Here is a 115,343-nt window from a genome sequence, read left to right on the forward strand (position 1 = left end):
GTCTCTAGCCACGTTTTATCCTTATTATTCAGCTTATTGCGTTTCTTTTGATGACAATATTTAGTTCGTCATCGTATCTAGAACATCTATCTTCTCTCTAACTTCGCGTGAGTGCAATAGCAATCAATTACTCACAAATGAACAAAAAACCAATTATCGGTCTTTTGTTCATTTGTGATCCATCGCTCTTTATTTGGTAATTTGATCAATTAGAGTTAAGCCATCAAACAAAAACGAGGAAATATAATGAAAAACCAATATACGTGGCTTCACATCGGTCTGGGTTCATTTCACCGTGCGCACCAAGCCTGGTACCTGCACAAATTGCTAGAAACGGGTGACCAAAGCTGGCATATCGCGGCAGGTAACATTCGCAATGATGCAGAATCAACCGTTGAAACTCTCCGTGCGCAGAATGGTGAGTATGTGTTAGAGACGGTCAGTCCAGCAGGGGAGCGTGAATATGAGGTGATCAAATCTATTCAGACGTTGCTCCCGTGGCAGGAAGATTTGGCGCCGCTGATTGAAGAAGGTGCAAAAGCGCAGACAAAAGTGATCGCCTTTACGGTCACAGAAGGCGGGTACTACTTAAGAACCGATCACTCACTGGATGTTGATAACGCAGTCCTAAAAGCTGATCTGAGCGGTGGCCACCAAACAATTTACGGCACGGTGACGAAAATCCTTGAGCGCCGTATGGCGGATAGTGCTGGACCAGTGACACTGCTGAACTGTGACAACGTGCGTCACAATGGTGAGCGATTCCGAGATGGTCTAATGGAGTTCCTGACTCTGACTGGTAAGGCTGACGTGTTGCAATGGGTGAAGGAAAATACGACAAGTCCTAACACCATGGTGGATCGTATTACACCTCGTCCCGCTGAAGACCTGCCATATCGGATTAAAGCACAAACAGGTATTGAAGATAACGCGCCAGTGATGGGTGAAACTTTCATTCAGTGGGTAATTGAAGACAGTTTCAAAGACGTTCGACCTGCACTGGAAAATGTAGGCGTGGAAATGGTGGAGTCGGTTATTCCTTACGAAGAGGCGAAAATCCGAATCTTGAATGCTTCGCACAGCTGTATCGCTTGGGCCGGAACATTAGTTGGCCAGTCATTTATTCACGAAAGTACTTTGACGGATTTTATCTACAAGATTGCGCACGATTACGTCAGTCAGGATGTGATTCCTTGCCTTGGTGACAATGGTATCGATCTGCCGACCTATCTTGAGGTGGTGTTAGAGCGCTTTACCAACCCATACATTAAAGACACCAACCAGCGTGTCGCTGCGGATGGGTTTTCTAAAATCCCGGCCATGATTACGCCGACGATGATTGAATGCTATCAGCGAGGTGTTACACCAGATGCGACTGCGATGCTGCCTGCGCTGTTCTTTGTCTTTATGCACCAGTGGCACAAAGGTTTACTGCCTTATGAGTATCAGGATGGGATTCTTGATGAAAATGCCGTGCACAGCATGTTTGATTCTGAAGACCCAATCGCCGCTTACGCGCAAGATGTCGCTTTGTTTGGTGAACTAGCTAGTCGCGCGGATTTTGAAACATTGCTGCGAGAAAAAGTTGCAGCAGCTTACTCAATGATTCAATAAGGAATGGGCATGTATCTAGGTATAGATCTCGGCACCTCAGAAGTGAAAGCGTTGGTGATTGATGAACACGGTGAAACGGTCGCTTCACACAGCGCACCACTGACGATTCAACGCCCGCATCTTCATTGGTCGGAACAGGCACCGCAAGAGTGGTGGGAAGCAACGAACTATTTGATCGGGGCGCTGCGTGAGAAATGCACTGAGCATTGGGGAGCAATTAAAGCCATTGGTTTGTCTGGACAGATGCATGGCGCAGTGCTTCTGGATGAGGCCAATGATGTGATTCGTCCAGCTATTTTGTGGAACGACACACGTTGTCACGAAGAGTGCACCGAACTTGAAGCGGCTGCTCCGGATCTGCATGAAATTGCTGGTAACCTTGCGATGCCAGGATTTACGGCTCCCAAGTTAATTTGGGTTCGCAAGCATGAACCTGAAAACTTTTCCCGCATTAGCACAGTGCTGCTGCCGAAAGATTATCTTCGCTTCAAAATGACGGGCAAAAAAGTTTCCGACATGTCGGATTCTGCAGGCACGTTATGGTTGGATGTCGCTAAGCGTGACTGGTCAGATTCTCTGCTCGACAAATGCCAGCTAACGCGGGAACAAATGCCTGAACTGGTCGAGGGCTGTGAAGTATCGGCTTCTTTATCCGCTGAAATGGCCCACAAATGGGGACTAAGTCCATCTGTCATCGTCGCTGGTGGCGGTGGTGATAATGCCGTAAGCGCAATCGGTGTTGGTGCGGTCAATCCGGGTGATGCGTTTATATCCCTTGGCACTTCTGGCGTACTGTTTGTGGTCAACGAGAAATATCGCCCCGCACCTGAGTCTGCCGTACACGCCTTCTGTCATGTTTTGCCACAACGATGGCATCAGATGAGTGTCATGCTAAGTGCTGCCAGCTGCCTTCAATGGTTCTGCCGCATAGTAGGCACAACGGAAGTGGAGTTGCTGGCTGAAATTGAGCAGCTTAGTGAAGAAGAGAAAGCAAAAGCGCCAATTTTCTTACCGTATCTGTCTGGTGAGCGTACGCCACATAACGATCCGGAAGCGACGGGTATGTTCCACAGTATGACCCATTCCACCAATCGCGCCTTACTTGGCTATGCGGTGATCGAAGGGGTGAGCTTTGGTATTGCTGATGGTTTGCGAGTGTTGCAAGAAAGCGGTACGCACATCGAACAGTGCTCATTGGTTGGTGGTGGTGCACGTAGCTCGTTCTGGGCGCAGTTACTTGCAGATATTCTTCACTTGCCAACGATTACTCACAAAGGTGGTGAAACGGGTGGGGCGTTGGGGGCGGCTCGACTTGCTTGCCTGGCGTCAGGAAAATCGGTGGATGAAGTATGTAAGAAGCCGGAAATTCATCGCGTTTATCAACCGAATGTCGAGCGTGAAGCAGGACTGTCTGAGCGTTATTCACGTTTTCGCTCTCTTTACCAAAACGACTTGGTCCTTCGGTCGTAACACTGGCCGTTAAGAGTCACCTTAGAAAGAACATCACAACTAAAAATGGACTACGCCCCCATAAAAGAAAAAGGAGGGGGCGTGGGATTCCTTTACCCTACGAAACGAGGAATATATGGAAAACGTAAGCAAACAGTGGCTTGGATTGCCGCTCAATCTGATATGGGGATACGTCGCTATCGCAATCTTTATGACTGGTGATGGCTTTGAACTGGCGTTTCTGTCGCACTACATTACCGAGCTTGGCTTTAGTCCGGCTCAGTCATCTTTTGCATTTACACTTTACGGTCTGGCTGCGGCGTTGGCCGCTTGGGTATCCGGTGTGGTAGCGGAAATCATTACTCCACAGAAAACGATGAAAATTGGTTTTCTACTCTGGTGTGTATTCCACGTACTGTTCTTAACCCTTGGGTTGAGCCAGTCAAACTACGGACTCATTTTACTGTTTTACGGCATTCGTGGCCTTGCTTACCCACTGTTCCTTTACTCATTTATTGTGGTGATTGTACATAACGTTCGCAGTGATGGCGTAAGCTCCGCACTCGGCTGGTTCTGGACGGTATATTCCATCGGTATTGGTGTTGCGGGTAGCTACATTCCTAGCTTTACTATTCCTTGGATTGGCGAGTTTGGTACCTTGTGGTTATCGCTGGCATTTTGTGCCGCGGGTGGTCTAATCGCCATGGTCGCTCTGCGTAATGTTAAAACGCCGACGCACATGCATAACCTGACTAACAAGCAGAAACTGACCGAATTAAGCCGAGCAGTAACGCTTCTTTACACCAACAAAAACATACTTTTCTCAAGCTTTGTGCGCATTATCAACACGCTGTCGCTTTTCGGTTTTGCGGTCATCATGCCGATGATGTTTGTCGATGATCTTGGCTTTACTACGTCTGAGTGGCTTCAGGTTTGGGCAGTGTTCTTCTTTACTACCATCTTTTCTAACGTTTTCTGGGGAATCTTGGGCGAAAAACTGGGCTGGATGAAAGTAGTACGTTGGTTCGGTTGTGTGGGAATGGCACTATCTAGCCTAGCGTTCTATTACATTCCTCAGCATTTCGGTAATAACTTTTACATGGCATTGATCCCGGCTATTTCTCTGGGGATCTTTGTAGCAGCCTTTGTACCAATGGCGGCAGTGTTTCCTGCATTGGAACCAAACCACAAAGGCGCGGCGATTTCGGTTTATAACTTATCAGCCGGATTGTCTAACTTCCTTGCGCCAGCCATTGCGGTGGTATTACTACCGTACTTCAGCACAATCGGTGTGGTCATTGCCTACACTGTGTTGTACGTGCTGGCCTTCTTCTTTACTTACTTAATTAATGTTGAACAACCAGGGTTTGAAACGACATTTGTAGAGTCAGATAAAGTGTCTGTCGTTTAAAAGACTTAGGGTATGGCAACGGTTTTGGTTGTCATACCTTTTCTAATTTTGAGGTAAGCATGAATATAAAAGCGGTTATTTTTGATATGGATGGTGTACTCATTGATTCTGAGCCTCTGTGGCAAGAGGCGCAGATGGAATCACTCGACAGTTTTGGTGTGTGTATTACACGTGACGACTGCGAAAAAATGACAATGGGGAAACGTGTTGATGAAATAGCGCAAATTTGGTGTGAGGCATATTCATTGACCGTTCAAACGAAAGAGCTGGAAGCGATGATCCTTTCGAAGTTGTGTCATCGTATTTCTACTTTGGGTGAGGCGATGACCGGCGTTTACGAGGCATTAGACTACTTTGCCAACCAAGGTTTAAAGATCGCATTGGCAACATCTTCTAACCATGTAGTCATTAACGCAGTCTTCGATCGCCTTCAGTTGTTGGACAAGTTCAGTGTTGTCTGCAGCGCTGAAGATGAAGAATATGGTAAACCCCATCCAGATGTTTATTTAACCGCTGCCCGTAAACTCCAAATCGGTGTTGCAGAATGTTTAGTTATTGAAGATAGCTTTACAGGCCTGACGGCGGCCAAAAGAGCGAACATGACGACTTACTTAGTTTCGCCAAATTATGAACAACGTAAGTTTTCTATCGCAGATGGATGTTATGCCGATTTGGAATCCGTGATACAAAACCACGATAAGTTCGTGTCTAAATTGCACCTTTCAGTCGCTGCCAATTAAAATTGCAGAAACGAAAAAGGCCGTTAAATTCTTAGCGGCCTTTTTGCTGAAGTGCCGACTAGACCGAGCAGTTCAATTGGCTTAAACAGGGTTGAACGGTACCAGCTCTACTTCCTTAGTACCCCAAACACCTCTCGACACAAACTAAACAGACAGCTTTCCTTTACATCCAAAATAATGTTGTTTCGATAGTAGGGACTTAGGTCGACGCCCATGCCGACACCGTAGATTTCTATTTTATTGCGGTTTGCTTCGCGCTCGATGACCTGCTTTAAATGATTATCGAGATAAAATTGGTCGTTGGCTGTGCTAGTGGCAGTGTCCATGGGACAACCATCGGAGAATACGATAAGTATCTTTCGCTGCGCACCTTGTGCAGTTAGACGTTGAGCGGCAAACTGTACGGCTTCTCCGTCAATTCCTTCTTTGAATATGTCGGCTTTTCGTAAGCTGGCGATGCCGAGTCGAGCTCGTCGCCAATGAGTATCGAAGTCTTTGAATATAATATGTCGAAGTTCGTTTAAGCGACCAGGGTGTTTTGGTTGTCCTTGTTGTAGCCATTGTCGATAAACTTTCCCGCCGTTCCAATTTCCGGTTGTGAAGCCAAGGATTTCAAAAGGAACTTCGGTTAGACCTACGGATTTAAGCAGTGTGTCCATCAACAAGCTCATTTTATGACTGTGCTTTTGCATGGAGCCAGAGCAGTCCATCAAAAATGTAATGGCGCATTGATGGGATGCACCGAGTTCTGGTTGTGAGAATATGGTGCGTTCAAGCGGAGAAGTAACCAGTTTGGTTATGGTGTTCGCATTAACGATTCCTTCTTCCAGATGATCTTGGCGTTTGTTTCGCTGCGGGGTTTGGACAATGCTAGACAGTATTGCTGCTAAACGACGAGTGTTAACCTGTCTTGCCATCATGTCGTCAGTAAGCTTTTGTCGTAGCTCAAGCAATAACGCTTGTCTAACCACTGTTTCAGCACCAACCTCTCGGTCAAACTCTCGACTAAAAACTTGATATTTAGACCCAGCGAGTTGGAAAGCTTTACTGCTACCAGTGATATCCGCGTCGTATTCTTGGTCTTCGATATCCCCGTCTACAATTAGCGCCAGTTGGGCAAGGATTTTAATGTCTTCTTCAACGGCAGGAATGGTTTGATTGTTTGGTTCTTCTTGTTCTTGATCGATAAGTTCGCTGACGAGAGTCGCAAGTTGGTTGGCATAAGTGGCGAACAAACGCTGATCTAATCGATGTCTTTTTAGTTGTACCAGACAAGTGCCTATGATCGGTACTATTCCAGCTCGAGTGGATTCGATAGCCTCGGCGATAGGTTCCGAAACAGGTATCCCTGTTAAACGCGAATGGATGATCTGCATAAGCGTAAAAAGAAGCATACCAAGACGAGACTCAGTAAAGCCATTCTGATGATACTGTTCACTCCAATAACAAAAGTTGAATCGAGTGCTAACTTGAATACCTGCTAAGTAATGCGGGACTTGTGACTCGATTCGGACTTGCTCGCAAAAATCAAACAATAGACGTTCAACTTCGCCACTGGGGCGTTGCGAGTAATGAAGCTCTGCGTCTGACACCAAAAGGCGCAACGCTGAAGAATCGATCTTACCTTGCATAGCCATTTTGCTCTTAGTTAACTCATGGCGAGAAACAAAAGTGAGGTCATTGGTGTGGGCTGAGAGAAAGTAGTAAGGCTGATCGCCTCTATATAAACGCTCACCCCTATAGTTAAGTGTGAGATTCCCACTGATCGCTCTGGCAACGGAGACACTAAGATCGAGGATCTTTTTCTGTTGAGACGACACATTAGCCATGGCTAAGTTGCTCCATACCAGAGCTAACTGATGGATTGGCAATCAAAGTTTCACCAAAGCAGCGGAAGTAGTATTCGCAAACAAGCTGTTTTTCTTCTTCTTCACATCGATTTAGAAATGACAGCCTAAACGCGGTTGCGACGTCGTTAAAGATACGAATGTTCTCGGCCCATGTCAGTACCGTCCTGGGAGACATTACTGTAGATAAATCGCCCGCCATAAAACCGTTTCTAGTCATTCCGGCTGTTGCGATCATTTGCTCAACTAGCCGCAAACCTTGTTCATTATTGAGTTCTGGATTCTTGGATAACACGATATTGGCTTCGTGTTTAGGGTCAAGGTAGTTCAGAGTAGCGATGATATTCCATCTATCCAACTGACTGTGATTGAGCACTTGTGTACCTGAATACAGACCAGAAAAATTGCCGAGACCGAGCGTGTTACATGTGGCGAACAATCGAAAATATGGGTGCGGGGTAATGACGCGGTTTTGCTCCAATGAGGTGTATTTGCCATCTTGCTCAAGCAATTGCTGAATAACGAACATCACATCTGGTCGCCCTGCATCGTATTCATCCAATACCAGTGCGATAGGTTGTTGGATACTTTGTGGAAGGATGCCTTCTTTAAACTCGGTGATTTGCATGCCGTCTTTTATAACGATGCTGTCTTTCCCGATGAAATCGAGTCTGCTCAAATGTCCATCAAGGTTTATTCTCAGGCAGGGCCAGTTCAGTCGAGCTGCGACTTGTTCTATGTGAGAAGACTTACCGGTTCCGTGAGTGCCTTGAATGAGAGTGCGACGATTTGATGAGAAGCCCGCAAGGATGGCTAGCGTCACTTCAGGGTCAAAACAGTAATTTGGATCGATTTGCGGAACATACTCGCCACCGTGCTTAAATGCCGATACTGTTAAATCACTGTCTATACCAAAACATTCTCTGACGCTTACTTGTCTCGTCGGTATCAATTCCGTTTCTTTCATTGCTCATTCCCTCTATATATCTTGCGAACTACCTGCAACTGTTGGTGATGTTCGTCGATTATGAACAGCTAAATCTAAGTTAACGACACTATTTGTACAAAATATTGTTAACAATGTGATCTAGTTTTGTTAATTGGAATAAATCATTCCAATTATAGATAAATCGTTGACGCGCAAAAATTCTCCTACTAAGGTGAATGTGAATGCAAAAAAGAGACAATTCATTCCGAAAAATGAAATTTTAGTTCAACTCAAGGAGAAGGGAAGGATGAGCGAGCAAGAAAAACGCACGGTTGTTTCCGGCAATACAACGATGACACCATCAGAAGCGTTTGTTGAAACTATGGTCGCCAATGATGTGACAGATATGTTCGGCATCATGGGATCAGCATTTATGGATGCAATGGACATATTTGCTCCTGCTGGCATTCGATTAATTCCAGTGGTGCACGAGCAGGGGGCTGCTCACATGGCGGATGGTTACTCACGTGTATCAGGTCGTCACGGTGTGGTTATCGGTCAAAATGGTCCTGGTATCAGTAACTGTGTTACTGCGATTGCAGCTGCTTATTGGGCACACAGCCCAGTGGTTATTGTCACGCCAGAAACAGGTACAAAAACAATGGGATTGGGTGGTTTCCAAGAATGTAACCAACTTCCTATGTTCCAAGAGTTCACTAAATACCAAGGTCACGTGACGCACCCAGAGCGTATGGCGGAATACACCGGTCGCTGTTTTGACCGCGCTATGAGTGAAATGGGACCGACTCAGTTGAATATTCCACGTGACTATTTCTACGGTGAAATCAAAACGGAAATTCCAAAACCAGCTCGACTAGACAGAGGTCCAGGTGGCGAAAAGTCACTCAATGAAGCTGCGGATCTGATTGCCGAAGCGAAATTCCCAGTCATCATTTCTGGTGGTGGGGTGGTCATGGCCGATGCTGTTGAAGAATGTGCGGCATTAGCAGAAAGACTGGGTGCACCAGTTGTGAATAGTTATCTGCACAATGATTCATTCCCGGCAAGCCACCCATTGTGGTGTGGTCCACTTGGCTATCAGGGCTCTAAAGCAGCGATGAAGTTGATTGCCCAAGCGGATGTGGTTATTGCATTGGGTACACGTCTTGGTCCATTTGGTACTTTACCTCAACACGGTATGGACTACTGGCCAAAGAACGCGAAAATCATCCAAATTGATGCCGACAATAAGATGCTTGGTCTGGTTAAGAAAATTTCTGTCGGTATTTGTGGTGATGCTAAAGCTGCTGCAGTTGCACTAAAAGAACGACTAGAAGGTCGTGAACTACTTTGTGATGAAAACAAAGCGTCTCGCCAAGACACAGTCGCAACGGAAAAGGCACTGTGGGAAAAAGAGCTGGATGAATGGACACATGAACGTGACCCATTCAGTTTGGATATGATCGAAGAAAACGCGCAAGAAACGCCGTTCTCTGGTGGTGAATATCTGCACCCACGCCAAGTGCTTCGTGAGCTCGAAAAAGCTATGCCGGAAGATGTAATGGTGTCTACTGACATCGGCAACATTAACTCTGTTGCTAATAGCTATCTACGTTTCGAAAAACCACGCAGCTTCTTTGCCGCAATGAGTTTTGGTAACTGTGGTTATGCCTTCCCAACCATCATTGGTGCAAAAGTTGCGGCGCCGCATCGTCCTGCTATTTCTTATGCAGGTGACGGTGCGTGGGGCATGAGTCTAATGGAAACGATGACATGTGTTCGTCACAACATTCCTGTAACTGCGGTGGTATTCCACAACCGTCAATGGGGCGCTGAGAAGAAAAACCAAGTGGACTTCTACAACCGTCGTTTCGTGGCCGGTGAGCTAGACAACCAAAGCTTCGCTGAAATCGCGAGAGCAATGGGTGCTGAAGGTATCACGGTTGATAAGCTGGAAGATGTAGGTCCAACACTTCAAAAAGCCATCGACATGCAGATGAATGAGGGCAAAACAACAGTCATCGAAATCATGTGTACACAGGAGCTGGGCGACCCGTTCCGTCGCGACGCACTGTCGAAACCTGTTCGCTTCCTAGATAAATACAAAGACTACGTATAGGTCTCGGGGAGTATGTCCGGCCATTATATGGCCGGGCATTTTGAACACACGGAAAGGTGGAAGCGATGATTTCTAAAACCATGAAAATGCCCAGAACGCTATATGGAGAAGCGACGGGCATCGCACCGGGATTATTACTCAGTATTGTAATAGCCGCAGCGGCAACGTTTGTCTCTGATCACTACGGCGGTCCTAAGTTTCTTTATGCACTATTACTGGGTATTTCTCTGCATTTTCTCTCTGACCATGAAAAATGTGGTGCCGGTATTGAGTTTGCGGCTAAGAAGTTGGTTCGAATTGGTGTTGCCTTGTTAGGTGTGCGCATTGCCTTTAGTGATGTCAGTACCATAGGTCTTGATGGCGTGGGCATTCTAGCTGGTGCTGTAGTGCTGACGATTATGTTCAGCCTTTTGTTCGCAAAGCTACTTAAGGTGTCTGGTACATTTGGGTTACTGGCAGGCGGCGCAACAGGGATTTGCGGCATCTCCGCGGCGATGGCGATTTCATCTACGATTCCACAGAGCAAAGAGAACGAGCAATACACATTAATGACGGCGATTGGTGTTGCTGCATTTTCAACGATTGCCATGGTTCTTTATCCATTTGTCGTTACTTCACTACAGTTATCACCGAGTGAAGCGGGTATGTTTTTGGGTGGCTCCATTCATGATGTGGCTCAGGTGGTCGGTGCGGGCTTTATGTTGTCTACCGAGATCGGGGATGCTTCAACATTAGCGAAAATGTTTCGAGTCGCGATGCTGATGCCAGTGATACTGTTAATTGCATTGTCATTTCGTGCGCAGAGAAAGAATGATGGTCAAGAATCGCATATTAACGCCCCAATAATACCGTTCTTCCTGATGATGTTTATTGCACTGATTGTAATCAATAGCTTTAACCTGGTACCTCCTACAGTGTCAGAAGGAATGTCAGAGATATCTAAGTGGTGTTTAGTTATTTCTATTGCCGCTCTAGGCGTAAAAACATCATTTGAGAAGCTTTTCTCTCTAGGATGGAAACCAATTATATTGCTTTTATTGAATGCAATATTTATCGCAGTATATATGTTGACGGTTATTTATATTCAGAGAATAGTTTAATTATTACTTTGTTTTTCGATGGTAAGAGTATTCATTATGAACGGTAAATATTATATCAGTACGCTCGAAGAATTATATGAAATAGTAAATGTATTTTCTGAGTCCAAAAGCAATAACACATTAATATATCGAGCGGAAGAATATAAAGTCGGTGCACTAATTCCAAGTTTAGGCAAAGTAAATAGCAATAACCTTAGAAGAGTAGAACAAGAACTTCTTTCCACAATGAAAGTTTACGGAGTACCGATGCTGGGTTCCCGTGCTGTTAATGAATGGCTATTAATGTGTTTGTCCGAACAACAAGGGTTTCCTACACGACTACTAGAGTGGACTGAGAGTCTTTTTAACGCAATATGGTCTGTCTGTAACAGTTCGACCAAGGATTGCATCAATATCATAAAGGTTCGGGGGCGTCATAAGGCTAGTTTTATAAGTTCGCCCCATCATATTGAAAGTACTAAGGTATTTAAAGCTGTCGACTGCGATTTTCAGGAGAAACAAAAGGATAAATGGTATTCAATTCATCCATTTATAAACGAAAGAAATAGCTGTATACATTCTCTTCATGATGAGCAAGAGTATGTGAAAGATCTAATATCTATTAATGTTTTACCCTCAGTGAAAAATAACTTATTAAAGGAGCTGATATCTATGAGTGAATTAAATAAGACAACATCGAATGTTGAAGGAAAAATGACGAGTATAGATTTTGAATCTAGTTCGGAAAATGATCTAGATAGTCAAAGTGGCGAAATTAAAGACGACTTTGAAGTCAATTTTCATGATAGGAAACTAGAACAATATGGGCGTAAGTATAATCAAGACTTTGATTTCGACTAACAACAAATTAACGTAGAAAATAAACAAGCGTTTGAATAATCAGTCGATGAAAAACGATTTTAAAACTTACTAGGTCAAAAATTAAATTATAAAAAAATTAAATCTGTGAGCTTAGAGTTTGTACATACCACAACTGAAAGTTAGAGTGGAGGTATGTTATAAATTTGTTAATTATTCGTAATTATAGTTTAAATGCTCTAATAAAACGGCAGTGTAGAACTGCTCTGTATTAACCCAATAACGAAAAAATAAAAGGACTTTGGAAGATGAATATGCAAACAAACACAGCAACATTATTACAGGAAAACCAAGTCGACACGACATTTTTACAGTCCTTTAGCGATGCCTGGAATAACCACGACATTGACGCATTAATGTCATTTATGACTGATGATTGTGTGTTTCAGACCGTCGCAGGAGATGGTTTGCTTGGAAACACCATTGAAGGGTACGAAGCCGTTCGTAATAGCTTCGAACTGGTTTGGCAGAATTTCCCAGATGCGACTTGGAGCGACCCTGTGCACTTTGTTTGTGGCGATCGTGCAGTAACGGAATCAACCTTCTCTGCTACCAACCCTGACGGTACGGTGATCGAAGCTCGTATGGTGGATGTTTTTACTCTGCGTGATGGAAAAATCAGTGTTAAGAATGCCTTTAGAAAAGCTCGACCAGTTATCACTCCAAATAAGTAAACATGGCAACCACTATTCGTTCAGGGGTTATGACTAGGAGAGTCGAATTATGAGTTTAGTAATGGAAGAACCAGCAGTCGATGCTGTAGAAACTAATGCGAAAAGCACCCAAGCGAAAGATAAATACGATCCTAAATATGATCCGCTAAAGGATAAAACGCCGGGTCATGGCAAAGAATACGCCCCAACTTACTGGGTAGATACAGCGGGTGCTCCACCGGAAGACGATGGCCCAATCACATCGGATATGGATGTCGATGTTGCGATTATTGGATCTGGGTTTACAGGCTTAAGTACTGCAATTCACCTTGCGGAAATGTATGGGATTAAAGCAACAGTTATCGAGGCGAATCGCTTGAGTTGGGGGTGTAGCACCCGTAATGGCGGTCAGGCTCAATGTGCGTCAGGACGACTAAAGCGTTCTCAGTGGATTGAACGTTGGGGCCTTGAAACGGCTTTGAAAATGCACCGCGAGTGTGTGGATGGCATGAACACATTCAAGGAACTGATCAAGGATATCGACTGTGACCCACAACCCGGTGGTCACCTGTATGTGGCCCATCGTCCCAAGATGATGCCGGGATTAGAGAAAGAAGCGAAATTGCTTCGCGAAACCTTCAACTACGATGCGCAAATTCTAGATGCTGACACGGTAAAACGAGACTATGTCGGCGACCAAGAAGCGGCAGGTGCAATGCACGAACCAGAAGGTATTGGCATTCATGCAGGTAAGTTGGCTTTTGGCTACTTGAGAAAAGCGCGCGCGTTGGGTGTTAAGGTCCATCCAGCTAGCCCTGTTATGGGGTGGGAAACTCGCGGTGGCGTACACTACCTCAAAACACCTGGTGGTGTGGTAAAGGCTCGCTCGGTGGGGGTTTGTACTGGCGGTTATACCAGTCAGGGTCTGCACTCGGAGTTAAAAAACCGTTTGCTCCCAGTCTTATCAAACTCAATGGTAACGCGTCCTTTAACTCAAGACGAAATTGCCGCGTGTAACTTCAAAACCAATCAGGTGATTACGGATACTCGCGTACTTCGTCATTACTATCGTTTACTTCCAGACAATCGAGTTCAGATTGGAACTCGTAGTGCGATTACCGGTAAGAATGCGCCAGAGAAGAAATACGAGGACATGTTACGTTCAGACCTTACGCGAAAATTCCCAGCATTAGACCAAATCCAAATTGATTACTCATGGTGGGGGTGGGTGGACGTAAGCCACGACATGATGCCAAGAATCTATCAACCGAATCCATCACAATCCATCTTCTACGCCTTGGGTTATGGCGGTAATGGTGTGATGTATTCAGCGCAAGCCGGTAAACGTCTGGCTCAGTGGATTGGAGGAGAGGGACACAAGCTCGACTTACCAATATTCGAATCAAAACTTCCGTTTCCAAACGTGAGGGAAGTGGTGGAATCGGAGATGTTTGCACCATTTAGGCGAGTTGGACAGCGATTCCTTTACCAGTGGTACTCACTAAAGGATGAAGTGCTGTAACACTCAAAGCCTATCTCCAAAATAGGGAAATGACGACGACCAGGAAAGTTGTACCAGGTCACCTTGTAAGCAAAGTACAGAGTGGATGTCTGTACGTTATGAAAGGTTAAGACTATGAAACTTATTAAAAACAAAATCATTGCTGGAGTGACAATTGCAGCGACAGCAGTGTTTTCGTACACGGCTTCCGCAGCAAACTTCAAAATGGCTATCGGCGATGCTGCTGGTGGAACGCAATGGGAATTAGCCAAGACTTTTTCCGAGTTGATGGAGAAAAAGACAGATGGCAAAGTAAAAATTGACCTATTCCCAAATGGACAATTGGGTAATGAACAAGACACCGTTAATGATGCGGCTATTGGTCTGTTAGATTTTTCCGTTTTAGCAATTAACAACGTGACTCCATTTTCACCAACGGTTGGCTTATTAACGATGCCATATGTGATTCAAAGCCCTGAAGAAGCCGTGCTTTTGACACAAGGAAAGGTAGGTCAGGAATTGGTAGAAAACACCATTCGTGATGCTGGTGTTCGAATCGTAGGTTGGGCGTATTCAGGCTTTCGAGTATTGACCAACTCGAAGAAGCCAGTTGCCTCGCCAGAAGATCTAAAAGGGCTGGTGATTCGTGTTCCTCGTAACGAAATCATGATTGCTTCTTACCAAGCTTGGGGCGTAAACCCAACACCAATGGCTTGGTCTGAAACCTTTACGGGCCTGCAACAAGGAGTGGTTGACGGTCAAGATAACCCATACATTACAGTGTATGCGATGAAGTTCAATGAGGTACAAAAGTACGTTACTAACATCCGCTACATCTTTTCGCTTGAACCGCTCATCATCAGTGAGTCAGTGTTCCAGCAACAATCTCCAGAGATGCAAAAGACCATTCTTGAGGCCGGTCAAGAGGCAACAGATCACAGCTTTGCTTACTTAGAGGAAACGGAAATCAAGATCCGTAAAGATCTCGAAGGTAAAGGCATGGTATTCACCGACCCAGCAAACGGTGAAAAAGAGTGGATAGAGAAAGTTACTACTTCAGTATGGCCAAAATTCTACTCAAGCATTGGGGGTAAAGAGAAGCTAGATAACGTTCTTGAGCTACTGGGTAGACAATAACGATTAGTTACACCCTATCTGACGGCAGCCCGTTGGATAGGGTTTTTGCATGGCGTTACTCGTTTATCTGCTCAAACACATTGAGCGACTGGTTGTCATGTAAAAATTAACATTGGAGGTTATATGTCAGTCGCTAAAATAATTAGAAAGCACTTAAACAACATCGAGGAGTACACCTGTTGTTTATTACTAGCGAGCTTTGTCTTACTACTTTTTACGCAAATTTTATCTCGTCAGCTGTTTGACTATTCCATTCCTTGGGGTGATGAAGTTGCCACCTATATGTTTGTCTGGTTTGCTTATTTAGGTGCGGTGGTTGCCGCGAAAATGTCAGCCCATAACCGAGTAAGTTTCCACTTTAAGTTCTTTCCGCCCATCGTACAGACCATCAGTGAAACCATAGCGGATTTACTATGGCTGCTGTTTAACGGTTATTTTGTGTACCTCTGCTACGACTTTGTATTCAATAAAATGAATCTTTTCTGGAAATCGCAGACGACCGGTATCCCGATGAAGTACTTCTACATGATTTTACCGATCGCATTTTCTCTGATGATGGTTCGGATCATTTGGAACAACTATGAGCGCTTGTGTAAAGGTGCCAAGAATGAAGACCCAGAAGTAAAAGAACTTCGCAAAATGACCGCTCAAAAGTCACTGCCAGAGTCGTAACAGAGAGATGTAATTATGGAATCCTATTTAACTCTAATCCTATTTGGTGGTTTTTTAACACTGTTAATTCTAGGCGCACCAATTACTGTATCACTCGCAGGCGCATCCATGGCTGCCTACTTGATATTGGATAAAAACCCCATTGCACTAGTGCAAATAGCCTTTACTTCAGTGGGCAACTTCCCGTTGATGGCACTGCCATCCTTCGTATTGGCTGGCGCATTGATGGAAGCCGCTGGCATTTCCAAACGTTTAGTTGATATTGCTGAAAGTCTGGCGGGACCAGTGACCGGTGGCCTAGGGGCTGCAACGGTTATGGCGTGTCTGTTCTTCGGAGCGATTTCTGGCTCTGGCCCAGCAACCACAGCGGCGGTGGGTATGTTAATGGTACCCGCAATGGTTAAGCGCGATTACGAAAAAAGCTATGCTTCCGCAGTAACCGCTGCATCAGGTGGGCTTGGGATTATTATCCCGCCATCGATTCCGCTGGTTATCTTCGGTATCTCTGCCATGGGCTTAATGGCACCGCCAGAGGCCATTGCTCAACATGGTCAGTTTGCATCACTATCGATTCCAAAGCTGTTTGTTGCGGGCGTGATTCCAGGACTAATCATGGCATCCACCTTGGTAATTACCAACTACATGATTGCGAAAAAGCAAGGCTATCAAGGTCTGACAGAAAACTGGTCATTTGGAGAAATCAGGCAATCATTACGCCGCGGGCTTTGGTCTGTTTTAGCGCCGTTCTTGATCCTTGGCGGCATATATAGCGGTATGTTTACCCCAACAGAATCGGCAGTGGTGGCTATTTTCTACTCGCTGTTTGTTGGCTTGTTTATACACCGTGAACTCTCGTTTAAGAACATTCTTAAATCGTTGTCGACAACGACATGGATCACTGGGCGAGTTCTATTGATCTTATTTGCGGCAACCGTGTTTGGTCGCTTACTGATTGAACAGAAAATTCCAGTAGTGGTAGCAGAGTCACTACTTGGCTTTACAGACAATATGTATCTCGTTTGGGCACTAACCATCATATTACTGTTGTTTATCGGCATGTTTATGGAAACGTTAGCGGCGATTATGATCATTGTGCCAGTCTTGTTGCCCATCATGTACATGTTAGGCGCTGACCCAACTCACGTTGGTATTGTCGTGGTTTGTACGTTATCGATAGGGTTTGCAACTCCGCCTCTCGGCGAAAATATCTTTGTCGCCTCGGGTATTGGTGGAGCCACAGTTGAACAGATTACCGCTAAGATTCACCCATTTGTTCTTGCGTCGGTACTGGGCGTGTTTGTTATCGCCTTCTTCCCACAAATCACGCTTTGGCTACCGTCATTAGTTGGCTATTAGGAGAGATAACCATGAACATATTGAAACTGATTGTTATAGGTTGTGCGTTGTCCATTGTGTTGGGTAGTGTCGCTTTGCGTGCGGAAGATAGCGCTGCCGTGAATGTACTCGATATCACGGAGCCTCACGTAGCAAGTGAAGCGGAAAAGCGTGCGAAAACCCTCTTGGCCAAGGCAGTTATACATGTGCAAACAGTAGGAGAGGAGAGCGTAAAAGATTTCATGAGTGACCCTGAATACATAGATGGGGAACTGTATGTCTTTGCATTAGGTATTGACGGTGAATTCCTAGCGAGCGGTGGCTCGTCTATGGTGTTGGTTGGCGATAGTGTGCTTGATACGCAAGACGTTTACGGCAAACCGTTTTTTCGGGAAATGATCACCAAGGCGCTACATCAAGGTTACGGGGAAGTGAAATACAACTGGACCAACCCTACTGACCGTATGGGGGAGCCTAAAACCACCTTCTTTGAGCGTGTTGGCGAAGTGATTGTGGCCGTCGGCTACTACCCAGAGCGCGCTAGTACATCCGAGGCGAAGCGGTTACTCGCTAGAGCGATGAAAGCCATGGTGGAATCTGAGCAGAAAAGTATTGATGAGTTTAACGACCCTGAAGGAAGCTTTGTTGAGGGCGATTTATACGTGTTTGTGATGGACATTAGTTCGGGAAAGTTTCTTGCTCATGGCGCATCTCCGGAGTTGGTGGGACGCTCACATGATGAGATTTTAAGCCCGGATAATAAGCCTGTTCTTACCGAATTACTGACGTTAGCTAAGAAAAACGGTCGAGGCGTGTACACCTATCAGTGGCTAAACCCTCAATCGAACAAAGTGGAAACCAAGCACACTTATTACCGAGTGCTCGATAATAAACTTGTCGCTGTCGGCTACTACGTTAAATCAAACCTATCCTAGCTCAGCTTTCCATTCGTTATCGCTATCAATCTTTAATTTGATTGGTAGCGATCCATTCTATTCCATTTCTTCTTTTACATTCATATAAAACACAATAGTGGAACAAGTATGGTAGAACCATAGCCACTCGAAGTGTGTTCTCAGCCGATTCGTGCTCTCGGTTGCGTTTTTAAGTGACCGATCTGTGTCATGTCGATCGAAAGAGACAAACCCCAGTAGATTGGATCTCACTGGGGTTAGGATTTGTGTTTGGCAATAAGGTCAGCGACTGGCGCCACAGGGTTGGTTGTTTTGCCAGGCTAAGTGGCTAACGTATCCATTGAGTATTTTGGGGACTAATGTTCGCCCCAGTTATCGGCTTCTATTTTTGCTAGTGCTTTCGCTGCTTTTTGCAGAGTAGGCAAGAACTTAATAGCTTCATCTGGTTTGACGCGAATAACAGGGGCCTGTATAGCTAAACCAAGATTAGATTGTCCTGTCGGAGAAGGCACAAGCACGGCAATACAGACTAGACCGGGCAGAAACTCTTCATCATCGATGGCAAAACCTTGGATTTTTGCTTCCTCGATGTTTTTTTCCAACTCGGAGTAATCAGTAATCGTGTTTACGGTATATTGAGTGAGAGGAACATTCTCAATAAGCCGCCTACGTTGTGACTTAGACATATGCGCTAAAAACAGTTTGCCCGTTGCAGAGCAGTGAACAGGTACTCGTGACCCCGGATGCAAATGGAAGCGAAGGGGGGCTTCTGTTTCTGCACGATCGAGGTAGATGATCTCGCCGCTGGACAGCGCTGTTAAATTACAACTTTCACCCACCTCTTCTCTGAGGTTCTCGAGAATTGTGCGTCTTGCGCTATGCATGGTGCTATTAAGCAACAAGTTCTCGGCTAGCTTTCTCAAACGAATACCCGAGCTATAGTGTTTTTCATCCCCGTCTTTTTGAATGATGCCTGCGGCCTCTAATTGCTGCAACATACGATGCAGGGTTGGTTTTGGTAGTCCGGTTTCTTCTACTAATCCTTGTAGAGATATGAACTCGTCTTTTTGCGCTATCACCTCTAATAGTGCAAAAAGTCTGAGCGTAGGAGTATCTCCTTGAACTTGCGGTGTTTCTGTAGGCATAGAGTCATTTATCCTTGCGATACGTCGAAGTCTAAGATTGTACATTTCAATTTAGTATATATCCATTTTCTGAATAAAATTTGATCTTTTTTATTAGTGCGATTAACATTTAATTAAAATATGGAACAAAATGTATCATTAAATGGAATTTATAGTATGAAGGCGATGGAAAGGATTATCAACAAAGCTCAGTTAGATCGTAAGCGAGTGGTGTTGAGCGAAGCTGAAGACCCTCGAGTGCTTGCCGCAGCGCGGATGGCCGAGGATAAGCAATTGGCATACATCACTTTGGTTGGTGATCAACAAGTGATTGCAGAGGCTGCGGAGCGGCATAATGTGAGTCTTGCGGGCATTCAAATTGTTTCGCCTCAGGGGTCGCCTCTTAAAGAAGCATTAGCTGACCGTCTATACCTTTTGCGTAAAGCGAAAGGCATGTCCTATAACGACGCCCTAGAACAGGTTCAAGATTCTCTCATATTTGCCAATTTAATGGTGAAAGAAGGGTTTGCTGACGGTACGGTGAACGGTGCTGTTTATACTACCTCCGATGTGGTTCGTACGGCTTTACAAATTATCGGTCCTGCACCTGACTGTGAGTTGGTGTCGAGCTTCTTTTTGATGATGTTGTGTGAACCTTTTCACAACCTCAAGGGTGGTTTGATTTTCAGTGACTGCGGACTGGTGATTGATCCTAATGAAACGCAGCTTGCTTCCATTGCTATTGCCGCATCAACCAGTGCTAAATCTCTATTAATGGAAGAACCTAAAGTGGCCATGTTGTCTTTCTCTACTAATGGCAGCGCGAAGCATGAATCTGTCGACAAAGTTCGCAACGCAGCTCAGCTAGTGAAACAGCGTTGTCCTGATATCGCCGTGGACCAAGACGTTCAGTTGGATGCCGCTATCGTAACTGAGATTGCTGCTAAAAAACTGCCGGATTCGCAAGTGAAAGGCCAGTCTAACGTTCTGGTATTTCCTAATTTAGAAGCGGGGAATATAGGCTACAAGCTGGCAGAAAGGTTAGGCGGTGCGGTGGCAATAGGCCCTTTGTTACAAGGGTTAAACCAGCCAGCGAATGATCTATCTAGGGGATGTTGCGCTGAGGACATTTTTAATGTGATTGCGGTTACAGCGGTTCAGGCTCAACAAGATAAGAAAATAGACCAAGTTTCATCCGCCTCAATAAAAGAAGACATAACCAACTAGGGAAATAAATGGAATTACCGACGTTACTCGCCATTCTTGCCGCCATCATGATTGGCACTTACTTTCAGACCGTGACTGGCTTTGGTCTCGGTATCATCGTGATCGGTTTAACTGTGAGTCTTAATCTGGTTGCTCTGCCCGTTATCGCCGCAGTGGTGAGTATCGTCACTTTGTTTAATTGCTTAGTGGCATTGGTAGGTAAGCCCTTGTCTGGGGAACTTAAAATCATGCTGGCTTTAGTGGCGGGTATAGTACCTGGCGTGATCGCTGGGGTATTTTTGCTCGATCAACTCAGTGACTCAGCGACCAACATATTACGTGGTCTACTAGGCATCATGATTTTAGCCGCAGGGCTCAATTTCATGTTTAAACCGAAGACGTTAGTAATGCGCTCCGCTTCGACGTCCTTTTTATTTTCAGGATTCGGCTCCGGCCTCACTGGTGGGCTGTTTGGCATGGCAGGACCACCCATTGTTTATCATCTCTACAGACAGCCATTTTCCATTGAATTAGTACGTAGCACGCTATTGATGGTCTTTGCCTGTACTTCTGCTTCGCGCACTGCTTATGTGTATTTTGATGGTAGTTTAGGTGCAAGTATCATTTGGTTGTCCGTCATTGCAGTTCCGTTAGTCGCACTAGTAACTTTGGTAGCCAGGAGATATCCACCCCCATTGTCTAACGACCAGTTGAGGAAATTGGTATTTGGAGTATTAATGATGGTTGGTGGGTATTTGATAGGGACTTCTGCTACGTCGTTGGGGTAAAGCTGAATTCATCTTACTGAGCCAATAAAGTATAGGGCGTCGTAAAAAATCGACACCAGTGGAAAGTCAATGTGCAATATCTAACAGAGCCAATGACTAATTACTGTGTAGTATGGTGCTACCGGTAAATTCGACATCTCCTAGCTTAGATTAGGTGTGATACTCGATGCAATCTCATTTCTTTCATCTCGACCCGATTTATCTCATCTAACTTTAATGGATTCTTATCGAGTGATTGGTTAACATGTTTGAGTGTTTTGTGTCACCTTTACATTATCAGCGGTTCATTTGACCCACTTAGCCTAAGCAAAAAAGTAGTGATTAATTCAAGCTCAAGCCTTATAGATTTTGCCAGCGTAATAAACAATATTGTTTGTAGTGCTGTTGGCTGCATATTTTTATCTCAGATTCGCTCTGGCTTGACTCACTATCAACGACGATCAGCACTTTATTTCTTTTACTTTTTCTTACTGTTTGGTTTTGCATTTGCTGCAATGGCTATTCGCTCCTGGCTTCCGCTTATTTATTCTGTTTTATTAAACAATTTTATGTATATGACAGTTGCGTATTTGTTGCTATTTGGCTCTATAAGTTGGTATCAACGCGATATTAAGCCGTGGTTATGGAAGCTAGCAATTGTTCATGTCTGCTCATATACAGCGATACAAACTCTTATTTATCACTTCGTACCAAATACACTTGAATTGCGTGTTCAGATTGCGTTCGTTAATTTTGCTCTGGTGTACGCTTCCACTTTTTTACTTTGTCACAAACATAGAACCTCAAATGGTAAGGGCGAGCGTATGCTCGCTTTAGCTGCATTGGTTTGCCTTGTTGCTGCTGGTTTTCCTACTTTTGCATTGGCTGTAACAGGTAAAGTCGAGTATTACCGTGTCGCAGTCGTGGTGACTCAAAACATAGTTTGCTTCTTCTTGTTAGGCGGATTATTGTCGTTATTTCTTTTTAATCAGATAGACTGGCACTACGAAAGATCCATTAGGGATGAGCTGACAGGATTGTTCAACCGTCGTTACATTAATGAGCGTATTGCCCATTTGTTTCAGAGTGATTTGCCTATTCAGGGAACGCTTGCAGTTGTCGACATTGACCATTTCAAAAAAGTAAATGATCGCTTTGGTCACGATGTTGGTGATAACGCGCTCGTTTATGTTTCTAAAATTCTGTCTGGTAGTCTAAAAAAGGGTGATTTGGTTAGCCGTTACGGAGGAGAGGAGTTTGTGATCTTTATTGCGGATAATGATTTCAAACAAGCTCTGGCGACGTTGCATACAATCCATTCATCAGTGGAATCACAGAGCCGTTTATCAGCTATGAGCATTCCCATTACAGTGAGCATTGGTTACTGTAACTTAACTTCTCAAGACACATTACAAAGTGCTTTCACCAGAGCTGATTCAGCTCTCTATATGGCGAAAAACCAAGGTCGTAACTGTATTGTTGGCCAGTAACCTCGCCGTTCCCATAGCTTCTATATATTGAAATTGTCCATAGGCGCGCTAGCACGACCGTGGTTAGCACGTTTGAGCCCCAAACCGTTTCAGAGCGCGTCGTTTTGGCTATAGAACTAGCTAATGTGCAAAATATGCACATTGATTATCAATGTTACACCTAACTGATCCACAGTAGCACCGAGCCTTGATTTGACATACAGGGGCAGTCCACAGAGGTTATCTCAAGAATATCGAACTTGTTTATCCAACGCCCAAAAAGATTACATGAAATTTGGTTTGAGTTTGGTGTCACTGCTAACTATCCGGCATACAAATTGAAGGAAAGCAACGGTGTACAAGAGATAAAGTGGTCCAGTGCAGTTTATACTGATTACCGCTAGCGCATCCGTATAAACCCGTAAACAGGAGAGGGACGATAAATAGCCTCATCACTTTTATGAAAGAATGGACGTTACTCATGAGTAATACCTAATTGTTTCAAATCCTGACTATCCTGTTGTTCTGCATACTGCGCAATAACCGGGAACTGAGTATGATCAATGCGCTCTGACCAGATATGCTTTGGAATATGGTTGAAGGTGTCTGCATAACTCGGTGTTATTTCGAGCACTAATCTGGCAATCCGATCAAGCTCTAGTGACTCAGTAGATGCAGGTAATTTCAGCACTGTGGCGGAAGCTTGCACAAGAGACTGCAAACTCGGATTCTGTTCACCTAATAACTCCGGAGTCAACAGATAAGGTTTTTGCTGGTCGCCAAGGTCGTAGTGACGTTGCAGAACCATGTACTTGTTTGGGATCGACTCTTGTGAGTTCCACCATTTGCCGTCGACGGCGGCTAATACCATTTTTGCTTGAGACTTATCGACGATACCAAGTTCTTGCAGGCTTGCATTGAGAAGCAAGCTTACGTTTTGGTTATAGTCCCTTTCGTTCAATACCTTATGCTGTTGAATGAGGCTAAGTACTATTTTCGCGCCCAACATATTGGAATAGAGATCTTCGAGCGAGTAGGCTGAAATCGTTTCTGGCCATCCTGAAAAACTCGCGTAGCCGTGCCACTGGGCAATTTCGTGGGATTCCGCCTTGAAGTAGGCTAAACGCGCTGCAAGGTGAGCAGCAACAGACCACCTTTGCTCATCGGTTAGTAAAGACGCGTCGAACGGGGTCATCTCGATATATCTTGGTCCTAATTCGGCTGGTAAATCAATGCGGTGGGCTTGACCCAAGTTAGCGAGTATCTCAAAAAATAATCCCATGGTGTCATCGGCGGTATCGCGTACATGGGCGAGGTCTATAAAGCCACCTTTCTGCGTGTATAAGATACCGTTATTTTCGCTGCCGCCATGGCCCAATGCCGATGAGGATGAAGGCGTGTAGTGATATATCCCGCTGGCAAACTTGTGCGGACCTATCTCCTCAAGTTCGACAATGTTGTTCAGTCGGAAAAAAGGGACTGGGACTGGCCCGAATTTAACTTTCTGCATATCCCCAAATGCACAGCACGGGCGAACGTTCTGCGGTACCGTCAATTGAGGGAAGCGAGACTCATCCAAATTCCAATTCTGACTGGTCGTCACATTGCCTGCTAGCATATCTGCGGCCTGATTCGAAGTTGGCACAGCATGGGTTTCCCAATCAGTCGATGAGCATCCAGCCAGGAAGGTACATAGGGCGATCGTATAAAAGGGTTTAAAAAGTAAACGGTTCATTTCAGTTAAAACGCTTCATTAATTGCAAAGTAAAAACCGCTTTGATCGTTACCAAAGCCCATATCTAAACGCAGGTTAACTCGCTGCTTGATTTCAAATCGGTAGCCAACGCCGACAGAGTAAAGCCACTTGTCTTGACCCAGTTGATCAAATTCCTCAGCCAATGTGCCGGCTCCTAACCAGTACACCATGCCATGGCGACCAGATAGCGGCTGCCGGTACTCCACTTGGGAAATAAGCATGTTTCTGTCGCGATATTGACCTTGTTCGTAGCCACGCAGCGCCTCTGCGCCTCCGAGCATCGCCATTTGATCCCAGCTCACGTCACCGAAATTAGATTCGGCACGCACCTGCCAGGCCAGAACCCCAGGAATTAACGATAGAGCGTGGTAGTCACTGTAATTGAACCTTACACGTTCAAAATCATTGTCTGAGCCTAATTCAGTACTGAAGTTCTGATATTCAAGCTCAATCAGCCTTCCTTTTGATGCATTAAGGGCAAAATCCCGTGAGTCATAAGTCACACTGAGCAAGCCGCCAATGTTACGCTGCGTTTCAGGAAATTCCGCAAAATCATCACCAATCCAAGGTGTGTTTGTGTTTTCTTGTTTGGCGTTGGACGCTTCATTATGGGAAAACGAGAGACCCATGCCTAAGTAGGTGTTAGGTAATATACGCGTCATACCAGTGATGGAGGCGGAATAACTGCGTCGGTTATAATCGACCCGTTCATTGTGCATTCCTGCGTCAACCCCAAAGCCATGAAATACATCGGGAGAATCCGTTAATTCAGCGTCAACAAATAAACGGTATTGGTCGTTTTTTAGGTAGTTGGCATTATTGATCGATATCCCATAAGCGCCGTTGATTGACCCAAAACCGTTAATGGTAATCGAGCTTGGCTGTGAGTCCATATCGTTGATATCTGGCTTATAGAGACCAACTGCCGACACGCCAATACCAAATTTTTTCTCCGGAGTATAAAAGGGCCCGGGCATGACACTCCAGTCGACGCCTTTTTTAGGATCGAACTGACCATCTGCGCCCAGCTCCAACAATAGATCCTCAAGCCACGCTTGATATTGCTGATACATGGTCTGTTCAAGCTGTTCTGGTTTTTGCTCTGTCTGCTCGGCGAGGGGTACCCCAGACATAAACAGACAAACAAGAGGGAGTGTTTTTTTCATGATTTTCAATGCTTAGAATCGACGCCCTAGAGAAAAGAACAGAGTCTCACGTTCGCCAAATCCGGCTTCCATCAAGATCTCCCAGTCTTTGTTAAAGGCATATTGGAAACCAACCACGCCGTTCCAGTTCTCGTCAGCAGTTTGACTGACATTGAAGCCGGCATCTGGACTCAAGTGATCGACGAGTTCATGGATTTCTTTTGGTAGATTTAAGCTCTTTAGATCACCAGACAGTTCTTGTTGAACATGTTGATACATGGCACCAGCAAATACGCGCAGTTCGCGTCCGCCATCATATTGCCAGCGATACCCGACACGAGGTGCGGCAACGAAGGTTTTAATATTGCCATCAATAGCGGCAATGCTGGTGTAGGTGTAGTTCATATCGAGTAAAGCAAACCAATTTCCTATGCCTCCCGCCAACGTGGTACCTGCGCCATAGGTTCCGCCGTCCATATCCAGCTCAAATACGGCATTGTCCGGTAACTCGTCGCCTGCAGCATCCAGCAACGAGCACAGAGCTTTGTTTCCGATACCGTTCACAGAGGAAGCATCACAGCCGAGTGAGTTAATTTTTGCAGTACTGGTACCTTGGGTATAACCAATAATGCCGTAGATATTCATAAACGGAAAAATCCAGACATCTCCCCTCAGAGTAATATTTGAGCCTGTAAAATCGGCGTGGTTGGCATCAATATCAAGCGCGTCAAGTACAGGGTGTCCTGTCAAATCAATGCTGTTGACTGTAATAGGGTTGCTCATATCCATATAGGAAAGAGAAAGGCCGTAAGGCTTAGGTAGTGAATAGCCTCGCTTTTCAGCTTCATCACCCCAAATAGGGAAAAATGATTCTTGAGCAAAGCCCAATGGGGCAAATAGAACTGTCAAAAAAGCCAGTACGAAGTTTATTTTCACAATAGCATGTCCTCAAGTTAGTCAAATACCTCTTCCTTGAGGAAATCAGTAAATTTATTATGTTTAATGGTCTGTTATTTTAAATTTTGAGGTTTACAAAATAGATCTGAAAATAACTTCCCAATCAGAAGAAGAATTAAAATATTCGTCAGCATAAGAATTGGCGTTTCAATTTTATATGTTGGAGTCAGGTTTAAAGCGCCAGAGGTAAGTACGACCAATAGATTGATTCCTAGTATTCGATGAATCATCATTTTTGGTGCTGAAAAAACCTCCCAAATCACTATTGTGTTAATGAAGTAGAATAGTGCTAACTGCCATAGTTCGGTCATTAGGGGCATCAAAAACACATACTCCAGTAAAATTACCGTTCCAGTACCTATTACGCCGAAGAAGGCATCTTTGAGTACACTCGGCGGCATTGTCGGCAAGATGCAAGAAAAAGCAGCTGCAATCATTGGGAAAATTGAACCACCAGGTACCGGGAGATAAATCCAAACGAGTAATGATGTTACGAACATCGACACACCATGAAAAACTTTACGTCTATCGTCTTTGAAATGTTGGGTAAGTGTCCGTTTCTTCTGGTGAATTGATATTTTGACACTTTCAGTTTTATTGCTGTTTTTAAAGCCGATAAGAGACGTTTGAGGCTTATCTACATAAAAGTTTTCTAATTTTTCTGCCAACACTTTCCATTCAGCGCTGTTTTCATTCGAGTTATTCACTCGACTCAGTAGTCTTTCTTGGATATGAGTCATTTCATTGACTCGATCAAGCCAAACTCGTCTGTGCTGCCTTAGTTGATAGCTGTCCTTTAATGGCAAGTTTAATAGCTGATATAGCTTATTAATATTACCCGCATTAGCTTCAAGCGCTTCAATATTAAAGTTGTGCTTATTTTTTAATTCTTCAAGTAACAGAGTTCGACTATTTTCAAAATTCTGGATAAAATTTTGTTCGGTATTAATAGGCCAAACAATTCTATAAACAACAGAAAACGTTATTACACCTAGTACCGTTTCTTGAAGACGTAATATTGCGAAGTGAAATATAGTTTGATCATCAAATTGACCCATGCAAGCGACGATGGAGCATACTGTAAAAGCCATCGAAAATATGTATCCATATTTCTCGTCGCTTGACATAAAAATACATAACCCAAGAAACATGGTTAGAAAACTCAGGAACAAGAAAGGATCCTGGGGAAACGTACCAATTAAGAACAGCGCATAAGCGATACCGACTAGCGTTCCCCACACACGGTTGTGTCCTTTATGAATGGAATGGGCATAGCTCTCGTTCAATGCCATAACCACAACTGCAATTGCAGCCCAGTACGGTTTTTCCCACTGGAACCATAGCGCAAGACTGAGCGCAATCACGATAGATAGCGCGACTTTAATGGCTTCTTTGGAAGAGGCATTGAGCATGGTATTTACCTATTAGTGTTTCATGATTTTGATGGATGCTGTCATGCCGACACGTAGCTGTAGACCCTCAGGGATCTCGTCCAGTGTTACCTTGACTGGAATTCGTTGAGCCAGGCGTATCCACTGAAAGTTAGGGTTTACATTAGGCAGGAGATCGTTGCCCGTAGTACCATCTTTTTTAGCGATGCCGAAACCAATACTTTTAATCTTGCCTTCTAACAGCACATCATCGCGCATCAGTAACGTCACGTAGGCTCGGTCGTCTGGATTAATACCCGCTAAGTCAGTTTCTTTAAAGTAGCCTTCAATCCAAAAGCTGTTCTCATCAATAAGAGCAACGACTGGAGAGTTGGCCACCACTTGTGAACCTGCCTGAACATTTAAGTTGGTAATGAATCCGTCAGTTGGCGCGTAAATTTTGGTGTAATCGAGGTTAAGTTGTGCTTCCTCGATCGTTGCTTTGGCCAGTTCTACGTTTGCTGCTGAGGTTTCGACGGCGTTTGCTAAATTGCTTAGCGTTAAGGCCGGTACGGCACCAGGACTACGCTTTGCGAGATTAATGGCGCGTAGTTCTTCATTTTTCGCTTTAGCCAGGAGTGCAGAGGCTTGCTTCTTGCTTGCCAACGCTTTGTTGTATGTCGCTTGGTAGATGCTTGGGTCAATCTCAAATAGCAAATCGCCTTTTTTAACTTTTGAGTTATCAGCTACGTATACGTTTGTTACCTGTCCTGTGACGCGCGGTGTTACCGAGATGACATAAGCACTGACTTGACCGTCTCTTGTCCACGGATTATTCGCGTATGTTTCGTAGTAGGAATAGGCCACAGCTCCTGCCCCACAAAGCAATAACAGACTAATTAGATAACGTTTAATCACGGTGAACTTACCTCAGAATATCGTAATAAATTGGCCGATAACGCCAGTGAAAATAACAATTAAACTCAGCTCAGCTATCGCTGGGAACGCCACATGTTTGTGTAGGCCCAAACGAACAGCGAAGGATGTAACTAGTGTGGTCAGAACGTAAGCCAATCCGATCACCAGCAACAATGGGGGGAAGTAAATCTCGCCCCACACGAGTTCATGCGGCATTGGGTTCATGGGTTGTGCCTCAGAGTTATTTGATGGGACAAATATAAAGGAAGTGATCTACTTCAAATAATCGCTTATGTAGGATGACATCCATCATGTTTGGGGCGTGCAACCATCACTCGTTTTTCATTCAGAGGTCGATGCCTTGATGTTGAAGAGGAACTTTTGGTGCATTTCTTTGGCCATTAGTGCGTTTTGAATGGCGAGGTGAACTCATGACAAAGATCATATTCTCCGGAATTAACATGATTAATTAATCAATTAGACTCATCACGACAACTGAAACCTTGAAACGTTGGCTAAGCTTAATCGAGGTAAGTATCCGCAGTTTTTACTCTGTATTGAGTGATTTTTCGCAATGTGGGTGTGTGTTTATTGGTGAGTGGAAGTCTATGAATGAAAGCAATTTAGAAATTGAGTTGGCTGATAGCATTACTTCTGCTGTTGTTGGAGAGCTTTGGGATAAAGCGAACAAGCTTCTCGATTCACACCCAAATTCTCCCATCGTGGTAGACGCGAGCAATCTCACCTTTATTGACATCTCTGGTGTCGCATTCTTATCGGATTTACAAACCCGATTTCGTGCTCCTGGCGCTGAAATTTCCATAATTGGCCTCAAACCTAGTTTGGCAGAGCTTGTTCCCCCTGTGCCCACGAGGAGTACGTCTGCCAACGTTAAAAGAAAAAGTGTTTTTTTCGAGCGTGTCGGGCAAGCAACGATGGAAATGCTCGTTTATGTCGGTTCTGTCGTTAAGTTTATCAAAGAGTGCGTACTGGTTTTTAAGATAGGAATACGTGGGAGGAAAAACGTCAACTGGGCGACCGTTTCGAATATTTCGACAAGGGCAGGGGCGGATGCGGTCCCTATCATTCTGTTAATTGGCTTTCTAATGGGAGTCATCATTGCCTTTGAAATTGGCTTAGTTGCTCAACAATTTGGTGCAGTTCTGTTCGTAGCGGATGGGATTGGGATATCCATGTTTAGAGAGTTAGGCCCATTGATGACGGCGATCGTTTTCGCAGGTCGTACTGGTGCGGCATTCGCCGCGGAGATTGGGACACAGAAAGTCAATGAAGAGATAAACGCACTGCGCACCTTTGGGATAAGTCCTGTGGAGTTTCTCGTCATACCTCGCATCTATGCCTCCGTTATCGTTCTCCCTCTATTGACCATACTTGCCGACATTGTCGGTGTTTTCGGTGGTGCCCTTGTCTTACTGAAGTTCGATATAAGTTTCGTCCAATATTACAACCAACTTTTAAATGCACTTTCTGCTTGGGACTTGATATTTGGCTTGGTAAAGGCGACCACTTTTGGGTTCATTATTGCAGTCATCGGTTGTGAGCGGGGGTTAGCCACTGGCCAAGGTTCGACTTCGGTCGGCTTGGCGGCAACAAGCGCAGTGGTGAGCAGCATCATATGGATAGTCGTGATTGATGGCTTCTTTACCGTATTACTAACCTGAGGGTGTCCAATGAATTCGGCATTCAATGATCCAGATAAAGATGATGCAGTCGTGGTCACCGGCTTAAAAATGGGGTACGGCGATAAAATCCTGCTAGAAGACGCCAGCTTTAATGTAAGGCGTGGTGAGGTTCTCGTTATCTTAGGTGGTTCGGGCTGCGGAAAATCCAGTCTAATGAAACACATTATTGGTTTGTATGAGCCAATGTCTGGCGACATATCCATTAATGGCAAGAGTATCGTTCATGCGGGACAGTCGGAGAAGTCATCCATTCAGCGCGAGCTTGGTGTTATGTATCAGAGCGGCGCGTTGTTTGGATCATTAAACATATTAGAAAATGTTCGTTTCCCTTTAGATGAATTTACCGACCTCGGTCTGCCAGAGAAAAATAAAATTGCCCGGACATTATTAGAGTTGTTAGAGATGGGGCATTCAGCGGAACTCATGCCAAGTCAGCTCTCTGGAGGGATGCTCAAGCGAGCCGGTATTGCCAGGGCCATGGCGATTGGGGCGAATATTTTGATTTTGGATGAACCGTCGGCAGGCTTAGACCCAATCACTGCGGCGAACTTAGATCAAACCATTTTAAATTTGAGAGAGAGTTTGGGATACACATTCATCATCGTGACGCATGAGCTGCAAAGTATTTTTTCTATCGCCGATAGGGCAATCATGCTCGACCCTATATCGAGAAGCATTATCGCAGAGGGCAGCCCTAAAGATTTACGAGATAACAGTAAAGATACGCGGGTTCGCCAGTTTTTCAATCGGCAGCCAGATGCACTAAAACAAGAGAGTGAGCTAAGTAATGGATGATTCAAAAGGCAGTTATAAATTAGGGCTGTTTGTGGTTTCGGCGTTAATCTCGCTATTTGTTGTCCTGTTCATTTTGGAAGGAAGGAGCTTATTTGAGCCCAAGATGATAGTCGAGACTTACTTTGATGAGTCAGTCTCAGGACTTGATGTAGGCGCGCCCGTGAGGTTCAGAGGGATTACGGCAGGGGAGGTGGTATCGATTGAGCTCTCCGATGCTATCTATGAATCGGATGTACCAAGAGAAAACAGAAGGTCATATGTTGTGGTTCGTAGTGAAATTACTGGTGCTAAAAAGACAGTTGCTGAGTGGGACATGAGTGTTCAAGTGGCCATCGATCGTGGGCTGAGAGCGACAACTCAGTTAGCTGGTATCACTGGCCAACAGTTCCTATCGTTTGACTTTATATCAACAGAGAAAGGCTTGAGCTTTGATTGGACTCCAGAATACCCCTATGTACCATCGACAAAAAGCTCTACAGGTAAAATTGTTTCCGGCATACAGAACCTCATTGACCGTTTGGACGAGGCAGATATCAATACACTGGTAAGCAATATCAATATGCTAATTGAGACTCTCGACGGCAGCATTGGGCAGATAGATGTTGAAAGTCTGAATGTGCAGTTGATAGAGCTATTGAAGAACACGAACCAAATGGTGAAAAGTGTTGATGGCGTGGTTTCGGACGCTGAAATTAAAGCGATCATGTCATCCGTTGCGCAGATCAGTAAAAAGCTAAATACGACCCTCAATAATGGGGGAGAGCTGAATCAATTAATCAATGATTTAGACCGAGCTGCTGTCAGGCTAGACGTCATTATGGCCGACAATCAGTCAGATATTAATTATGTAATAAAAGACCTCAGGGTCACGGTGGAAAATCTAAAGGACTTTTCGGAGACTTTGAAGAGTCAGCCATCTAGCATCATATTTAGTGCTGAGCCCGAGAAGTTGAAGCTGGATTGATAATTTAAACATACATAATCAAACAAGTGTGGTCAGTTATGAATATTAATAAATTACTCCCTTTGATTTTGTGTTCTATTGCATTAGCCGGTTGCAGTATCAGTGAGCCGGTAGAAAGCCCCAAGCACTACACCATCGTGCTTGATGATTCTGACAAAACCTTTTCCCCAAAGTTTGAGTTTTTACTCATTGATAGCGTTCGCGTAGACAGCCCTTTCAATAACACTCAGATGGTTTTCAGGTTATCAGACGTGAGTTTCGAGACGGATTATTACAATCGCTATATATCCGAGCCGAGCACTTTGATCGAAAGCCACTTACCAACCACACTTACTCGTTCTGGTCTAGTTGAACATGCGGTTCCATACAGTTCAGGGGTTTCTACTCCGTTGGTTTTAAAGACCATCGTGACGCAATTGTACGGTGATTTCAGAAAGGACCAAACACCAACAGCCGTAATGGAAATTCAATTCATATTGGTAGACAGTTCGAGTGTTCGACCAACGATCATCTTTGATAAAAAGATTTTGAGACAAGTGGATTTGTCAGAGAGAACGCCTGAAGCATACGCGAGAGGTTTGGGCGTTGCGCTCACGCAGATTCTCGAAGTTTTGTCAGCGGAGATTAGCCAGGGTTAACCGTGGTAAGTCTATAATCATTTGTGACAAATGTGTTCCCTGATTCTCCGTATTGGTAAGGGGTGGCTGTGATTAGAAAAAAGGAAATTTTCTCCTATGTCGTTGCATTTACGATCATGGTTGTCATGTCGATTTCCATCTACGTTCTTACCTATGAGGAGCACACCGCCTACTCTAAAGTTTTCAACAGGGAAAACTTTATAGAGAGAGAAATCGAGTATGACCAAGAGTACTTCACCGATACTCATAAGCTCGAAATCGAGCTTGATAAGGTTAAGCTCGAAATCGCCAAAATGTCGACAGATTTGGAAAGAGTAAGTCTGGAGTACGCCGAGCTTACAGAAGAGTTGGAGGTGATAAAAAGTAATCTGGATTGGCTTAATAAAACAACGGAATTCGGAGCTTACACCAGAAAAATGCTGCAAGAGTTGCCCCAAAACGTCGACCTTGAAAGTCTTCAGGATTATCGGGCACAGGTTAACATTCGACTATATGAGATAAGCAAAGCGAAACGGGTTTTGGAGTCGGATAAGCTCCAGGAATTGATTGCATTATATAAAACGCTTTCAACGGCGATAGACTCGTTAATAGCAGTGTCTAGTGACTATTCTCTAGTCCTCGAAGACGCCAGAGCTTTCTTTAAAGAACGCCAAGTTTGGACATACAGTAACTCACCGATTTGGGAAAACGTTTTTAAGCTCGACAGCCGAAAACTTTTTGGCGTAAGAGAAGTGATCAGTTCAAGTGTTCAGAGTATCGACTGGTCTAAGGCGCGTCTTTCATTAGTCTATTTTGTTGGACTCTCACTGCTATTGCTGTTTTTAAATTGGTGGTCGAGGTTAAAACTTGATCTTGTTTCTCAGCGGCAAGAAAAGGTATTTGGAAATCCGTTAAAAGACAGCTTTTCAAACAGCATCGTTGTGTTGTTGATAACATTTGTTGCGTCGTCAATTCTACCGATATTTTTCTTTACCTGTGTGTGGTTTATAGATTTCATATGGGCACGCCATCCGTCAATTCTGTTCGATGAGGTCATGGTTGCCAGCTTTATTCTCTTATGGAGTGTTGGTTTTCTCTATCACTTGAGCAGAAAGAAAGGGGTGCTTGAGTTGCATTTTCGGTGGTCAACGGAGGTGTGCCATACGATTCATCATCGAATACGAGTGATAATGTTTCCCTTACTAGTCATTCTGGTTTTCTTCCATTTTTTCCGTTTGATCGCTCAACAAAATGATGCCGAAATTCTACGTATACTCTATCTGCTAGTGGTCATTCTACTTTTTGTGCTTTACAAGAGCGCGTTAAATTTAGGCGATGTTAATGCTCACCTACCTGCTTTTTTCCAATCTGGAATGGGGCTCTTTGTTGTTTATTATTTAATACTTGGTTCATTTTTTGTGGTTATTGTTATGGCCATACTGGGTTTGTATATTGGCTCTTGGAAGATACTTGTTCTTCAGCAGCTCAATATATTTGCGTTAACCGGGGTATTATTGGTTTATCAGCTGGGTGAGCGTTGGTTGATTCTAGAGCAACGACAGTTAAGTTATCAGCGTTTTCTTGCCAAACGAGAGGAAAAGATTGCCCGGGAAAGCGAGGGATTGCCTGAAGATGTCATGGCTTTTGATGCTGAAGACCAGGGTTTGGATAAGGCATCCATCAGCGAGCAGTCAATGGCGTTGTTGAAAGGGCTGAGTCTGGTCTTGCTCGTTACTGTGCTTTCGACAGTATGGTCCAGTCAGCTGGAGTTAACCAACTGGATGGACAACGTTGTTTTATGGCAGGTGACTCAATCTTCGGGGGGCGATGCTGAAGCGATAGATATCACTATGAAGTCCTTAGTCTATGCGTTACTGACTTTAGTTGTAGCTTTTGTGAGTATTCGTAACATCCCTGGTCTTTTAGAGTTGTTGGTTTTACGCAGGATGAGTTTGGCACCGGGAACTGGCTACACGATCACTACATTACTCCGCTATGTGATCCTGATGCTCGGCATAACTATTGCCTTTACGACAATCGGAGTCGAGTGGGAGCGCCTGCAATGGCTGATCGCGGCAATTGGTGTTGGGTTGGGTTTCGGGTTACAGGAAATTTTTGCCAATTTCATCTCAGGCTTGATTTTGCTGTTTGAGAGGCCAATAAGGATTGGCGATACAGTGACGATTAACGAGCTCTCTGGAACGGTAAGCAAGATTCAAACGCGTTCAACAACCATTATCGATTGGGACAATAAAGAGATTGTCGTCCCCAACAAAGTATTTATCACAGACAAGCTTATCAACTGGTCCTTAACGGATTCTGTTACTAGGGTAGTGATCCCTGTTGGTGTTGCCTATGGCTCAGATATAGACCTTGTTGAAGACTTATTATATCGAGCCGTGGCTGATACTCCGCTTGTGTTGAGCGTTCCCGCACCACAAGTTTATTTTCTGAAATTTGGTGATAGCAGTTTGGAATTTGAGCTTAGACTTTATATCAATTCAATTGATGACCGCTTGCCAACGCTTCATCTGGTTAACAAGAAAATTAATCAGTTATTCAAAGAGAATGAGGTGGAAATCTCTTATCCTCAACTTGATCTGCATATAAAGGAAAAATAATGAATTTTCATTCACCTTTCTTACACGAGTGTCGAATTATATTCAGTAAGAGGGTGGTTTAGCGTTCGAATTTATCATAGTCAGTTCTTTTGGAGGATTCTGCCTACTAAGTTCTAAGTATTTCATTCCAAATAGATGTTTAATAAATGCATGTCGAGCTAATACGGTTAAGTTTCTGATAAACTAGAAATGTTGGTGGTAAGACAAAATAGAGTTTTCAAATACGGTTTAGTGCGTCAAATCTTCGAGGGGAGAGTATGAAAAAAACGCGGTGGTATATTGTTCTATCTTATTAAAAACAGCTCAGTTAACTTGTTTAACTCTAGTGTATTTGTTAATTGAAGACTTTGTCTAACGCTTATTATGAGCCACTCTTCAGTTTACGAAACCTACCAAAATAAAAAGAAGTAGCAAATGTCAAACACAGAAAAATCGTCAAGAAAACTAAGCATATACATTATTACATTGGTGTTGTTTATCTGGTTGTATAGCCTTTGGTCTGATCGAGTTACGCCAATTACCAGCATTGCGAGAGTACATTCGTATTTAGTGCGTATCGCTCCGGAAGTAGCAGGAAACATTGTTGACGTTAATATTAAGAACAATCAAGTAGTGCGAGCTGGTGATGTGCTTTTTAAGATTGACGCGAGAAACTATGAACTCGCAGTGCGTGAAGCTCAGGCTAATTTGGCGATCGCCGGGCAAACTATAGGGGCGAGTACTGCTGCCGTCGAGGTCGCACAGGCGAAGGTCGTCGATGCGCTCGCGGCTAGAAATAATGCCAGAGAGCAAGCTGCACGTATTTCTGAATTGGCATCACGTGGCGTTCTTAGTAAATCCGAGCGAGACAACGCCATTGAAGCGAAATCACGAGCGCAAGCCTCATTGGAAGCGGCTGAAGCGTCTCTTGTCCAGGCTAAACAAAATCTTGGCCCCGAGGGTAACAACAACCCTCAAATATTGGCGGCAATGGCTAGGCTTGAAAAGGCACAGCTGAATCTACAAAAAACGTCTGTTGTCGCACCCTCTGACGGTATTGTTACCAACCTTCAACTTACTTTAGGCCAGCCAGCTTCTGTCGGCACGCCGATGCTGACATTTATTGATCCCAGGGAGATTTGGATTTCAGCTTTAGTTCGCGAAAACTCTTTGGAATACATAAAAGTTGGGCAAACTGTCAAAGTTGTATTGGATTCACTACCGGGCAGGGTATTAGAAGGCGAAGTGTATAACGTTGGATGGGGTACAGGAGACAGTAATAATATAGATGCAAACACCGGGTTCATTCGAGCTGACACGACCTCGCTAAATGCTCAGAGATACCCAGTGAATATTGTGTTTAAGGGTGTGCCGCCAAACATTCGTTATGGCTCTCAAGCAACGGTAGCGTTTTATACCGAACAAAGTTCGTTAGGGGAGTGGTTAGCGGGACTATGGATGAGAATTGTTAGTGTATGGACTTATGTTTCGTAGCAGCGTTAACCCAGTAATAAAAATAGTATTTGCGCCAATTTTGCTACTTTTCTATTTAAAGTACATTGGTCAGCCTTTACCTATTTTAGCCCCTATGTTCGTGGTCATACTGTTGACCACGTTACCTGCAAAGCCACCAATTAAAATGATTCTACAGGTTGTTGTTGTTATTTTATTTGTTAGCTTTGTTGTGGTTTTCTTTGCGCGAATTTTGTCCGATACCCCTACGGGTTATGCTTTGTTTTGCTGGTCTCTATTTTGTTGGAGTTACTACCGTAGTCATAAGAATCCACAAGACATCATTTCAACATTAACTTTGATTGTCTTGATTATTGCAACGGTAGTAAGTAAACAGATGAACTTTGCAATTAGCGGAGTACCGTTAGTTATCTTTAAAGCGTTTTTGATCGCGATAGTTGTCTTCTGGTTATCTCACTTCTTATTTCCTGGTGAGCAGGAAGATATCTTGCCCGATGAAGGCATTAAAGGGAGTGAAGCGCATTTAGGGATTGCGATGTTTAAGGCTACTGCGATGAGTATCGCTTTGGCTATTTTGATAGGTATTGGAAGCTCTCAGACAATGCTTATTGCGATTACCGTTAGCAGCATGATTAAACTTCCCATGTCCTTTCATCAAAGGGATTTTAGCGCTCAAAGGTTAGTAACCACAGCAGCAGGCATTTTATTTACCTTACCTATCATGCTGTTATATGGTTTTGGAGCACCTTATTGGGTTGTGCTGGGCTTCACGTTGTTTTTGGGTATCCAATTAGCTTGTTACGCAATTCGTCGTCAAAGTCATTCTACGATTTATCAATTATTGTTCACCAATTTTGTGGTTATCACTTATCAAATTATTAATCATGAAGGCGTGGATTCACTTTCTTCAGGTTTCAAGCGTTTAGTATCGATAAGTATCGCTATTTTCATAGGTGCGTTGATATTGAGGCTAATAAATCACAGCCCAAAAGACCCAAAACCAACAGAGAAACTTAATTGACGTGTATTCATCCACGGTGATGGATGTTGCCGTTCATAATTGGGTCGGTATCAGGAGTAAGTTTGAGCGAGAGAGGGAGTGCTACTAACTAACTTCTATTGCAACGAGCTAATTAACATAAAATTCCACGAGTTAAAGTTTTTGAGTACCGAATCGACTTATGTAGGATGGAGTCCTTCATAAGCGATTGGTCGAGGGAGCTCTTTTCTATAATACTGAGTTGAGTTGAGTTGAGTTGAGTTGAGTTGATTGATGGCAATCAGCCGGTTGAGGCGGGTTACGTTATTAACGCTTCGCAAGTTCAAGTATATGAAGCTAATTAATCAGTTTTAGTGCATGTGAAATTGTAAGAATTAATCTGGTAGCGGCTATTAATTAATAATTCAGGTTTATTTATGAAAGGTATTATCTCCATTCAAGCTCATGTTGTGTATGGGCATTCAGGCAACAGTTCTGCGGTATTTCCTGTTCAGCGAATGGGTATAGATATGTGGCCAATCCATACTGTTCAGTATTCTGACAATACACGCAGTGGACAAGTGAACTTGGGTAGTACTTCACCCACCGGTAATATTCAAGCATTGATTGATGGGTTGGACAGTATCGGGCAATTATCAGAATGTAGTGCAGTGATATCGGGGCATCAAGCTCGCTCAATGGATTGCGATTCAATTTCTGAAGCGGTTATTCGAGTGAAGAATAAGAATCGACAGGCACTTTATGTTTGCGATCCTGGCCTAAACGATCCTGCAATGAGTGGTGCAGTCGACAAGTCTGTTCAAGATAAATTGATGGGTGAACTGATGCCAATGGCAGATGTACTTGTTCCGGACCAATTTGCATTGGAGAAATTTACTGAAGTATCGATCCACAGTGTCGAGGATGCTGTTGAGGCTTGTAAAAAGGCGCTCTCCATTGGCCCTAAGATCATCCTTGTAAGAAATCTACAGCTTTCGAGTAATCCTGTTGTCAACATGATGCTGGCGACGCCAAAAGCCATTTATCTGTGCAAAAGACCGATGATGGACTTTGAAGGTGACATGAAGGGCATCGGTGAGCTAATCACGGCTGTGTTTGCTGCTTGTCTTGTCAAACGTATGTCTCCAGTCGCCGCATTTCGTCACACCAACAATGCCATCTATGGTGTTCTTGAGTTAACTGGTGAAATTGGCAGCTTGGAGATGGAAACCATAGCGGGACAGTGGGAGTTTATTGAGCCAACCTACGACTTAGAAATTACAAAGCTCGCGGTGTTATAGCGAATAATGAGAAGAGGGAGTCGGTGCCTTAGAAGGAATAATGCATCCTCCTGAAATTAATGCAAAAGTAACGTCAATTAGTGTTATCTTTTAGTATGTATGACACTGACTGGGAAATGATATGACTTTTAACCATGAGCAACTGTTGGCCTTTGTCACTGTGTACGAAGAGCTGTCATTTAGCAAAGCAGCTGTCAAACTAGGTAAACACCGCACTACAATGAGCCAAGTTATCGCTAACCTTGAAGATCAATTAGCCATAACGCTGTTTGAACGTCTCGGACGTTCGGTTGAACCTACTGAAGATGGTCATTTGCTTTATCATTATGCTAAGAAGACGGTTGAACAGGCACGAGTATTTGAAAATATAGCGTTGAGCTTGTCATACGGTGGTTTGGAGCGTGTTGTTATCGCCTATTCTAGTTTTATGCCTCCTGAAGCTTTATACATGATCCGAAAACAACTGGCTCAAGATTTTCCGACAATGAGCGTGGAATTACTGGTGCGAGATCGTTCGGAAATTAAGCAGGGCATTGTAGAGGGCTCGATTCATTTTGGGCTGGTCAACGTACACGAAAGCAGTGCGATCCACAGTATGGACGCGGTCTTTTTAGGTCATGTTGAATTTGTTCCTTATGTACAAACGGGTGGCAGACTGGCAAAGATGAATAAAACATCTGTCGTGGATGCGTTGGTTACGGAGCGTCAATTCATATTAAAGTCTCTCGTCGATGAGGGATTGAAAGAGAAATTCGTATTTTCAGCTAATAATGAGCAAGTTGATCAACTCTCGGTTGTGACACAGATGGTCAAGGAAGGGCTAGGATGGGCATGGTTACCTAAAGCTCTAACAAAGCCGCAGTTCAAAGTTGAAGGTATTGAACCTGTCACTCTCGACTTGATGCTGGAAGGCATGAAACTGCCTCTGTCAATGTGGTGCCCGCACGCTAAATATCTAAAAGAAATTAAAGCGTCAATAATGAACGCGATACATGAACATGTTGAGTCATACAATTATTAGCGAGTTTAGTGAGTAGGAGAGAATATATATTCTTCTAACTGCTATTTTTGTACTTGTCTGTTTTGTAAATATATAATTGGTACGTTTAAGTCAGTCACGTAAATTGTTTCATTGTATATTTTTAGGGTGATAAAATGATTGCTTTGATAGTAAAATATTTGTCTATCTTTGTGTATATATCTACGTCTGTCTTTTTATATATTTAATGAATGCCGGTGATCATTACCATCTCGTTTATATAAATATTGCTTTTAATTTGTAGGAAATAATAATGTTAAAATATATTTCAATAGCTGTTTTATCCTTAGCTGTCGGCACTGGATGTGTGGGCAAAAGTGTCTCAAATTTGCAGTCAGAACAAGCTCTTGATCATCAACAGCAAACGGTTTTCGCCAATGAAAAGCATAATGCTCGTCACTCTCTAGAATGGAATGGCATCTATAAAGGTAGCGTTCCGTGTGGTGACTGTGCTGTTACTAATTTATTTCTGGAAATAAAGCAAGATGGCCAATACTTACTGTCTCGCAGTTACATTGATAAAATGAGCGCTACAGCGATGGAAGAGGGTGAAATTCACTGGAATAAACAAGGTAATATTATTCAAATAGGTGAGTATCTATTCCTCGTTACGGAGAATAAACTTTCACTGGTTGATAAAAATGGAAAGATTACACTAGACGAAGACGGAAATTCGTACGAGCTTGATAAACAAATTCATTAATATCTAACTAGGTTTTGATACAGACTTATTTACTATAAAAATAAGTCTGTACTCAAATAAATTACTACAACTAAAAGTTAACCCACCTTCTCCCCTTAATCTAGTCCAGTCTACACTTAGTAATGTTCATCCAACCAAGGAGATGATGAACATGAAAAAGCAATTCAATGAACAAAAAATCATTACCATTTTAAAGGAAGCGCAAGCGGGGATTCCCTCCCGAGAGCTAGGCGGCAAATACGGGATATCGGATGCAACGCGCGTCAATGAGATATCAACGTCAGGCTAACCACTAGGATATTACGCTCCAGACTCGTATTAAGAGCCAGCATTGGAGCGACGTCGGTTCTCGTCATATCCACCGCCTTCTGAGGCGAGAACGGGTTGATGTTAACCATAAGCGAGTTTGTCGCTTGTACTGTGAATTGGGCTTAATGGTTATAAAACGGAGCCGTAGAAAATCACTCCCGCTCAGCTCTGGGTTATCTGACTTCTTCTGAGCTATCGGGGGCAGTAAGAACGCAAACCGTTTAATTAGTGGTTGGAATAAAAGTTTTAAATATAAGGGGCTACAATGTGAACAATTCAAATGAGAACCTAGAAAAGGTACTAGTGAAGGCATTCAGTACTTCATTGATACGATTCTCAGCTATTACGCTTATTGTCATAGTTTGCTGGTGGGCGTTTTTACCATTTTTACCTATTTTGCTTTGGGCTCTGGTATTGGCGATTGCACTTTACCCGATTAAGTTGGGTATTGAGCATAAGTTGGGCTTAAGGTCCAGTCGAGCGGCGACTTTAGTCGCTGTAATTGGAGTGCTAGTCCTTGGAACTCCGACCGCTATGGTTGGTAACTCATTTGCGTCTAAAACGTTGGAGACAGTCGATTCTTATCGAAATGGCACACTAGTCGTGCCGACGCCAACTGACAGCGTGAAAGAATGGCCTTTGGTCGGGGAAAAAGTATATGAAGCCTGGGATGAAGCCGCAGTCAACCTCCCAGACTTTGTAGAGAAACATCAGCCTCAAGTAAAAAGCATCTTTGGTTGGGTCTTTGATAGTGCTGCAGGGGCAGCTAAGAACGTATTTGTATTGATAGGTGCGGTGATCATTGCTGGGATAATGTTAGCTTGGGCTGAACCCGCATCGGCATCAATAAGTAAGATTTTCATTAGTTTTACTGATCCAGTCAAAGGCCCCAAGCTTCATAAGTTAACAACCGCAACGCTCAGGCAGGTCGCTATTGGTATTATAGGCATTGCATTTTTAACAGCGATGGTATTTGGCGCTGTTGTTGCGTTAGCAGGTGTTCCAGCGGCTGCTCTGTTTACCTTAATAGCTTTAATTCTTGCTATCGTTCAGCTTCCTGTGACCGTTATAGCTCTGGTCGCTGTTGCGGTATTGTGGTCAGGGGATAGTGGAACGGCACACAATGTTATTTTCACGATATTACTGATTGCTTCGAGCCTGATAGATAATTTCTTAAAACCGATCATTCTTGGAAGAGGGTTAGATGTACCAATGCCAATAATACTCATCGGTGCTGTTGGCGGGGTTATGTCTGGCGGAATACTGGGTATGTTCGTTGGTGCGGCATTTTTAGCAGCAGGATATCAAGTATTTATGCAATGGGTAGAGGATGAAAACACGCAAGTTTTAGAAACCATGGAAAAAACGGAATCCAAAAATAAAGGCTCTGAATAATGTGCGATTTAGTATCCTTCTGGTGGCAGGTTATTAATCCGAAGTTTTAAGGTAATAAAATTTTCTAGTCCAATTCGAGTCAGCGAGATCTGAGTTGACTCGTTTGTGCCCCGTTATGAGCCAGAGCGTACATCTGAAAAATATCTACAGATTATTGTTTGACTCAATTCATTTAATGTATTTTGTATCAATTAGGCTGATCTTACATGTCGAGTTTTAACGAATCCGTTTAGTTTTGATTTTATTGATTACCGTCGTTTTACATTGATTCGAGGTCGTTATCAGACTATCAAAGTCTAAATCTCTTTTTATACTGGTTGATGAAGATCACATTATGGAAGGAAGACACGGATGACATTTAAAACCCTTACTTCAGTATTATTACTGTCATATGCTTTTACATCGCCAGCTCAGGCAAAAGTTAATCTTGATTTTTCCAATGAATATAATCCTCAATCTATTCACGCTCAGGGGGATATGTTTTTTATAGATCAAGTTAAAAAACTAACCGATGGTGATATAAATATTACATTACATACTGGTGGTTCATTGGGTTTTAAATCCGTGGACCATTTTTATGCAGTGTCAGACGGTGCTGTACCGCTAGCTGATACTTTAGCTGGGAGTATGGCCGGTATAGACTCTTTATTTTTACTCTCTTCTTTACCTTTTCTGGTCGCCAATGAAGACCAGGCTGAGCTGCTTTATCACATTGCGAAACCTTATTATCAAGAGGTATTCGAGAAGAATAATGAAATATTGTTGTACGCTTCTCCTTGGCCAGCAAGTGGTATTTGGTCGACAACACCTGTCGATAGTTTCGAAACGCTGAATGGCTTAAAAATCCGAACCTATGACAAAAATGGGACATTGACATTTAAAAACGCTAAAGCTGCACCCGTTAACTTGTCTTGGGCGGATGTTGTACCGCAGCTTTCCACAGGTGGTATTAATGCCGTGCTAACTTCAGCTGACGCAGGAGCCAGTGCCCGCTTTTGGGTACACCTCAACTCATACAGTGCTATTCAATATGCCATACCTTTGAATATGGTGCATATGAATAAAGATGAATTTGATGCCCTTAGTCAAGCCGATCAAGATGCATTGTTATCTGCCGCTAAAATTACCGACGAACATAACTGGAAAACAGTACGTAGCCGAGTTCAGGATAATTATGCCCAGCTTGATACTAATAAAGTCACCATACTGAAAAAATTGCCTGAAAGTTTTTTATCGTATTTACAAGAAGCAGCCAAACCAACTTTAAGTTCATGGCTTGATGAGACTGGCGAGCGGGGACAGTCCATTATCGAGGAATTTAATCAACGTAAAAAATAGGAGAATGTAATGAATTTATTGTTTCGTACATCTCATTGGTTAAATAAAATTTCTTTTAGCATGGCTGCATTTCTGCTTATTTATATTTTATGTCATATCCTTCTGGAAATTTCTTTACGTATGTTTGGCATGTCTACGTATGTATTGGATGAATTTGTTGGTTATGCGGTTGCCACGATGACGTTTCTTGCTCTGGGTTACAGCCTAGAGCAAGGCTCTCTAATTCGTGTGAACGCGATAATTGATCGTATTCCTGAGTATAGGCGCTGGCTATTAGATTTTGTTACATCAACTATCGCAGCGGCTTTTTTTAGCTGGTTAGGTCTCATTTGGTGGACAACTGTATCACGAAACTTTATTAGAGGAACCACGAGCCAATCACTCGCGGCCACCCCTCTTTGGATTCCACAAGGGCTTGTGTTAACTGGTATCTTCGTTCTTTGCCTCACTTTATTAGTACGATCACTTTCTCTGGCCATTTACCATCAACCCACTCAATATGGAGATCGTTAGTATGGACATACTGTTTACCTCTTTGGGTGTGATAGCCATTCTATTTGTTGTGCTGGGCTCAGGTCTTTGGGTTTTTGCTGGATTAGCCATTGTGGCATTTTCGTCATTGGTCGTTTTTGCTGGTATGCCAATAGAGCGTGTAGGGTTAATTCTGAGCCGTATTTTATTTCGGGCTGGCAATTCCTGGGAATTAGCTGCAATCCCGTTATTTATATTCATGGGAGAACTGATTTTTCGCTCAGATATTTCGAATCGATTGTTTAAAGGACTGGAACCGTGGACCCGTATTGTTCCTGGAGGGATATTACACACCAATGTTGTGGGTTGCGCATTGTTCGCGGCTGTCAGTGGTTCAAGTTCGGCAACAACAGCGACGATTGGAAAAATCACAACTTCAGAGCTGAAACAACGTGGTTATGATCGCCAACTGTCTATTGGTTCTTTAGCTGGGGCTGGTAGTTTGGGGCTATTGATACCACCGTCAATCGTCATGATTGTTTATGGTATTCAGGCTGAAGTCTCTATTAATAAGTTGTTTATGGCTGGGATATTACCGGGAATTTTGATTGCTGTGCTTTATTCCGGATACCTGATGATATGTTCTTCCATTCGACCTCATCTGGCACCCAAAGAAACAAATTGCGATATTACCATTTATCAAAGTATTGGTTACTTATTTCCTATACTCCTATTGATTGTTATCGTACTTGGCGCCATTTATTCAGGCATTGCTACACCTTCTGAAGCGGCAGCTGTGGGCGTGTTTGCAACGTTGTTACTCTTATTAATAGAAAAGCAATTAGATAAAACTGTCATTATCTCATCACTGATAGCGACGATTCAGAGTTCCACTATGGTTTGCAGCATCATGGTAAGTGCCGCAATGCTGTCAACAGCGATGGGATATCTACATTTACCGTCTGAACTCGCGGAATGGATTGCAGAAAAGCAGTTTACTCCGGCGATGTTATTAGTCGCATTGGCTCTGTTTTATATCGTGTTGGGGCTATTTTTGGATGGTATATCTATTACGGTTATGAGCTTACCTATTACGCTTCCAATCATCATTCAGGCTGGTTTTGATCCTTTGTGGTTTGGTGTCTTTTTAGTGATTATGGTGGAACTCGGGCAAATTACTCCGCCAGTTGGATTTAATTTATTTGTTTTACAGGGACTCACTGGTGAAAAAATTGGTCAAGTTGCGAAAGCTTCTTTTCCGTTCTTTTTGTTAATGTGCATGGCCGCTTTGATTATCTGTGTAGTGCCAGAAGTCGCCTTATGGTTACCAAACCTGGCTTAATGTGAAACTCGAAGTGGCTAACTTACGAAATACTGAGGTGCCGGTATGAGTACATAGCGCTGTATTTATTCCGGTCTCAGTTCTGACCATAGCAAAAGTGAGCACTAGTTTTCTCACTATCACGGTAGAATAGCAAAATTAAGAGCAATATAGTTTCCCCGTCTCTTGAATAAGACTTGTGTTCAAGAGACGGGCGTTGGGTTGGCGATATACAACTGTTAAGAGTTGCAATCTATTCATTCAGACGTTTGGTCACTTAGACAATACCAAATTCTCCAGGCTGATCTCATATTCACGATTGTCCTCGTTATACACGACTCCATAACTTGTCGGGTAATATGCTGGCAAATTATATTTTTGAGGAACGGCGATCGTTGTATATACGTCCGGTTTTGTTTCTAGATAGGCTTTGGTGATCATTGGCTCAACAAAAATCATTTGGCCATCATAAAAGCCGTAAATGAAGGTTTTGGTAAAGGAACGATTCGTGAATTCGTCTCCCTGAGGGTCAACAGCATGGGCTCCCATTTTGGGAACCTCGGTACCCGGTGGGAGAATGTAACCTGCTGGCATGTACTGTTCAGGCGGTGCTTTATGGGCGCGGACAAGATCGTCGCCAACAGCGGTTATCTTTTGGCGGTCATTGGGATCTATCATGTAGAAATGGAAATCGAAGTGTGGTGTGTTATAGACACCAACCGGAATATGCCCATGTGGGTTCCAGCCCATTACAATTTCACGGTACCCAGTAGAGGTAAATTCAGGAGGTAGCGGAAGAACGTATTCGTATTCATGCTCTGTTGTCGGCATTGGCAGCCCGGACAATGCTGATTCGGACAGTCTGATACCAATCTTTATCGGTGTGCCATTTTTTCCGATCGTTACAAACGAATAGGCTTCTCCCTGGCCGATGGGGGGTCGTGGCCCTTCATACGTGCCTGAGTTCGTCTCTTCCATATGAGTCGTGCACCCGGCAAGAAGCATGGAAGCTGCTATGCTGGATAAACTAATCAACAATTTTGACTTGGATCTTTTGTCACCTGACATGATAACTCTCCTCGACGCCAGAGCATCTTGTTGTTGGAATCAGGTCCATAAACAACACAGGACAAGGCATTAGGGCAGGTCGAATGCGTTTGTGGCGTCTGGCTTATTCACATGCACAGATTCTTTAAAAGGTAGTAACTTGTTCTCCATAGGCTGTTGTTTCAGTCTGACGGATTAGTCATAATTTCGTGGGAAATTTATAACTCAAATTTCCTCTGAACAAGTGTAGGCCTTTTTCTGCTGAAAACCATTTGTACCAATGCTTAAGATTTATCTGAGAGAAAGAAAGCCAGCGTTTTGGCCTGTCTTTTATTATACAAATCTCACATATGAGGTGAGGGGCATTTTTAGAACTAATTTCTTGCTCCACGATCTGAGCTGCAACGGGCTGAACTTAAAATCGAATGGATAGCCGCGTTTGACTAAGGTTTTTGGGGTACAAAGTCTGACAAAGTAAACAGAGTAGCGGTTTTGGATAGATACATTGACTCACAGTAGCCAACCTAGGTGCCTTGAAACGAAAAAAGCCGCTGATAAATCAGCGGCTTAAATGTGGCGGAGAGATAGGGATTTGAACCCTAGGTGACTCTGTTTACGCACCATAAAGCACTGATTTTAAGAGGGTGAATTCTGTTTGAGCCCAGGTAGGCCGTTGGATTGACTCACTATATTGTCACCTTATCAGGCTGCAAAAAATTGATCAATTCCAATCGAGAGATTAACTAGGGATATGAGGAAAGAGTTAGGGATTTACGACAATTGAAAAAGGGTTAAGGCACTAACTCGGACTTGAACTGTTTCATTGATACTTTGATTAACATTGTCCTCTGTATACATCCATGAAAAGACAAAAATAGATCGTGACTCTTTACTCGATAAATTTTCGTGATCATAGGAGTTCCTGACTGATTCACCAAAAGGAGACTAATATGAATCAAAGTGACAAGATTATTTTTACAGCGTTGTTGGTAGAGCAAGCGCGCAGTACTGTTGAGTCATACCTTGCTCAGTTGCTTGCTGGCAAGATTGAAGAGGCATCGCCACCAGTCAGTGTCATGTGGAAATTTTTGGGAGAGCAACTTCAAAATAAAGTAAAAGAAGTTTTATACGAGATTTTTCATGTAGATCTTTATGACAAGAATGATGAAGACCTAATAATTGCTTTAGAAGCACATATGGCAGAAATGTCTGGTACGCAGCTGTTTCACCGTATCTATACCGAGGATGAAGTTATTGAGATGAGCCCAAAAAAATTTAATTTTCTTTTGAATAGTTTGGTTGAATCAATGCATAACAAGATCCAGGAAAAAAGCTATTATCCAGGTACTCAGATTCAGATAACGAGGAGCAATGACATCAAAAGCTGATTGATTGCCTAATTTTTATTTGGGTTATGTAGAACGCAATCTGTCGCATTTTAATTCAGGGTTAATCATACCCGACAGATTGCTCTAAATGATTTTGCACCGAAACACGTTATAGTCATGTATTTTGATGTGTGATCACTAAGCGACTTTGTCATTGCAATAACTACCGAGGGAAATTGACGGAACTCATTAGCGTACCTTTTAACGTAATTAAATCAGCTTTATAGGGTGCTAAGGATGTTCTACATGGATTCAAAATCTCTATTCACTGTCGATATCATTAGCAAAGTCATCGATGGCAGGATCAGTATCAATAGCGCGGCTACCTTGCTGAGCAAATCCCGGAGAGCCGTTGAGCGTTATCTCAGTCGATATCGGCGACAGAACTATAAAGAATTTTTTGGCGACAGGCTATAAATTGCTAAGAGGGTTACGGGTAATCGCTTCAGATGAAGGATCGGGTGCGAAGTGTGCGTATCGCATTGTCATAGAGATATCTGCATGGCTTCGGAGAGGCGGCTACAGAAGAACCAAGGCCAACTTCATTATCCCATATCTCTGTTAGCAAAGAAGATATTAGATAGGGGGCAATGGGCCGATGCTGAGTCGTGGAATTGAATAATTTCTAAGACATTTTTGGATCATGATAGGACCTGCGGTAACCGCTTCTAACTAAGGCGTATCCATTAAAACGTGAGTGGTGCAAGTAAATATCTGTTCCGCTTATGCTGTGACAAAAGAGGCTGTAAGAATACCTTTCGGGTCAATTTTATAACGCACTAGTTGGCTAAATTCTCCCCACGCTCATGTACGGAACGAACAGGGCTTGTTATGTCTGTTACTCATTGTAATGGCTGAGAACTGCTCGATTAAAGATCGGTTGGTTTACTACCCGAAGTACGAAACAAAGTCTTGTGATGATTATCATAGTTTTGAGTTGATTGTTTTTTAATCAAGGAGTAGGGGTTATTGATTGGTGTCAAGGTTATATAACTTAAATAAACGCGCATGTTGTTTTTTTATTGGCTTTGTTACTCATATTCTTGGGATTGTTGCCATTATTGCTGTTTATAATAACTAAGATTTAATTTAATAATTTCATTGTCTCCTTTCTGCTTGCTAAGTTGATTAAGTATAAATCAAAGGTTGAAACTGTATTCTAATGACAACGGACAAGGCGATGGAAATAGGAAAAAATATGGCGCTTGGCGCGCACTCGGCGAATATTGCTGACTTTACAGATCAGGATCGTGAAAGGCTTTCTGCGCGAGGCTATGCGGAAGAAGTATTACCACTTGGAAAAAAACAACGTACATGGGAAACCAAGAACTTTATTACCGTGTGGATGGGACCGATTCATAACATTCTTAGCTATTTCACAGTCGTCAGTTTTTTTGCCTTCGGACTCAACGCAATGCAGGTGGTTGCGGCAATACTCATTGCAGCATGTATTGTATCTGCAGGGTATGTTTTCAACGGTCGAGCTGCGGTAAAATATGGCATTCCGTTTGCGATGCAAATCCGTGATACCTTTGGTATCAAAGGAGCCGCTTTCCCAGCAATGATCCGTGGTTTGGTTGCGGGTTTTGTGTTTTTTGGTCTCACCACCATCGCTTCTGCGCAAGCACTTGATATTGTTTTAGCTCGATTGTTCCCTGGGTTCTTAGTCATCGGGGGAGGCGCCACTATAGCCGGCCTTGCTATCCCGACTGCGATTTCATATGCCATCATGACCGCCATCACTGTTGTTCTTTACCTTTCTGGCCAAGCGCTTATTAATAAATTCTCTGAATTTGCTTCTCCTGTTGTTTGGGTTTTGATGGTGATTGGTGTGTTCCTCGCTATTGGGAATGCTGGTGGGCTGGGTGAGGTATTCAGTTACCATCCGGCTGCAGGGACTGAAGTGACGGTCGTAGGTTTTATTACTTGCGTTTCTATGCTTGTGTCTAACTGGGCCGGTCCTATCGTCAACACAGGGGATTTCACTCGTAACGCAACCTCTATGTCTGCGCCTATGAAAGGTTTCCCAATCGGTATGCTAGTCTCTTACACTCTATTCGCTGTGGTTACAGTAAGCTTTATGGCTTCTCTCTCTGCACTTACTGGCGGTGCAGTTGATGTGAACAAACCAACCATCTTCGTTGATGCAATTAACTCAATTGGCAACCCATATATCGTTATGCTACTTATTTTGGCGATGAATGTGGGGGCAACTGCTTTCGTTGTTTTCGGTAACATGATGCCTTCAGGTCTGCAGCTTACCGCACAGTTCCCTAAACTATTTAACGTGAAAACAGGTGGTCTCGTTGCTGCCGTAGTGGGTACATTAATCCTACCTTGGAAATTTGTTGAAAATACCACCATGTTATTCCTTTTCTACAGCTTTATCGGTTCAATGTTTGGCCCAATCGCTGGGATTATGTTGGCAAGCTACTTCTTTGAACGCCGTCAAAAACTAGACCTTGACGCTATTTACCCAGAACTAGACACCGATGGTGGTCACGTAGGTGGTGTGAACCGACGTGCGGTAGGCGTATTGATTGTCAGCTTCATCATTACTATGGCAGGTAAGGTGTTCCCAACGATTCCTGTCCTTGCCACGATCAACAGTTGGGCATTCTTCAGTGGTCTAACTATTGGATTTATTGGTTATCTACTAGTAGGTGCGCGTAAAAACGCGTAACTAAGTTGATTAATACAGTTTAATAAACGGAGAAACAGCATGTGTAACACAAAAGGCAATAAAGGCATGAACGATTACTTTCACCTAGCTTGTGATGCTACTCTTAAAGAAATGAATCAAGGTACAGGTGGTCCATTTGGTGCGACTTTGACACGGAATGGTGAGGTTGTTTGTGCGGTGGGCAACACAGTACTTAAAGATACTGATATTTCTGGCCACGCTGAAATGGTTGCTGTACGTGAAGCGTGTAAGAAACTGGACACTCTAGACCTATCAGACTGTGTGATGTACGCAACGTGTGAACCATGTCCAATGTGTGTAGCAGTGATGATGTGGGCAGGTATCAAAACTTGTTATTACGCTTCTACTCACGTAGATGCTGCGGAGCATGGCTTCTCAGACCAACATCTGAGAAGCTACTTAGACGGAACAGACACTTCAACGTTGGATATGATCCACCTTGAGGAAGGTCGTGAAGATTGTGCTGAAATTTGGGCTGAGTTCCGCCGCTTGAACGAAGAAGTGGAAGCTTAATCCATCACTAAGTGTTCTTAATTTAGTGCTAGGGTTAACGTTACCACTAGCACTTTTTTATTTTTTATCCACTATCTGAAATGCACAACCCCAAAAGACTTATTACAAGACGATCGTGAAAGTGCTGCCTTGGCCCAAATGTGAAGACAATTCTATTCTCCCACCTAGGTTGTTCACCATCGCGGCGGCGAGTGATAGTCCTAAACCATATCCCTCTGTATTGCTACGGCTGCTGTCTACACGATATAAGCGCTCAAAAATAAGTGTATGCTCATTGGGATCAACACCAATACCAGTATCAGTGACCGAAATGGCAACTGAGTTACTTCCTTGGGGCTGCACATCAAGCATTACCTTGCCTTTCTCTGGAGTGTATTTGATTGCGTTGTCTACTAAATTAACCAGTATCTGAGTGAGTTTATCTGGGTCAGATTGAATCGTAGCCTCCTTGTCAGATGTATTGACTATCAACGAAATCTGTTTTTCCTCTGCCACGTCTTCGTACCAAGAACTGACGGTTTTTACCACGTCATTTACGTCCGTTAATACTTTTTGTTGTAAGCGTTTACCCATTAATTCATCGTTTAGCTTCATGAGTGCGGTTAACATGTTGTTGGCTTGCATCGCATGCTCAGAGCAGTCGGATAATGCATCTCGCATAGCGTGGAAATTATCGCCACCGATCAGCGCCGATTGTGAGGACAACATGATCCTTGATAAAGGGGTTCGAATGTCGTGCGCTATCGCGTCTACGGTGGTATTCAGGGTTGTGGTCGTATGCTGCAATCGAGCTATCGCTTGATGCACGCTGGCGTTTATGACATTCAGCCCTTCAGGTTGCTCCGTGAATACTTCGATCTCATCGTTCTTTCCCTGGCGCAGCCTTTCTAAAAAACTTCCTAAAGTCATCAGAGGCGTCATCGCATTACGAAGAATTCTATGTGTAAATAAAGCGGTAATTACCACCATGACCAACATGGTATAAAACGTCATCCGCCACTTTTCGAAGGCAATGTAATCGCGCTGTCGGTTATCAAGGACGAGCCAAAATTCACGTGCTTCACTTGCCAACTTCAACGTAGTGTAGGGGCTAAAAATAAAGGATTGCACCCAACTCTTGTCTTTCCCTGTCAATGTGTCAAGCTTGATATCTAATGATAGTTTTTCATCGCCAGCGATAAATTTACGTGTTTTAAAGTCATCATTCTCAATCAGTAAAGCAGTGATATCATTGTCAATTAAGCGATGGGGATTGGCTTCCAATACGTGAATCAGGCGTTCTTCAGAATCATAGGTTAAAATTCGCTGATACTCAGATGCCATCGAGGATAGGATTTTTTTTTCGGTTTGGTAAAGGTCATAAAAAAATAGTGCACCGACAGCTAATTCCACTAGCAGTAAGCAACATAAAAGCAGCGCTATAAAGTGTAATAATAGCTTTTTTTGAGCTTTACTCAGCGCTTGCTCAATGCTGTGACTTGAGGACATAACCAACTCCTCGCAGAGTATGTATAAGTTGAGAATCAAAGTCTTTATCGACCTTACTTCGTAAGCGGCATACTAATACGTCCACAACATTGGTTTGAGGATCAAACTGATGCCCCCATACTTGCTCCAATATCGCTGTTTTTGAGATCACGACTTCTGGTCGCTCTAACAGTAACTTCATTAAGGTGAACTCACGCTGATTGAGATGAATATCTGTATCGCCTCGTTTTAAGTTATGCTTTAGCAGATCCAGTTTTAACTCGTTGTAGGTCAACTCTAGCGGTTGAGAGAAGTTTTGTTTCCCCCGACGAGCAAGTGACTGACATCTTGCCAACAGTTCTGGAAAAGCAAATGGCTTGACTAAATAATCATCTGCGCCTGATGTTAGTCCTTGAACGCGTTCTTCAACGGAGTGTTTCGCACTCAGGATGATAATCGGTGTTGTATGGCCTTCTCCTCTAAGTTGCGCGAGTACTTCAAGCCCACTTTTTTGCGGTAACATTAGATCTAAAATAATGACGTCATAATCTCCGGTTAACGCTTCGTGTAGTCCATCGACGCCATTCGAGAGATGTTGTACGGTATCACCTTCTTGCTGAAAGCCATTCAACAAAAATTTCGCAATATAAATATCATCTTCAATTAGCAGTATTTTCATTGGTTTTTCTTTCCATTCAATAGCGGGGAGTGCTTGTGAGACACTCTAGCAATAATATTTCCTTTTATGACTATATGTTGCAATTTTGTAATGCTTGCGTAAGCCGACAGCAATAGAGCCTCAGCTATAGTGACGGTGTTGATTGCAACGATAGTTTAAATGGAGTAAACATGAACAACTTAAAACAAACCGCATTAATCGCAGCGCTTGGATTTTTATCCGCAAATGCTCTAGCTGAAGATAAAGCTGCCACAGTAAGCATGGAGCAAATTTCATCCAAGTCAGCTTTCATCCTAGCTCAAGAAACTGTAAACCAATGTGAAGCGAAGGGCTATAAAGTGTCTGCGACCGTAGTGGATCCGTCAGGCAACGTGATTGCCCAGCTACGCTCAGATGGCGCCGGTGTTCATACTCTTGACAGCTCACGTCGAAAAGCATTTACCTCAGCAAGTATGAGGCAGCCGACGGGTAACCTGATGAAGCTTATTGCTGAGAAGCCAATTATGCAACCGTTGCAAAATATGAATGAAAACCTTCTGTTTTTGGAAGGTGCACTACCGATTGAAATTAACGGCAAGGTCGTCGGTGCCATCGGCGTTGGCGGAGCACCTGGTGGCCATTTTGATGCTGCTTGTGCAGAACATGCGATAAAAAAGGTGCTGTAATTTAAATCGTCTAGCCCCTGATATTCGCAAGCACAATCTTCCCTGAAGGTTGTGCTTGTTTGCATTCTAAGTATAGATAGTCCTTATTATTTACTGACTAAAGCAGGCCCAAGTATACTGAGGTTACTTGGGTATAAAAGAGACGGTTAGAATATATTAAGCGAAAAATATTAAGCCAATATAAATACCGCACAAGGTATCGTGCCCAGAAGAGTGACCAATTGATAATAAATGACTAATTGCTTCTCCAATATGCTTTTCATTATTAATGGCGGAATATAGTTCGACTATCTCTTGACTGTATTGGTGCTCACAGGCTGATTGTAGCATGACGCGACTCACATCAGTGGTTCTGTCCACTGCGTTGAGACAAGCAGATTGCAAGGTGGCAAAGTATGGATGTTCAAGCACATCCAATACCGAAAGTAAGCCAACAAGCAAGTCGTCTGAAGAAGGCGTTAATCCTGAACCAAAACCAACAAAGCACTTTAAATCAATGGTTAAAGAATGTCTCGCTACCGCATCTATAAACGAAAATAGCTTAGGGAGAAAATAATCCGACAGCATAGGTGAGTAGTAAGTGACAGTGGATGACATTGCCAACTTTTCACTGAGGCACAGTAAAGGGTAGATGCCCATTTCTTTCTGATGGGCATATAAATAGTTGTAGATCGTCGTCTTTATCTGTTGGGTTAACGAGATTTTGTGACTCAAATATGGAGAAAATTGGATCACAGACTGCGGATTAATTTTTAGTTGATATGGTCGAGGGGGAGACCCCTTCTGACTAAAAACAAGTTCAACCATATGATTTGGCTGCAAATGTTGAAACCAATTCGTATCGTTGACCATTAAAGCGCGCGGGTTCATTCTTTTTGTTTCACTAATCACGGAAATTAACCCTAACTCACTGTTCAAATTACACGCAGAATTAAATACGGAGTGAACTTGAACACAAATATAAGGTTTAACTTCTAACTCTTTAAAGAGAGGCTGTGAAATTTTAATAACGTCCATTCTAATTGTGACTGCTGTTATATATGCGATTTACCAGTGTGCGTGTGTTCAAGTTCAAATAAACGAACCAATGTCGTGGCGATTTTATGCAAGACAGGGCTATGCATATCCGCAATATAGAGACCTAAATAAAGGTCGTCGGCTGGAGCGAGAGATTGGAGCTCTTCAACGATGACATGCTCGTGTGTCTTACAGGTGCGAGGCAACAACGTAACACCAAAGCCAATCGCTGATGCGGTCATGATCGCCGATAAATTGCTGCTGCAGTAGTTGACTCTGTGGCTGTAGCCCAGTTGGTCGAGTGAAGTCATAATATGGTCGCGGTACAAGGCTCCTGTTGGGAATAACACCAATGGAACAACGGGATGGTGGAACGCCGGCGCCGAAGCGCTATCTAGCCAAAGCAAAGGCTCATGGCGAAATGCAAAGGCGTTACCTAGAATCTGCTGTTTGGCAAGTACAATATCGTATTTTCCCGTTAAGTAGGATTGATAAAGATCGTTACTAAGACCTGAAGTAAATTCAAATAGAACGTTATCGCTTTGTTGGAAGGGGATAATGGCGCGTGTGACGTCGACAGAAAGATCGTCTGGTACACCTATTTTAATAATGGTTTGTTCGGAAGTGGCGTTTAAGTTGTCCAACATGGTGCTGTTCAGCTCAATGATGCGGTGCGCATAGCGCAATACAAACTCGCCTTTTTCGGTTAGGGTGACTTTTTGTGGCGTTCTTATCAGCAGGGTATCGCCGATGATCGATTCGAGTCGGTTAATCTGTTGACTGATGGTGGACTGCGAGTTATGGATCCGGTCTGCAGCTCGGGTGAAGCTTCCTGTTTCGCAAACGGCGATATAAGTAAGTAGTAATTGGGGGTGGATCAATTTCATTAACTCATTTCCTCGAATATCCACATATAAATCGTTTTATTTTTGATCAATAATTTGGTGTATGAAATTAAGTGCTTAATTTAAATCATTACCAAGCAACTAATTCTAAAGCTAACACTTTAATATGGAAAGTAAACCATCATTCGATTTATACATGACCACGATTCAAAAGATTAATTTAACTATTGCTCATCGACTACGTAAAATTTTCTATTCAAATAATTTATTCGATGCTATAGGTAAATGTACGATAAATATACGCAAAATATACTATCGATCAGAGTATTTGCGATAGTGATATTAATTGGACTGAATTTAAGGCCATTTTTGGTCGCAATCGGCCCCTCTATTGAGCAAATAGTCCAGGATACGGGTCTAGGCTATTCGGTGACTTCACTGCTGACGTTAATTCCAATGGCGCTAATGGGGGCTGGGGCGTTAATTATCACTCGCTTTCCGTTTCTTGCAGAAAAGATCAATTATTTGCTTTTGGCCCTGCTGATGTTAATGATAGGTAACTCGCTGAGACTGTTTGCTGAAAACGGCTCGATTCTGTTGCTCTCTACATTTGTTTGTGGCGGTGCCGTGGCATTGATACAGTCTTGTGTCCCACGCTTGATTAAACAGCATTTTACAAAGCAGATGCCAGTCGTCATCGGTTGTTATTCCGCTTCTCTAATGGTTGGTGGGGCGCTGGGGGCATTGGTCAGCCAGACGCTAATCGGTGAAGGCCTATCGTGGCGTGAAAGTATGGCGTGGTTGGCGTTACCCTGTTTGCTGACTTTGATACTGGCTAGCGTGGGACTACCGCGCAGAAATATATCACCGAACGGTCGCAGCGAATGGACACAACTTTTTCGGCAAATCAGTACTTGGGAATTGGTGCTTTTGTTCGCGCTTGTTAACGGTGGGTATGCGTCAATTGTGACTTGGTTGCCTCCGTATTATCAAAAACTAGGGTTCGCTCCTGAGCAGAGCAGCCATTTGATCTTCGCGTTGTCGCTAATACAGGCGTGCTGCGCCTTGCTGTTGCCGATGAGAATCAAACAATCTGGCGATCGGCGTGTTTGGCTGATGGCGATGTTAACGTCGTTAATTTTGGGGTTGCTCGGTGTGATGTTTTGGCCCCAGCCGTTGTCATACCTCTGGGCTGCGCTTAGCGGTATAGGGTTGGGAGGCGGTTTCTCAATTTGTATGTTATTGGCCTTGGAGCGGTATCAAAGCCTCGAGCATTCCAACGCGCTAAGTGTGATCATGCAAGGCGGTGGCTTTTTACTGGCGTCTTTATTTCCGCTGGCTTTTATCCTTTTCGTTGAGTTGACTGGGGAGTTTTCCAGCGGTTGGACGATGCAAGTCATGTCGTTATTTTTTGCAACATTACTCTGTTTACGTCTACCTAAATTGCGACAACATCAGCCAGAGCTCAATCATTGAGTCAGCGTCTACACAAAGCTTCTACTCTCAGTTGTCTTGAACGCTTTTGATGCCCAAGTGATTTCTGTTTTACTTGGGTATTCATTTCAATTCAATTCTTATCTTTCATCTTCTGATAATTAGTCGCTCAAAGTGACATATTCCAGAAGATCACCAAGAATCTTTAATTTACATAGATAACAATTCAGTGACTGAATCGTGTCTATTTGTATTTTAAATATTCCAGTAAGCACAGATCTTAATGCGGGTGTGATTAACTTCATAAATATAGAGTTAAAGATTCTGCTAATAAATCGGGAATAATTTGCCTGTCATCACATAAATCCACTATTTTCATCCGGTTTTGTTATCGGTTTGTGTCAATGCGTAGTGTTTTTGAGCTGCCATTAAAAGTTTAGATAATAGTCATCCATTTTATTAATTTATAAATCTTATCCAATCTTGGTAGTTTTAATCTTGTTTTAACGATATGAAAAAACAGTTAATAACATTAGGACAATAACTATGGATATGAAAAAAATATGGCGAAAAGGCGATTGGGCTGCATTCTTTGGCCTATTTACTAATAACTTAACTAACTTATTAACCATGATGGGCTTGTTGCTCTTTGTGGTTGGCTTACCTAAAGATTTTGTGATGGGCCAAGTGGCACCAGCATTCGGTTTTGCGGTGATGTGCGCGAGTGTTTTTTACGCGTGGTTTGCTTACAAGCTGAAAAAAGAAACAGGGCGTGACGATGTAACGGCGCTTCCTTCTGGTCCGAGTGCTCCCTCTATTTTTACTGTGACCTTCTTGGTGATTATGCCGGTATACCAAACCACGCAAAACGCCCAGTTTGCAATTCAGATTGCATTGGTTTGGTGTTTTGTCGAGGCGATGATCCTACTCGTAGGCTCTTTCTTTGGTGATGCGATTCGCCGTATTGTGCCTCGCACCGTCTTGCTTTCCTGCCTTGCGGGACTTGGTCTAACATTATTGGCTCTCAACCCGATGCTGCAAGCGTTTTCCACTCCGGTTGTCTCGTTTGTGGTTCTTGGTTTGATTTTCATTAACTGGTTTGGCTCAAAGCCGCTGTTTCCTAAAATCCCTACCGGTCTACTACTGATTCTTGTCGGTACGGTACTGGCTTGGGTATTTGGTCTACAGTCGCCAGAGGCCATTGTTGCGTCGTTGTCTGATATGGGCTTTAACCCTCCGGGTTTGCACATAGATGATTTCATTGAAGGCATCCCTCATGCACTGCCTTACTTGGCATCAGCAGTACCACTAGGTCTGGCGAACTATGTATTTGACTTGGAGAACATTGAAAGTGCGGATGCGGCAGGCGATGCATACCCAACACGTAAAGTCATGACGGTTAATGGCCTATCTTCAATGGTTGGTGCGTTTTTAGGTAACCCATTCCCGGTGACGGTATATGTGGGGCACGCGGCATACAAAGAAATGGGTGCGGGTATTGGTTACACCTTGTTTAACGGCGTGATCATGTTTGTGGTGTCTCTGCTTGGTTTGGGCGCATTACTACTCAGCTTGATCCCAGGTGCGGCTATAGCTCCAATCCTTGTTTACATCGGCATCGTTACTGCCAACCAAGTGGTGCGTGAGTCACCAAAACTCGAAGTTCCAGCTATCTTTGTTTGCTTGTTCCCTTGGGTTGGATACTGGGCACTTACCATGTTCAAAAATACATTGGCAACGGCAGGCACGAACGCGTATGAAGTGGGAATTGATGCACTGGCAGCTAAAGGTATTTACTACGAAGGTATGGTCGGCTTAGGTAACGGTGCACCGCTTGCCAGCTTGCTATGGGGTTGTATGGTGGTCTTTGCTATCAATAACACGCCTCTGCGCGCTGTGGTAGCGGCACTTATAGCGGCATTCCTTTCAATCATCGGTTTCATTCACGCAAATGGTGTTGGATTCGCTCAACCCGAATCAATGATGTTTGTGTACTCCTACTTAATGCTTGCTGGGCTGTTCGGCATCAAGCACTTTGCCAACGTGAAAGAAAATGTAACTGAATTAGAAGCACAGAAATTGAAGTCGGAAACGGCGTAAAGGAAGCATTATGAACAGTAATATTTCAATATCACTACACGACCTAGTCAAAGCAGATTCACCGAACGATGTGATGCGACAGTTAGATAATGGTGCCTTAATTGACGCCCGTGATAACAACGGCTGCACGCCACTGATGATTGCGGTGCAAAATAATAATGTTGCTATGGCTGCGTTGCTATTGGAAAAGGGTGCAGATGCTAATGCAGGCGATGTGACTATGCTAACGCCTTATCTGTGTGCGGGCGCAAATGGCTTTCACGAGCTGTTGTCACTAACTCTCAAATATGGTGCTGATGTGACTAGTGTTAACCGTTTTGGTGGTACTCCACTGCTACCATCAAGTGAAAAAGGTTTTTTGCGTACTGTACAAGTCAGCCTAGAGGCTGGTATTCCGGTCAACCACGTAAATAAACTCGGTTGGTCTGCGTTGCTAGAAGCGGTCATTCTGGGTGATGGTGGTTATTTATATGGTGATGTGATTGAGGTTCTATTAGGTGCAGGCGCAGATCAACACCTTAAAGATCGTGACGGTATTAGTGCTCTACAACATGCACAAGCGCGAAAGCAAACGAAAATTGTCGAGCTAATGACTAACGCTGAAGCACTGCGTCAACGCCAAAGTAACTTATTGCGTCAAGTCAAAGCACATATAGCCGCTTTTGAATACGAGCAAGCTCTAGGTATATTGGTTGCGAACCCATCTGACTTTTATGACAAAGTAGGTTATCACTACTACCACGGCTATGTGCTAATGGAATTGGGCCGTTATCAAGAAGCAGTTGATGCTTACCGCGAAGCTTTGCCGTTGAGTGATAACCCTGCTGAATTTCATTTGTATATTGCTAATAGCTACCGACTGGCAAAACAGAGTGAGCAAGCATTAGCGGAGTTTGATCTCGGGATCGCAGCGGATCCTAACTCATCGTTTGTGCGTTATCACAAGTCGAACTACCTGCGTGAGTTAGGCTTGCATGAAGTCGCCGTCGACACAATGCGTCAATTGTTAGCGGTGGATCCAAATCGGTACGATTACTCGTTCCATTTGGCGAATAGCTTGCGTTCATTGGGCCGACATAGCGAAGCGATATGCGCGATTGAAAATGCAATTACTCATGATTCCACCAATGCTCTGTATTATTTACATAAAGGAAAGTCGTTAGAGTTAATTGGCGAAAATCAACAAGCATTAATACTCGTAAATTATGCAATTGATGTTTGTGATGATGAAAGTGAATTATTGGAATTTAAACTTCAACTACTCAATTAATAAGTAACGATTTATTAATTGGAATAATTTATAAAATTATTTCGTTATTCACACTTTGTGGCAATAGTGACAGAGTTGGTATCACTATTGCCAAAATAAAGTATAGATATAAAAGAGGCGAATATGTTCGTTAAAGTAACAGTCAAAAAAAACACGTATTTTGATTCGGTGTCGTTAATGGCTTTGTCTACAAAAGTCAATGAGTTAAAAGATGTCGAGCAGGCGTTTGTCGCAATGGCTACCGACATGAATAAAGGTGTATTAGATAATGTAGGTTTATTGGACGATGAAATTCGCAGTTCGAACAGCGGTGACCTATTTGTTGTTATTAAAGCAGTTAGTGAAAAAGCTTGTGAACAGACGCTAGAAGAAGTTGAAAAATTATTAAAAGGTGGCGATAACGCCACTGCTGGATTAGGCGGTTCGCAAGAAAAGAAATTTACTACTCTAAAAAGTGCATTAAAGCACCAGCCAGAAGCTAATCTTGCGATTATTTCGGTACCGGGCGAATTTGCTAAACGTGAAGCAAAAATGGCACTGGATAATGATCTGCATGTATTGATGTTCAGTGATAACGTTTCAGTTGAAGATGAGGTCGAGCTAAAGACGTTAGCTCATGAAAAGGGCTTGTTGATGATGGGGCCTGATTGCGGTACTGCGATCATCAATAACGTGGGCCTTTGCTTTGCGAATAAAGTACGCACTGGAAAAATTGGTATCGTTGGTGCATCGGGTACAGGTAGCCAGGAAGTAGCAGCACGAGTCCATGACTTTGGCGGCGGTATTACTCAGCTACTGGGGACCGGTGGTCGTGATTTGAGCGAAGCCGTTGGTGGTATCATGATGCTAGATGGTTTACGTGCACTTGAAGCCGATCCTAACACTGAAGTTGTACTCATCGTTTCTAAGCCTGCAGCGAAAAGCGTTGAAGCCAAAGTGCTTGAGCAAGTGAAATCAATGTCGAAACCTGTTGTCGTGTGTCTACTTGGCGGCGATGAAGCGCCTGTGGTAGAAGCAGGAGCGCATTTTGCGAAAACCACCAAAGAAGCAGCGCTACAAGCGGTTATCCTTGCGGGCATCGACGAAGCTGGTATTAACAAACGCACGCTTAATCTCCCCCTAATTGAAGAAATCAAAGCGAAGCTGAAACCAGAGCAAAAGTACATCCGCGGTCTATTCTGTGGCGGTACTCTGTGTGAAGAATCGATGATGTTAGCACGAGAATATTTCTCAGATGTGTACAGCAATATCGCGAAAAAACCAGAACAACGTTTGACTGATATTAACGATAGCCAAGCACATACCTTCATTGATTTTGGTGACGATGATTTCACTAATGGTCGTCCTCATCCAATGATTGATCCATCATCACGCATAGAGCGTTTGCTTAAAGAAGCTGACGATCCAGAAGTCGGCGTTATCGTTCTTGATTTTGTGATTGGCTACGGTTCTCACGAAGATCCAGTCGGTGTAACGATTCCTGCCATCATTGAAGCGAAACAAAAAGCCGAAGCTCGTGGACAACATTTAGAAATCCTTGGTTATGTTCTAGGTACGGATTTAGATAGTCCAGACATGAATGAACAAATTGAGAAACTGGCACAAGTGGGCGTCACTATCTCCAGCAGTAGCCAAAACACCGGATTACTGGCACGTGGTTTTGTGAGCAAAGGAGAATAAAAATGAGCAAAGTAGCACAACTATTTTCAGATCTGAATGTGATAAATGTAGGTTTGGAATTTTTTAAACAGGATATTCAGAAACAACAAGCGCCTGTTACTCAAGTAAGCTGGCAGCCAATTGCTGGTGGTAACAAAGCAGTGATTGATGCTCTGGATAAATTGGCACAGCCAGAAGTCGCTGACAAAATCGAGTCGGCAAACGAAGAAGCGGTAACACGCATCATTAATTCACATCCAGTGCTGGTAGGTTACGAGCGAGCGATCGATGTTGTTCCGGGCATGACCAAAACTACAATCCTTCACGCAGGTCCACCGGTTGCATGGGAAGATATGAATGGCCCAATGCGCGGTGCGGTGACAGGTGCGCTGATTTTTGAAGGCCTTGCTAGCAACTTAGATGAAGCATTCCGACTTGCTGGTTCAGGTGAGATTACCTTCTCACCTTGTCACGAGCACGACTGTGTTGGCTCAATGGCAGGTGTCACTTCTGCATCTATGTACATGCACGTAGTGAAGAACCAAACTTACGGTAACATTGCGTACACCAACCTCAGTGAACAGATGGCGAAAATCCTACGTATGGGTGCAAACGATGAGAGCGTTGTTGAGCGTCTAATTTGGATGCGCGAAGTACTAGGTCCAATGCTAAAAGCGGCAATGGAAATCGGTGGACCGATCGACCTACGCCTGATGCTAGCACAAGCACTGCATATGGGCGATGAGTGCCACAACCGTAACAACGCAGGTACGGCATTATTATCTCAGGCTCTGACGCCACGAATTCTACAGACAGACTTCACAATTGAGCAAAAACGCGAAGTATTCGAGTTTATTGCCTCTAGTGATTACTTCTCTGGTCCTACGTGGATGGCAATGTGTAAGTGTGCACTGGATGCGGGACACGGTGTCGAAAACAGTACTATTGTGACCACAATGGCACGAAACGGCGTGGAGTTTGGTATTCGAATGAGTGGTATGCCTGGTTTTACTTGGTTTACTGGGCCTGCACAAAAAGTGGTTGGTCCTCTATTTGCGGGTTACAAGCCTGAAGACTCTGGCCTGGATATTGGTGATAGTGCGATCACTGAAACATACGGCATTGGTGGCTTTGCTATGGCAACGGCTCCTGCAATCGTTGCTTTGGTTGGTGGAACAGTGGGAGAAGCAATTGATTACTCAATTCAAATGGATGAAATCACGACCGACACTAACCCAAACGTCACGATCCCTCTACTTAATTTCAAAGGCATTTCGTCTGGTATTGATGTGCGTAAGGTACTAGAAACAGGCATTTTGCCTATCATCAACACCGCTATCGCTCACAAAGAACCAGGCGTAGGCATGATCGGTTGTGGTATCACTAACCCACCAATCGAATGTTTTGAGAAAGCGTTACTCGCATTTGCCAAAAAGATGTAATTAAGAGAATAGATAGGGGCTTAGTCCCATAACACTTAATGACTGCGCCAGTGAAGACGCTGGCGCAATCCCCAGTGGCTAATTATAAGAACATTAAACATGTTCTATGTCTTGATGGGGGCTAACAGTAGAGGTGTACCAATGAGAATTGTTTTAGCACTAGGCGGTAACGCTTTATTAGAACGCGGCCAACCATTAACAGCAGAAAACCAACGTATCAATATTAAAAAAGCTGCCGCAGCGATAGCGGAAATTGCCAAGCAACATGAAGTAGTTATTGTTCATGGCAATGGTCCACAAGTGGGCTTACTGATGGAACAAAATAGCCAGTATCAACAACAAAAGCCAGAAGTGACCGCGTATCCATTGGATGTGTTGGGTGCACAAACCTGCGGTATGATTGGTTATATGTTGCAGCAAGAGTTATTCAATGCTGATAATAAATTACATATAACAACGATGTTCTCCCAGACATGTGTCGATATCGAAGATAGTGCATTTGACGATCCAACCAAGTTCGTTGGCCCTGTATATAAAGACGAAGATATCGAAGCATTGCGTGCAGAGAATCCTGCGGCTATCTACAAGAAAGATGGCGACTACTACCGTCGAGTTGTAGCATCACCTCAACCTCAAAATATCGTTGAGTCGGAACAGATTACCCGTCTACTAGAAAGCGGCAACACGGTCATTGCTTGTGGCGGTGGCGGCGTTCCGGTGTTTGAAGCGCAAGACGGTAAGTTGGTTGGCGTAGAATGTGTAATCGATAAGGACTTAACGGCTGAATTGCTGGCAGAACAGATTGAAGCTGACTTATTTATTATTCTGACCGACGGTGCAGTTTATCTCAACTACGGTAAGGAAAATCAACAAGCTATTAAATGCGCTACACCAAAAGAACTATCAAACTATGATTTTCCGGCAGGATCTATGGGGCCAAAAATAGATGCAGTATGTCGCTTTGTCAGTCGGGGGCATGGTGATGCAGCGATTGGTGCGTTAGACCAGTTGGACGCAGTGATTAATGGTGAATCAGGTACTCGAATTACTCAAGGTGAAGGAATAAGTTTTTATTCCTAAATATTTCAGTCATTTTAATTTACGTACATAGTCGGTTAATAAAGGCTATGGGTAAGTTCTAAATTATTTACATAAAAATAGTGATGCTGTTTTATATAAACAGTAATGCCTATTCCATAAGCAGAATTATATAAGGAAGATAGAATGAAAAAAATATCGCTCACAGTTTTAATGACTGCCATTATTTCCACTCCTCTAATGGCGGAAACTATTTATAACGGAGATGTTATTCAAGGACGAAAAGTTATTACAAAGTTGGATGTGAAAGACTTTGATAGTAATAGTGTATCGGAACTATTTTTTCGAGCCGGTGACCAAATTAATACAGGCCAGTATTATTATGTTCCGGTAACCGTGATTAAAGGCAAACTTCCAGGTAAGGCTGTTATGTTTGTTGCTGGGGTACATGCAAACGAAATGAACCCTTACTTAACGGCAAATTTAATCAAACAACAACTCGATACTGAAAAAATGTCAGGAACAGTGACAATCGTTCATCAGTACAATATCCCCGGCTTGATAAATAATATTCGCGAGTTCGTACCCTCTGGTCCAGTAAAAGTAAACAGTAATCTTAATCGTCAAGTTGCATTGGACTCGGTCGTTAGCAGCAGTCAACGTTACTCATATACACTTTGGAACCATTTGCTAAAAGATAATGCTGATTTTGCGTTAGATATGCATACCGCTAACCCGACAACATTTCCATTAGCTGCCTATTCAGATTTGAGTATTCCTGCTGTGAAACAACTAACACGATTGTTCCCTCTTAACGCGACGATCAATAGTTCGGGAACCACGTCCGTTTCTGGCGCATATAATTCTATCGGTGTACCAGCATTCACTCTGGAAATTGGCTCTCGTGAAGTATATGAACCGGAATGGGTAGAAAAGGCGCTGCAAGGAGCAATAAACTTATTGCGATTCGCTGATGTTATAGATGGGGAGTTCCAGACCTATCAAGACATCGTAGATACGAATGTATGGCTGGATGTTACGGCTGAGTACGGTGGATTTGTCGTGCCGGAGATCAAGGTACTCGATAAGGTTAAAAAAGGCGACTTAATGTTTACTCAGTATGATGCTTTTGGACATGTCGCCAAACAATATACCAGCCCAGCTGATGGACTAGTGATTCAGGTTATTCAGAACCCTATGGCCGAAGCGGGGATGCAATTGGGATCCGTGGTGTATTTTGATCCTGCCAAGGAATTGTCTGACAACGAGGGTGTTGGTTCTGTTACCGTGAAAGATATACCAAGTAAAAAATAGAATTAAGTTGTTGAAAATAGCCTGGCTTATGCCAGGCTTTTGTTTGTATTTGTTTTCTGTTTATGACAGTTAACGAATGGATAGACCACCACAATTATTGTACTCATCAAGAAAGTGAGCGACTCTGTCGTACCTTAACTACCAACCGATTTTGTCGACTTACATATTACCAGGGGAAGTGATAGAACTATTTTCTTTTCCAGAGGCGTGCCAGCACGATCGCGGCTAGCTCGTTTGTGCCCCATTTCCACTTAGATCATTTGCTCGCAACATTTTTGAGGCTGGTCATTTGACCTATTATTTCTAATGCAGTTGTTCACCTGGTTACATAGAATTTGTTAATGATGATTTGTAAACCCTGCCAATGTATACTCACCTGTCTAGTCACGAGTATTGGGTTTGGAGACAGAAGTTTGGTTGATTCTTATGCGTATGAAAATGTTGGTGAGTTTGCAAAAGCTTTAGGGCATGAAAAGCGGTTATTAATTATCGAGTTGCTTAGTAGCCATGAGCGTTGTGTCGAAGACTTAGCTACCGCTATGGGAATTGGCGTTAAATCAGTTTCTGCCCACCTTAAGGTCATGAGAACTCAGGGAATCCTTACTACACGTAAAGAAGGTCTTAGGGTTTATTATCGACTACGTAACGACAACATATTGAAATTATTTCAGTCTTTATGGGAAGTGGCATTATCCAATAAAGATATCACCCCTTTAGACAAAAATAGTGATTTTTGTCTTACGCTTAAAGACCTACTTGGTGCATTAGAGTCGAAGAAAACTGTGTTATTGGATGTTCGTGAATCCGATATGTACGAAGAAGGTCATATTCCTAGCGCAATTTCTATCCCTGTTGATGAACTTACACAATGGGCCGAAAACTATGAAAATTCAGATGAGATGGTCGTGGTTTACTGCGAAGGCTACTATTGTATTCAAGCTATTGATGCGACAAATATCCTTAAGGACAAAGGGCTGAACGTAAAAATGTATCGCAATGGCTTAGATGAATGGGCTGCGTCAGGGTTTGAGGTCGCGAAGTAATTCGCCATAATGTCATATTAATCAATAGATTATAGTTTCATGTAATCTATTCCCCCCTTATCTACAGGAAGACAAAGGTAATTGAGTTAATGTCTCTTTTGCTCTGTAAATTACTAGCAGATACCCATTATTCTAAAAATCCTTAGATTACTAGAATAATATTGATCAGAAGCAATTTTTGTTTCCTTCCTTATGCTAATCTCACTGTCAGTTAATTCTTAAAATCTTTAGAATATTGGATATAGAGGCTTTTTATGAAAACTGACATTTTAGTGATTGGTGGTGGTCCTGGTGGTCATGTAGCGGCAATTAAAGCAGTTGAATTTGGTGCGAAAGCTATCGTTGTTGAGAAATACAAACTAGGTGGTACTTGTTTACACCAGGGTTGTATCCCAACTAAAACACTATTGCATACTACAGATGTGCTTCATGAGATTAAGCATGCTGCAGAATTAGGTATTAATGTTGGAGTTGCTTCAGTAGATATGGAGCAACTACAAAAGCGTAAACGTCACATTCTTGATACGATCACTACCGGCGTAAACGGGTTAGTTGAAAGCAAAAACGTAGAAGTTCTATATGGTACTGCTGAAATCATTTCTGATCATAAAGCAAAAGTGGTTGCCGCTGATGGTACAGAGCAGGAGATTGAATTCGACAAGCTTGTATTGGCAACTGGTTCTGTTCCTACCATGATCAACATTCCTGGCTCTGATTTACCTGACGTTATCACTAGTAATGAAGCACTTTCTCTGACTGAAGTTCCAGAAGAATTAGTCATCATCGGTGGTGGTGTAATTGGTGTTGAGTTTGCTCAGCTTATGATTCGTCTTGGTTCTAAAGTGTCAATCATCGAAGCGCACTACAAAATTCTGTCTCATATGGATGACGAATTATCTGAACAGCTTGCTCAAGCTTTGACTGCAGAAGGTGTTGATATCCGTGTGAACGCTAAAGTTTCTGCAATTGAGAAACAAGATAAGGGTGTGCAAGTATTCTTCGAAACTGAAAATGGGCAGGAATCACTATCAGCGTCGACTGTACTGATGTCTGTAGGTCGTAAACCAGTAGTAACTGGCTTTGGTCTTGAAAATACTGATGTTGTTGTAGAGAAAGGTGCTATCGCTGTTAATGAATACATGCAAACAAATGTACCTCATATCTACGCATTAGGTGACTGTACTGGTGGTTACATGCTAGCTCACGTTGCTATGGAACAAGGCATCGTTGCTGCGAAGAATATGGTTAAAGGTAGTGAAGTTGCGTTTGACGGTTCAACAACTCCAGCTTGTGTTTATACAAGCCCTGAATTTGCTAGCGTTGGTTTGTCAGAAAAAGCGGCTAAAGAAGCCGTTGGCGACATTAAACTTGGTAAATCTGATTTAGCAGGTAATGCAAAAACTATGATCGTTCAACAGCACGGTACAGTAAAGTTTGTTGTTGATGCTAAAACTGAAAAAGTACTAGGCATGCACATCCTTGGACCACGTGCGAGCGATATGATTCACGAAGGCGCACTGGCTATCAAGATGGGTGCGACCATTGAAGATATCATCTCAACTATTCATGGTCACCCAACCATTGCAGAAGGGGTTCATGAAGCGGCGGAAGATGTATTTGGTCATGCGATTTATAAAGCATATCCATAATTAGCTTGTTGGTAGGGCTATCCATTTGGGTAGCCCTTTTTCTTTAGTCTTGGTCAGTGATTATCATCTAGAGGCGTTATTTGTAAACGCTGTTCGAATTGCGTTTCTATAGAGGAAGCGGTTTTATTAGATTCTACTACGTATGAAAATGTAGGTGACTTTGTGAAAGCACTTGGTCACGAAAAGCGTTTACAGTTAATTGATCTACTCAGCGAGCATGAAAGGTGTGTTGAAGACTTATCCAACGCAATGGGGATTGGTGTCAAATCTGTTTCAGCTCACTTACGTGTCATGAGAACTCATGGTGTATTAATCACTCGTAGAGAGGGAAATCGAGTCTATTACCGTGTGAGCACCATAGAAATATTAGATTTGTATCGTCATATTGTGGATGTCGCTTTGCTTAATAATTGGCGAACAATAACACCTATACGATAAGTGGAATACATTCCTCACCCAATTCTTTTTTTCTATTCGCTTATCTTCTAATCTAAAAAATTTCAGAATGTCCACTCGTCAGTAATCAATCACTAATTTTATTAAAAACAATAAATTAGGTTGAAGTTGTTTTTACTGAATAATCACTTTCTACTTAATTGTGGAACGGTCGATCTTTAAATGTATTGACAGAAAACCTTATCGATCATAACTTGTAGATCAATCGTTCTATAATTAAGGTTTTTTACTTATGCCTGTTGCTTTATATGCACTCGCAGCAGCTGCGTTCGGGATTGGTATGGCAGAATTTGTTGTAGTGGGTATCTTGCCCATTATTGCAGGTGACATGAATGTCGACATTCCGACGGCTGGACAACTTGTTTCTTACTACGCGTTAGGTGTTGCAGTTGCAGCTCCGATTTTAACTGCACTTTCGAGCAAATATGACCGCAGAAAATTAACCGTTGGGTTGATGCTTCTGTTTGCTCTGGCGAACTTGTTAACGACTCTTGCACCAAGCTATTCGTTACTTCTTTTAGGTCGTGTTTTAGCGGGTGTGGTTCAAGGTGTTTTTTATTCCATCGCAACAGTGATTGCTGCGGACTTAGTTTCTAAAGATAAGTCTGGCCGCGCGATCGGTATTGTCTTTTCTGGTATGACTGTCGCGATTGTTTCTGGTGTTCCGGCAGGGGCTTTTATCACGGAATGGCTCAACTGGCGTGCGGCATTTGCGCTAATCAGTGTACTGGGTTTTGTGAGTATGGTTTCACTTTGGTTCTTGTTACCCGCAAACCTTAAGCGCCCTAAACCAGCAAGTGTATTCAAACAACTTTCTGTTATCGGTGTTCCACGCATGCTACTGGTATTCCTGATCACGGGGATTGGCTATGGCGGTTCATTTATTGCGTATACCTACCTGTCAGAAATCCTGGGGAAAATTACCGGATTCTCAACGTCAGCAATCGGCACCATTTTGATTTTCTACGGTATCGCAGTTGTGTTCGGCAATACTTACGCGGCGAAATGGGCGGATAAAAAAGGTCCTTTGAAAGCATCGGCGGGCATTTTCATTTCGTTGGCTCTGACATTGCTTCTGTTTGGCTTCGTTGCAACCAACAAATACTACGTTATTCCGTTAGTGATGATTTGGGGTGCAGCAGCATTTGGTAGCGTGCCGGTTCTTCAGCTGTATGTTGTGCAGCAAGCCGAAAAGCATTTCCCGCAAGCGATTGATGCTTCATCCAGTATGAATATCGCAGCGTTCAACCTTGGTATTGCCGTTGGCGCTTCGATTGGTGGCTTCGTTGTTGCCAAATATGGGCTATTAGCAACGGCACCAGCCGCTGCGGCCGTGGTCGCTATCAGTGTACTACTAATTGTATACAGCGGTGTCCTGGAGTCGAAAGACAACCAAAAGTTAGTAACCCAAGAATAAGTAAATTCAAATTCTTAGATACATATAGTGAGGAAAAATTATGGATATTAAATTAGATCTATCTTGGCAAGGTGGTATGAAAGGTTCAGGTTTGATCGAGAGTGAAGGCCTGTCGACTAAAATCAGTATTCCTGCAGTTTACGGTGGTTTGGGTGAATACAGCAATCCGAAAGAGCTGTATGTAGGGTCTACTGCTGCTTGTTTTCTTTCTACGTTGACAGCGATTTCTGATAACAAAAAGCTTCCGCTGGACTCTATGAAAGTGGAAACCAAAGCTCAGGAAGAAGGCGATAACTTCACCATTCATCACATCGCAAACATCGTATTGTCAAAAGCGGCAACACAAGACGACCTTGCTAAGGCAACAGAATACACAGCAAAGGCTGACAAGATTTGTTTAATCGGAAACCTTGCACGTAAAGCTGGTGTGGAAGTTACCGCACAAGCGAACGTAACTTTCGCTGAATAAGTTAAATTTGCATGCCGGTTTTAGATGCGAATACCAAGCGATTTAATCAGGTCGTTAAGCAGAAACAGGGTGTCTCCCTGTTTCGGTTCTGGGCAAGTTGGTGTCCACCTTGCCGGATGATGACTCGGGTCTATCAACAAACAGAAAAGAAACTCAGTGGCAAAGCTGAATTTTATGATGTGAATATTGACAGACATCAGGAACTCTCTGAGCGGTGTCGTATCAGAAGTATCCCAACTATCGTCATCTACAAGAATGGTAAAGAAGTAAAAAGAATCGATGGTGTGATTCTTAGCGATGATCTTCAACGTCAGGTTGAAAAATATCTCAAATAACTGAGAACGCACCAGTGTTATTAATGTGCAAGGTGACGATTAAATGACGACTTTGTACGTCTCAATTATGGATTAAGTATTCCATAATAGTTAGGAGAAATATCATGACATCTAAAGTAACTACATTGAATGACGCTACATTCCAGGAAAATCTACAAAATGGCTCTACATTTGCTGTTCGCCTATGGGCAGAGTGGTGTATGCCATGTCGCATGATGTCACCAATCTATGATGAAGTGGCTGGCCGTGTTGCTGATGATTCATTAATTATGGGTGAAGTGAATATTGATGAATTTCCATCAGTCGCTGCTCAACTTGGCATAAGAAGTATTCCTACAGTGGTTGTATTTAAAGATGGTAAAGAAGTGACTCGTTCTGCGGGTATGATGCCAGCACCACAACTTGAAGAACTTGTACTAAGCGCAAAATAAACAGAGACGTCAGAGTATGAGTAAACATCGCAAATTAATCATCTTGGGTTCTGGCCCTGCCGGTTATACCACTGCAATTTATGCCGCCCGGGCTAACCTTGAGCCACTATTAATCACTGGTATCGAAGTCGGTGGTCAACTGACCACTACAACGGATGTTGAGAACTGGCCGGGTTACCCTGATGGTATTCAGGGGCCAGAGTTAATGGCGCAGTTAAAAGAGCATGCAGAACGGTTTAACACTGAGATTGAATATGACTACATCACTCAGGTTGATCTGAATCAGAAGCCTTTTGTGTTGAGGGGTGAAAGCACCTATACGGCAGATGCGCTGATTATAGCGACCGGTGCAACCGCTAAGTATCTGGGGCTGGAAAGTGAAGAAGCGTTTAAAGGACGTGGCGTATCAGCCTGTGCAACGTGTGATGGTTTCTTCTACAGAAATAAACCGGTTGCTGTTGTCGGTGGTGGTAATACTGCGGTTGAGGAAGCTTTGTATCTCGCCAATATCGCTTCACACGTTACCCTGATTCACCGACGTGATCAGTTAACGTCGGAAAAGGTACTGCAAGACCGATTATTTGAGAAAGTAAAACAAGGGAAAGTCACCATTAAATGGCATTCCACACTTGATGAAGTGTTGGGTGATGACATGGGTGTGACAGGTTTACGAATCAAATCAACCAAAACCCAAGAAACCGAAAATCTTGAACTGGATGGTGTATTCATTGCCATTGGACATAAACCGAATACGGGTATTTTCCAGGACCAGTTAGAGATGAATAATGGTTACCTAAAAGTGAATTCTGGCACGAATGGTAATGCGACTATGACCAGTCTTCCGGGGGTGTTTGCGGCCGGTGATGTGAGTGATAGCCACTATCGTCAGGCGATCACTTCAGCGGGCACAGGTTGTATGGCAGCACTTGATGCTGAGCAATATTTAGCTAGCTTAGATGACTAATTGGGCTCAATGGCGTTCTAAGTGACGCTATAAAGCTTACATTTAGTAAGAATCAGGCCCGAAAACATGGTATATGTTTCGGGCTTGTTGTTTTTAAATCAGTTAAAATATCCAGTTCTTTAACTGGCAACGAATTAATGTATTTTCTTTATTTTGTGAGGTATTGATATGGCTCGAACAGGGCGTCCCAGAGAATTTAACCGCGATGAAGCGGTAAAAAGAGCAATGGATCTGTTCTGGCAAAAAGGGTTTGAAGGTACATCACTGGCTGAACTGCGTACAGCGTTGGGGAACCTTTCTGCTGCCAGTTTTTATGCTGCATTTGGTTCAAAAAGAGCACTGTACCAAGAGTGTCTGGAGCTCTACACCCATACTTGTGGCGAGACGCTTTCTGAACTTAATAATGAAAGCGTCCCTGCAAAGTCAGCGATTAAAAATATGCTGGTTAAAACTATTAACATGCAAACTTCTTCAGTGACACCGACAGGATGTATGGCGGTGCTTTCCGGGCTTAATTGTTGTGATGATAATAAAGAAATTGAACAGATGGCCCTTTCTGTACGCAATGATATTCGGAGTGCCTTAATGAGCTGTGTTCAACGAGGATTAAAGGACGGTGAATTTCCGCAAAGCTTGAATGCCAACAGTTTTGTTATGATGCTTGATACATTCATCAATGGCCTTTCTATTCAATCAAGAGACGGCACGGCTCGAGAGCAGCTACTTGACGCTTGTGAACTGTTTTTAGAAAAGTGGTGAGTATTGCTTAAGTTAAAAGTGCTGTTGTACGAGAAAGGTTTGAAATTGGAAAATTGAATGAGGTGACTACAGAGCAAGTAGCCACCTAAGGTGTTCAGCGCTTTGCTTTCTCGTTATGAAATATACAGTATCGAGAAACCATATTGGCCTGCTGCGAATACCGCGTGTGCAACGACTAAGTAAATAAACATTGCAGACCAGTTCGGTACTAATCGTCCCATAAAGCCAGCTCCTAACGCAGGCATTAAGATGGCCAATCCAGCAAGGGTACTTAGTACTAAGCCGACAACAATGATTGGCATTATACTAGGTTCATCAATAAAACCAGCGCCAAACAATAGAATGATCAGGACAGCGTAACCAATACCGACGACATAATGAAATAACCAACCAAGCGTCTTTTCTTGTGCATTTGGGGCTTTATCAATTGATGTATCTAAAACCCAGTTCCCTTTTGGTATTCCGGAAATCCAACGTCCGACTATGCCCCAATTGGTTTGTGGAATGCCAAGCATTTTTTCAACAAGTGTTACCCATAAATCCAGAATGATGGTTGAGCCAATGCCCACTACCAGGCAAAAATACAACATATTCACCATTTTTATTCTTTCCTCATTTTTTCTTTACTATCTGATGGGTGGGTTAACAGCCCCGAACTTCATAGAACCACGAGCCTACAACTTAAATCGGAGTATTAAGTATGTGAGTTCGTTGGATTCTTGAGTCAGTTCTGTTTGCAGTGTACTAGCGTTGGTACGTAGACTGTGCTGCTTCATACCTATATCTAATATTCTATAGTACATTGGAATATTGGATATGAACAGCGTTAACGTCAGTATTAATCAAGACTAAAGTACCTACTAGCGCATGGTTAAAAGCAACGGTATGGTTGGTTTTCTATTGATTTTTCAAGCTTCATCACGGAATCCAAAGATAGTCTATATGAATTGAATATTTCACTTTACGCCACTTGTGAAACATATAATCTAATAATCGTTAGATTATGAGATTTATTAGAGTAGTTATTTTTTGACTAAAATTTGGAGTAAAGATGAAGATTGCATTAGATGTAGATGTACTCGCAAAGCAGATGAGTATTTCCGATATGGTTCACCAAGTTGCAGACTGGGGTTATAAATATATTGAACAGTCTCCTCACCCGCGTATTAATCCTTTTTATAAACATCCGCTGTTCTCCCGAGAATGTGAGGCAGAGTACAAGAAAGCCCTCAGACAAGCTGGCGTTGATATCTCTTCCTTTATTTGTGTCTATCGTTGGTCTGGTCCGACAGAAGAACAACGCCGACATGCGGTAGCAAATTGGAAAAGATTGATTGAAATTGCTGTTGATATGGATGTTCAGGTGATTAATACCGAACTTTCTGGCGATCCAAATCAGCAAGAAATCTGTAATGGAATGTGGTTTCGTTCTATGGAAGAGCTCCTTCCTCTATTTGAAAAAGAAGGTATACGTGTTGAAATCCAATCGCACCCTTATGATTTTTGTGAGTTGAATAATGAGACTTGTGATTTGGTAAAATCATTTCGCTCAGACAACCTGACCTACGTGTACTCAGCGGCACACGGATTTTTTTATGACCAAGGCAAAGGTGATGTACGTCAGATGCTGCAGTATGCTGGCGATGATTTATCCCATGTACTTTTTGCAGATACATTTAATCAGACCTTAGACACGCGTTACATATTAAATCCACCATGGCTAAATGGAAAAGGTTCAGCTGATGTAACGGTACACCAGCATCTGGCTATGGGAGAAGGTGACGTAGATTTTGATGCTGTTTTTTCAACACTGCGTGACATGGACTTCGCTAATAAAAAGTTCAAGGTTGGTGGTGATGCGATTGCTTGCGTGTCTTACTTCGGCTTCCCTGAAAAAATGGCAACTCAAGCTATAGAAGCCAGAGAAAGAATTGAACGCGAATTACTCCTTAAATAATTAATGGAGCACTCTGATTCTTCAAAAGTAGAGACGAGCATTATTGTGTCTCTACTTTTTATTATCATGTCTCCCCGTGAAGTAGGCTAAGTGACTTTCCAATACTTGAAGTTATCCGTACTTTACTAATTTAGGGAAATCACTAACACGATACTGTCCAGAACCTTCACGGCGGGCGCTTCTAGCTCAAAACCTAGTTTTGAATGCCTAGCTTCGGGACAGAAGCACCTTAGAGAAAACTGTTAAGGATACGGGTCCATTAGCCTATCTAATATTCACCGCGCTTTATTTCCTCTCTCCACATCTGAATTGCACTCACTCGGATCATGTATGCATTAATCTAGTGCGAACTGGTTGGTTTAAGTCGCCGATATAAAACCTGGCAATATCACCAGGACATTGTAATGTTATTTTTTATTAGACTTTACAATAATATACATAAAACAAAAGTAATTAATTTACTACTTTCTTAAAGATTGGCTCCAAGATTGCATCTAACTATTTATACTAACAACCGTTAGTTCGGGTTGGTATCTAACACCTCGATACATTTAGTAAGTTTAAATGACTAACAAGGAATACTTTATGTCTTTAATACATCTTCCCTCAAATACCTCGGTTGAAGAAGTGGTGCGCTGTCTGGACGACGAAGGATATTGCATTATCGATAATGCAGTGGACGGAGCAATCATTGATGCAATCAACGAAGAAATGCGTAGCTACATTGGTGAAACAGATAATGGTGATAACAATGCACTAGGAAAACTGACTCGTCGTAGTGGCTCTGTAATTGCACGTTCTCCATCGTCACATTCGATCATTATGCACCCAACAGTAGTGGGAGCGACTCAAGCTTATCTAGGCCGCAATGCTTCTAAAATCCAACTGAATTTGACACAAGTTATCTCAATTGGTCCTGGTAATAAGGAACAGTTTTTACATCGAGATGAAGGGTGTTGGGAGTGGTTTGATCATTTCCCTGTCGATTTTCAAACAGAAGTTAGCACTATTTGGGCGCTAGATGACTTTACAGATGAAAATGGTGCGACTCGCGTTATTCCAAAAAGTCACAAACATACTAAGATCCCGACTGATTTTACATTGGCGGATACAGTCCCGGCAGAAATGAAAAAAGGCTCAGTACTGATTTATTCTGGTAAAACCATTCATGGAGGCGGTCCAAACCGTTCTGATATGTGGAGACGAGCTCTAAATGTTGATTACTGTATTGGTTGGCTTCGCCAAGAAGAAAATCAATATCTAGCAGTACCTCCTGAGTTGGCTAAGACTTTACCAGAAGATATGCAGAGATTAATTGGATATGACTTTGGGGCTGCCTCTTTAGGCTATGTTCGAGAGTTTGAAGATCCGCGTGTTGCTCTTTATCCGGAAGAAAAAGGTGACCCAAAAACGTTTATGAAGTTATTAGAGCGTTCTTCTGAATATTCTAAAAATGCAAAAGGTGTATTAGACTTTGTTAATAATCAGTAAGTTATTAACTCATAGCGATTGATTTTATAGTGATAGGTTTTTAATTTGCGGCCACATTTAAATTTTTAGACTTATAGTGTGGGATGAACCTGAGAGACAGAATACAAAAGAAAAGGCAGTGAAATTGATGATTTCACTGCCTTTTTATTATTCTTTTTGCTAAGAATGGACTTTGAGACTATCTGTTTATTTAGGCTATCCGTTAATAAATGACATCAAATCTTTAGCGCAACGCTCAGGCTGCTGCCAATACATGGAGTGGCCTAATCCTTTGTAGACGATCATTTTGGCGTCTGGGATAGCTTTTTGAAGATCATTGTTTTGTTTTTCTTGCATCAATTCGTCTTGATCTCCCCACATGATTAACGTGGGTACAGAAATGTGCCGTGCTGCTAATGACCAATCCATAATTTCCAGCCCCTTGATCGTCCCTACCCAGGCATTTTGAGGCATTGCGGCTTCTTCTTGTCGTAGCTTGGAAAGCATTTTCTCGTCCATATCACCGGGGTTAGGTGCCCACTCTTTTTGAATAAAATCTCCCTTAGGATCAAGCGGGTAGTTGAGGGTAGTCACAGTATCGTAGAGCCATTTACTGACATCTGGATTCATTTTTACTGCTGAAGAAATCAGGACCAGTTTAGATATCTGCTTAGGGTGAATTGAGGCCAGAGTACCGGCTGTTATTGAACCTAGTGAGTGTCCGACGAGGGCAGGTGATTTTAATTTCATTACATTAATAAAGTCACTGACATCTTCAGCATAATTGCCGATATAGTAGCAGCACGTCGGTGCAGATGTGTTTCCGTGACCACGAAGGTCTACGGCAAAGTAGTGCTTGTCGTTCAGATACGGTGCTATTGTTGAATATGCTCTCGAATTATCAGAATAACCGTGTACTAACACTACTGGCTCAGCGTCAGGATTTCCCCATTCGACATAAGCCATCTTAACCTGATCATTAACCTGAACGTACTGTTTACTTGATACCCAGTCATCCTGAGAAGGAGGGAGGATTGTTTTAGCATAACTACAAACAGCAATGCTCTGAAGGAGTATTACGGTGAAAATATCCTTTAGTTTTATCATCTAATATATATCCTTTTAGAAGTTATTGAGCTTTGTATCCACTATGGATGACTGTTCTTTACCCGTGATGTATTGCTATTCGTCTGAGAGTAAGAACAGAAGTGATACTATTTTTATGATTAGCAAGGCGTTAAATAGCCATGTCTGATATGTATCCTTTGCCTTGAAAGTTTTTATAGTGATGGATTCTTTTATGCTTGTTATGCCCTCTAACTCGCTTAATTCTGAGTGAATGGGGCTAACAGTTTGAGGACGATTGAATTTTTGAAAGCACGCCAGCTTATTTAAGCTGGCGTTCTTCTAAGGGGAAGGTAAGACTCTAGCTCACCTCTGCCAGACGGTCAGAGCGACCAAGGCTCTCATAGACATGAGGTTTTTTCGTTTTGAAATACATAGCAACAATAGAACCAGACAGGAATACAGATACAAGCAGTGCATCAATCCAGTTATACTGACCCGGTTCGCCACCTACAACAAGATCGAGGTTCAATGCAGCAAAAATCATAGTTGAGATAAGTGTAATACCGGCAATAGCAAGTGCGATGAAAACTTTAAAGATATTCTCTTCTTCGGGAACACCTGTTTTAATAAACCATCCGATGATAGCAAAGCAAACCAGTCCCATTAGGAAGATAATACCAATAGCCCCGATACCAACAACGATACCGTAGAGAACACCACCATCCATGCCACTGGAAGCAGCTGGAATCATTGCAAGACCAACAATTGCAGCGACTACGATAGAAGCAATGTGTGGTGAGCGATGTTGTTCATGTACACGTGATAAAGTTTCAGGAAGAGCTTGATCCACTGCCAGGTTCAATACATAACGCGAAAGAACATTATGGATAGAAAGCAGTGCCGCAAATAGCGAAATGATTACTGAACAATAAGTTACCTGAGTAAAGAAAGGCGCAACATATTGGCCAATAGCTTTTGCAAACATGTCGGTCGGCGCTTCTTTTGCCACATCCCAAGCCATCGAACCATAAGCTGAAACGAGTGCATAACAAGAAACAGTATATAAGGCACCAATGAACAGTACTGCGCCGTAAGTGGCTCGTGGAATGGTTTTATTTGGCGTACGACATTCATCTCTAAATAGAGCGGTCGCTTCAAAACCCATGAATACAAGAATGGTATATAAAAGCGTAACTGCCATGTCACCTTGTGTAAATGAACCAATTGTCATCGGTTCTACCGACAGACCTTCAGATCCACCTTGTGCTAATACGAACACATCGAAGATAACGACAATAATAACTTCGACAACCATGGCAATAGAAAGTAGTTTAGCCGATAGTTCAATGTGGAAGTATCCAAGGGTACTAACGACGGCCCATCCTACAATAGTCCACATAAACCAATGCGTTTCAGGGCCACCAAGGCTGGATATCAGAGAAGAGGTACTGACTCCGAAGAAGATGTAAGTACCGCCTAAAACACAGAGATAACCAAATACTGCGAGGAATGCAGCACCTAACCCGGTTACCTTACCTAATCCTGTACTAATAAAAGCATAAAAGTCACCGGGCTTTGGTACGTGTCGCGCCATGGTGACATAACCCGTTGCAAACAGGATCAGTAGCACTGAGGTAAGAATAAAGGCAAATGTTGCACCAGGACCACCAAAATAGATAGCAAAAGGAATGAACCCTTCTACAACAGCAATTGGAGCGGAGAAAGCCAACACAGTTAGCATTAATGCGGTGGGGCCCATTTTCCCCGATAACTTAGGTTTACTAGTATGATCAGAGTCGAATGTCGCATTGATATCGTTCATTTTATTTCCCTGTAAAATCAAATTGTCGTTTGTGCTTGATTACACTCTTCGCTTGTCAGGTATGTAGAAGAAGTAGATTTCTTCATTGGTTCGATAGCTTTTACTGGACTCCTTCCCAGTGATGTATCAACAACGCCTATCGAACTAACTAACGAGCGTTAGCTAAGTATTGCAGATAACGTGCCAGTTTATAACTTGTTGATTTTTAATGACATCAAATAGGGTTAATATTAAATTTCCATGTTTTAGATCAATTATTGGTCAAGTTGTGCACTGAATGTGTGCGATAATTAACCGTTGAATTTTGGTAGGAGAAGATTCACGTGATTTGAAATGATCAGCGCTTTGCACTTGATGCATTGCGGGTAGGTAATGTAGAAACGTTATTTAACGCAGTGAGTATAGGGAATAACTTAACTGGAGAATTTCTGTAGATGAGGATTGGTGTTGATAAGTAAAAAGCGAACTAATGAGATCAGTTCGCTTTTCTAATTATGTGTTATAGAACCAGACGAAGTGGTATGCGGTCGTATACTGCTGAACGGTCATCATGGTTATAAATTGGGTCACCAGCCAATTCTATACGCTTTACTCTTTCAGCAAGAGTATCGAAAACAGTACGAGCTTCGGTCTGAGCAATTATCATCCCTGGGCATGAATGGACTCCAATACCAAAGGTTAAGTGAGGAGCGCTATCAATAGGACGAGTAATATCGACTTTATTTGGTTCTGGGAAATATTCCGGGTCGCGGTTCGCCGATGCAATCATAAAGCGAACAAATTTGTCTTTTGGAATTGTTACTCCGCGAATTTCGAGAGGCTCGGTAGTAAAACGTGTAAAAGATATTTCAGGAGTGCTGAGTCGGGCAATTTCATTTAAAATTGCATGTCTTTTCTCTGGTTCATTTTTCCAGGTTTCAAAAATCTCTGGATGACGAGCGAAAATTTCCAGGCCACTGGTAATAAAGTAGGCGGCGTTTGGGGTACCGGTAGCCCAGAATAATAAAACACCTTCGAATAACTGTTGCTCTGTCATGATGCCTTTAGCCACGTCATCAATCCAGGTTGAGACCATACCAGGAACTGGGTCTTTTCGTCTCATTTCTAAGTAATGATTAGTTCGGTCTGCTAAATAGTCAAAGGCTGCCTGGCATTTTGCTTCTTCTTCACTCGTTACTTGAGATCCCAAAGCTACCATTGCGTCATGAGTCCAGGCTGCGGCAGTATCAAATCCTTCGGTCGGTAATCCCATTGCTTTACACATGGCGTGGTGAGCAGGGATTAATGCAAGATTACGAAACCCTTCGATCAATCCTTGTGGTCCCAGTTTATCCAGCTCAAGGTTGACAGCATCTCGCGTTGCTTCTGCCCACTCAATCGCTTTTTTAGGAGTAAACCATTTGTTAGAACGACGTCTTAGAGCGGTATGCTCTGGTGGGTTGGCCACAATCATGCTGTCCTTAAACATACTCCAAGGACTTTCTGGTACCCATTTAGGGGCGATCATTGATAGAGAAGGGTGTTTACCAAATTTTACAACATCTTCATATTTAGAGATAACAAAGGTATTTTCCTGCAATGGATCTTCGTATACCGGAGCTTTTTCTCTGAGTACGTCATACCATGGGTAAGGGTTATTTCGGAACTCTTCACTTCTCCAAGGCAGCAAAATTTCTTGCTCAAAAGTACAGGTACTTTTTGGGGCTGTTTTCTGTTTGGTTGTGTCCATGTCTTTTCCTCTACGGTGTTATCCATTTACCAAAGGGCTAATCTTACAGATAGCTAACTAATGGTTGTTAGCTAGCATGGAGTGTGCCAATTAAAAGCGGTATAAATAAAAAGGTTATGAATTTTACGTATAACGCTTAAGTGCCATGGCCTCCAGTAATGTTTGAGGTTATTTTATTGCCAGTAATCGTTTTGAAGCATCGAGCATTTCTTGGTTTAGTTTATCTAAATGCACCGTTGTGCCATCCCATTTGCACCAAGATGTATCACCATCCAGTATATTTAATAGCAATTTGACACTGGTATCTACGTCGGTTGCATTAAGTGATTTAGCGACTGCCAGGTATAAGTTTTCACACAGACCTAACCAATGATAAATTTCTTCTCTGATATCTGAGCGTAAAAACTGACCAGCACGATCGCTTGCTACTAACATATCCCACAATTCACTCTCAGGTATGGTTACCTGACGAGTAAAATGAACATTGACCATTTTGTTAAACAGTTGTTCGGTATCATCAATGGTATCTATGACATCAAGCATAGCTATACCGAAATTGTAGTAGTGCCATCTTAAACATTCCGCGACAATGTCATCTTTTCCATCGGGGAAGTGAGAGTAGATGCTGGGTGCTTTAATATTGAGTGCTTTTGCTAAACTGCGCATCGTTACTGCTGCATAGCCCTGAGCTGATGCTATAGTCAAAAATGTCTGAAGAACATTTCGCTTTCCGTTGGTTAGCGAACTCCAGTCAAATTGTGCTAAATGTTCTGCTATTTGATCTCTAGCTGACAAAACTTCCTTGGGTAACCCCATGCCAATCCCTCTACATTTATACTAATTTAAAGTTTCAAACTCAGTCGGCGTTCTGGTGTTTGAAAAATTGGTTTTATTTATTGTAACGACTTTTACTAACGTATGTTAGATAGGCAAGAGATATGCCAAAGTATTCGTCAATAAAAAAAGCCAGCGTTAAGAGCTGGCAAAAGATCACAGGAACGTTGGATAAAGCTGCATTGCTTGCCTAATAGGTTGACAAGTTTTTAGCTTAGGGGGTGTTAATTAATACTCAAATAGCATCTCCCTGACCGGAGCCAGGAAAATGCTGAGTGAAGATATCAGATGAATGTGTAGGCTGTAATTTTATTTCCAGCAGGATCACGTAGGTAAGCCGCATAAGCGCCAGGTAGGTGATCTCGAGGACCTGCCTGGCCCTCATCAGTACCGCCATTAGCTAGACCAGCGGCATGGAAGGCATCAACCTCAGCCGTAGTAGTAGCTGCGAAACCAATTGTCATCCCGTTACTGGATGGCGCTTCACCATTACCTGGGCGTGCGATAATAAATGCTGGCTTTTCACGTCCGTAAAGTACCCAGTCGTTACCGAAAGGACCGAGGTTTTTGATGCCCAGTGCCGCAAAAACACTATTATAAAATGCTTCAGATGTTTTTACGTCAGATGCTCCGATAAATACATGTGAAAAGACTTCGTCGCCAGAAATTACAGGTGTCATTATAATTTACTTCCTTTTAAGTTATGTTTAGTTTTACTTGGAACCGGAGGCTATTTAAAAATTAATAACCGTCCGGATAGATTTGCCTTCGTGCATTAGATCGAAAGCTTCATTAATCTTGTCTAGTGTCATTGTGTGAGTCACAAAAGGTTCCAATTGAATATCACCTTTCATCGCGTTCTCAACCATTTGTGGTAGTTGGCTTCTACCTTTAACGCCTCCAAACGCAGAGCCTTTCCAGACCCGACCTGTAACCAATTGGAATGGACGGGTAGAGATTTCCTGTCCGGCACCGGCTACGCCAATGATGACTGACTGTCCCCATCCTCGGTGAGCACTCTCCAGTGCTGCACGCATGATGTTGACGTTACCAATACATTCAAAGGTATGATCGATACCCCATTTATTAATGTCGAGAAGCACATCTTGAATGGGTTTTTCATGATCGTTAGGGTTAATACAGTCGGTTGCACCAAACTGTTTTGCCAGTGCAAATTTCGCTGGGTTTGTATCGATAGCAATGATACGCCCTGCCTGAGCCTGACGAGCGCCTTGCACAACAGCTAAACCGATTGCCCCAAGTCCAAAAATGGCTACAGAATCGCCTGGTTGAACTTGAGCTGTATTGTGCACTGCACCAATGCCTGTAGTCACACCACAACCAAGTAAGCAAACGTGTTCATGGTTAGCTTGTGGATTAATTTTGGCGAGCGAGACTTCAGCCACCACTGAGTACTCGCTGAAGGTTGAACAGCCCATATAATGGTATAGCGGCTGACCGTTATAGGAGAAACGGGTTGTGCCATCAGGCATTAGACCTTTTCCCTGCGTTTCACGAACTGAAACGCATAGATTCGTTTTTCCTGATGTGCAAAATTCGCACTCGCCACACTCCGCTGTATAGAGAGGAATGACATGGTCACCTGGTTTTACGCTGGTTACACCTTCACCAACTTCAACAACGATTCCAGCACCTTCATGGCCAAGAACAACGGGAAATACACCCTCAGGATCATTTCCCGATAGGGTGAACGCATCGGTATGACATACTCCGGTATGCGTATTTTTAATCAGAACTTCCCCTTTCTTTGGGGGATCGACATCAATTTCTACAATTTCTAGTGGTTGTCCTGGCGCGAAAGCAACTGCTGCACGAGATTTCATCTGTTACTTCTCCTGAATAAGATAGGGGAATCAAATATTCCTATGTTCCATTAATAAGTTAAGCTTTGGTCACGGATTACTGGGCCGTATAACCACCATCGATGACGATCTCTGTACCCGTTATGTATTTGGATTCGTCTGAGAGTAAAAATAGGACTAGAGACGCAATTTCATCTGGGTGTGCAAAGCGATCTAGAGGAACAGCTTCTGTTGAATAACCTTTGTCTTCGATCATTGGAGTTTCAGTATCACCAGGGTGAATACTGTTGACTCTGATATTCGCATCAGCAAGATCAAGCGCTGCTGCTTTTGTCATGCCTCTAACTGCAAATTTAGTGGCGGTATAAGCAAATATTCCTTTGTATCCAACAATACCTGCGGTAGAAGAGACTGTGATTATCGAACCACTTTTGGCTCGGCGCATTGATGGTGCAACAGACTTCATTCCTAAAAACGCGCCCGTTTGCATAATGTCAACGAGTCTTTGGTAGGTTTCTAGACTGGTTTCTTCCAGGCCTTCCTCAACAAGAACACCAGCGTTATTTACCAGACCATCAATTTCGCCATCAAAAAATGATTCCGCCTGTACGATAAGGTTGTTCCAGTCGGACTCTGAAGCTACATCAAGCTTTACAAATTTGACGTTACCGCCAATTTTTTCTACAAGGGCAAGGCCTTTATCGACACTTCTGTTTGCCACAATTACATTCGCGCCTTCTTCGATAAAACGATAGACCTGTGATTCACCCATACCACTGGTGCCACCGACAACGATAATATTTTTCCCTTCGAGACGTTTAGCCATGTTTGTTCTCCTTAACAGTTTTCGTTTTAAATAAATCTAAAGTTGAATTGGCGTACTAACGGTTGTTAGCAATAAATGAGCCGTTTATTAGTGTGATTTTATTATCTATATGATTATTCGAGATAATTAATCTATTTGACTGGTTTTCATCAATACGAATAGATGCATAAATCTATTTATTTGCACAAGTATGATGCGCATTTGGTTGGTTTTGCGTTGGCTTGGTGCGGGAATTTATGTCTTAATTTTTAACTGATTGAATTTATAGGGAAATTATTATGGCACATATAATGCTAACAACTGTTAGTTAGTTAAAGTCATATAGGAAAAGGAAAAATAATGGATATCAAAGTAAAAGGTCCTGCACCATCTCAAGAAGTTCTTGCTGCTATTAGTGAAAAGCAAGTGGGCATGAAAAAAGCGTTTGCAGAAAATGATCCAATTTGGGTTGCAAACGAGTTCTATACGCCCAACGCATGGGTATTCGGTGGAGAAGATACATGGCAAGGAACTGAGGAGATCTTGGAGCTGTATAAAGCAGTCTGTGGTGCATACACGTGGACATATGAATCAATGAACACTGTTGCAACTAGCGAAGATAGTGTATTGGACTTTATCTATGGCCGGATTGACTCAACAAGCGATGACGAAGTGATCGAATATAAAATTCTTTTCGGCTGGCAAAAAATCGACGGTGACTGGAAATGTATTACTCAAATGTTTGCCGAGGGAACTTGGTAAGAATTTAGAGAATTAAGAATTTCAAGCTCTGTTGTCACAGCAAACCACTCGGTTTGCTGTTTTTTTAGTGAGGAAGTATGGAAGTTAAGCAGCTAGGTATGACATATGTTAAATGCACTCAGTTCTTAGATGTCGATCGTGTGCATGTAGATAGAAGTGGAATTGTAGGCGACAGAAAATTCATGTTGATTAACTCTGACAATATGCCTTTATCACCAGGGTGGCACCGGTTTTTCTTGCCATTAAAGTTCGAATTTGATGAATCCCATGGTAACTTGTCACTGACTTACCCAGACGGCACTCAAGTCAAAGGGAACTGTGATTTAGCCAATGAAGCCGAAGAGATCGATTTTTTAGGTATACGAAAACTTCGAGTTCGCCGTGTTCTCGGTGACTGGAATGTTCGATTATCAGCTTTCTCCGGTAAAAATGTCTCGTTAGTTCACGTAGAAGAAGACTCAAGCGCTAGAGATATTCTACCCATCACTTTATTTACAACGGGTTCATTAAGCGAATTAGAACAAAGATTTGGATATCCTCTTGATCATAGGATGTTTCGTTCTAATTTAGTCATTAAATCTTCTACTCCGTTTATTGAAGACTCATGGGAAGGGAAAGTGATACAGGTAGGTCAGGTAAAGTTAAAAGTAAGAAGCTCTGTGCCACGATGTGTCGTTACTCAGATGGATCCTCGTACAGGCCGAAATTCCCTGAATACTGTTGCTAAACTGAGTACTTTTCGTGACAAAGTCCATCTACCGGACAATATTATGCGTGAATATAAAACGCCTGGATTTGCATCTTATGCTGAAGTCATCACTGAAGGCCAAATTATGATTGGCGACCCGGTTGTTGTTATTAGCTGATTATTAAGAATGAGCACCAAAGATAAACACTACCAGGTGCTCATACTATTTTTATTAATTATATTCTGCTCTGTGCCAATTCTTTTCCAAAACGTCCAACCCATAGAACAGTGTTACTTTTGTTCGACTTTTAGATGTGTAAATTAAGAAGTATATGCTGCTTGACAGGCATATAATTTCTATTGGAATAAGCATGAAATGAAATCCGAGGAGCCCACTCACTTTTTCTTCAAACACGCTTGATAAAAAAATATCGAAGAATGGGAAAAGTAACAAAGCTACAAGTACCGTTGTAGATACTATGTTTTCGACAGATAAGATCCGATTTATAAATGCATTAAATCTATTCACGGTCGAATCTCTATCAGGTGTGATCCTCATTTCCCAAGACGATAAAACTTCTGCCTTTGGCTTTCCCTTTAAACTATTTGGGGTCGTAACATCCATATTGTCCATACATCCATCCTTATGACTCTAATCGTAAAAAGTGGTTAGCATACTCAGGAATTACAATTTCACTAACTAACAATTGTTAGTTGCATGTAGTGTGCCAGATATTCTTATCAAAAAGAGGAATGCGGATTTAGTTGTATTTATAAAAAGCTATATTAAACAAATAGTTAATATAAATTCGTTCTTTTTGAAGTATAAATTATTTCAGAGTGTGCACATAATGGGTGAGGGAATGCACTATTTAGTGCACTAAAAACAAAAACGCCGGTAAGAGTACCGGCGAAATATAAAGTATATGGGATTGAGTTTAGTTGGACTGGCCTATCAGTGCATATACAGCAGGCTTTTTAAACTTGAAGTAAAGACTTAACATCGACCCGATGGCAAAAACGAATACGAATAGCAATACTAACCAAGTATATTGTCCTGGCGTGCCGCCAACGACAAGATCAATATGCATTACCGCGACCAAAGCGGTACAAAAAATTGCCGCTGCAGAGAGTAATGGTGCAATGATTGCGCGGAATACCCCTACTTCTTGAGGGATACCACGTTTAAGGAACCAAGCGAGAATAGCGACACTAACTAGCCCCATTAAGAAGATTATTCCTAAACCACCTAACCCAGTTGCAATAGCATAAACTGTCTCGCCATTGGCGTTATTGATAATAAATGGTGAGATAGCTAGCGCAGCAATAAAGCCAACCCAGTTAGAGGCGATATATGGCGATTTATGTGCTTCATGTACTTTAGAAAGTGAAGCTGGCAAGGCTTTATCATTCGCTAAGTTAAGAAGATAGCGAGAGAGTACATTATGGATTGAAAGTAGGGCTGCACTAAGAGAAATAACAACCGAACAGTATGTGATCTGCTCAAATACAGGTGAAACAAAGCGACCAATTGCACTTGCAAACATGGTTGTTGGGTTGTTTGTCGCGACATCCCAAGCGTCTGAACCGTAGGCAGTTACTAAGCTATACGATGAAAGTGAGTACAATACCCCGATAAAAATGATTGCAGCGAAGGTCGCCTTAGGAATGGTTTTAGCGGGTGTTTTAACTTCATCACGGTAAAGTGCGGTCGCTTCAAATCCGATAAACACCAAGACAGTGTAAAGAAGTGTGATTGCTATATTACCGTCAGTAAACGCAGACGGTGTGAGAGGCTCTATTGATAAGCCTTCCTTGCCGCCCTGGAACAATACTGCAACGTTAAAAATCATTACGATGGCTACTTCAATGACCATTGCTATTGATAATAATTTCGCTGAAAGTTCAACATGAAAATAGCCTAGTGTAGTTACAAATAGCCAACCTAGCACTGACCATAGTATCCAGGATGTATGGGGGCCATGAAAACTTTCAATCAGAGAAGATACACTGACACCAAAGAAGATATAGCTGCCGACCAAAATTCCCAGGTAGGAAAATATGGCAAGAAAAGCGGAGCCTAAGCCCGTCGTATTACCAAGTCCGGCGCTGATAAATGCGTAGAAATTTCCAACTTTTGGAATGTATCGTGTCATTGAAATATAGCCAACGGCGAACAACAACATTAAAGCCATTGTGACAAGAAACGCAAAAGGAGCTCCAGGTCCATCAAAAAGAATTGTGAGAGGCAGAAATCCTTCGACAACGGCAATTGGGGCTGAAAATGCGAGTACTGACAGGCAAAGGGAAGTTGCGCTCATTTGTCCCGTCAATCCTGATTTGTTTTCTATTTCGTTCTCTCCAGAACGCTCATTATATACTGATGTATAGCTTGCTTGTGACATCGTCATACTAGGTAACCTTCCTCTAGCCTTAATTTTTCTTCCTTAACTAACGTGCGTTAGCTTTTTGTGTGATGCATGACATATGCCACACTGATACTAATACGATTAAAAATCTTTCTCAATGTGAGAGTGGCGAAGAAAAATATCTAATAACTCAAGTTGTTAAAGAGAAGCCATTTATTCGATTGGTTAGAAAATTCACGAGTAGCTAGAGTTTATATTGGTTGATAAATAGAACTGTATGCAAATTTATAGATTATATTGGTGCATTATTGCCCAATAATGGGGCGATAAAGCGTACATTGGCAACAGGCGTAATGCAGAACGCCCATAAATTAAGTACTTACATATTTGGCATGTAATATGCTTGCAAAAACTAACACACGTTAGTTAGTTGTTCTTGAGTAAACATACCTAGACACACAATTAATGGAAATGAATAGTCAGCGCAAAATGACATTGAATCAAAAATTTCTCGCTAAAGGATGAGGTGGAAAATGGTAACAACTGTAGTGAATAAGCGTATTTTACCATGGGATGATATTAGTTATGTTGAGAACCCTTACCCATGGTATCAGGAAGCTCGCGAGAATTATCCGATATATAAAGACGTAGATGGCACGTATGTCATCACACGTTATGAAGATGTCGTGAAGTTTGGAAAATTACCTAGTTTATCCATTGTTCCGCCTGATGACGTGGATAAAGGTCCATGGGGGGTATTGAAAGATACGGTGGTTGCCTTGGATCCACCAAAGCACACGGCATCACGACGTCCTTTAAATAAATGGTTTACTCCAAAACTTGTCAAGTCTTGGTCAGAAGCGGCAAGTGAATATGCAGTTTCTTATATCGATAATCTGTCAGATGGCGAGATTTTTGATGCCAATATGTATTTAGGTGTTGCACCCGCTCATAAGGCAATGTGTAAAGCGCTTCAGGTTCCTGATGGCGACTTCGAGCCAGTCATTTTTTGTATGCATAAGGCAATGGCGGCGTTGAGTGCGGTTGCGGGAACCAAACAGAATGAAGAGGCTACCGAAGCCTTTAATTATCTCTTCGAACGCATAAAAGAAATGATGCAATGGAAGGTCGAAAATCCTGGCAATGGCTTAGCTGATGCGCTTTTAGATGCGATTTCTGCAGGGAAAATGACCGAATCTGAAGTGATGCAGTCGATGGTTCTTCTTTGGGGCTCCGGTGGTCATAACCCATCTTACGTTGTGGGAACTGCCGTTGAGTATTTTGCAAAGAACCCGGAAGTTTTTGAAATTTATAAAAATGAACCAGAGAAACGCACCACATTCATTAGTGAAATCTACAGGCTATATCCACCTGAATTGACATTCTCAAGGTATGCCACTGAAGATATCGAGATCCACGGTGTACCAATAAAGCCTGGCGAATGCGTCAAGTTCATCATGGATTCTGCTAATCGTGATCCGCTTGTTTTCCCTAATCCCGACAAATTGGACTTAAATCGTCCTGCAGACTCTACCCAGCACTGTAGTTTTGGTATGGGCATACACCAGTGCGCCGGTCAGACGATTAGTCGTGGAGTGATAGAAACAGTACTAAATGTCATCGCTGAAAAGGTCAAGAGCTTTACTCTAGAGGGTGAACCAGTCATGGATAACTCTGACCGTTCCCGAGCGTACGTTAATTTGCCGGTATCAATAGAAAAAGAAGCTTAATTGGAAATTACAAATCCAGAAGTCAGCCTTGTTAATCGAATATGAGTCTCACTTTAAGTGACCAGATACAAAAGAAAAGAGAGGGAATTACTTTGAAGAACTCAACAGAATTTACAGCATTGGAAGCTAAAGACATTGATTATGTACTGCATTGTCATACTAACCATAACAAACACAGAGAAGTCGGCCCGATTTTAATAGAAAGAGGTGAAGGTGTATTCGTTTATGACAACCACGGTAAGAAATATCTCGAAGGTATGTCTGGAATGTGGTGTTCAGGTCTAGGGTTTAGTGAGAAGCGCTTAGGTGAAGCGGCGAAAAAACAATACGATATTTTGCCTTTCTATCACACATTTGTTCACCGTTCGACGGGTCCTACAATTGAACTGGCAGCGAAACTGGTAGAGATGGCGCCTGTTCCAATGAGTAAAGCCTTTTTTACAGCATCAGGCTCAGAAGCTATTGATTCTGTAGTTAAATTGCTTTGGCATCGTTCAAATGCGATGGGTGAAACTAAACGTAAAAAAATCCTAGCTCGTGATCGCGCTTACCATGGTGCAACTATTGCGTCAAACAACCTTACCGGACTGGATGCGAATCATTGGGGTCATGACCTTATCATGCCAGTGGTTAGGCTGACATGCCCACATTTTTACCATCAAGGTAAACCTGGTGAAAGTGAGGTAGAGTTCGCGACACGTCTGGCTGAAGAACTTGAAGCGAAAATCTTAGAGGAAGGTCCAGAAACCATTTGTTGTTTCATTGGTGAACCGATTATGGGTGGCGGTGGTGTCATTGTTCCTCCAGCGACTTATTGGGAAAAAATACAAGCAGTACTGAATAAATACGATATCTTATTTGTTGCTGATGAAGTTATCTGTGGCTTTGGTCGTACCGGAAATATGTTCGGTACTCAAACTTGTGGACTGAAACCAGATGTATTGGTGTATTCGAAACAATTGACTTCAGGTTACATTCCTTTTGCCGCGTTTGTAATGAATGAGCGTACGCTTAAACCTATCTATGACGCGAGCGAAAAATACGGCGGTATGTGGCATGGCTTCACTACGTCAGGTCACCCAGTTGCATGTGCTTTATCCCTTGAAAATATTCGTATTATTGAGGAAGAAAACCTTGTCGAAAACGCGAGTTTAATGGGTGAACGGCTTCGTGCAGGTTTTAAAAAATATTTAGAACATCCGTTAGTGGGTGAGGTCAGAGGTGTAGGGCTACTGGCTGCCGTCGAACTAGTTACAAATAAGCAAACCAAGACAGCGTTAGAGCAGGTTGGGCAGTTGGGCGCTATGGTCGCAGAGAAAATGCGTGAGCATGGTGTCATAACCCGTCCAACAGATGATGCGATTTTGTTGTCTCCCCCAATGATAATTAATGCTGAGGAAATCGATATGATTATAGATGCGTTGGGTACTGCTTTGGATGAAGTTTTGGGTGAATTAGAAAGCCTAGAGAAAAAATAATAAATAATAAATAAGAACGAGAATGTAGCGCTATTGGAGCATCTTTAAGATGCTCCTTTTTTATTTTCATTAAGTTAAAAGATTAGTCTTGCTTGCACGCCAACATGAAATGCCTGATGTAACTATGTGCGACAATTTACTTCCTTTAGTACTATTGCACATAATCGGTGCGCAATTTGAACTGCTATGAGTCAACGTCTGTATGGAATAAATGTAAGTCAATTTAACTATATGAAACTTAAAGAAATTATAGTTTGGCACACTCATTGCAAGCTAACAAGTGTTAGTTAGTTATTGTGTAAATTCTTTCGAGATCAAGGAGAACATCTCATGAAAGATAAACAGATCAGCATCGCTATTATCGGAAGTGGCCCATCGGGGTGTTTTACTGCTCAATTTCTAAGAAAAAAATGGAAAAATGCAGATATCACTATTTTTGAAGCGCTTCCTACACCGTTTGGATTAGTTCGATATGGCATCGCGGCAGATCATCAGGGAATGAAATCTGTCACGGCTCAGTTTGAACGTTTGTTCCTACGTAATCAAGTTCGATTCGCAGGAAATGTGAAAGTTGGTGATGCGGTATCATTTGAAAAATTAAAAGAGAATTTTGATGTCGTAGTCCGTGCAACGGGGTTGCGACATGATAGACAGCTTTGCCTTCCATCTGGTGACACGGTTGAGACATTGGGTGCAGGAAGCATTCTGAAAGCATTGAATGGCTACCCTGATGTAAACCTACCTTGTCTTGAAAACGGTCAACTAGCACCACTTGGTAATGATATCGGGGTGATCGGAAATGGCAACGTTGCCATGGATATTATTCGAATATTGTGTAAAGACAAAGATGGTTTCCATGGTAGTGACATCTCTGACGAAAGGCTGAAAGCTTTTAGTGCAAACAGAATTGAAAACATTCATGTGTTTGGTCGCTCTTCGCTTTGCAATGCTAAATTCGACATAGCAATGCTCAAGGAAATTCTTGCGACTGAAGGTGTTCAATTTAACACTTCTGGTGTGTCTATGGACGATACGTGCGAAGCGGCCCAGTTGTTTAGGAATAAAAAACTGGAATTAGCAACGCAAGAGTGCGGTGAACCTCGTATAAACGTTCACTTTCACTTTGGTGTGGTACCTGTTTCCTTGAATAAGGAAGGTGAGTTGAATGTACTAACCGTTCAGAACAGTGAAGGAATACATAGTATTTCGGTTAACAACGTTATTTCGGCGATCGGTTTTACCAATGAGCATCCTCTCGAGGAATGTTATGACAAATGTTGGGATGGTGAGAACGTATTTAAAGTCGGATGGCTTAATTGTAATGGTAAAGGAACCGTTGCTGAAAACAGAAAAGACGCTAAGCGAGCTAGTGAAGAAATCGTTGATTATGTTGAAACACTTTCAGATTCACCAAGCAAAGCGGGGTATTGCGGCGTCAAAGAATCTATTACAACCAATATTGTGACTTTTGAGGATTGGCAGCGTATTGATCAATATGAAATTGAAAACGCGAGAGTAAATCGCTGCCGTTTAAAAGTCACATCAAAAAACCTAATGCTATCTATTGCTCATGAAGTAAAAAAGTTTGAGCGTCAATCAATCGTGAATATTTAATTAAAGTCATTGTTAAGGAAGTCAAAATGATAAAAGTACTATTTGGAACAGAGAGCGGTAACTCAGAGATGGTAGCTGATGATATTGTTGATTTTTTAGAAGAATCAGGAATGGAAGCTGAAGCTGTTGGTATGGAAGATTATGACGTTAGTGAACTATCATCGGAAGAGAAAGTGGTTCTGATTACGTCAACATATGGAGAAGGAGAGTTGCCTGAAACTACTCAGCCTTTTTACGAAGCTTTGAAAGAGCTTAATCCAGACTTGTCATCAGTTTCTTTCTCAGCTTTCGGGTTGGGTGACAGCACCTACGAAACTTTCTGTAATGGTATTGATGTAATGGCATCTTTAATGAAAGAGTTAGGAGCCACGCAGGCAGGTGAGACTGGTCGTCACGATGCCGCAAAAGGTGTTAGTCTGACAGACGCCTGTACTGAGTGGGCAAAACTAACACTTGCATGAAAATCTATTCCTAAAAGAAAAGGTCACTAACTTCCTTCGTGGCCCTTCTTTTCTACCGATTTTAACCCTCAATGTGTAAATACATTGAGGGTTTCTTATGAAACCTCCAATCCAGCTCGCCGCTGGCATAATAAGCTAACATCCTCGTTTTAAGGAAAAGATGATGGTAATACCAGAAAAAAGCAGCATCGTGATTTTTGGTGCTTCTGGCGATCTTACTTATCGAAAGCTCGTTCCCGCGTTATATCACTTATACGCAAACAATCAGCTCCCAGAATCGTTTGCCATCCTTGGTGTGAGCAGAACAGAATACAGCGATGAAAGTTATCGTGAAAAATTGAAAAAAGCGCTGACAGAACTCGAGGAAACGGTTCCAGAAACGCTCGAGGCATTTTGTGAGCATTTGTATTATCAAGCGTTAAATACAGCAGAAGCAGAAGACTACAGCAGGTTAAAATACAAACTCGATGACCTCGCTAAGGACTATGAGTTCGAGCAGCGTAATACCCTGTTTTATCTTGCAACACCACCAAGCCTGTATGACATCATTCCTGGTTGTTTAGCCGCTCACGGCCTAAACAATGAAGATGATGGCTGGAAACGTCTAATCATCGAAAAACCATTCGGCTACGATCTCAAGTCTGCACAGGATCTTGATGTCGAAATTCACAAGAATTTTAAAGAACATCAAATTTACAGAATTGACCATTATCTGGGTAAAGAAACGGTACAAAACTTACTGGTTTTCCGCTTCTCAAACGCGATGTTTGAGCCACTATGGAACCGTAACTTCATTGATTACGTAGAGATAACAGGTGCGGAATTCCTGGGTGTTGAGGAACGTGGTGGTTACTACGATAACTCTGGCGCGGTACGCGACATGTTCCAAAACCACCTGCTACAAGTATTGGCGATGGTCGGTATGGAACCGCCGGCACAAATCAATGCGGACGCGATGCGCGATGAAGTGGTGAAGGTACTTCAGTGTCTGAACCCCCTGGACGAGCAAGCGCTTCGTAATGATTTGGTTCTAGGTCAGTACACAGCGTCTGACGTACGTGGCCAACACCTGCCTGGTTACCGTGAAGAAAACGGCGTGGCAGATGACTCACGAACCGAGACTTACATCGGCCTGAAAGCTTACATCAATAATTGGCGCTGGAACGGGGTGCCATTCTATGTTCGTACAGGTAAGCGTCTTCCGACTCGCGTAACTGAAGTGGTCATTCACTTTAAAGCGACTCCACACCCAGTGTTTGGTCAAAATGCACCTGAGAACAAGCTGATCATTCGTATTCAGCCAGACGAAGGCATCCAGATGATCTTTGGTTTGAAAGAGCCGGGTGCAGGCTTTAAAGCCAAAGAAGTGAAGATGAACTTCCACTATGCAGACCTGCAAGAAGCGCAATTGCTGACGGCTTATGAACGTCTGTTGCTTGACTCGCTTAACGGTGATGCAACACTGTTTGCTCGTAGTGATGCAGTTGAAGCATGTTGGCAATACGTGCAGCCAATTCTGGATTTCAAACAAGATCCACAATCACTTTATGGCTACGCCTGTGGTACTTGGGGACCTAAAGAGTCAGATGACTTGCTACAGCGTGATGATCGTGCTTGGCGTTTCCCGTGTAAAAACTTAACAGATACAGACTACTGCGAGTTATAAATAACATAAATTTCTTATTACCCGAGCAGTACAGAATCAGTTTAATACTGACGAAACAACGTGGTATTTAGATTCAGACGCAGCAGCAAAAATTGCTTAATTAGCGGCTCGTCAATGGAACACAATTGGAGAGAAACAATGAAAGGTGATATCGGTGTAATTGGCCTGGCGGTAATGGGTCAAAACCTTATCCTAAACATGAACGACCATGGCTTTAAAGTTGTGGCTCACAACCGTACTGCTGCAAAAGTAGACGAGTTTCTGGAAGGGCCGGCGAAAGGCACAAACATCATCGGTGCATACTCTCTAGAAGAACTAGTAGAGAAGCTTGAAACGCCACGTAAAGTAATGCTAATGGTTCGCGCTGGTGATGTTGTAGACACATTCATCGACGCTCTAGTACCTCTACTAGACAAAGGCGACATCATCATCGACGGTGGTAACACTAACTACCCAGATACTAACCGTCGCGTTGCAGCTCTACGTGAAAAAGGCATCCACTTCATCGGTACTGGTGTATCTGGTGGCGAAGAAGGCGCACGTTTTGGTCCATCTATCATGCCAGGTGGCGCACCAGAAGCTTGGGAAGCGGTTAAGCCTATCTTCCAAGGTATCTCTGCAAAAACTGACGCTGGCGAGCCTTGCTGTGACTGGGTTGGTAACGATGGTGCAGGTCACTTCGTTAAGATGGTTCACAACGGTATCGAATACGGCGACATGCAGCTGATCACTGAAGCTTACCAGTTCATGAAAGATGGTCTTGGTATGTCTGCAGACGAGATGCAAGCTGTATTTGCTGACTGGAACAAAACTGAGCTAGACAGCTACCTGGTAGAAATCACAGCTGACATCCTTGGCTACAAAGATGAAGACGGTGAAGCACTAGTTGAGAAGATCCTGGACACGGCTGGCCAAAAAGGTACAGGTAAATGGACGGGTATCAACGCACTAGACCTAGGTATTCCTCTAACGCTTATCTCTGAGTCTGTATTCTCTCGTTGCCTGTCTGCTCTGAAAGACCAACGTGTTGAAGCTGAAAAACTATTCGGCAAGACAATCACTCCAGTTGAAGGCGACAAGCAAGAGTGGGTTGACGCACTACGTCAAGCTCTTCTGGCGTCTAAGATCATCTCTTACGCTCAAGGCTTTATGCTAATGCGCGAAGCGTCTAACGAAAACGGCTGGGACCTAAACTACGGTAACGTTGCTCTTATGTGGCGTGGTGGTTGTATCATCCGTTCTGCGTTCCTAGGCAACATCCGTGATGCATACGAAGCGAACCCAGACCTAGCGTTCCTGGGGTCTGATGATTACTTCAAAGGCATCTTGCAAAACAGCCTGACAGCATGGCGTAAAGTTGCAGCTAAGTCTCTGGAAACAGGCATCCCAATGCCATGTACGACTTCTGCACTGACGTTCCTAGATGGTTACACAACAGCACGTTTGCCTGCGAACCTGCTACAAGCTCAACGTGACTACTTCGGTGCTCACACATACGAGCGTATCGACCGTGCACGTGGTGAGTTTTTCCACACTAACTGGACTGGTACAGGCGGTGACACTGCATCAACAACTTATGATGTATAAAAGCAGCTGTATTGTATATTTCTAGATGCTATCAGTGATAACAACCTAACTGAAAAGGCCGGAGTAAAACAAACACTCCGGCCTTCTGTTAAAAAAACGAAAATTTATTATTGGGCTGATAACCGAGTCAATCATGCCAAACAAGAATAAGCTTTCTCTAGTGTATAATTATTGAGCTCTTCTAGGTGACGGTTTGTTCCGTCCCAGGTGCACCAAGTTGAAGAGCCATCCAGTAAATTCATCAGCACTCTAACAGTCGTCTCATCAGACCGGAATCCATTTTCTTTAATGACGGCTTGGTATAATTTTATACAAAGAGCTATCCAGTGCTGCATCTCTTGCCTTATATCTGCTCGTAAGAACTGACCTATACGATCGCTCAGAATAAGCAAATCCCATAAAGCACTTTCGGGATGAGTTATCTGCCTGGTAAAATGCACTTTTACCATGCTATCAAAGAAGTCTTTGCTGGACTTGGCGTCTTTAACCGCATCGAGAATAGCTATCCCAAAACCATAGTAATGCCATCTTAAACACTCGCATACAATATCATCTTTTCCTTCCGGGAAATGTGAATAAATACTAGGTGCTTTGATATTGAGATCTTTGGCCAGACTTCTCATCGTAACAGCACTATAGCCTTCCGCAGTGGCAATGTTTAGAAATGCCTGAAGGATCGATTTCTTTCTCTCTGATAAACCCGACCAGCTAAATCTATCCAAATGTTCCTTCATATTTTGTCTAGCGCCGATAACGCTGTCAGGTAAGTTCATTGAGACCCCATCAAAACTGTATGCATCCATAATAATAAAATAGTCTTTAAAAGCTAACAAATGTTAGGTAGTGATAATTATACCTATGAAGTAGTTTTAATCACAGTGTTTTTCCTAAGTGAAAAAATATAATTTGATAAGAAATGTTAATTATCTGATTAATTAATATGGGTGTTCTATTTCATAGATATAGAAATGTTTATAAGCTTGCACACAAATGATGCAAATTATTTTGCTTCTTATTAATTTTGATGCAATAGATTTAATGTTTTTTATAACATCATGAAAATCAATGCATTTTTATGTGGCACGTATTATGCTGCATTTAAGCTAACGCTTGTTCGTTAGTGTTGGGAAAAGTGCAGTGCCGAAAAGGCTTTTGTAGAATTCTTGCTGCCATTAGTAATGTTTATATAGGACAGATTAAGTATTGGTTATAGCAGTGTCATAACAGTATGCAATTTTACTTAATAGACATTTATTTTGTTGTAAAACATGGAGTTGTTTAATGATATTAACCGGTGATTCAAGAAAATATTTCTTTAGTTGTTTATCGACAATGTTTGTTTTGACTACCTATAGTGCAAATGCAGAAATGAGACCTGAGGGGTATATCGATACGTTACGTGTCGTTGCTGAAAAAACTGCATATAAAAATGAAATCCCCCAACTTGGTAGTAGTTCCTATAAAGTTATTAGAGCCGTGGTACATGGTAAGCTTGATCCTAATGCCAAAGTAAACTCTGGAATCGTTAATATTGAAAAAGCAGATAAAGATTCAGATGGATTCGTTTCTTATTCTACGGATGTACTGATATTGACACCATCTGACCCAAATAAAGCAAAACGTAGTGTCATATACGAGGTAGCTAATCGTGGTGGGGCACTCGGTAAATACACCTTCATAGGAGGTGGTGACTTTGTTTCAGGGGATGCACCCGATGGAAAGTTTCCATCACTTTTAGAGAAGGGGTACACCATTATCTGGAGTGGTTGGCAGGGTGATCTTCCCTTAGCTGAAAATCCTGGGGAAAATCCAACTTCTCCGTTAGGAGTAGGTTTTCCAGTGGCAAAAGACAAAGATGGCCAGCCTATAATTGATTTAAGCCGGGAAGAGTTCATTCCAGATGTTCAAGGAGGGAATGAAATCAAGTTAACGTACCCGCCAGCAGATATAAATGATCGCACGTTGCCACAACTTACTGCCAGACAGTCGTGGTTTCAAAATTATGGGCAGTCAAAAGAAGGTAATGCAACGTTTGATGCGCCAATGGTGAGCGTTTCAAATTGGCAATATAAAAAACATGATGACGGAACATATACGGTTAGCTTTACTCCTCCAGATTTTGTATATGGTCCAAATCGCAAGAAAGTTAAACCGGACGAAGGGACAATTTATAACTTCACTTACAAAGCAAAGAGTCCGACTGTCAACGGTATTGGGTATGCAGCTGTAAGGGACTTGATGACATTTCTAAGATATAGCGATAAAGATAGACATGGCAATGCAAATCCGCTAAATGCCTTAAAGTCAGCGGGTTGTGGTATTGATATATGTGATAAAACAACAAACTTTGATACCGCTGTTGCTGAAGGAATATCACAGTCAGGAAGGTTTCTTCGAGATTACTTGTATCAGGGTTTTAATACTGATTCGTATGGCAACAAAGTGTTTGAAGGCTTAATGCCAATTGCTCCGGGCGCTAGACGGATGTGGTTGAATACTCAATTTTCACAACCTGGGCGCTGGTCCCGCCCACATGGCGACCATTTTATGGAGGGGTTTGATTTTCCCTTTGCATACAATGTAATTAAAGACTTTAAGACCGGAAAAGTAGACGGGTTGCTAAAAAAATGTCGTGACGACAACACCTGTCCTAAAATTATGCAAATTGATGGCTCATTTGAATGGTGGCAGGCAGGTGGTTCTTTAGTAACAACTGATGGCAATGGTAAGGACTTAAAGTTGCCTGACAATGTTCGTTACTATCTAATTCCTGGCTCACAGCATACTGGTAATAGTGGTGTGACTACAGGCTTTCCTAAAAACTCATCATATAGTCCGATGTGTGCTTTACCTGAAAGCTGGGTAAGCCAAGATACGGTAGATAGAGCGTTAATGGCAGCTATGTTTGATTGGGTTGAATCGGACAAACTGCCGCCAGCGTCAAAGTATCCTTTAGTCAGCGACAAAACTGCTGTTGATATCGATGATGTCTCACTACCATCTTTCAGCAACCTTAATATCCCGCAAGAGGATTCAAAAAACATTGGAAAGATGAATGTTTCCGTCGTGGGACAAGTTAACCCATTATATCCAATCAGTTTTAATAATGCGGTTCCAAGTGTAGATATATCCAAAAAGTATCATCAGTTCGTTCCCCAAGTTGATAAAAATGGGAATGAGGTCAGTGGATTACCTGTCCCAGAAGTGGCTGTACCGCTTGCTACATACACTGGCTGGAATTATCGCAAGGAAGGCCATGCATTTGGTGAAGCATGTTACTGGTTTGGGGCCAGTATTCCACTGGCTAAAAATAATGAAACAAAATCTTCATTGGATACCAGAGAGTCCCTGGCCGATTTATATAAGAACAGAGAGGATTTTCAACAGAAGGTGAAAGTTAGTTCAGAGAGTCTCGTAGCTCAAGGGTATTTATTAGAGCGTGACGCAAAGAATTTTTATCAAAGTAATTCAAAACTAGTGTCTTATATACTGTTACCGAATTAAGTTTTAAATAGACTTGTCGTTAATCTATTATAAAGAGCATTCCCGCGATAAGGAATGCTCTTTATCTTTAATGGCAATTGTAGTGGGTGAGTAAACTTGGCAGTCAGATTATATGTTTTGCAATACCTCAGATAATCCATTAGATGCTAACTTAGCAAAGTCGCTGAATCAGTTTTGTCCAATTCTGAGTTACGATACTTCACAGCAGCATGTGATCACCAAGCGATTCTGTCGTACCTTAATTACCAAGCGACTTTGGCGTTCGCCTCTCACGTTTTGCCTCTTTAAACTCGTTCAAAATCTCCCTAAGTTGAATGGACAATGGGATTGAGCGACGCCTTTTGTGATTACCAAAGAATGTTAATTGCAGGAATAAAAAGCCTTCAGGTAGGTAATGAAAAACGTTAAAAACCGGAGATAGAAATATAGACGGCTAAAGTGTCTATACGAAATACGTTCAATCTAAGTACGTTTATCGGCCATTCGAATCGCCCACAAGCGCAGACAGTTCAAATAAAAACCACAACAGTGTTTCGATGAAAAATAGTTAGGCGTAACAATTTATGCCTCCAGACGAGGCGTTTTTCCGTCCTAATGGTCAATAAGGAGTATGAAATAGAGTTTGCTCCTTTCTCATTGGTACAGGTACTCAATGTAAACACGAGCAACTTACGTCAGTATCGGTGGGTTTAATTTCTAGAGTTAGACTCACCGATTTTTAATTAAGGCTTCTACGCCGATTACGTCTTTATTAGCGTCTATTCTTAGGCTACTGTCCCCTCGGAGCCTATATTCCACCCTCTCGTTGTCGCTCATTTTTCTTGGTTCAACATATTCCAATTCTGCTCATCGTTGTCTTACTCCAGATGCAAACGCAATAGCGTTGATATTCTGAGCACACCCGCCATCAAAGGAGAATTTACATGATGAAGAAATTATCGCTCACCTCAGGCTCGATATTCTCGCCAATTGGCAAGGCATCACAAGATATGCTTTCAGAGATCCTAAAGTCGAGAAAGAGGAGACAGCGATTAACCGATGCACTGATGTGCATCACCGCTTCGTCTAATTTAAGTTAAGAAATTAGACGAAGCCGCAAACTTTAACCCTGGCCAGGACTGGTAAGGGGTGCAGAACAAAACTTAAGGAAGTGAATGGAAGTTCAAGCGTTATTCGGTGATTGAGAGCGACAATAGGCGACATAAGTCTGGCGCTATTATCCCAATGCCCACTCAATACATAACGTCACTACGCACAAAAAACACATAGCCCCCTGGTGGAGGATGCAATAAGCCCAAATGCAGCTGTCGACTGCGGCACCAGTCAGAACGAGGATGCAACACGCCCAACTGATCCACAAAAGGTGGAAAGCGTTCTATAAGTAAAGGTGAGGATGCAATAAGCCCATGTTGACCTCTGGAAGAGGGAACACCTTGACTCCCACGACGTCATCATTTATCGAAACAGCCTGTGTGCTGCGCAATTGCTATGTACCAATCTATTAATCAATGACTTTGTGACTTTATTTCAATTGGTTACAAGTTTAATTAAAAATAAACATTAACACTTTGTCTTAATTCCGCGCTTTGCGCTACTTCGTTGACGGATATGATCGTCATGTAGTGTGAATATAGGAATTATGATGGTAACAAAAAGAAAAGTGTCAGACAGTGCCCAAAAAAGCAGACGAGTTTTTAGTCAAATTCTTTGGGGTGACCATGAACCGCGACACTAAAAAGCAAATTTTGGCGGTAATGGCGCCTTATCACAAGCGAGGGATCCCGTTTAGACGCAAACAAATTAAGCGCCTGATTGCGATACTCGATGACATCTTTATACATGAGCCGTATCTCGGCGAACGACTACAGAAAGTCGGCAAGCGTCAAATCATTGGTTATTGGCAGCGCACCCGTTGTGAAACCGCGCAAGTGAGGGCAGAAAAGTACGCCATTTTAAAATTGTTTTTCGAAATGGCGCAGTTAACCGGGCGTGTTCCCAGACCCAAATGATGGGTTTGGGATGTTGAGTGAATAAGGACCTTCTTCAAGTTGGAAAGCACAGCGAGAGTTGTCGCAATGACGTTATTTATCGGTTGGTTTTTCCTGGTGTGTCATTTTTATCATTAAATAGTGTTTTTAATGTTTTGTAAGTTGTTGAAATATATGGTTTTGTGTTGACTTGTGGGAGAAGGCAAGCCTGATTTAATGGATAGTGAGTAATTCATATAAGGATATTGCTATGACCATGTTTACATCACGTACCATCAACTTCTTCAATTTAATGAAACGTCTGGGGCAGGTATTACTCCTGTTTGTTTTAGGCGCTTGCCTGTTAATGCTCAGTACATTGCTGGTTTCCGCTTCTGGCCAGTGGGGATGGCTGGCGTTTGGGATTTTGGTCGGTACTCTGCCGTTCCTCGGCTTTTATCTCGCCGGTTTTTTGCTTGCGCCAAAACGCTTTTATCAGGCCAAAATGTGGAAAAATCAATCCTCATCGCTGCGTTGGGGCGTTGTCATTGTGTGCGCAGTGAGTAGTTATCTTTCAATGGGTGAGTTAAACAGCGTGGCTGATATTTCTGCTGTAGAACAACCCATGCCTCTGCTCGAACAGTTACTGATCACAGTCGGTGCTGTGATTTTGCTGACGGGTGTCTATATGCCGTTAAGAGCGATAACACTGTTCCGTTGTCTTGGAATGGGCAGGACAAACGCTATCGGTGAAGTCTTTGACGAACACAATAAAGACACGTATTCCTCGTTGGCGATACCGCCGCTGCCGGTGAGTATCATGATGTTAGTGATGATGTGTTACTCACTGACTGCTTTGAGTACTTCGAATGCACCAGAAGGGGCTAACTACCTGCTTTTCTTCCTGCTAGAAATTACCGCCGCTTTAGACATTGCGTACGTCTATCGAAACCGTACAAAGGGTGGCCCTCATTTTCACCTTAAAGACCCTCTAGCCCCACAGGCATGAACGCCTGAATAGTTTCTGAACTCGAGTGCGTGGACCGTTCCTCCTCGCACTCGTTAGCGTCTTAAAAAACAGGAGGACTCCTTGCTATTGATACTCTTTATAGGGCTAACTCTTTATTGCTTTCTCGTCGTTGCTAGTGTGTCGGAATGGTTGGCTATCTCACTCAGTGGCGTGCTGACGGTGCTGATTTCGCTTTTCATCATTGTGCCCAGTTTTAAGCTGTCATTTTTGCGAACTCTCCAGCAACTGGCTTGCAGTCGCCTTGTGCTGACAGGCATTAGTGCATTTGTCATCACAACGTTTTTTTATGGGCAACTGACGCTCTTAGTCGAACTCAACCAACCTCTGCTAAAGGGGCTTCATCGTCCAGACTTTCCGGATTATTGGGCCGCCGCCAGGGCCTACGATACCTTTTTCGTTTGGGTTGGATTGTTCCTGGTCTTAACCATTTTGCTGGAAGAGTGGCGGGTGCTGTTTTCCCGCCCGCCAACGTTTAACTGGTACTACTTACAGGGTGTGTCGGTGACGTTGGCGTTTGCCGTTGTGGCGTGCGGTGAATACCTCGGGTTAACCACACAAGCCTGGTTGAGTGCGGTGGTCTCTTATGTCGTCATTGTTTTATTCCATATTGGCGGTTTTAGGTTTGAGCACAAGCAACCGAAACGAAACAAACGATGGCTGGTTTAAGCCGTTCGGTTTTTAACAAGAGGACAGAATATGACTACGGACAGAAAAGAGACAGAAGTGCAACCAATCAAGCCAGGCATCGAAATAATGGCGATTACGATACTCACGATACTTACGGTTATTTTCCTGTTAGCAAATCACATATCTGAATCAACCTTTCAGGCTCGCTGCCGGGGTTATGAAGAGCAGGTTGAAAAGTCGCTGAAACAAACGATGGCCGGTGAGGATGAACTTCATTTAATCCAAACCAACTTCCAGCAATACAAAAAAGATTGCAGTGCGCATTAACAGGGTTTTCGGGCTGACACGACAGAAAAGGGAGTTCACATGACAGAAGAAGAGAAAGCGGAAGTGAAGAAACTCATCAACAAGCAAAACGAGGCTATAAACCAACGTATTGAATCACAGGAAAGAAAACTCGATGCGCTACTTAACCGAGCACCATGGTGGCACTGCTTTTTTAACGAGACTCTTGATGTGATTTTGGCCACGCTCTGTAAAGGCATCATTTTGGGAATACTGGTGTTCTACCTGCTGATCAACCCAATTATTTCAGGTTAAAGACGTGGGCGATACGATATCCTCGTTCTGAGAGGTGATGCCTGCGCTCATGTTGCTCCTAAATAGTGACTGAACACAATTGTGCGTTGTGTCGTTTGTCTTACTTCCTTCTCGAAAAAGGAGTAAGTCATGAAAAAGAGCAACTACGTTGGTCATCTGGCAAAGGCCCCAAGAGACTTTAATAAGCCGAATTTCAATTTGGGGTCGAGAGACATGGTTAAAGCGCTCATTAATGCCAGTTTTGAAAATCAGGGCGGCATGGTCACTAACACTCACAGAGCCAGGTTACCGGCTTTGAAGCACTTTATCTCTTTCATCAAAACCAATACGCCTGTCAAACGGTTAAACGAGATAGAAAAGCAGCACGTGGTTAGCTTTGGTGAGTTCCTGAAAAACAACGCCGACGAAGAATTGTTATCTCCAGCAACCGCCCGCGATTATCTTTCTCATGTCAATCGAGCACTTGCACAAGCGAGAGGGGATGAAGCGTGTGTAGTGAATGCGACACGGGATTTGGGTTTTACTCCAAAATCTGGCATTGCCACCTTAGATGGCTCAGTCAAAGAGGAACTTCATGAAAAAGTGCTACCAAAGGTCACCCCTGAAGTCGGCTTTGTGATGCAATTGCAGCGTGCTTTTGGTGTCAGGTTCAGGGAAGGTGCGCTTTTAGATGCGTCTAGGGTTTTAGAAGAGCTACACAGAGGACGGGCACCGATGTTGCTACGTGGCACGAAAGGTGGTCAGTCAAGGCCGTTGCCTGTGGACTCGGAAGAAAAGTACCGGTTGCTGGTGAGAGTGGCGGCATTTCAGCAGTCCCTTGGGCAGGATTCACTTATCCCTTCCCACATGTCATTTAAAGCTTTTCAGAGCGACGCGTGGCGACAAACTAAACAAGCAGATACCTCTTACCTGAGTCACGGTGAACGTAAACACTTTGCTTGTGAGACGTACTATCAACTTATGAGCGTTCGGTGCCCGGTTCAGGCCAATGTGGCGCATGGAAAAAAACATCATCAGTACATTGCGAGTACGCTTAACATCAGCGAAGCAGAAGCGAAACAACGTGATTATGAAGTGCGTATGCAAATCTCCAAGCTGCTTGGGCATCATCGAGTGAGTATCACTAACGCATACTTAGGATAAAGCGTGAACGTGCATACCAGAGCACAAACTCTGTCTGATTAATTTTGTTCTGGTCGCGATGAGTGCCTCAAACGCTCCCGAAGGAACCAGTTCTACTATTTTGTATGTGTTGGACACTATTGCTACTCTGGACATGGTTCTAACTCTAAAAACAACATAAAGGAAGACGCAAACTTGTTAAGTGAAGACTCCACGGCAAGGCTAGCGTGAAGCCCTTAATATTTACATATTGGATCGTAATTCGAGTCGCGTACTCGCCAGGTTTTTACAAAAAATCGGTGAATATCAACTCATTGATGTTATGGATTGTATATGGCTTTATCATTTCGGGCTCAGATCTTCCTAATCATATTAGGAAGATAACGTCACTAAGCTGGGTAGCATACTAAATAATTTTAAAGTAGATTTTAACTTGCCTATCAACGAAGTCGATTTAGGTTTGCTTTCACCAGATTTAAAGGGGGAAACATTTTGCACTTTAGAGTTTTTTGGCTGTGCTGAAGACAATGCTTCATTGAGCAAAGTTTGCATATTCTCACGACATTCTGGGAGCAAGTGAGCGTAATGTCTCTCTGTAACGGATGAATCGGCGTGCCCCATCATTTGAGAAATCAGTTTAACTGGAATACCTGCACTGATCGCAATGGACGCGAATGAGTGACGCAACTGTGAGGGACCACGATGCTCTAAACCAGCAGCGATAAGAAATTTCGTGAAAAATCGTTGGGCATAATCTTTACTGTCAGTGAAATATTTACCAGTGAGGTCATCAATGAAAACGGGCGTAAAAGCATGAGTTGTTCTAGCTTTCTTACTATGATCTCGAATCATGATCTGTATATATTCGTTAGCTCCTGTTAGAGAGAACTGGGCATGCAAAACCTCTAGCGCTTTATCGGTCAGAGGAATTATTCGAAATGACTGTTTAGTTTTAGGTCGCTTAAATTCTTTAAGAGTACAGACTCGACACACAGAAAGAGTTCGCTCTTTGAAGTTTATATCACTCCAACAGAGGCCAATTAATTCTTGGATCCTCAAGCCTGTTTCTTTGCCTAACAACGCAAGGTTTTTACCAGAAGGTTGCGTTGTTGACGTGCTCTCCATTTTGTCAAAGTCGGTTTTGGAAAATGGTTTTTGCTCTTCTAATTGGGTATCAGCTTTTAGCCCCTTGATCATTTTACTCATGTCTTTTTGAAAAACGTTATCGTTATATGCCATTTCTAGTAGCTTCCTTAATACTATCAGGCGATTAGAAATGGTTTTATTTGTGTATTGCTCTTGCCAGTTTGTGATGAGCTCGACAAGGTCGCTGTACACCATTTCTTCAAACTTGTAGTTCTCACTAATATCTTCGCAAATAGCTTTTAAGCAAGAGCGATAGCCAGCTGCTGTGGATTTTGCGTATGTGTTATTGATGTAGCTTGTAATCAGGGGCTGGTACTTACTAAGCGCGTCTCTGAGGATCGACATATTCACTCCTTTTGCAACAACACCGCGCTGTTGCTTTGGAGGGGTAAGCCCTATTCAGGCTTTGCAAAAACGTGTTTAGCCAAAAAAAAAACACAAGATAGTCGCCAGGTTTAAAGTGCTTGCTGGTCATCATCTATGCTGAACATTTCTACCACCGCTATTAAAGCGACGAGTGTCAGCTTTTTTCCATAACGGCCATAGGTCATGTTGGGGTTAGCATGACCGACCACTTCGGCAACTTGGTATTCTTCAACCCCCGTTTGTTTCAAGCAGTCGATAAAGGTGTGTCTAAAGCCATAGGCTGTTGGACGGTCATTGGGTTTCATGTTGATTGACGTTTGGATTTTCCCAAATTGAGTTCGGTATTGCTTGGTCCAATCACAATCGTTCCCTCTTGGTTTCCAATCAAATAGATAGAGCTTATTAACCTGGCGGCGATGACGTACATAGTCGATAAACCCCTTTTTGATCAGAACGGTAGGAATAGGGATAGTGCGCAACGAGTGCTGATTTTTGAGTTTCTGAGCCTCACCTTTATCGGTTATGTTGAGAACGAACATCCCCTTCTCAGTTTTAATGTCGTTAACAGTGAGTTGACAGGCTTCAGTTGGCCGCAGCCCCATGTAAATAAGTAACAGTGTTGTCCACTGAAGAGAGCAAGATGATGCTTTAAATAGGTTAGAGGCGAGTAGGGTTTTTACCTCCTCATTTGACCATCGTTCTCTTTGGTCTGAAGCGTATTTTTCTGACTTAAATGTCATTGACATTCCTTCAAATGGGTTCGTTTTTAAGTGTTGTTTGAGGTGTAACCATTTAACGAATTGCTTTGCTGCACTCCAATAATCCTTCTTTGTTTTTGAGCTCTTTCTCCACATATGTAAGTGGTCAGCAAACGCCATTAAGTCTGAAGAGGAGGCTTTCATAATGCTTAGTTTTTTCTTTTTTAGATGATCAAGGAAGTAGCGCGTCCTTTGGTTTAATTGATGTACCGTAAGGTTGGTAATTCTCTGTTGTTGTTTAGAGGCGATGAAGTCCTGCTGCCACTTGTAGCCTTGGGCAAAGTTATTTCTTATCGCTTTTGGTTCGCTAGTTCCACTTTGAAAAATCGAGGGAGAGTAGTGCGTTCCCTCATCAGTAAACGAAGCTCGCAAGGCATTAACGGTGGAAACAATCTCTGAGCGCACTTTCTTGTGGCAATCCCTATCTGGATCAACCTTATCTAGGGACTCAAGAACTTTTATGATGATTGGTTGGCTTCGCCTAATCGCAATGGCGCGAATTTTGGTCTTGAGGCTGAACTTAAAATCGAATGGATAGCCGAGTTTGACTAAGGTCTTTGGGGTACAAAGTCTGACAAAGTAAACAGAGTAGCGGTTTTTGAATAGATACATTGACTCACCTAATTGACTCACTGTAGCCAACCTAGGTGCCCTGAAACGAAAAAACCGCTGATAAATCAGCGGTTTAAATGTGGCGGAGAGATAGGGATTTGAACCCTAGATACGCTATTAACGTATGCCGGTTTTCAAGACCGGTGCTTTCAACCACTCAGCCATCTCTCCGTTGTGGGGCGTATGATAGTGAGAGTAACAAAACTTGTAAAGCCTTGAACTAACGAAAAAGAACTGTTTGGTTGTTTTGTAATCATAGGTCTATGCTGTGATAGGTCCTGATAAAGAAATATCTATTAAAATAGGGCATTTTATAGAGTTTTTACTTTATCTCACTACTTTTCAATAAAATGGTGTTTTATTGCTATCTTTATGAAAATAAAGAAATAATCACCTTTGAGTATACATGTGTTCGCCCGAAAGTGTTTGCATCAGTTTGTGAACTAATTCAAAATTAACTGGTATAGCCAGTTGAGCTTAAATTTCTAAGGGTGTTTATGAAGGTCACAAATCTATTTAAAGACAAAGTTGATGCGATTTCTGCACATCAATCCGAGTTTATGAATTGGATGTCTCCAACGCTACGCGATTATTGGAGTGACTTTTTGGATAGAGCCCAGCACAGTTTCTTATTCTCGAAAGTGCGCGATCACCAGCAGCCGGCGATTAACGAAGAAGTTGCGCCTCAACCTGAACCAATCGTCATGGCACCGGAAGCTCAAAAGTTATACCAAGAGCTCAGTGAGAAAGTCGGTGAAGTCATTCACGTTGGTGATTGGGTACATGTGTCTCAAGAGCGCATTAATCAGTTCGGTGCAGTCACTGAAGATATGCAGTGGATTCATACTGATCCTGAGCGTGCATCTGCAGAGTCACCGTTTAAGACGACTATTGCCCATGGGTTCCTGACTTTGGCGTTGCTACCAAAGCTGACAGACTCGGTTGATCCAGACAAGCCATTGTTCCCAACAGCGAAGTTAGTTGTCAATCTTGGTCTGAACCAGGTTCGTTTCCCTTATCCGGTAAAAGCGGGTAACAACGTTCGTGCTGTAAGTACACTGACCAAAGTAACGCCAATTAAGAAAGGCCTTGAGATTGAGCGTGAAATCAAAGTGGAAATTGAAGGGATCCGTCGTCCGGGAGCGGTTGTCGTTTCTGTTATTCAACTGCATTTCTAAACAACAGAAAGAACAAAAAAAAGAGAGCATATTAATGCTCTCTTTTTATTTATTGATTATCTATTGATCAAACTTTTTCACAGGTGTATAGCCGTATTCAGCCACGGCTTGTTGGCCTTCTTCTGATTTCAAAAATGCCACGAAATCTTTACCTGCTTGGTCCAGTGCGTCGACTTTGTATAGAACTAAGAAAGGTCGCGCCAACGTGTATTTGTGGTTCGCGATGTTTTCAGAGGTTGGCTCAATACCTTCAAACTGGATAGCTTTCACTGAGCGGTCGACCGAGCCTACCGAAATAAACCCAATTGCACGCGTGTTATGGTTTACGATCGTTTTCACCATGCTGTTGCTGTTTACTACCAGATTATTAGGGCTGATATCAGACACTAAACGGTCGTTTACGATTTTGGTAAGACCCATTAGGCTTTCGAAACTGTAACGTGAGCCTGAAGATGCTTCACGAGTCACAACTGCGATTGGTTGATCGTCACCACCGACTTCTTTCCAGTTTTTAATTTTGCCTTTGTAAATATCAAATACCTGCTGTTGAGACAGGTTTGCTATAGAGTTTGCACGGTTTACCACGATTGCCAAACCATCATAAGCGATTGGAATAACGTTTAAGTCTTCTCCTTTTTCGCTTTCTGTCAGGTATCGGGAGCTCATCCCAATTTTAACCACACCTTTGTTCACCATGGTGATGCCCGCACTCGAGCCAATGCCTTGGACAGCGATGTAGTCATCAGGGTGCGTTTTATTATATTTCTCGGCAAGAACATCCATAACGCGAGCAACGGAAGTCGAGCCAGAGATATTCACCTCTTTCGCCATAGCGGAAGGAAGAGCGATGGCCATGGCTAGCAGAGTCGCCACAGTAAAACGTAACATATTAAACTCCAAAAAATGGTATCAAGCAGCGCACATGATATTTCGTTGAGGTTACACTTTTGTGAACTTACCGGTCCAGAAGTAGGGAAATGCCTTCTTTTCAATGCGCTTTATTTTTGCGAACATCAGATGTTACTCACTCGCGCGTGAAGAAACAAAAGGGCTAGAGTGCCTCTTTTCGTTGGGGTAAGGTGTATACTAAGAACTACCTATCAGGAGATCTTTCATGTCAGTGTCTCAAATGGCAACCAGCCGTTTATACAAGTTAGTTCATTCACTCTGTTCTGCTCGTAATGCGAATTTACCCGTAGAGCAGGGCAAGTGTTTGTATGAACCTGTAGAAAATGGTGTGGAGCTTCATCGCGCACATTTCCTGCTAGATTCACAGCACAGTGAATATACGTCTCCAGTAGCAAAAATTTTGTTTGATGTGCAAACGCAACTTTGGCGTTTTTATGTGCCGAGTTACCAAACCGGTGACTTGAAATGGGTACCTTATGAAACTCTGCCATACAGCCAGTCCCTTGAAGTGTTACTGGGTGAACTAGAAAGCGACCCTCAGGCGTGTTTCTGGGAGTAGTGTTTTAAATATTTTTTCCGCTGAATATTAAAAAAGGCGCTTTGATAGCGCCTTTTTCGTTTCGGTTTATTCAGTGTTATTCAACCGTTTGTTCCGTCTGTGCTTTTGGCGGCTCAGCGAACACTTGCGTCGGTTTAGCAACTAAACTGCGGTTTTCCTGGTTCACATCTGCCAAGACAACTTCTAGCGTATCGCCCAGCTTGTACACCACTTCTTTATCGATGGAGATAGTACCGTTGTCACCGTTGCACTCAATGCGTTCTTTATTGTCAACAATGAGTGAGCCAGGAATAAACGCCGCGGCGCCGTTTTCAAGCAGGCGAACACGCGCACCAGCACGATTGATATCGAAAATTTCACCGATGTAGCGAGTTTGTTTGCTTGGCTCCTCAGCAAGAGTACGAGCGTAAAGCCAGTCAGACACATTACGCTCCGCAATTTTGTGGTGCTTACGGTGTAATGCCAGTTCTTCACCGACTTGATCATCAGGCTTTTGAACAGGTTCTTTGTCAAGAATCACCGCTTTTAGCATACGGTGGTTGATCATATCGCCGTATTTACGAATTGGAGATGTCCAAGTCGCGTAAATATCTAGGCCCATCGCGTAGTGAGGAAGTGGCTGATTGCCGACTTCACTGTACGCCTGGAACTTGCGGATGCGGTTATCCAAGTATGAAGTTTCCTGAGTAGACAACCAACGACGTAATGCTGCAAAGCCTTCCAGTGTCGCGATAGTGTCCGCTGTGAAGCCATGTGTACCTTCTGGGTCAACTAATTGTACAACTTCTTCAATCTTCTCTGCTTTGAGACCAGAGTGAGTGTTGAACACGCCAGTTTCAAACTTATCGCGAAGCGTGCGGCCAGCACAGATATTCGCTGTGATCATCGACTCTTCTACAAGACGGTTTGCACTGCGACGCATGTCTGCATGAATGGCAATAACGTCATTGTCTTCGCTAAGTTCGAAACGGTAGTCCGGACGGTCCGGGAATACAACCGCGTTCTTTTCACGCCAGTCGGCACGAGCAACGGAGAAGTCGTACAGGTCACGTACGATAGTTGCGATATCTTCCGATGGCTGCCATTTATCAGAGCTGCCATTTTCGATCCAGTCTGATACGTGGTCATAAGCAAGACGAGCGTGAGACTTAATGTTCGCAGCAAAGAAGTTGATGTTATCACCAATCACACCATCTTTACTTACGCTTACGGTACAGCAAAGGGCAGGGCGAGTTTCACCTTCAATAAGAGAACATAGGTCATCAGCAAGATCGCGAGGCAGCATTGGGATGTTGCGCCCTGGCAAGTAGATCGTGTAGCCACGCTCACGAGCGACTTTGTCCATTTCATCTTCTGGCGTAATGTATGCGGTAGGATCGGCAATCGCGATGGTCAGTTCAAAATCGCCAGATTCTGTTTTCTTCGCATGCAGCGCATCGTCCATATCTTTGGTGGACTCGCCATCGATAGTTACGAATGGAACGTGAGTTAAATCAACGCGGTCTAATTCCGCGTCGTCTTTTAACTCCCAGTTCTCAATACCAGCAGGCTCAGAGTTTGGAAGATCGTTTTGTGCCAAGGTTACCCACCATGGTGCGATCTTATCGTCAGCATCCGTGATTTTTTCAGAGATTTCTACGAAGAAAGAGTTGTCACCTTTAAGAGGGTGGCGAATAAGATGGCCGACAACCCAATCACCTTCATTGAAGTTATCTGGCTTTTGGCCTTTCTTTAGTTTTGCTTTTAGCGACAACTTTTTCAGTTGAGGGTGGTCAGGAACAACATTCAGCTTACCTTTGAACATTTTTACACGGCCAATAAAGCGAGTAAGTGACTGTTCTAGCAGCTCTTGTGGCTCTGCAACTTCACGTTCATTCTCTGTACGAATAATGGCGACTACTTTATCGCCATGAATGCACTTTTTCATGTACGCAGGTGGAATGAAGAAACTGGTTTTGCTGTCCACTTCAAGGAAACCAAAGCCTTTATCTGTTGCTTTGATTGACCCTTCTTTTTTAGGAAGGTTTTCTTGGATTTGCTGCTTAAGTTGGGCTAATAGCGGGTTATCTTGAAACATCTTGATTTTCTATCTGATTGTTTTTAATAAATTTATTTTCTTTCCCCAAGCCTCTTTACCATTCTTTCCTAACAAGAGAGCGAACGTAAGAAGGCATTCGGCGGTCGCAATAAATTTACCGAAATAGTTACTGCGACACATGTTACTTGGCATAGGAATGATTGTATAGTGATCATTGTGTTCATAAAGGTATTGAGCCGCGCTTTTCTGGTTAAGACATCCAAGTATGTTCTTTCTTCTAAAAAACGTAACACATGGAAAACAAGCCTGTACTAGGCTCAACGATGGAATGGATGTTTATATTTACTCGTCGTTACAATCGTTAACTAGAAAAAAAGCACCCATTGGTTAAGATTTAATCAACCAAGGAGGCGTATATGAAAAGGTTTGAGAACATACTTTTTGCGACCCAAGGACTTCCTGGGCATAGTGACGCGCTAGGGCAAGCTATTAGAATCGCATCCAATGATCACGTTCAAGTGTCTGGTCTTATTGCTTGTCCCGACTTTCCGAGCCACTTGGTTCAATATCAGCAAAGGTATGAGCAGTCTCTGTATGACTCTTTACTGGCAAGGGTAGAAGCCTTGCGCATCGAATATGGTGCCGCTAAAGAGCAAGTGCCGTTTCCTCTTTCTGTTAAAAGCAGCGTGCAACCCGCTGTTTGTATTATTCAAGAAGCCATTGCTCATGAGCATGATTTGATCATCAAAGAGGCTGAACCTATTGATGAAGGGTCAGAAGGTTTTAAAGCTCTTGATATGACGCTATTGCGAAAATGTCCGTGTGCGGTTTGGTTACATCGACCAATCAATAAGCCGAGAAACAAACGACGTATTGCGGTGGCGATTGATCCAATGAGGACCAGTGACGAGCAACACGCTATGTCAATACGATTATTAGCGCTGTCCCGTTCGATCGCTGA

At 42.9% G+C, this 115,343-nt stretch carries 102 protein-coding genes, 1 tRNA gene and 1 pseudogene (2 of these 104 running past the window's edge); 72 read left to right on the top strand and 32 right to left on the bottom strand.

The features are described from left to right. Positions 1–12, bottom strand: partial view of a sugar-binding transcriptional regulator gene (locus VER99_RS21145; RefSeq protein ID WP_020335205.1) — the start only. The gene continues 930 nt to the left of window position 1, outside the view; 12 of the gene's 942 nt are visible here — the first part of the coding sequence; its start codon is at positions 10–12; the stop codon falls past the left edge of the window. Positions 13–246: 234 nt separating this feature from the next. On the opposite strand from VER99_RS21145, the gene dalD reads away from it, so the two are divergent. From dalD to hxpB, 4 genes are all read left to right on the top strand, one after another. Beyond that, entirely contained in the window at positions 247–1,614 is a 1,368-nt protein-coding gene (gene dalD, locus VER99_RS21150) for a D-arabinitol 4-dehydrogenase (RefSeq protein ID WP_020335204.1), read from the top strand. A gap of 9 nt (positions 1,615–1,623) precedes the next feature. Then, complete coding sequence (xylB, locus tag VER99_RS21155) at positions 1,624–3,084, top strand: xylulokinase (protein WP_020335203.1); 1,461 nt, start codon at positions 1,624–1,626, stop codon at positions 3,082–3,084. 115 nt (positions 3,085–3,199) lie between these two features. Beyond that, entirely contained in the window at positions 3,200–4,474 is a 1,275-nt protein-coding gene (locus VER99_RS21160) for an MFS transporter (protein WP_020335202.1), read from the top strand. Between the two features lie 59 nt (positions 4,475–4,533). Next, complete coding sequence (gene hxpB, locus VER99_RS21165) at positions 4,534–5,214, top strand: hexitol phosphatase HxpB (RefSeq protein WP_020335201.1); 681 nt, start codon at positions 4,534–4,536, stop codon at positions 5,212–5,214. A gap of 107 nt (positions 5,215–5,321) precedes the next feature. On the opposite strand, the gene VER99_RS21170 is transcribed toward hxpB, so the two are convergent. Both VER99_RS21170 and VER99_RS21175 read right to left on the bottom strand, forming a co-directional pair. Continuing rightward, positions 5,322–7,043: a cobaltochelatase CobT-related protein gene (locus VER99_RS21170; protein WP_020335200.1), complete on the bottom strand. Its 1,722-nt coding sequence runs from the start codon at positions 7,041–7,043 to the stop codon at positions 5,322–5,324. Next, a complete protein-coding gene (locus VER99_RS21175) occupies positions 7,036–8,028 on the bottom strand; it encodes an AAA family ATPase (RefSeq protein ID WP_020335199.1) in 993 nt (330 codons plus the stop codon). Before VER99_RS21175 ends, VER99_RS21170 begins: the two co-directional genes overlap by 8 nt. A 268-nt stretch (positions 8,029–8,296) precedes the next feature. Between VER99_RS21175 and xsc the strand changes: the two genes are divergently transcribed. The 9 genes from xsc (at position 8,297) to VER99_RS21220 (ending at position 18,299) form a co-directional block, all read left to right on the top strand. Next, a complete protein-coding gene (gene xsc, locus VER99_RS21180) occupies positions 8,297–10,108 on the top strand; it encodes a sulfoacetaldehyde acetyltransferase (RefSeq protein WP_020335198.1) in 1,812 nt (603 codons plus the stop codon). Positions 10,109–10,173: 65 nt separating this feature from the next. After that, positions 10,174–11,208: a YeiH family protein gene (locus tag VER99_RS21185; RefSeq protein ID WP_020335197.1), complete on the top strand. Its 1,035-nt coding sequence runs from the start codon at positions 10,174–10,176 to the stop codon at positions 11,206–11,208. 36 nt (positions 11,209–11,244) lie between these two features. Beyond that, complete coding sequence (locus VER99_RS21190; protein ID WP_020335196.1) at positions 11,245–12,048, top strand: FRG domain-containing protein; 804 nt, start codon at positions 11,245–11,247, stop codon at positions 12,046–12,048. 266 nt (positions 12,049–12,314) lie between these two features. Beyond that, complete coding sequence (locus tag VER99_RS21195) at positions 12,315–12,740, top strand: nuclear transport factor 2 family protein (protein WP_020335195.1); 426 nt, start codon at positions 12,315–12,317, stop codon at positions 12,738–12,740. Positions 12,741–12,789: 49 nt separating this feature from the next. Then, positions 12,790–14,241: an NAD(P)/FAD-dependent oxidoreductase gene (locus VER99_RS21200; protein WP_020335194.1), complete on the top strand. Its 1,452-nt coding sequence runs from the start codon at positions 12,790–12,792 to the stop codon at positions 14,239–14,241. A 114-nt stretch (positions 14,242–14,355) separates the two neighbouring features. Further along, positions 14,356–15,357: a TRAP transporter substrate-binding protein gene (locus tag VER99_RS21205; RefSeq protein ID WP_020335193.1), complete on the top strand. Its 1,002-nt coding sequence runs from the start codon at positions 14,356–14,358 to the stop codon at positions 15,355–15,357. A 123-nt stretch (positions 15,358–15,480) separates the two neighbouring features. Further along, the gene (locus tag VER99_RS21210) at positions 15,481–16,029 is read left to right on the top strand and encodes a TRAP transporter small permease (RefSeq protein WP_020335192.1); all 549 of its coding nucleotides are present in this window, start codon (positions 15,481–15,483) and stop codon (positions 16,027–16,029) included. Between the two features lie 15 nt (positions 16,030–16,044). Further along, complete coding sequence (locus VER99_RS21215; RefSeq protein WP_020335191.1) at positions 16,045–17,385, top strand: TRAP transporter large permease; 1,341 nt, start codon at positions 16,045–16,047, stop codon at positions 17,383–17,385. Positions 17,386–17,396: 11 nt separating this feature from the next. After that, on the top strand, positions 17,397–18,299 hold the full coding sequence (locus tag VER99_RS21220) for a cache domain-containing protein (protein ID WP_020335190.1): 903 nt from the start codon (positions 17,397–17,399) through the stop codon (positions 18,297–18,299). A 335-nt stretch (positions 18,300–18,634) separates the two neighbouring features. Here the strand turns inward: VER99_RS21220 and VER99_RS21225 are convergent, their stop codons facing one another. Continuing rightward, on the bottom strand, positions 18,635–19,423 hold the full coding sequence (locus VER99_RS21225) for an IclR family transcriptional regulator (protein ID WP_020335189.1): 789 nt from the start codon (positions 19,421–19,423) through the stop codon (positions 18,635–18,637). Between the two features lie 156 nt (positions 19,424–19,579). Between VER99_RS21225 and pta the strand changes: the two genes are divergently transcribed. From pta to VER99_RS21240, 3 genes are all read left to right on the top strand, one after another. Next, positions 19,580–20,629 carry a phosphate acetyltransferase gene (gene pta / locus VER99_RS21230; protein WP_020335188.1) on the top strand — a complete coding sequence of 350 codons (1,050 nt, stop codon included), beginning with the start codon at positions 19,580–19,582 and terminating at the stop codon, positions 20,627–20,629. Positions 20,630–20,637: 8 nt separating this feature from the next. Continuing rightward, the gene (locus VER99_RS21235; protein ID WP_020335187.1) at positions 20,638–21,396 is read left to right on the top strand and encodes a TSUP family transporter; all 759 of its coding nucleotides are present in this window, start codon (positions 20,638–20,640) and stop codon (positions 21,394–21,396) included. A 548-nt stretch (positions 21,397–21,944) separates the two neighbouring features. After that, a complete protein-coding gene (locus tag VER99_RS21240) occupies positions 21,945–22,865 on the top strand; it encodes a GGDEF domain-containing protein (protein WP_237333546.1) in 921 nt (306 codons plus the stop codon). A 454-nt stretch (positions 22,866–23,319) separates the two neighbouring features. On the opposite strand, the gene VER99_RS21245 is transcribed toward VER99_RS21240, so the two are convergent. The 6 genes from VER99_RS21245 to VER99_RS21270 form a co-directional block, all read right to left on the bottom strand. Beyond that, entirely contained in the window at positions 23,320–24,579 is a 1,260-nt protein-coding gene (locus VER99_RS21245) for a DUF4056 domain-containing protein (protein ID WP_065286551.1), read from the bottom strand. A 5-nt stretch (positions 24,580–24,584) separates the two neighbouring features. Beyond that, entirely contained in the window at positions 24,585–25,766 is a 1,182-nt protein-coding gene (locus VER99_RS21250; RefSeq protein ID WP_020335184.1) for a BamA/TamA family outer membrane protein, read from the bottom strand. Positions 25,767–25,778: 12 nt separating this feature from the next. Further along, positions 25,779–26,681 carry a hypothetical protein gene (locus tag VER99_RS21255; protein ID WP_020335183.1) on the bottom strand — a complete coding sequence of 301 codons (903 nt, stop codon included), beginning with the start codon at positions 26,679–26,681 and terminating at the stop codon, positions 25,779–25,781. Positions 26,682–26,755: 74 nt separating this feature from the next. After that, positions 26,756–28,114 (bottom strand): FUSC family protein, encoded by a 1,359-nt coding sequence (locus VER99_RS21260; RefSeq protein WP_020335182.1) that lies wholly within the window; start codon positions 28,112–28,114, stop codon positions 26,756–26,758. A gap of 12 nt (positions 28,115–28,126) precedes the next feature. Next, positions 28,127–28,990: an HlyD family secretion protein gene (locus VER99_RS21265; protein WP_014234515.1), complete on the bottom strand. Its 864-nt coding sequence runs from the start codon at positions 28,988–28,990 to the stop codon at positions 28,127–28,129. Positions 28,991–29,002: 12 nt separating this feature from the next. Then, a complete protein-coding gene (locus tag VER99_RS21270; protein ID WP_014234514.1) occupies positions 29,003–29,215 on the bottom strand; it encodes a DUF1656 domain-containing protein in 213 nt (70 codons plus the stop codon). Between the two features lie 383 nt (positions 29,216–29,598). On the opposite strand from VER99_RS21270, the gene VER99_RS21275 reads away from it, so the two are divergent. The 16 genes from VER99_RS21275 to VER99_RS21345 all read left to right on the top strand — a co-directional run bounded on the left by VER99_RS21275 (position 29,599) and on the right by VER99_RS21345 (position 46,019). Next, entirely contained in the window at positions 29,599–30,672 is a 1,074-nt protein-coding gene (locus tag VER99_RS21275) for an ABC transporter permease (protein ID WP_020335181.1), read from the top strand. 9 nt (positions 30,673–30,681) lie between these two features. Beyond that, entirely contained in the window at positions 30,682–31,488 is an 807-nt protein-coding gene (locus VER99_RS21280) for an ABC transporter ATP-binding protein (protein WP_020335180.1), read from the top strand. After that, positions 31,481–32,452: an MlaD family protein gene (locus VER99_RS21285; RefSeq protein WP_020335179.1), complete on the top strand. Its 972-nt coding sequence runs from the start codon at positions 31,481–31,483 to the stop codon at positions 32,450–32,452. Before VER99_RS21280 ends, VER99_RS21285 begins: the two co-directional genes overlap by 8 nt. Positions 32,453–32,490: 38 nt before the next feature. After that, complete coding sequence (locus tag VER99_RS21290; RefSeq protein ID WP_020335178.1) at positions 32,491–33,090, top strand: ABC-type transport auxiliary lipoprotein family protein; 600 nt, start codon at positions 32,491–32,493, stop codon at positions 33,088–33,090. A gap of 68 nt (positions 33,091–33,158) precedes the next feature. Then, positions 33,159–35,690 carry a mechanosensitive ion channel domain-containing protein gene (locus VER99_RS21295; RefSeq protein ID WP_024372891.1) on the top strand — a complete coding sequence of 844 codons (2,532 nt, stop codon included), beginning with the start codon at positions 33,159–33,161 and terminating at the stop codon, positions 35,688–35,690. Between the two features lie 414 nt (positions 35,691–36,104). Next, positions 36,105–37,163: an HlyD family secretion protein gene (locus VER99_RS21300; RefSeq protein WP_020335176.1), complete on the top strand. Its 1,059-nt coding sequence runs from the start codon at positions 36,105–36,107 to the stop codon at positions 37,161–37,163. Continuing rightward, positions 37,153–38,163, top strand: a complete 1,011-nt coding sequence (locus VER99_RS21305) for a DUF2955 domain-containing protein (protein ID WP_020335175.1) — start codon at positions 37,153–37,155, stop codon at positions 38,161–38,163. The genes VER99_RS21300 and VER99_RS21305 overlap by 11 nt, the downstream gene beginning before the upstream one ends. A 395-nt stretch (positions 38,164–38,558) precedes the next feature. Then, complete coding sequence (gene pdxY / locus VER99_RS21310) at positions 38,559–39,422, top strand: pyridoxal kinase (protein ID WP_020335174.1); 864 nt, start codon at positions 38,559–38,561, stop codon at positions 39,420–39,422. A gap of 121 nt (positions 39,423–39,543) precedes the next feature. Further along, the gene (locus tag VER99_RS21315) at positions 39,544–40,443 is read left to right on the top strand and encodes a LysR family transcriptional regulator (protein WP_014234505.1); all 900 of its coding nucleotides are present in this window, start codon (positions 39,544–39,546) and stop codon (positions 40,441–40,443) included. A gap of 271 nt (positions 40,444–40,714) precedes the next feature. Then, a complete protein-coding gene (locus tag VER99_RS21320) occupies positions 40,715–41,164 on the top strand; it encodes a copper resistance protein NlpE N-terminal domain-containing protein (RefSeq protein ID WP_020335173.1) in 450 nt (149 codons plus the stop codon). A 151-nt stretch (positions 41,165–41,315) separates the two neighbouring features. Further along, positions 41,316–41,453, top strand: coding sequence for a hypothetical protein (locus tag VER99_RS21325; protein ID WP_020335172.1), 138 nt, complete (start codon positions 41,316–41,318; stop codon positions 41,451–41,453). A 79-nt stretch (positions 41,454–41,532) separates the two neighbouring features. Then, complete coding sequence (locus VER99_RS23030; RefSeq protein ID WP_369436751.1) at positions 41,533–41,664, top strand: hypothetical protein; 132 nt, start codon at positions 41,533–41,535, stop codon at positions 41,662–41,664. 76 nt (positions 41,665–41,740) lie between these two features. Then, positions 41,741–42,868 (top strand): AI-2E family transporter, encoded by a 1,128-nt coding sequence (locus VER99_RS21330; RefSeq protein WP_020335171.1) that lies wholly within the window; start codon positions 41,741–41,743, stop codon positions 42,866–42,868. Between the two features lie 351 nt (positions 42,869–43,219). Further along, positions 43,220–44,206 (top strand): TRAP transporter substrate-binding protein, encoded by a 987-nt coding sequence (locus tag VER99_RS21335; protein WP_024372892.1) that lies wholly within the window; start codon positions 43,220–43,222, stop codon positions 44,204–44,206. A gap of 9 nt (positions 44,207–44,215) precedes the next feature. Next, positions 44,216–44,719 carry a TRAP transporter small permease gene (locus VER99_RS21340; RefSeq protein ID WP_020336104.1) on the top strand — a complete coding sequence of 168 codons (504 nt, stop codon included), beginning with the start codon at positions 44,216–44,218 and terminating at the stop codon, positions 44,717–44,719. Position 44,720: 1 nt separating this feature from the next. After that, positions 44,721–46,019, top strand: coding sequence for a TRAP transporter large permease (locus VER99_RS21345; RefSeq protein ID WP_020336103.1), 1,299 nt, complete (start codon positions 44,721–44,723; stop codon positions 46,017–46,019). A gap of 252 nt (positions 46,020–46,271) precedes the next feature. Here the strand turns inward: VER99_RS21345 and VER99_RS21350 are convergent, their stop codons facing one another. Continuing rightward, the gene (locus VER99_RS21350; RefSeq protein WP_020336101.1) at positions 46,272–47,066 is read right to left on the bottom strand and encodes a DUF5602 domain-containing protein; all 795 of its coding nucleotides are present in this window, start codon (positions 47,064–47,066) and stop codon (positions 46,272–46,274) included. A gap of 929 nt (positions 47,067–47,995) precedes the next feature. On the opposite strand from VER99_RS21350, the gene VER99_RS21355 reads away from it, so the two are divergent. Beyond that, a complete protein-coding gene (locus tag VER99_RS21355; protein WP_020336099.1) occupies positions 47,996–48,433 on the top strand; it encodes a hypothetical protein in 438 nt (145 codons plus the stop codon). Positions 48,434–48,844: 411 nt separating this feature from the next. Here VER99_RS21355 and VER99_RS21360 read toward each other — a convergent pair. Beyond that, positions 48,845–48,937: pseudogene (locus VER99_RS21360) on the bottom strand (integrase); the annotation flags it as partial. 676 nt (positions 48,938–49,613) lie between these two features. Between VER99_RS21360 and VER99_RS21365 the strand changes: the two are divergent. Both VER99_RS21365 and VER99_RS21370 read left to right on the top strand, forming a co-directional pair. Beyond that, positions 49,614–51,116 (top strand): cytosine permease, encoded by a 1,503-nt coding sequence (locus VER99_RS21365; RefSeq protein WP_201765968.1) that lies wholly within the window; start codon positions 49,614–49,616, stop codon positions 51,114–51,116. Positions 51,117–51,155: 39 nt separating this feature from the next. Then, positions 51,156–51,650, top strand: a complete 495-nt coding sequence (locus VER99_RS21370) for a nucleoside deaminase (protein WP_020336095.1) — start codon at positions 51,156–51,158, stop codon at positions 51,648–51,650. A gap of 102 nt (positions 51,651–51,752) precedes the next feature. Here VER99_RS21370 and VER99_RS21375 read toward each other — a convergent pair whose 3' ends face one another. Both VER99_RS21375 and VER99_RS21380 read right to left on the bottom strand, forming a co-directional pair. After that, positions 51,753–53,138, bottom strand: a complete 1,386-nt coding sequence (locus tag VER99_RS21375) for a sensor histidine kinase (RefSeq protein ID WP_020336094.1) — start codon at positions 53,136–53,138, stop codon at positions 51,753–51,755. Further along, positions 53,116–53,796: a response regulator gene (locus tag VER99_RS21380; RefSeq protein ID WP_020336093.1), complete on the bottom strand. Its 681-nt coding sequence runs from the start codon at positions 53,794–53,796 to the stop codon at positions 53,116–53,118. The genes VER99_RS21375 and VER99_RS21380 overlap by 23 nt, the downstream gene beginning before the upstream one ends. Before the next feature lie 170 nt (positions 53,797–53,966). On the opposite strand from VER99_RS21380, the gene VER99_RS21385 reads away from it, so the two are divergent. Next, positions 53,967–54,461: a GlcG/HbpS family heme-binding protein gene (locus VER99_RS21385; protein ID WP_020336092.1), complete on the top strand. Its 495-nt coding sequence runs from the start codon at positions 53,967–53,969 to the stop codon at positions 54,459–54,461. A 156-nt stretch (positions 54,462–54,617) separates the two neighbouring features. Here the strand turns inward: VER99_RS21385 and VER99_RS21390 are convergent, their stop codons facing one another. Together VER99_RS21390 and VER99_RS21395 are read right to left on the bottom strand one after the other, a co-directional pair. Next, complete coding sequence (locus VER99_RS21390) at positions 54,618–55,478, bottom strand: oxamate carbamoyltransferase subunit AllH family protein (protein WP_020336091.1); 861 nt, start codon at positions 55,476–55,478, stop codon at positions 54,618–54,620. Positions 55,479–55,495: 17 nt separating this feature from the next. After that, positions 55,496–56,365, bottom strand: coding sequence for a LysR family transcriptional regulator (locus tag VER99_RS21395; protein ID WP_020336090.1), 870 nt, complete (start codon positions 56,363–56,365; stop codon positions 55,496–55,498). Positions 56,366–56,608: 243 nt separating this feature from the next. Between VER99_RS21395 and VER99_RS21400 the strand changes: the two genes are divergently transcribed. From VER99_RS21400 to VER99_RS21475, 16 genes are all read left to right on the top strand, one after another. Continuing rightward, entirely contained in the window at positions 56,609–57,799 is a 1,191-nt protein-coding gene (locus tag VER99_RS21400) for an MFS transporter (RefSeq protein ID WP_024372894.1), read from the top strand. 504 nt (positions 57,800–58,303) lie between these two features. Beyond that, entirely contained in the window at positions 58,304–59,857 is a 1,554-nt protein-coding gene (locus tag VER99_RS21405; RefSeq protein ID WP_020336088.1) for a hypothetical protein, read from the top strand. A 10-nt stretch (positions 59,858–59,867) separates the two neighbouring features. Beyond that, positions 59,868–61,127 carry an ankyrin repeat domain-containing protein gene (locus VER99_RS21410; protein WP_020336087.1) on the top strand — a complete coding sequence of 420 codons (1,260 nt, stop codon included), beginning with the start codon at positions 59,868–59,870 and terminating at the stop codon, positions 61,125–61,127. A 123-nt stretch (positions 61,128–61,250) separates the two neighbouring features. Then, entirely contained in the window at positions 61,251–62,807 is a 1,557-nt protein-coding gene (gene fdrA / locus VER99_RS21415; RefSeq protein ID WP_020336086.1) for an acyl-CoA synthetase FdrA, read from the top strand. Between the two features lie 2 nt (positions 62,808–62,809). Next, the gene (locus VER99_RS21420) at positions 62,810–64,228 is read left to right on the top strand and encodes a YlbE family protein (RefSeq protein WP_020336085.1); all 1,419 of its coding nucleotides are present in this window, start codon (positions 62,810–62,812) and stop codon (positions 64,226–64,228) included. Positions 64,229–64,369: 141 nt separating this feature from the next. Next, positions 64,370–65,308 (top strand): carbamate kinase, encoded by a 939-nt coding sequence (locus VER99_RS21425; RefSeq protein ID WP_020336084.1) that lies wholly within the window; start codon positions 64,370–64,372, stop codon positions 65,306–65,308. A gap of 144 nt (positions 65,309–65,452) precedes the next feature. Next, positions 65,453–66,580, top strand: a complete 1,128-nt coding sequence (locus VER99_RS21430; protein WP_020336082.1) for a succinylglutamate desuccinylase/aspartoacylase family protein — start codon at positions 65,453–65,455, stop codon at positions 66,578–66,580. A gap of 413 nt (positions 66,581–66,993) precedes the next feature. Continuing rightward, positions 66,994–67,623, top strand: coding sequence for an ArsR/SmtB family transcription factor (locus VER99_RS21435; RefSeq protein ID WP_020336080.1), 630 nt, complete (start codon positions 66,994–66,996; stop codon positions 67,621–67,623). Between the two features lie 254 nt (positions 67,624–67,877). After that, positions 67,878–69,272, top strand: coding sequence for a dihydrolipoyl dehydrogenase (gene lpdA / locus VER99_RS21440; RefSeq protein ID WP_020336079.1), 1,395 nt, complete (start codon positions 67,878–67,880; stop codon positions 69,270–69,272). A gap of 162 nt (positions 69,273–69,434) precedes the next feature. After that, positions 69,435–69,710, top strand: coding sequence for an ArsR/SmtB family transcription factor (locus tag VER99_RS21445; RefSeq protein ID WP_236614679.1), 276 nt, complete (start codon positions 69,435–69,437; stop codon positions 69,708–69,710). 250 nt (positions 69,711–69,960) lie between these two features. After that, positions 69,961–71,145, top strand: coding sequence for an MFS transporter (locus tag VER99_RS21450; protein WP_020336078.1), 1,185 nt, complete (start codon positions 69,961–69,963; stop codon positions 71,143–71,145). Positions 71,146–71,185: 40 nt separating this feature from the next. Beyond that, entirely contained in the window at positions 71,186–71,614 is a 429-nt protein-coding gene (locus VER99_RS21455; protein WP_020336077.1) for an OsmC family protein, read from the top strand. An 11-nt stretch (positions 71,615–71,625) separates the two neighbouring features. Beyond that, the gene (locus tag VER99_RS21460) at positions 71,626–71,949 is read left to right on the top strand and encodes a thioredoxin family protein (protein WP_020336075.1); all 324 of its coding nucleotides are present in this window, start codon (positions 71,626–71,628) and stop codon (positions 71,947–71,949) included. Between the two features lie 104 nt (positions 71,950–72,053). After that, complete coding sequence (locus tag VER99_RS21465; protein ID WP_020336074.1) at positions 72,054–72,380, top strand: thioredoxin family protein; 327 nt, start codon at positions 72,054–72,056, stop codon at positions 72,378–72,380. Positions 72,381–72,396: 16 nt separating this feature from the next. Continuing rightward, positions 72,397–73,344, top strand: a complete 948-nt coding sequence (gene trxB / locus VER99_RS21470) for a thioredoxin-disulfide reductase (protein WP_020336073.1) — start codon at positions 72,397–72,399, stop codon at positions 73,342–73,344. Between the two features lie 168 nt (positions 73,345–73,512). Then, the gene (locus tag VER99_RS21475) at positions 73,513–74,103 is read left to right on the top strand and encodes a TetR/AcrR family transcriptional regulator (RefSeq protein WP_020336072.1); all 591 of its coding nucleotides are present in this window, start codon (positions 73,513–73,515) and stop codon (positions 74,101–74,103) included. Between the two features lie 113 nt (positions 74,104–74,216). On the opposite strand, the gene VER99_RS21480 is transcribed toward VER99_RS21475, so the two are convergent. After that, positions 74,217–74,702, bottom strand: a complete 486-nt coding sequence (locus tag VER99_RS21480; protein ID WP_020336071.1) for a DUF2938 family protein — start codon at positions 74,700–74,702, stop codon at positions 74,217–74,219. 452 nt (positions 74,703–75,154) lie between these two features. On the opposite strand from VER99_RS21480, the gene VER99_RS21485 reads away from it, so the two are divergent. Together VER99_RS21485 and VER99_RS21490 are read left to right on the top strand one after the other, a co-directional pair. Continuing rightward, positions 75,155–76,060, top strand: a complete 906-nt coding sequence (locus VER99_RS21485) for a sugar phosphate isomerase/epimerase family protein (RefSeq protein WP_020336070.1) — start codon at positions 75,155–75,157, stop codon at positions 76,058–76,060. 585 nt (positions 76,061–76,645) lie between these two features. Continuing rightward, complete coding sequence (locus tag VER99_RS21490) at positions 76,646–77,551, top strand: phytanoyl-CoA dioxygenase family protein (protein ID WP_020336069.1); 906 nt, start codon at positions 76,646–76,648, stop codon at positions 77,549–77,551. Between the two features lie 195 nt (positions 77,552–77,746). Here the strand turns inward: VER99_RS21490 and VER99_RS21495 are convergent, their stop codons facing one another. The 7 genes from VER99_RS21495 to VER99_RS21525 all read right to left on the bottom strand — a co-directional run bounded on the left by VER99_RS21495 (position 77,747) and on the right by VER99_RS21525 (position 85,632). Further along, positions 77,747–78,637 (bottom strand): alpha/beta fold hydrolase, encoded by an 891-nt coding sequence (locus VER99_RS21495; protein WP_020336068.1) that lies wholly within the window; start codon positions 78,635–78,637, stop codon positions 77,747–77,749. Positions 78,638–78,956: 319 nt separating this feature from the next. Then, complete coding sequence (locus VER99_RS21500; protein WP_324707814.1) at positions 78,957–80,420, bottom strand: APC family permease; 1,464 nt, start codon at positions 80,418–80,420, stop codon at positions 78,957–78,959. Between the two features lie 499 nt (positions 80,421–80,919). Further along, a complete protein-coding gene (locus VER99_RS21505; protein ID WP_020336066.1) occupies positions 80,920–82,149 on the bottom strand; it encodes a cytochrome P450 in 1,230 nt (409 codons plus the stop codon). 168 nt (positions 82,150–82,317) lie between these two features. Next, positions 82,318–82,965, bottom strand: a complete 648-nt coding sequence (locus VER99_RS21510; protein WP_020336065.1) for a TetR/AcrR family transcriptional regulator — start codon at positions 82,963–82,965, stop codon at positions 82,318–82,320. 302 nt (positions 82,966–83,267) lie between these two features. Then, positions 83,268–83,663 carry a VOC family protein gene (locus tag VER99_RS21515; protein ID WP_020336064.1) on the bottom strand — a complete coding sequence of 132 codons (396 nt, stop codon included), beginning with the start codon at positions 83,661–83,663 and terminating at the stop codon, positions 83,268–83,270. Between the two features lie 54 nt (positions 83,664–83,717). After that, the gene (locus VER99_RS21520; protein ID WP_020336063.1) at positions 83,718–84,827 is read right to left on the bottom strand and encodes an S-(hydroxymethyl)glutathione dehydrogenase/class III alcohol dehydrogenase; all 1,110 of its coding nucleotides are present in this window, start codon (positions 84,825–84,827) and stop codon (positions 83,718–83,720) included. A 76-nt stretch (positions 84,828–84,903) separates the two neighbouring features. Beyond that, positions 84,904–85,632 (bottom strand): SDR family NAD(P)-dependent oxidoreductase, encoded by a 729-nt coding sequence (locus VER99_RS21525; RefSeq protein WP_020336062.1) that lies wholly within the window; start codon positions 85,630–85,632, stop codon positions 84,904–84,906. Between the two features lie 339 nt (positions 85,633–85,971). Between VER99_RS21525 and VER99_RS21530 the strand changes: the two genes are divergently transcribed. Together VER99_RS21530 and VER99_RS21535 are read left to right on the top strand one after the other, a co-directional pair. Then, a complete protein-coding gene (locus VER99_RS21530; RefSeq protein ID WP_020336061.1) occupies positions 85,972–86,373 on the top strand; it encodes a DUF4440 domain-containing protein in 402 nt (133 codons plus the stop codon). 77 nt (positions 86,374–86,450) lie between these two features. Then, positions 86,451–87,239: an MOSC domain-containing protein gene (locus VER99_RS21535; RefSeq protein ID WP_020336060.1), complete on the top strand. Its 789-nt coding sequence runs from the start codon at positions 86,451–86,453 to the stop codon at positions 87,237–87,239. A gap of 54 nt (positions 87,240–87,293) precedes the next feature. Here the strand turns inward: VER99_RS21535 and VER99_RS21540 are convergent, their stop codons facing one another. After that, positions 87,294–87,695 (bottom strand): hypothetical protein, encoded by a 402-nt coding sequence (locus tag VER99_RS21540; RefSeq protein ID WP_020336059.1) that lies wholly within the window; start codon positions 87,693–87,695, stop codon positions 87,294–87,296. 304 nt (positions 87,696–87,999) lie between these two features. Continuing rightward, a complete protein-coding gene (locus VER99_RS21545) occupies positions 88,000–89,472 on the bottom strand; it encodes an APC family permease (protein ID WP_020336058.1) in 1,473 nt (490 codons plus the stop codon). 491 nt (positions 89,473–89,963) lie between these two features. Here VER99_RS21545 and VER99_RS21550 point away from each other — a divergent pair, with 491 nt between their 5' ends. The 6 genes from VER99_RS21550 to gnd all read left to right on the top strand — a co-directional run bounded on the left by VER99_RS21550 (position 89,964) and on the right by gnd (position 97,966). Next, the gene (locus VER99_RS21550; RefSeq protein WP_020336056.1) at positions 89,964–91,160 is read left to right on the top strand and encodes a cytochrome P450; all 1,197 of its coding nucleotides are present in this window, start codon (positions 89,964–89,966) and stop codon (positions 91,158–91,160) included. A 92-nt stretch (positions 91,161–91,252) separates the two neighbouring features. Beyond that, positions 91,253–92,638: an aminotransferase gene (locus tag VER99_RS21555; protein WP_020336055.1), complete on the top strand. Its 1,386-nt coding sequence runs from the start codon at positions 91,253–91,255 to the stop codon at positions 92,636–92,638. Between the two features lie 330 nt (positions 92,639–92,968). After that, the gene (locus VER99_RS21560; RefSeq protein WP_020336054.1) at positions 92,969–94,252 is read left to right on the top strand and encodes an FAD-dependent oxidoreductase; all 1,284 of its coding nucleotides are present in this window, start codon (positions 92,969–92,971) and stop codon (positions 94,250–94,252) included. A 26-nt stretch (positions 94,253–94,278) separates the two neighbouring features. Next, entirely contained in the window at positions 94,279–94,713 is a 435-nt protein-coding gene (locus VER99_RS21565) for a flavodoxin domain-containing protein (RefSeq protein ID WP_020336053.1), read from the top strand. 163 nt (positions 94,714–94,876) lie between these two features. After that, on the top strand, positions 94,877–96,379 hold the full coding sequence (gene zwf / locus VER99_RS21570) for a glucose-6-phosphate dehydrogenase (protein ID WP_020336052.1): 1,503 nt from the start codon (positions 94,877–94,879) through the stop codon (positions 96,377–96,379). Between the two features lie 138 nt (positions 96,380–96,517). Beyond that, the gene (gene gnd / locus VER99_RS21575; protein ID WP_020336051.1) at positions 96,518–97,966 is read left to right on the top strand and encodes a decarboxylating NADP(+)-dependent phosphogluconate dehydrogenase; all 1,449 of its coding nucleotides are present in this window, start codon (positions 96,518–96,520) and stop codon (positions 97,964–97,966) included. A gap of 131 nt (positions 97,967–98,097) precedes the next feature. Here the strand turns inward: gnd and VER99_RS21580 are convergent, their stop codons facing one another. Beyond that, complete coding sequence (locus VER99_RS21580) at positions 98,098–98,739, bottom strand: TetR/AcrR family transcriptional regulator (protein ID WP_020336050.1); 642 nt, start codon at positions 98,737–98,739, stop codon at positions 98,098–98,100. Positions 98,740–99,247: 508 nt separating this feature from the next. Here VER99_RS21580 and VER99_RS21585 point away from each other — a divergent pair. The 7 genes from VER99_RS21585 (at position 99,248) to VER99_RS21615 (ending at position 106,837) form a co-directional block, all read left to right on the top strand. Further along, a complete protein-coding gene (locus VER99_RS21585; protein ID WP_020336049.1) occupies positions 99,248–101,470 on the top strand; it encodes an alpha/beta hydrolase domain-containing protein in 2,223 nt (740 codons plus the stop codon). A 1,670-nt stretch (positions 101,471–103,140) separates the two neighbouring features. Next, on the top strand, positions 103,141–103,479 hold the full coding sequence (locus VER99_RS21590) for a hypothetical protein (RefSeq protein WP_020336048.1): 339 nt from the start codon (positions 103,141–103,143) through the stop codon (positions 103,477–103,479). A gap of 229 nt (positions 103,480–103,708) precedes the next feature. Then, complete coding sequence (locus VER99_RS21595; RefSeq protein WP_020336047.1) at positions 103,709–104,446, top strand: hypothetical protein; 738 nt, start codon at positions 103,709–103,711, stop codon at positions 104,444–104,446. A gap of 81 nt (positions 104,447–104,527) precedes the next feature. Continuing rightward, on the top strand, positions 104,528–105,133 hold the full coding sequence (locus VER99_RS21600; protein ID WP_020336046.1) for a hypothetical protein: 606 nt from the start codon (positions 104,528–104,530) through the stop codon (positions 105,131–105,133). 30 nt (positions 105,134–105,163) lie between these two features. Then, entirely contained in the window at positions 105,164–105,421 is a 258-nt protein-coding gene (locus VER99_RS21605; protein ID WP_020336045.1) for a hypothetical protein, read from the top strand. 39 nt (positions 105,422–105,460) lie between these two features. Beyond that, positions 105,461–105,694 (top strand): hypothetical protein, encoded by a 234-nt coding sequence (locus VER99_RS21610; protein ID WP_020336044.1) that lies wholly within the window; start codon positions 105,461–105,463, stop codon positions 105,692–105,694. A gap of 129 nt (positions 105,695–105,823) precedes the next feature. After that, positions 105,824–106,837: a site-specific integrase gene (locus tag VER99_RS21615; RefSeq protein ID WP_020336043.1), complete on the top strand. Its 1,014-nt coding sequence runs from the start codon at positions 105,824–105,826 to the stop codon at positions 106,835–106,837. A gap of 351 nt (positions 106,838–107,188) precedes the next feature. On the opposite strand, the gene VER99_RS21620 is transcribed toward VER99_RS21615, so the two are convergent. The 3 genes from VER99_RS21620 to VER99_RS21630 all read right to left on the bottom strand — a co-directional run bounded on the left by VER99_RS21620 (position 107,189) and on the right by VER99_RS21630 (position 109,869). After that, on the bottom strand, positions 107,189–108,307 hold the full coding sequence (locus tag VER99_RS21620; protein WP_020336042.1) for a tyrosine-type recombinase/integrase: 1,119 nt from the start codon (positions 108,305–108,307) through the stop codon (positions 107,189–107,191). A gap of 110 nt (positions 108,308–108,417) precedes the next feature. Continuing rightward, positions 108,418–109,698 (bottom strand): tyrosine-type recombinase/integrase, encoded by a 1,281-nt coding sequence (locus tag VER99_RS21625; RefSeq protein ID WP_020336041.1) that lies wholly within the window; start codon positions 109,696–109,698, stop codon positions 108,418–108,420. A gap of 80 nt (positions 109,699–109,778) precedes the next feature. After that, a tRNA-Ser gene (locus VER99_RS21630) sits at positions 109,779–109,869 on the bottom strand. A gap of 326 nt (positions 109,870–110,195) precedes the next feature. On the opposite strand from VER99_RS21630, the gene VER99_RS21635 reads away from it, so the two are divergent. After that, positions 110,196–110,876 (top strand): MaoC family dehydratase, encoded by a 681-nt coding sequence (locus VER99_RS21635; protein ID WP_014234500.1) that lies wholly within the window; start codon positions 110,196–110,198, stop codon positions 110,874–110,876. Between the two features lie 60 nt (positions 110,877–110,936). Here the strand turns inward: VER99_RS21635 and VER99_RS21640 are convergent, their stop codons facing one another. Further along, positions 110,937–111,764 (bottom strand): phosphate ABC transporter substrate-binding protein, encoded by an 828-nt coding sequence (locus VER99_RS21640; RefSeq protein ID WP_014234499.1) that lies wholly within the window; start codon positions 111,762–111,764, stop codon positions 110,937–110,939. Positions 111,765–111,990: 226 nt separating this feature from the next. Here VER99_RS21640 and VER99_RS21645 point away from each other — a divergent pair, with 226 nt between their 5' ends. Then, positions 111,991–112,344 carry a DUF3024 domain-containing protein gene (locus VER99_RS21645; protein ID WP_014234498.1) on the top strand — a complete coding sequence of 118 codons (354 nt, stop codon included), beginning with the start codon at positions 111,991–111,993 and terminating at the stop codon, positions 112,342–112,344. Positions 112,345–112,420: 76 nt separating this feature from the next. Here the strand turns inward: VER99_RS21645 and rnb are convergent, their stop codons facing one another. Next, positions 112,421–114,421, bottom strand: a complete 2,001-nt coding sequence (gene rnb, locus VER99_RS21650; protein ID WP_014234497.1) for an exoribonuclease II — start codon at positions 114,419–114,421, stop codon at positions 112,421–112,423. A 377-nt stretch (positions 114,422–114,798) separates the two neighbouring features. Here rnb and VER99_RS21655 point away from each other — a divergent pair, with 377 nt between their 5' ends. Next, positions 114,799–115,343: the 5' portion of a universal stress protein gene (locus VER99_RS21655; RefSeq protein WP_020336039.1), read on the top strand. 391 nt of this gene lie beyond the right edge of the window; only the first 545 of its 936 coding nucleotides appear in the window; the start codon lies at positions 114,799–114,801; the stop codon falls past the right edge of the window.

Origin of the sequence: Vibrio natriegens NBRC 15636 = ATCC 14048 = DSM 759, assembly GCF_035621455.1 — a bacterium.
Classification (GTDB): domain Bacteria; phylum Pseudomonadota; class Gammaproteobacteria; order Enterobacterales; family Vibrionaceae; genus Vibrio; species Vibrio natriegens.

Excerpts from the sequence above, each read along its gene's own strand:
- VER99_RS21300 (WP_020335176.1), top strand. The coding sequence starts at position 36,105 with ATGTCAAACACAGAAAAATCGTCAAGAAAACTAAGCATATACATTATT.
- VER99_RS21595 (WP_020336047.1), top strand. The coding sequence starts at position 103,709 with ATGACCATGTTTACATCACGTACCATCAACTTCTTCAATTTAATGAAA.
- VER99_RS21520 (WP_020336063.1), bottom strand. The coding sequence starts at position 84,827 with ATGAAATCTCGTGCAGCAGTTGCTTTCGCGCCAGGACAACCACTAGAA.
- VER99_RS21510 (WP_020336065.1), bottom strand. The coding sequence starts at position 82,965 with ATGGGGTTACCCAAGGAAGTTTTGTCAGCTAGAGATCAAATAGCAGAA.
- VER99_RS21500 (WP_324707814.1), bottom strand. The coding sequence starts at position 80,420 with ATGAACGATATCAATGCGACATTCGACTCTGATCATACTAGTAAACCT.
- VER99_RS21545 (WP_020336058.1), bottom strand. The coding sequence starts at position 89,472 with ATGACGATGTCACAAGCAAGCTATACATCAGTATATAATGAGCGTTCT.
- VER99_RS21400 (WP_024372894.1), top strand. The coding sequence starts at position 56,609 with ATGTACGATAAATATACGCAAAATATACTATCGATCAGAGTATTTGCG.
- VER99_RS21550 (WP_020336056.1), top strand. The coding sequence starts at position 89,964 with ATGGTAACAACTGTAGTGAATAAGCGTATTTTACCATGGGATGATATT.
- VER99_RS21340 (WP_020336104.1), top strand. The coding sequence starts at position 44,216 with ATGAATTTATTGTTTCGTACATCTCATTGGTTAAATAAAATTTCTTTT.
- VER99_RS21335 (WP_024372892.1), top strand. The coding sequence starts at position 43,220 with ATGACATTTAAAACCCTTACTTCAGTATTATTACTGTCATATGCTTTT.
- VER99_RS21315 (WP_014234505.1), top strand. The coding sequence starts at position 39,544 with ATGACTTTTAACCATGAGCAACTGTTGGCCTTTGTCACTGTGTACGAA.
- VER99_RS21365 (WP_201765968.1), top strand. The coding sequence starts at position 49,614 with ATGGAAATAGGAAAAAATATGGCGCTTGGCGCGCACTCGGCGAATATT.
- VER99_RS21530 (WP_020336061.1), top strand. The coding sequence starts at position 85,972 with ATGGATATCAAAGTAAAAGGTCCTGCACCATCTCAAGAAGTTCTTGCT.
- VER99_RS21170 (WP_020335200.1), bottom strand. The coding sequence starts at position 7,043 with ATGGCTAATGTGTCGTCTCAACAGAAAAAGATCCTCGATCTTAGTGTC.
- VER99_RS21625 (WP_020336041.1), bottom strand. The coding sequence starts at position 109,698 with ATGTATCTATTCAAAAACCGCTACTCTGTTTACTTTGTCAGACTTTGT.
- VER99_RS21195 (WP_020335195.1), top strand. The coding sequence starts at position 12,315 with ATGAATATGCAAACAAACACAGCAACATTATTACAGGAAAACCAAGTC.
- zwf (WP_020336052.1), top strand. The coding sequence starts at position 94,877 with ATGGTAATACCAGAAAAAAGCAGCATCGTGATTTTTGGTGCTTCTGGC.
- VER99_RS21215 (WP_020335191.1), top strand. The coding sequence starts at position 16,045 with ATGGAATCCTATTTAACTCTAATCCTATTTGGTGGTTTTTTAACACTG.
- VER99_RS21460 (WP_020336075.1), top strand. The coding sequence starts at position 71,626 with ATGCCGGTTTTAGATGCGAATACCAAGCGATTTAATCAGGTCGTTAAG.
- xsc (WP_020335198.1), top strand. The coding sequence starts at position 8,297 with ATGAGCGAGCAAGAAAAACGCACGGTTGTTTCCGGCAATACAACGATG.
- VER99_RS21465 (WP_020336074.1), top strand. The coding sequence starts at position 72,054 with ATGACATCTAAAGTAACTACATTGAATGACGCTACATTCCAGGAAAAT.
- VER99_RS21475 (WP_020336072.1), top strand. The coding sequence starts at position 73,513 with ATGGCTCGAACAGGGCGTCCCAGAGAATTTAACCGCGATGAAGCGGTA.
- trxB (WP_020336073.1), top strand. The coding sequence starts at position 72,397 with ATGAGTAAACATCGCAAATTAATCATCTTGGGTTCTGGCCCTGCCGGT.
- VER99_RS21245 (WP_065286551.1), bottom strand. The coding sequence starts at position 24,579 with ATGAACCGTTTACTTTTTAAACCCTTTTATACGATCGCCCTATGTACC.
- VER99_RS21290 (WP_020335178.1), top strand. The coding sequence starts at position 32,491 with ATGAATATTAATAAATTACTCCCTTTGATTTTGTGTTCTATTGCATTA.
- VER99_RS21325 (WP_020335172.1), top strand. The coding sequence starts at position 41,316 with ATGAAAAAGCAATTCAATGAACAAAAAATCATTACCATTTTAAAGGAA.
- VER99_RS21270 (WP_014234514.1), bottom strand. The coding sequence starts at position 29,215 with ATGAACCCAATGCCGCATGAACTCGTGTGGGGCGAGATTTACTTCCCC.
- VER99_RS21640 (WP_014234499.1), bottom strand. The coding sequence starts at position 111,764 with ATGTTACGTTTTACTGTGGCGACTCTGCTAGCCATGGCCATCGCTCTT.
- VER99_RS21450 (WP_020336078.1), top strand. The coding sequence starts at position 69,961 with ATGCCTGTTGCTTTATATGCACTCGCAGCAGCTGCGTTCGGGATTGGT.
- VER99_RS21515 (WP_020336064.1), bottom strand. The coding sequence starts at position 83,663 with ATGACACCTGTAATTTCTGGCGACGAAGTCTTTTCACATGTATTTATC.
- VER99_RS21565 (WP_020336053.1), top strand. The coding sequence starts at position 94,279 with ATGATAAAAGTACTATTTGGAACAGAGAGCGGTAACTCAGAGATGGTA.
- VER99_RS21610 (WP_020336044.1), top strand. The coding sequence starts at position 105,461 with ATGACAGAAGAAGAGAAAGCGGAAGTGAAGAAACTCATCAACAAGCAA.
- VER99_RS21220 (WP_020335190.1), top strand. The coding sequence starts at position 17,397 with ATGAACATATTGAAACTGATTGTTATAGGTTGTGCGTTGTCCATTGTG.
- VER99_RS21345 (WP_020336103.1), top strand. The coding sequence starts at position 44,721 with ATGGACATACTGTTTACCTCTTTGGGTGTGATAGCCATTCTATTTGTT.
- VER99_RS21580 (WP_020336050.1), bottom strand. The coding sequence starts at position 98,739 with ATGAACTTACCTGACAGCGTTATCGGCGCTAGACAAAATATGAAGGAA.
- VER99_RS21490 (WP_020336069.1), top strand. The coding sequence starts at position 76,646 with ATGTCTTTAATACATCTTCCCTCAAATACCTCGGTTGAAGAAGTGGTG.
- VER99_RS21395 (WP_020336090.1), bottom strand. The coding sequence starts at position 56,365 with ATGAAATTGATCCACCCCCAATTACTACTTACTTATATCGCCGTTTGC.
- VER99_RS21160 (WP_020335202.1), top strand. The coding sequence starts at position 3,200 with ATGGAAAACGTAAGCAAACAGTGGCTTGGATTGCCGCTCAATCTGATA.
- VER99_RS21455 (WP_020336077.1), top strand. The coding sequence starts at position 71,186 with ATGGATATTAAATTAGATCTATCTTGGCAAGGTGGTATGAAAGGTTCA.
- VER99_RS21560 (WP_020336054.1), top strand. The coding sequence starts at position 92,969 with ATGAAAGATAAACAGATCAGCATCGCTATTATCGGAAGTGGCCCATCG.
- VER99_RS21420 (WP_020336085.1), top strand. The coding sequence starts at position 62,810 with ATGAGCAAAGTAGCACAACTATTTTCAGATCTGAATGTGATAAATGTA.
- VER99_RS21370 (WP_020336095.1), top strand. The coding sequence starts at position 51,156 with ATGTGTAACACAAAAGGCAATAAAGGCATGAACGATTACTTTCACCTA.
- fdrA (WP_020336086.1), top strand. The coding sequence starts at position 61,251 with ATGTTCGTTAAAGTAACAGTCAAAAAAAACACGTATTTTGATTCGGTG.
- VER99_RS21645 (WP_014234498.1), top strand. The coding sequence starts at position 111,991 with ATGTCAGTGTCTCAAATGGCAACCAGCCGTTTATACAAGTTAGTTCAT.
- VER99_RS21200 (WP_020335194.1), top strand. The coding sequence starts at position 12,790 with ATGAGTTTAGTAATGGAAGAACCAGCAGTCGATGCTGTAGAAACTAAT.
- VER99_RS21185 (WP_020335197.1), top strand. The coding sequence starts at position 10,174 with ATGATTTCTAAAACCATGAAAATGCCCAGAACGCTATATGGAGAAGCG.
- VER99_RS21320 (WP_020335173.1), top strand. The coding sequence starts at position 40,715 with ATGTTAAAATATATTTCAATAGCTGTTTTATCCTTAGCTGTCGGCACT.
- dalD (WP_020335204.1), top strand. The coding sequence starts at position 247 with ATGAAAAACCAATATACGTGGCTTCACATCGGTCTGGGTTCATTTCAC.
- VER99_RS21210 (WP_020335192.1), top strand. The coding sequence starts at position 15,481 with ATGTCAGTCGCTAAAATAATTAGAAAGCACTTAAACAACATCGAGGAG.
- VER99_RS21390 (WP_020336091.1), bottom strand. The coding sequence starts at position 55,478 with ATGGACGTTATTAAAATTTCACAGCCTCTCTTTAAAGAGTTAGAAGTT.
- VER99_RS21285 (WP_020335179.1), top strand. The coding sequence starts at position 31,481 with ATGGATGATTCAAAAGGCAGTTATAAATTAGGGCTGTTTGTGGTTTCG.
- VER99_RS21525 (WP_020336062.1), bottom strand. The coding sequence starts at position 85,632 with ATGGCTAAACGTCTCGAAGGGAAAAATATTATCGTTGTCGGTGGCACC.
- VER99_RS21405 (WP_020336088.1), top strand. The coding sequence starts at position 58,304 with ATGGATATGAAAAAAATATGGCGAAAAGGCGATTGGGCTGCATTCTTT.
- VER99_RS21235 (WP_020335187.1), top strand. The coding sequence starts at position 20,638 with ATGGAATTACCGACGTTACTCGCCATTCTTGCCGCCATCATGATTGGC.
- pta (WP_020335188.1), top strand. The coding sequence starts at position 19,580 with ATGAAGGCGATGGAAAGGATTATCAACAAAGCTCAGTTAGATCGTAAG.
- VER99_RS21305 (WP_020335175.1), top strand. The coding sequence starts at position 37,153 with ATGTTTCGTAGCAGCGTTAACCCAGTAATAAAAATAGTATTTGCGCCA.
- hxpB (WP_020335201.1), top strand. The coding sequence starts at position 4,534 with ATGAATATAAAAGCGGTTATTTTTGATATGGATGGTGTACTCATTGAT.
- rnb (WP_014234497.1), bottom strand. The coding sequence starts at position 114,421 with ATGTTTCAAGATAACCCGCTATTAGCCCAACTTAAGCAGCAAATCCAA.
- VER99_RS21190 (WP_020335196.1), top strand. The coding sequence starts at position 11,245 with ATGAACGGTAAATATTATATCAGTACGCTCGAAGAATTATATGAAATA.
- VER99_RS21410 (WP_020336087.1), top strand. The coding sequence starts at position 59,868 with ATGAACAGTAATATTTCAATATCACTACACGACCTAGTCAAAGCAGAT.
- VER99_RS21505 (WP_020336066.1), bottom strand. The coding sequence starts at position 82,149 with ATGGACACAACCAAACAGAAAACAGCCCCAAAAAGTACCTGTACTTTT.
- VER99_RS21385 (WP_020336092.1), top strand. The coding sequence starts at position 53,967 with ATGAACAACTTAAAACAAACCGCATTAATCGCAGCGCTTGGATTTTTA.
- VER99_RS21495 (WP_020336068.1), bottom strand. The coding sequence starts at position 78,637 with ATGATAAAACTAAAGGATATTTTCACCGTAATACTCCTTCAGAGCATT.
- VER99_RS21605 (WP_020336045.1), top strand. The coding sequence starts at position 105,164 with ATGACTACGGACAGAAAAGAGACAGAAGTGCAACCAATCAAGCCAGGC.
- VER99_RS21585 (WP_020336049.1), top strand. The coding sequence starts at position 99,248 with ATGATATTAACCGGTGATTCAAGAAAATATTTCTTTAGTTGTTTATCG.
- VER99_RS21240 (WP_237333546.1), top strand. The coding sequence starts at position 21,945 with ATGTATATGACAGTTGCGTATTTGTTGCTATTTGGCTCTATAAGTTGG.
- VER99_RS21260 (WP_020335182.1), bottom strand. The coding sequence starts at position 28,114 with ATGCTCAATGCCTCTTCCAAAGAAGCCATTAAAGTCGCGCTATCTATC.
- xylB (WP_020335203.1), top strand. The coding sequence starts at position 1,624 with ATGTATCTAGGTATAGATCTCGGCACCTCAGAAGTGAAAGCGTTGGTG.
- VER99_RS21540 (WP_020336059.1), bottom strand. The coding sequence starts at position 87,695 with ATGGACAATATGGATGTTACGACCCCAAATAGTTTAAAGGGAAAGCCA.
- VER99_RS21175 (WP_020335199.1), bottom strand. The coding sequence starts at position 8,028 with ATGAAAGAAACGGAATTGATACCGACGAGACAAGTAAGCGTCAGAGAA.
- VER99_RS21280 (WP_020335180.1), top strand. The coding sequence starts at position 30,682 with ATGAATTCGGCATTCAATGATCCAGATAAAGATGATGCAGTCGTGGTC.
- VER99_RS21535 (WP_020336060.1), top strand. The coding sequence starts at position 86,451 with ATGGAAGTTAAGCAGCTAGGTATGACATATGTTAAATGCACTCAGTTC.
- pdxY (WP_020335174.1), top strand. The coding sequence starts at position 38,559 with ATGAAAGGTATTATCTCCATTCAAGCTCATGTTGTGTATGGGCATTCA.
- VER99_RS21355 (WP_020336099.1), top strand. The coding sequence starts at position 47,996 with ATGAATCAAAGTGACAAGATTATTTTTACAGCGTTGTTGGTAGAGCAA.
- VER99_RS21485 (WP_020336070.1), top strand. The coding sequence starts at position 75,155 with ATGAAGATTGCATTAGATGTAGATGTACTCGCAAAGCAGATGAGTATT.
- VER99_RS21480 (WP_020336071.1), bottom strand. The coding sequence starts at position 74,702 with ATGGTGAATATGTTGTATTTTTGCCTGGTAGTGGGCATTGGCTCAACC.
- VER99_RS21205 (WP_020335193.1), top strand. The coding sequence starts at position 14,356 with ATGAAACTTATTAAAAACAAAATCATTGCTGGAGTGACAATTGCAGCG.
- VER99_RS21620 (WP_020336042.1), bottom strand. The coding sequence starts at position 108,307 with ATGTCGATCCTCAGAGACGCGCTTAGTAAGTACCAGCCCCTGATTACA.
- VER99_RS21430 (WP_020336082.1), top strand. The coding sequence starts at position 65,453 with ATGAAAAAAATATCGCTCACAGTTTTAATGACTGCCATTATTTCCACT.
- gnd (WP_020336051.1), top strand. The coding sequence starts at position 96,518 with ATGAAAGGTGATATCGGTGTAATTGGCCTGGCGGTAATGGGTCAAAAC.
- VER99_RS21615 (WP_020336043.1), top strand. The coding sequence starts at position 105,824 with ATGAAAAAGAGCAACTACGTTGGTCATCTGGCAAAGGCCCCAAGAGAC.
- lpdA (WP_020336079.1), top strand. The coding sequence starts at position 67,878 with ATGAAAACTGACATTTTAGTGATTGGTGGTGGTCCTGGTGGTCATGTA.
- VER99_RS21375 (WP_020336094.1), bottom strand. The coding sequence starts at position 53,138 with ATGTCCTCAAGTCACAGCATTGAGCAAGCGCTGAGTAAAGCTCAAAAA.
- VER99_RS21425 (WP_020336084.1), top strand. The coding sequence starts at position 64,370 with ATGAGAATTGTTTTAGCACTAGGCGGTAACGCTTTATTAGAACGCGGC.
- VER99_RS21350 (WP_020336101.1), bottom strand. The coding sequence starts at position 47,066 with ATGTCAGGTGACAAAAGATCCAAGTCAAAATTGTTGATTAGTTTATCC.
- VER99_RS21225 (WP_020335189.1), bottom strand. The coding sequence starts at position 19,423 with ATGCCTACAGAAACACCGCAAGTTCAAGGAGATACTCCTACGCTCAGA.
- VER99_RS21275 (WP_020335181.1), top strand. The coding sequence starts at position 29,599 with ATGAATGAAAGCAATTTAGAAATTGAGTTGGCTGATAGCATTACTTCT.
- VER99_RS21250 (WP_020335184.1), bottom strand. The coding sequence starts at position 25,766 with ATGAAAAAAACACTCCCTCTTGTTTGTCTGTTTATGTCTGGGGTACCC.
- VER99_RS21380 (WP_020336093.1), bottom strand. The coding sequence starts at position 53,796 with ATGAAAATACTGCTAATTGAAGATGATATTTATATTGCGAAATTTTTG.
- VER99_RS21635 (WP_014234500.1), top strand. The coding sequence starts at position 110,196 with ATGAAGGTCACAAATCTATTTAAAGACAAAGTTGATGCGATTTCTGCA.